Consider the following 109,850-nt stretch of genomic DNA (forward strand, 5'->3'; position numbering starts at 1 on the left):
CTGGAGGACTTTTCAGGCCGCTCCGCGGCCTGCACCCGATCTTCGGTCACGGCGGTCATCCTGCCTTCCTTCGCCTCGTCACTTCGTTGCGATCAGCTTGTTGATCGCCGCTTCGACGGTCATCGTCTCGCGCTCGCCGGTCTTGCGGTCCTTGACCTCGACTTCGCCATTGGCGATCGAACGCGGTCCGACGATGATCTGGACCGGAACGCCGATCAGATCAGCCGTCGCGAACTTCGCACCGGCGCGGTCGTCCCTGTCGTCGAGCAGCGCCTCGAATCCAGCCTTGCCGAGTTCAGAATAGAGCGTCTCGCAGGCGCCGTCGCAAGCGGCATCGCCCGCTTTCATGTTGATGATGACGCCATCGAACGGCGCGATCGACTTCGGCCAGATGATGCCGTTGTCGTCATGCGAGGCTTCGATGATCGCCGGCACCAGACGGGTCGGGCCGATGCCATAGGAGCCCATGTGCACTGCATGCTCCTTGCCGTCGGGGCCGAGAACCTTGGCGCCCATGGCTTCGGAGTACTTGGTGCCGAAATAGAAGATGTGGCCGACTTCGATGCCGCGGGCCGACAGTCGGTCGCCCTCGGCAACCGCGTTGAAGGCTGCCTCGTCGTGCATTTCCGACGTCGCCGCATAACGCGAGGTCCACTTGTCGAAAATCGTCTTCAGGCCGGCAACGTCATCGAAATTCGTGTCTTCGCCCGGAATATCGAAGCCGAGGAAATCCTTATGGCAGAACACTTCGGACTCGCCGGTGTCGGCGAGGATGATGAATTCGTGGCTGAGATTGCCACCGATCGGGCCGGTATCGGCGCGCATCGGAATGGCGCGAAGGCCCATGCGCGCGAATGTGCGCAAGTAAGCGGCAAACATCCGGTTATAGGCGTGTTCGGCCCCTTCCCGATCGAGATCGAAGGAATAGGCGTCCTTCATCAGGAATTCGCGCGAGCGCATGGTGCCGAAGCGCGGACGGATCTCGTCACGGAACTTCAGCTGGATGTGGTAGAGATTGAGCGGCAGGTCGCGGTAGGACTTCACGTAGGAACGGAAGACGTCCGTGATCATTTCCTCGTTCGTCGGGCCGTAGAGCATCGGCCGGTCCTGCCGGTCCTTGATACGCAGCATTTCCTTGCCGTAGGCGTCGTAGCGACCGCTTTCCTGCCACAGCTCGGCAGACTGGAGGGTCGGCATCAGAAGCTCGATCGCGCCGGAGCGGTTCTGCTCCTCGCGGATGACCGCGTTGACCTTGTCGAGAACCCGCTTGCCCAGTGGCAGCCAGGTATAGATGCCCGAAGACTGCTGCCGGACCATGCCCGTGCGCAGCATGAGGCGGTGGGAAACGATTTCCGCTTCCTTGGGATTTTCCTTCAGGATGGGCATAAAAAAGCGGGACAGGCGCATGACGGGTTCCAGAACTTGATGAACGTCGCACTATCGGCGGATTCGGGCGAAATGACGTTGAGCGAGATGCCGGCTTCACCTTTTGATTGGTAAAGGCGACCGCTGCTTCTCGGGTCGGGCTCTCCATTTTCCATCACCGGCAAAGCCGGCAGGAACCTTTAGGAGCCTTGCGTTCATAGCTGCTTCGCCGGCGGAAGAAAACCCTGCTCTCCGTTGTCACGGACAGAGAAAGCATCCACGGATTTTCAGGGGGAACTCGACGCCGCTCCTGCGTCAAAAGAGCACGCTAGTAACAAGATTACGACAGTAATTGTCAACGGGAATATTTTACCCGACTGTAGCAAAAATGCAAAAAAACAGGATGACAGAGCCCAATGTTTGGGCTAGTTTCGGCTCACAAAACAGGCATGAAGACTAAATTCTTGCCGACTTTCGCGGTCAAGTCTTGGGAGGATAAGATCTTAGGCGCGCTTCGTCGCTGCCGCCGGAAACGGATTAAAGATCACGCGAAACTTGAAAAACAAGGCTTTTAGCCTTGTTTTTTTTTGCTTTTCAGCAAGAGACAGACGCGTGAAGCACCTTACAAAATTGAACTATGTCAATTTCACGGCGGTCAATCCTGCAATTGCCCGGGTTTTGCCCACGGGCATGCGCGCAGGCTCCGTCAAGGCACAGATGTGCCCATCAAATTGCACAGAACATGTCGCATTGAGAGCGACCGGCTCACGCGGCGGCCACGATGAACTTATCAATCAAATTTTGGGTAGAAACGCGGAATGGAATCTATGCCGTAGCCGAGCCTGACGGACAGGATATACCAGGCAAGTTGAATGACGGCCGCAATCACCGTCGTCAAAAGCACGACACGCTTGGCGTTGAACTTCGCCGGGGCGCTCTCGACACTCCCCGGAACGACGCTGTTTTCTTCAGCCTGAGTGCGCACGCCGAGGGGCAGCACGGCAAAGAGCGTGATCCACCAGATGATGAAGTAGATGGCAAAGGTCGAAAAAAGCGGCATTTCAAGCTCCCGGTGAAGGCGATCGGCAAGACAGCGAGCAACCCGCGTTTCGCCGCGACTTCCGCGACATTCCGTTCGCCTTATAGCGCTGACCGCCCGATCGCACAAACCGGCATCGCGCGATCTACTGTCACACCTCTTCGAGTTCGATCAGCGTACCCTGAAAATCCTTGGGATGCAGGAAGAGCACCGGCTTGCCATGGGCGCCGATCTTCGGCTCGCCATCGCCCAACACTCGCGCTCCGGCGGCGCGCAACGCGTCGCGCGCCGACAGGATGTTCTCTACCTCGTAGCAGATGTGATGCATCCCACCCGAAGGGTTCTTCGCCAGGAAAGCGGCAATCGGTGAGCCCTCGCCGAGCGGCTCCAGCAGCTCGACCTTCGTGTTTGCAAGCGTGACAAACACGACGGTGACGCCGTGTTCGGGCAAAGCCTGTGGCTCGGTGACGGAGGCGCCGAGCGTCGAGCGATAGCTTTCGGCGGCGGAGTGAAGATCCGGCACTGCGATGGCGATGTGGTTCACTCTTCCAAGCATTGCGATCTCCCGCTTTGACGTCCGGTTCCGCTTACATGGTCACGGGCGACCGGCCAATCAGACTTTGGTGATAAACACCGTGACGATCGGCTTCTTGCCCCAGATCTGGTTGGCGGTGCTGCGCACGGCGCGGCGGACCGCCTCCTGCAGCATTGCCAGATCCTTGCGCTTTGCCCGCGGAATGCTCTCGACGGCGCCAAGAATGGCGTCATAGAGCGTGTCCTCCATGTCCTCGCCCTCGTCGTCGAACTCCGGCAAGCCGATCGCGACGATATCCGGGTCGCCCAGGAAATCGTAGCGGCTGTCGAGAACGACGTTGACGGCGACATGGCCGGCGAAGGAGAGCTTGCGGCGTTCGCCGATGCCCATCTCCTCGAAATCGCCGATGAGGCTGCCGTCCTTGTAGATGCGGCCATGGGGCGCTTCGTCGATCACTTCGGCGGGACCTGGCGCAAGACGCAGCATTTCGCCGTTCCTGAGACGCGGAACGCTGGCGATGCCGGACTGCCGGCCCAGTTCGCCATGCGCCGTCAGATGCGCCGCCTCGCCATGAACAGGTACGAGGATCTGCGGCCGTAGCCACTGGTACATCTGCTGCAGCTCGGTGCGACGCGGGTGGCCGGATACGTGCACCAGCGCCTCGCTGTCGGTGATGATGTGGATGCCCTGTTCCACCAGGCCGTTCTTGATGTCGTTGATCGCCTTTTCGTTGCCCGGGATCGTGCGTGAGGAAAACACGACCGTGTCGCCAGCCGAGAAGGCGACATTTCGCATCTCGTCACGGGCGATCTTGGCAAGGGCTGCCCGCGGCTCGCCCTGGCTGCCAGTCAGGATGACCACGACCTTGTCGCGCGGCACGTAGCCGAACTCGTCTTCGGCGAGGAAAGGTTTGATGCCTTCCATCAGCCCAAGATCCGTAGCGACGGCGACGACCCGCTTCATCGAACTGCCGAGCAGAAGCACATCCCTGCCGGCCTCTTCCGCCGCTTCGGCGATCGAGCGGATGCGCCCGACATTCGAGGAGAACGTCGTGATCGCCACCCGCCCCTCAGCGTTCGCGATGATCTTCGTCAGGCTTTCGGAAACCTCCTGCTCCGACGGCGAAACGCCGTCGCGCATCGCATTGGTGGAATCGCAGACGAGCGCAAGCACACCTTCATCGCCGATCTGGCGGAAGCGTGTCTCGTCGGTCAACGGTCCGAGCGACGGGTGAAGGTCGATCTTCCAGTCGCCGGTATGAACCACGGTGCCGACCGGCGTGCGAATGATCAGCGACATCGGCTCGGGGATCGAGTGGTTGACGCCGACGGCCTCAATCTCGAAGGGGCCGACATTGATGCGGTCGCCCTGCTTGAAGATCGTGATGGGGATCTCGCCCCGGCTCTTCTCGAAGTCCCGCTTGGCTTCGAGCATGCCTGCCGTGAACGGCGAGGCATAGACCGGCACATTGAGACCGGGCCACAGGTCGTTCAGACCGCCATAGTGGTCCTCGTGCGCATGGGTGATTATGATCGCCTTGAGATTGCGGCGCTCTTCGGCGAGAAAGCCGATATCGGGGAGCACGAGGTCGACCCCCGGGAGCTCTGGCCCCGGAAACGTCACACCGCAATCGACCATGATCCACTGGCGGCTGCCCGGCCGTCCGTAGCCGTACAGGCCAAGATTCATGCCGATTTCACCGACGCCGCCGAGCGGCAAGAACACCAATTCTTCTTCTTGCGCCATGTCGTGTTGCGCCCCTGTTCCAAATTTATCCGAAAAATACGTCGCCGGCGGCAATCGCCTGCGTCATGCCGTTGCCGGTGTCGAGCACCAGCCGTCCGGCCTCATCAATACCGGCAAAGCGTCCTGAAAGCGACCGGTCCGGCAGGTTCACGGTTATCGTTTCACCGATGCCGCGGGCTGCTGCCCGCCATTGTTCGATCGTCGTGGCGATACCGGCGCCCCGATCCCAAACCTGCAGGGTCTCCGCCATCGTCAGGAACAGGCGCGCAAACAGTTCGTCGGGCGAAACCGACGCACCTTCGTTGGCCAGCGACGTCACGGGATAGAGCCCTTCATCCGGCTGGACCGCGATGTTGATGCCGCAACCGATGACCAGCGCCCGGCGCCCGTCCGGGAGGCTTTCGCCTTCAAGCAGGATACCGCAGGTCTTCTTGCCGTCGATCAGGATGTCGTTCGGCCACTTGATCTCCACCGGCGCCGAACCCGGCGGCATCACCTGGCGGATCGCCCTGTGAACGGCGACGGCGACAGCAAGCGGCAAAGAGTGCAGGTGCTCGACCGGTGCCGGCTCGATGAGGAGAAGCGAAGCGTAGAGATTGCCCGGTTCGGAGAACCATGCCCGGCCGCGACGTCCGCGCCCGCCGGTCTGCCTGATGGCCGTGACCCAGAGATTGCCCGGGTCACCCTGGCGCGCACGCGCCAGGCATTCACTGTTGGTCGACCCGACCGCATCGAGAGCGACGTGCCGGAAATCGTCGAGCGAGATCCGGCCGCCACTTTCAAAGGCGATCAAAAGAAGGTCCGCGCCGCGACTTCAGCGGCGTTTCCGAGCGGGCCGCCGATGAGCACGTATCCGAGAACGAACAGGCCCGAGAGACCGAACACCAGCCGCAGTTCGCCGGCGGTGCGGGCGAACTCGCCCTTGGCATCGTCGAACCACATCACCTTGATGACGCGCAGGTAGTAGTAGGCGCCGACGACGGATGCGAGGACGCCGATGATGGCGAGCGCATAGAGCTGGGCTTCGATGGCCGCCATGAAGACGAAGTACTTCCCGAAGAAGCCTGCCATTGGCGGGATGCCGGCGAGCGAGAACATCAGGACGGTCAGCACCGTCGCCATGAAGGGGTTGGTCTGCGAGAGACCGGCGAGATCGTCGACGTTCTCGACGTTTTCGCCTTCCTTGCGGCGCATCGCCAGGATGCAGGCGAAGGTGCCAAGCGTCATGACCATGTAGATGAGCATGTAGAGCAGCACGCCACGAACACCAGCCATGGAGCCGGCGGCAAGGCCGACCAGCGCGTAGCCCATGTGGCCGATCGAGGAATAGGCCATCAGGCGCTTGATGTTCTTCTGGCCGATCGCCGCGAAGGCACCGAGCAGCATCGATGCGATCGAGATGAAGACGATGATCTGCTGCCAGTCAGCAACGACAGGCTCGAAGGCATTGATGACGATGCGAACGAGGATCGCCATGGCGGCGACCTTCGGTGCCGCCGCGAAGAAGGCGGTGACCGGCGTTGGCGCGCCTTCATAAACGTCAGGCGTCCACATGTGGAACGGCACGGCCGAGATCTTGAAAGCGAGGCCGGCGAGTACGAAGACCAGACCGAAGATCAGGCCGAGCGAGCGGCCTTCAGCCGTCAGCGCAGCCGCGATCTGGGTAAAGCCGGTGTGGCCGGTGAAGCCGTAGATCAGCGACATGCCGTAAAGCAGCATGCCCGAAGAAAGCGCACCGAGGACGAAGTACTTCAGGCCGGCTTCCGTCGAGCGGATGCTGTCGCGGTTGATGGCAGCGACGACATAAAGGGCCAGCGACTGCAGTTCCAGCGACAGGTAGAGCGAGATCAGGTCGTTGGCCGAGATCATCAAGAGCATGCCGAGCGTCGCCAGCACCAGAAGCACTGGGAACTCGAAACGGTCAATCTGGGCGGAGCGCGCATGGCCGACCGTCATCACCAGGGCGGTGATGGAGCCGATCAGGGCCAGAACCTTCATGAACTTGGCGAAGGGGTCCGACAGGAAGGCGCCGCCATAGGCTTCGCCTTCACCGGTCTTAAGCACGAGCCAGAGGCCAGCGATGATCAGGAGGGCAACCGCAAGACCGGTGACCGTCGACGCCGACTTCTCGCCGGAAAACACGCCAATCATCAGCAACGCCATCGCGCCGACCGCGAGGATCAGCTCGGGGATCGAGAGTTGCAGGCTTGCAAGGAGGGTTTCAGCAGTCATGTCCAATCACGTCCTGTGGTCATTGCACCGAAAGCGCAACGTTTTGCGCTGCCTGCAGGGCTGCGGAGTAGTTGTTGACGAGCAGATCCACGGAGGCCGCGGTCGCATCGAAGATCGGTGCCGGATAGACGCCGAAGAAGATCGTCAGGATCACCAGCGGATAAAGGATGGCCTTTTCGCGCGGCGACAGGTCGAGCAACGCCTTCAGGCTTTCCTTTTCCAGCGCGCCGAACACGACCCGGCGATAGAGCCAGAGCGCATAGGCGGCCGACAGGATCACGCCGGAGGTGGCAAAGAGCGCAACCCAGGTGTTGGCACGGAAGGCACCGACGAGGGTCAGGACTTCGCCGACGAAGCTGGACGTGCCCGGCAGGCCGACGTTCGCCATGGTGAACACCATGAAGGCGACGGCGTACTTCGGCATGTTGTTTACGAGGCCGCCATAGGCGGCGATTTCGCGGGTGTGCAGGCGGTCGTAGACAACGCCGACGCAAAGGAAGAGCGCGCCGGAGACGATGCCGTGCGACAGCATCTGGAAGATCGCACCCTGCACGCCCTGAACGTTGGCGGCAAAGATACCCATCGTCACGTAGCCCATGTGCGCAACGGACGAATAGGCGATCAGCTTCTTGATGTCGGTCTGCATCAGCGCCACCAGCGAGGTGTAGATGATGGCGACGACCGAAAGCGTGAAGACGAACGGCGCGAAGTAATCTGAGGCCAGCGGGAACATCGGCAGCGAGAAGCGCAGGAAGCCGTAACCGCCGAGCTTCAGCAAGACGCCGGCCAGAATGACCGAGCCCGCCGTCGGCGCCTGAACGTGTGCGTCGGGAAGCCAGGTGTGGACCGGCCACATCGGCATCTTCACCGCAAAGGAGGCGAAGAAGGCGAGCCACAGCCAAGTCTGCATCTGACGCGGGAAGTTATAGGCCAGTAGCTGCGTGATGTCGGTCGTACCGGCCTGCCAGTACATCGCCATGATCGCGAGCAGCATCAGCACTGAGCCGAGCAGCGTATAAAGGAAGAACTTGTAGCTGGCGTAAACGCGGTCCTTGCCGCCCCAGACACCGATGATGAGGAACATCGGGATGAGACCGGCTTCGAAGAACACGTAGAAGAGCACGATATCGAGCGACACGAAGACGCCGATCATGAACGTTTCCAGGACCAGGAACGCGATCATGTAGGCCTTCAGCCGCTTCTCGATCGACAGCCAGCTCGCCAGTACGCAGAACGGCATGAGGAAGGCCGAGAGCACCACGAACAGCATCGAGATACCATCGACACCGAGATGGTAGGAAATGCCGGTGCCGAGCCACTCGTGCTTCTCGATCATCTGGAAGCCCGGGTTCGAGGAATCGAACTGGTACCAGATGTAGACCGACACGGCGAAGGTGAAGATCGTCGTCAGCAGCGAAACGTTCAGGATATTCCGGCGGCCGTAGGCGCTGTCTTCCCTTGTGAGCAAGAGAAGCAGGACGCCGACGAGCGGCATGAAGGTGACCGCGGAAAGTACGGGCCAATCGGTCATCAGAAGGAACTCCTGAACATCATCCAAGTAACAAGCGCGGCAATGCCGATCAGCATCGCAAACGCGTAGTGATAGAGGTAACCAGTCTGCAGGCGGACAACGCGGTCAGTGACGTTGAGCACACGTGCGGCAATGCCGTTCGGGCCGTAGCCGTCGATCACGCGACCGTCGCCTTCCTTCCACAGGAAGGTGCCGAGCCACTTGGCCGAGCGTACGAACAGGAAGTCATAGAGCTCGTCGAAGTACCACTTATTGAGCAGGAACTGGTAGAGGCCACGGTGCTGCTCTGCCAGATACTTCGGCAGTTCCGGCCGGCGGATATACATGTACCAGGCCGTGAAGAGGCCAAGCGCCATGGCGACAAACGGGCTCCACTTAACCCACTTCGGCACGTGGTGGTACTCATGCAGGATTTCGTTTTCCGCCGAGGTGAACAGCGCACCCTTCCAGAATTCGGCATAGCCTTCGCCGAAGAAGTGATCGTGGAAGATGAAGCCGGCGACCAGCGCACCGACGCCAAGGATATAGAGCGGCACCAGCATGACCTGCGGCGATTCATGCACGTGATGCATGACATCCGAGGAAGCGCGCGGCTTGCCATGGAAGGTCATGAAGGTCAGGCGCCACGAATAGAAGCTGGTGAAGAGTGCCGCGACAACGAGCAGCGCATAGGCGAAACCGGAAACCGAGCTGTGGGCGGCATAGGCGGACTCGATGATCGCGTCCTTCGAGAAGAAGCCCGCGGTACCGATGATCGTGCCAGGGATGCCGACGCCGGTCAGTGCGATCGTGCCGATGAACATCATCCAGTAGGTAACCGGAATGTGCTTCCGGAGACCGCCCATGTAACGCATGTCCTGCTCGCCATCGACGGCGTGGATGACCGAACCGGCACCCAAGAACAGCAGAGCTTTGAAGAAGGCGTGCGTGAACAGGTGGAAGATCGCCGCGCCATAGGCACCGACGCCGAGGGCCACGAACATGTAGCCGAGCTGCGAGCAGGTCGAATAGGCGATGACGCGCTTGATGTCGTTCTGGACGAGGCCGACGGTCGCCGCGAAGAAGGCGGTGATCGCGCCGATGATGGTGACGACGGTCAGCGCATCCGGCGACAGCTCGAACACCGGCGACATGCGGGCGACGAGGAAGACGCCGGCGGTAACCATGGTTGCGGCATGGATAAGAGCCGAAACCGGGGTCGGGCCTTCCATGGCGTCCGGAAGCCAGGTGTGCAGCAGGAACTGCGCCGACTTGCCCATCGCGCCCATGAAGAGCAGCAGGGATGCGGCGGTGATGGCATCAGCCTTGTCGAGGTGCATGCCGAACAGGGTGACGACGGCCTCCCCTGCTCCCGCACCTTCGGCCGGCAGATAGGTCTTGGCGGCAGCGAAGATCGTTTCCAGGTTGACCGAGCCGAACAGCACGAAGACCAGGAAGATACCGAGCGCGAACCCGAAGTCACCGACGCGGTTGACGATGAAGGCCTTCATCGCAGCAGCGTTGGCCGACGGCTTCTTGTACCAGAAGCCGATGAGCAGGTAGGACGCAAGACCCACGCCTTCCCAGCCGAAGAACATCTGCACCAGGTTGTCCGAGGTGATGAGCATCAACATCGCGAAGGTGAAGAGCGACAGATAGGCAAAGAAGCGCGGACGATGCGGATCGTGGTGCATGTAGCCGATCGAATAGACATGCACGAGGGTCGACACCGTGTTGACGACCACGAACATGACCGAAGTCAGCGTATCGACGCGGAACGCCCATTCGACATCGAAGGTGCCGGACTGGATCCAGCGCAGCACCGAAACCTTGATCATTTCCTGGTGGCCCATGGCGACGTCGAAGAAGACGTACCAGGAGAGCGCAGCGGCAATGATCATCAGACCGCTGGTGACATATTCCGATGCCTTGGCGCCGATCGAACTACCGAAGAGGCCGGCGATCAGAAAGCCGATCAAAGGCAGGAAGACGATAGCCTTGATGATGGTATCCATAGCCCAATCAGCCCTTCATCATGTTGACGTCTTCAACAGCGATCGAGCCGCGGTTGCGGTAGAAGACGACGAGAATTGCAAGTCCGATGGCCGCTTCCGCAGCCGCGACGGTCAGGATGAACAGGGCAAAGACCTGGCCAGTGATGTCATTCAGGAACGCCGAGAAGGCGACCATGTTGATGTTGACCGCGAGAAGAATGAGTTCGACCGACATCAGGATGACGATGACGTTCTTCCGGTTCAGGAAGATGCCGAAGACGCCCAGCGTGAACAGGATGGCGCTGACGGTGAGATAGTGGGAAATTCCGATTTCCATTTTTTGTTCCTCGATCTCGCGTCCGACTTAAATGCCCTGGCCGGGCTTGACCGTGACCACTTCGACGGCGGTCTCGGGCGTGCGGGCAACCTGCTGCGGGATGTTCTGGCGCTTGATGTTTTCGCGGTGGCGCAGGGTCAGCACGATCGCGCCGATCATGGCGACGAGCAGGACCAGGCCGGCGATCTGGAAGAAGTAGACGTAGTGCGTGTAAAGCACGTCGCCGAGCGCTGCCGTGTTCGTGCGGTCGGCGACCGCCGGGATCGGCATCGAAATCGACTTGGCGATCTCGGGCGAGAACGTCGCACCGCCAACCACGATGATGAGCTCGGCTGCAAGGATCAGACCGATCAGCGCGCCCACCGGCGCATATTCAAGCACGCCGGCCCGCAGTTCCGCGAAGTCGATGTCGAGCATCATAACCACGAACAGGAACAGCACCGCGACCGCGCCGACATAAACGACCAGCAGGATCATCGCGAGGAATTCGGCGCCAGTCAGCAGGAACAGACCTGCCGCGTTAAAGAAGGTCAGGATCAGGAACAGAACCGAATAAACCGGGTTCCTGGCCGCAATGACCATGAATGCCGACGCCACCGCGATGAAGGCAAAGAGATAGAAAAAAAGAACCTGCAGACCCATGATCGGTGCCTTCTTCGTCTTGCACGGCGTGAGGCGCTTCTGGCCCCACTCCACAGGCAAAGCCGGACACGCGTCCGGCCGTTGCCCAAACCTATGTCACATGCACCGCCCTCCCCGGGGCGGCGCTACGCTCTGGCCTCAGCGATAGGGCGAGTCCATTGCGATGTTGCGTGCGATTTCCCGTTCCCAACGGTCGCCGTTGGCGAGGAGCTTGTCCTTGTCGTAGTAAAGCTCTTCGCGCGTCTCGGTGGCGAACTCGAAGTTCGGGCCCTCGACGATGGCATCGACCGGACAGGCTTCCTGGCAGAAACCGCAATAGATGCACTTCACCATGTCGATGTCGTAGCGAACCGTACGGCGTGTGCCGTCGTTGCGGCGCGGGCCGGCTTCGATGGTGATGGCCTGTGCAGGACAGATCGCCTCGCACAGCTTGCAGGCGATGCAACGCTCTTCACCGTTCGGATAACGGCGCAGCGCATGCTCGCCGCGGAAGCGCGGGCTGACCGGTCCCTTTTCGAAGGGGTAGTTCAACGTCGCCTTCGGCTTGAAGAAATAGCGCATCGACAGAAAGAACGCGCCGACGAATTCCTTCAGGAACAGCGAGCTGACGGCTTGCGAAAGACCGGCCATCATTTACCTCCAGAGTTGCCGGCCTGGGAGCGACCGGCGGTATGCTGCCAAACGTGAGCCATCGTCATGCGGCTCCCGTCAGCTTGAGAACGAACGCAGTGATCACGACCATTGCGAGAGAGATCGGCAGGAAAACCTTCCAGCCAAGACGCATCAGCTGGTCGTAGCGGTAACGCGGCACGAAGGCCTTCACCATCGCGAACATGAAGAACACGAAGGATGCCTTCAGCACGAACCAGATGATGCCGGGTACCCAGTTGAGGAACCAGACGTCCACCGGAGGCAGCCAGCCACCGAGGAACAGGATCGTCGTCAGCGCGCACATCAGGCAGATGGCGGCATATTCGCCGAGCATGAACATCATGTAAGGCGTGGAGCCGTACTCGACCATGAAGCCGGCGACGAGTTCGGATTCCGCTTCGGGAAGGTCGAAAGGCGGGCGGTTCGTTTCGGCCAGCGCCGAAATGAAGAACACGATGAACATCGGGAACAGCGCCAGCCAATGCCAGTCGAGGAACGACGCCGGCAGGCCGAGGTTGGTGCCGATGCCGCTCGACTGCGCGTTGACGATGTCCGTCAGGTTCAGCGAGCCGACGCAGAGCAGGACGGTGACGATAACGAAGCCGATCGAGACTTCGTAGGAGACCATCTGAGCTGCGGAGCGAAGCGCGCCGAGGAAGGGATATTTGGAGTTCGACGCCCAGCCGCCCATGATGATGCCATAAACTTCAAGAGAAGATATGGCGAACACGAAGAGGATGCCGACGTTGATGTTCGCGATCACCCAGCCGGCGTTGAGCGGGATCACGGCCCAAGCGGCGAGCGCCAGCGTCACGGAGACGAGCGGGGCGAGCAGGAAGATCGCCTTGTTGGCGCCGGCCGGGATAACCGGCTCCTTGAAGACGAACTTCAAAAGGTCGGCGAAGGACTGGAAAAGTCCCCAGGGGCCCACCACATTCGGACCGCGGCGGAGCTGAACTGCAGCCCAGATCTTACGGTCTGCGAGCAGGATGTAGGCGATGAAAAGCAGCAGCGCGACCAGGAGCAGCAGCGACTGGGCGACCATGATGATCGCGGGCCAGACATAGGTCGAAACGAAAGCGTCCATGATACTCTATTCCCTCGCGCTCATTCCGCCGCAGCTTTGAAATTGTTGCGTGCCAAAGCCGAGCATTCGGCCATGACGGCGGATGCGCGCGCTATCGGGTTCGTCAAATAGAAGTCTTTGACCGGAGACGCAAACACGGATTTGCCCATCTCACCGGCTTTTTGACCAAGTGCGGCAATTTCGTCGCCGTTGCCGCCCGCGATCGCGTCGATATCGGCGAAATGCGGGTGGGCCGCATAGAGCTTCGAGCGCAATTCGCCAAGCGAATCAAAGGGCAGCTTCTTGCCGAGCACGTCGGAGAGCGCGCGGATGATCGCCCAGTCCTCGCGTGCGTCGCCCGGTGCGAAGCCGGCGCGGTTGCCGATCTGAACGCGGCCTTCGGTGTTGACCCAGGTGCCGGACTTTTCGGTGTAGGTCGCGCCCGGCAGGATGACGTCGGCGGCATGTGCGCCGTTGTCGCCGTGCGAGCCGATATAAACCGTGAAGCCGGACTTGCGTTCCGCAAGGTCGATCTCGTCGGCGCCGAGCAGGAAGAGAACGTCGGAGGCGGTGACCATCTCGGCCGCCGTCTTGCCGTTCGCGCCCGGAACGAAGCCGAGGTCGAGACCACCGACGCGGGAAGCGGCCGTGTGAAGAACGGCAAAACCGTTCCACTCGGCGGTAACCGCACCGACGGCGCCTGCGAGCTTGGCGGCGGCAGAAAGAACGGCAGCGCCGCCCTCCCCTGCAACAGCACCCTGGCCGATGAGGATCATCGGGCGCTGCGCCTTCTTCAAGGTCGCTGCAAACTTGCCCTTGCCCGAGACGAGCTCGGCGAGCGTTTCGGTGCCGGCGCCGAGATACTCGTATTCGTAACGCAGTTCGCCCGGCTCGCCGATCACGGCGATCGGGAAGTTGCCCATGCGGTAGCGCTTGCGGATGCGGGCGTTGAGAACCGAAGCCTCAAAGCGCGGATTGGAGCCGATGATCAGCAGCGCGTCAGCGCTTTCGATGCCAGCGATCGTCGGGTTGAAAAGGTAGCTGGCGCGACCGAGCGACGGGTCGAGTGCGGCGCCATCCTGGCGGCAGTCGACACTCTCGGAGCCGAGCGCTGCGATCAGCTGCTTCAGCGCGTACATTTCTTCGACCGAAGCGAGGTCGCCGGCAATGGCGCCGATCTTGTCGCCGGAAGTCTGGGCGACGGCAGCCTTGACCGCCTGGAAGGCTTCGCCCCACGTTGCCGGCTGCAGACGGCCGTCCTTCTTGACGTATGGACGATCGAGGCGCTGCGTCTTCAGGCCATCCCAGATGAAGCGGCTCTTGTCGGAGATCCACTCTTCGTTGATGTCCTCATTGACGCGCGGCATGATGCGCATGACTTCGCGGCCGCGGGTATCGACGCGGATCGCCGAACCGAGCGCGTCCATCACGTCGATGGATTCGGTCTTGTTCAGCTCCCACGGACGGGCGGTGAAGGCAAACGGCTTCGAGGTCAGCGCACCGACCGGGCAGAGGTCAACGACGTTGCCCTGCAGTTCGGAGGTCATCGCCTGCTCGAGATAGGTGGTGATCTCGGCGTCTTCGCCGCGGCCGATCAGGCCAAGTTCGGCAATGCCGGCAACTTCGGTCGTGAAGCGAACGCAGCGCGTGCAGTGAATGCAGCGGTTCATCACGGTCTTGACGAGCGGGCCGATATACTTGTCTTCGACGGCGCGCTTGTTTTCCTGGTAGCGCGAGCTGTCGATACCGAAGGCCATGGCCTGGTCCTGCAGGTCGCATTCGCCGCCCTGGTCACAGATCGGGCAGTCGAGCGGATGGTTGATCAGCAGGAATTCCATCACGCCTTCGCGCGCCTTCTTGACCATCGGCGTGGTCGTGAAGACTTCCGGCGCTTCGCCGTTCGGGCCCGGACGGAGGTCGCGCACGCCCATGGCGCAGGAAGCGGCGGGCTTGGGCGGCCCTCCCTTCACCTCGATCAGACACATGCGGCAGTTGCCGGCGACCGAAAGCCGCTCGTGGAAACAGAAGCGCGGAACTTCAGCCCCGGCCTCTTCGCACGCCTGAAGCAGCGTGAAATGATCCGGTACCTCGATCTCTTTTCCGTCGACTTTCAGCTTTGCCATCTTCGTACTCAATCCTGTCTTCCGTCCGTCGGCCCATCGGCGACGCACAATTCCAACACAGCCTTGCTGCTTGCGGGCGATGGCCGTCCCCGGTCCCCGCCCTGTTGTCTCAAGCGCCTTTCAGCGCCTTGGCCTGTCCAACCCAATCGTCCCGCTTGATCCGCCCGCCGAAACCGAGTTCGTCGTCGAAGCGGGCGACATCCGCCTCGCTCCAACCGGCGATGTCGGCAAAGCCGCTGATGCCCTTCGCGTTCAGCACCTGCTCGAGCTTCGGGCCGATGCCGGAGATCCGCTTCAGGTCGTCGGTGGCTTTCGCCTTGGCGCGCGTCGCGCGAACCTTGACCACCTTTTGAGCGGCAACCTTCTCGACCACCGGCTTTGCGGCTGCGCGCTTGGCAGGCGCGGACGGCTTGGCGACCGGTTCCGGCTTTGCGTCGGCCTGCACCGTCTTTGCGACAACGGCAGTCGTCGTGTCAGACGATGCGGGCTCTGCCCGCTTCTGCGCCGCCTCGACGGCCCCTTGCATCGCGCCGATCATGGCGCCCGCAATCTGGGTCGTGAGACCGAAGCCGATCGCGGTCGCTGCTGCAACTGCGGCTACCGGGTGAACCATCAGCGGATGCAGCGGCACCTGTGAAAGGCCCTTCATCCATTCGCCCATGCCGAACGGGTCGGCCGGATCGCCGCCAAGCGGACGTGCGAACGGAATGCCTGCTTCGGCCTGTCCCTTCATCTGTCCCTCTTCGCGTGCGCCGGCCATCGTCGGGTTACTCCGCCGCTTCCAGAACCGCGCCATGCGACGACGCATTGCGCGTATATTCGTCGATGCGCTTTTCCATTTCCGGACGGAAATGCTTGATCAGGCCCTGGATCGGCCAGGCAGCTGCGTCGCCGAGGGCGCAGATCGTGTGGCCTTCCACCTGCTTGGTGACGTCGAACAGCATGTCGATTTCGCGCTTCTGGGCGCGGCCCTGAACCATGCGTTCCATGACGCGCATCATCCAGCCGGTGCCTTCGCGGCACGGCGTGCACTGACCGCAGCTCTCGTGCTTGTAGAAGGCCGAGAGACGCCAGATCGCCTTGATGATGTCCGTCGACCTGTCCATCACGATGACGGCGGCGGTTCCAAGACTGGAACCGACCTCGCGCAGGCCGTCGAAATCCATGATCGCGTCCTTCATCTGCGCGCCGGGCACGCAAGGAACGGACGAACCGCCGGGAATGACGGCGAGCAGGTTGTCCCAGCCGCCGCGAATGCCGCCACAGTGCTTTTCGATCAGCTCATGGAACGGGATCGACATAGCGTCTTCGACCGTGCACGGGCGGTTGACGTGACCGGATACCGAATAGAGCTTGGTGCCGTGGTTGTTCGGGCGACCGAAACTCGTGTACCAGCCGGCGCCGCGGCGCAAGATCGTCGGGGTTACCGCGATCGACTCGACGTTGTTGACGGTCGTCGGGCAGCCGTAGAGGCCCATGTTGGCCGGGAACGGCGGCTTCAGGCGCGGCTGGCCCTTCTTGCCTTCAAGGCTTTCGAGCAGAGCCGTCTCTTCGCCACAGATGTAGGCGCCGGCACCATGGTGCACGTAGATGTCGATGTCGTAGCCGAGCTTGTTATTCTTGCCGAGCAGGCCATAGGCGTAGCACTCGTCGATCGCCGCCTGCAGCGCCTCGCGCTCGCGGACGAATTCGCCGCGGACGTAGATGTAGGCGACATGGGCACCCATGGCGAAGCTGGCGACGACGCAGCCTTCGATCAGCGTATGCGGATCGTGACGCATGATGTCACGGTCCTTGCAGGTGCCGGGCTCGGACTCGTCGGCGTTGACGACGAGGTAATGCGGACGGCCGTCGCTTTCCTTCGGCATGAAGGACCACTTGAGGCCCGTCGGGAAGCCGGCGCCGCCACGACCGCGAAGGCCGGAAGCCTTCACTTCGTTGACGATCCAGTCACGGCCCTTTTCGAGCAGCTGCTTGGTGCCGTCCCAGTGGCCGCGCGCCATGGCGCCCTTCAGGGACTTGTCCTTGAGGCCGTAGATATTGGTAAAGATGCGGTCTTCATCTCTGAGCATAATTCACCTCTTTACCGCGGCTTCTTGCCGAAGACCTTGATGTATTCGGCTTCGCCGCCCTTGGCGAGCGCCTTGGCCTGCTTGACCCAGTCGTCGCGTTCGATGCGGCCCTTGAAATTCAGGTATCCGTCGACCCACTCGCGCTCCGCCTTCTTCCACGAAGCAACTTGCGCGTAGGTGTAGATGCCCAGTTCGTTGAGCGTACCCTCGATCTTCGGACCGACGCCCGAGATCAGCTTGAGATCGTCGGTCGCTGCCGGCTTCTCGATGCCGGCCGGACGGTTCTTGTCCTCCAGCGACGGCTTGCCGGAGACGGCAGCAGCCTTGGCCGGCTTCGACTTGTCGATAGTGTCGCCTTCCACCTTGGCGTTGGCAGCGGCTTCCGCCTTTGCCGTCGCCGGGGTCTTCAGCGATGCGTCGGTCACGGCCGACGCGGTCTTGGCTCGGCCGGCGTTCGACGGCGGCACGGAGACGGCCGGAGCATCGCTCACCTTCTTGGTGGCGCTGGCCGCAGCCTTGGCCGGAGCCGCATCCGCAAGCATGAGGGTCGTCGGGCCGCCTTCCGGAGCCGAATAGATGCGATCGATCTGCGGACCGGGGGTGACTTCAGCACCCTTGCCTGCTTCGAAACGGTCGATGATCTGCTCGAGCTGCTCGGGCGTCAGGTCTTCGAAGGTGTCCTTGAAGATCATGACCATCGGCGCGTTGACGCAGGCGCCCTGACATTCGACTTCTTCCCAGGAAAGCGTACCACTCTCGTTCAGGGTGAAGGGATCATGGGCAATCTTGCTCTTGCAAACCTTGATCAGGTCTTCGGCGCCACGCAGCATGCAGGGCGTCGTACCGCAAACCTGAATGTGGGCGCGCGTGCCGACCGGCTTCAACTGGAACTGGGTGTAGAAGGTCGCAACTTCGAGCGCGCGGATGTACGGCATGCCGAGCATGTCCGCGATGGACTCGATGGCGGCCTTCGTGACCCAGCCGTCCTGGTCCTGAGCGCGCATCAACAACGGGATGACGGCAGACTGCTCACGACCCTTGGGGTACTTATTGATCGTTTCCTTCGCCCAGGCGGCGTTCTCCTTGCTGAAGGCAAAGCTCGCTGGCTGGACGGTGTCTTCGGCTAGTCGACGAACGGACATTCTAGTGGACACCTTATCAGTTAATCGAACCGCACCGCGATTTCGTCACCGAGACGAATTCGCAGGCATAGGCTGACTGGTCTTTCTGCAAAAATACGATGTAGCGCGTGCCATTGGCGACCGCGGCCTTGATCTCGTAGCCCTTGGCAACGAGATCGGCCATCGAGCCCCCGCGCATGCCGCCCGACGTCGCGCCGCTTTCGACCTGCTCCTGTGCAGAAACGGTCGATGCAAGCGCGAGAAGAGCGAGCGTGGCCAGGGGCGCGAGACGCATCAGCGGTCCACCTCACCGAACACAATATCGAGGGAGCCCAGCACGGCCGAAACGTCGGCAAGCTGGTGTCCCCGACAGAGGAAATCCATCGCCTGCAGATGCGCATAACCTGGGGCACGGATCTTGCAGCGATAGGGCTTGTTGGTGCCGTCGGAGACGAGATAGACGCCGAATTCGCCCTTCGGCGCTTCGACGGCGGCGTAAACTTCGCCGGCCGGCACGTGGTAGCCTTCGGTATAGAGCTTGAAGTGGTGGATGAGCGCTTCCATCGAACGCTTCATCTCGCCGCGCTTCGGCGGAACGATCTTGCCGTCGAGCGACGAAACCGGGCCGACCTTGGCATCGCCGAGCAGGCGATCGACGCACTGGCGCATGATGCGGGCCGACTGGCGCATTTCGATCATACGGATCAGATAACGGTCGAAGCAGTCGCCGTTCTTGCCGATCGGGATATCGAACTCGAGATCCGAATAGCACTCATAAGGCTGCGAACGACGCAGGTCCCAGGCAGCGCCCGAGCCACGCACCATCACGCCCGAGAAGCCCCAGGCCCAGGCATCGTCGAGCTTGACGACGCCGATGTCGACGTTGCGCTGCTTGAAGATGCGGTTGCCGGTCAAGAGTTCGTCGATGTCGTCGACGGTCTTCAGGAACGGATCGATCCACTTGCCGATGTCTTCGACGAGTTCGTGCGGCAAGTCCTGATGGACGCCGCCCGGACGGAAGTAGGCCGAGTGCATGCGCGCGCCGCAGGCACGCTCGTAGAACACCATCAGCTTTTCGCGCTCTTCAAAGCCCCAGAGCGGCGGCGTGAGCGCGCCGACGTCCATGGCCTGCGTCGTGACGTTCAGAAGATGCGAGAGGATGCGGCCGATTTCCGAATAGAGGACGCGGATGAGCTGGCCGCGGATCGGAACTTCGGTCGCCGTCAGCTTCTCGATCGCCAGCGCGTAGGCATGCTCCTGGTTCATCGGTGCCACGTAGTCGAGGCGGTCGAAATAGGGCACGGCCTGCAGGTAGGTCTTGGTCTCGATCAGCTTTTCGGTACCGCGATGCAGCAGGCCGATATGCGGATCGACGCGCTCGACGATTTCGCCATCAAGCTCGAGCACCAGACGAAGAACGCCGTGCGCCGCCGGATGCTGCGGACCAAAGTTGATGTTGAAGTTGCGGACGTTATGTTCGGTCATACCGATTGCTCCAGGTCGGACGGCAGCCGTTCACCGGCTACCGCGGACCACTTAGTCTCACCGTGCTTTCGCCTTCTCGTCGCCGGGCAGCACGTAGTCCGTGCCTTCCCAGGGAGAGAGGAAGTCGAAGTTGCGGAATTCCTGCTTCAGTTCGACGGGTTCGTAGACGACGCGCTTTGCTTCGTCATCGTAACGCACCTCGACAAAACCGGTGACCGGGAAGTCCTTGCGCAGCGGATGTCCTTCGAAACCGTAGTCCGTCAGGATGCGACGCAGGTCAGGATGGCCGGTAAACAGGATGCCGTACATATCGTAGGCTTCGCGCTCGAACCAGTCGGCACCGGGATAGACCGGCGTTGCCGACGGAACCGGCTCGTTCTCGCCGGTTGCGACCTTGACGCGCACGCGCAGGTTCTGGCGCGGCGACAAGAGATGATAGACAACGTCGAAACGGTCCGGCCGCTGCGGCCAGTCGACGCCGCAGACATCGACGAAATTGACGAAGGCGCACTGCACATCGTCACGAAGGAACGTAAGCAGCGCGATCAGGTTCGCCGACGTCGTCGTCAGCGTCAGCTCGCCATAGACCAGCGATGCGTCGGAGATCAGCGCACCGCGCGTTTCGCGCAAGTAGGACGCAAGCTCATTCAGGGCTTCACTCATATCAAAGACCCCCTGCCCTTAGCGCTCGATCGTGCCGGTCCGGCGGATCTTCTTCTGCAGCAGGAGCACGCCGTAAAGCAGCGCTTCTGCCGTGGGAGGACAGCCTGGCACGTAGATGTCGACGGGAACGACGCGGTCGCAACCGCGAACAACCGAATAGGAATAGTGGTAGTAGCCGCCGCCATTGGCGCACGAACCCATCGAGATGACGTAACGCGGCTCCGGCATCTGGTCATAGACCTTGCGGAGCGCAGGCGCCATCTTGTTGGTCAGCGTGCCGGCGACGATCATGACGTCGGACTGGCGCGGCGAGGCGCGCGGCGCAAAACCGAAGCGTTCGGCGTCGTAGCGCGGCATCGACATCTGCATCATTTCGACCGCGCAGCAGGCGAGACCGAAGGTCATCCACATCAGCGAACCGGTACGCGCCCAATTGATGAGCTCATCGGTCGAGGTGACCAGAAAACCCTTGTCGGCGAGCTCATTGTTGATCTCGCCGAAGAATGCATCATTGCTGCCAATCGGCTTGCCGGTGGAGGGATCGATGATCCCTTTCGGCTTGGGCGCAACGAGCGTGGTGCCGGAGGTCAGTTCCATTCCAGCGCTCCCTTCTTCCATTCATAGATAAAGCCGATCGTCAGCACACCGAGGAACACCATCATTGACCAGAAGCCGAACCAGCCCAATTCATGGAACGAAACCGCCCAAGGAAAGAGGAAGGCAACTTCGAGGTCGAAGATGATGAAGAGGATCGACACGAGATAGAAGCGGATGTCGAACTTCATGCGGGCGTCGTCGAACGCATTGAAGCCGCACTCGTAGGCCGACAGCTTTTCCGAATCAGGAGCCTTGAAGGCGACGGCGAAGGGAGCAATCAGAAGCGCCACACCGATCACCAATGCGATTCCAATGAAAATCGCGATCGGAACGTAGGAACCGAGAAGTTCAGTCATTGTTATCCGTCCCTGCCTGCGGGAGGGCGCATGGGAGAGCGCCAGAACAACAAATCTCGCAGGCCGAAAAATATGTTGCAACGCCGGAGTGGTTAGCGCAGCCCGCGCCGTCGCGCAAGCCTTGAGGGGCCATTTAAACCGCTTCGCAACACAGGATCGGACGGGTGATACCGACAAAGCGCGGATTCGCAGGCCGACGCGAACTTTACGGTAAAACAAAGCGAGACGAGACAGATTGCCGCAGCGCACAATCCGGCCCTAGAGCCGACGCAATTCGCAGTAAGGACGGAGAGAAGAAATGGCGCGAGTGACGGGGCTCGAACCCGCGACCTCCGGCGTGACAGGCCGGCACTCTAACCGACTGAGCTACACCCGCGCATGATGACCGCGAACGGTCATTAGTACCACCATCGGCCCTCGTTGAGAACGCCTAGGCAAATCCAGATCAAGAGTGGCGCGAGTGACGGGGCTCGAACCCGCGACCTCCGGCGTGACAGGCCGGCACTCTAACCGACTGAGCTACACCCGCATCATCTTGACTTGGTTGAGGCGTTTCCGCCCCGCATCGAGCAGCAGCGCCGTTCGATGAGCGGCTAACTAAGCGGTTCGGATTGGGGTGTCAAGCGTGTTTGAAGACAAATCCGTGACGGAATGAAAATTGATCCACAGGGCGATAAAAGGATCGAAATCGGAATGGACCAATGGCGCCTGCCGCCACCGGCCCGCCGTCACCTATCCCAACACGCACTCGTCGATGCGCGTACACGGAGGCTGATTCCGAATTGCCTCCCCTCCCTCACCCGTTCGCCGTTACCGAGGCGCCGTCCGCGCATTTTGTCCACAAGCACGAAGCCCGCAGTTTCAGGGTGTCGCGCAACCGCCAACAAAAAAAATCATAAAAACGATACAAATGCTCTTGCGGTTTTTTTCGGTTACGCCTAGATCACGGCCACCGACGCGGCGGACTGATCCGGTCCAAACGCGGAAGGGCGATTAGCTCAGTTGGTAGAGCGCCTCGTTTACACCGAGGATGTCGGGAGTTCGAGTCTCTCATCGCCCACCATTTTCTCCCACAGAAAATCATCACCAAATCTGCTCAAATTGCTGTTCGCGTTATCGCGTGCCGTTTGCGATAGGCCTGCCGCTTCGAATTGCTTTGGCTTTAGAGCTCAGCCGTCAACGGTCGGGAATCAGGGATTCGGCGGCCTCGATCGCGATACCCGCCACCGTCAGCCTCGCCGGAGCAGCAAACCCGCCATATCCCAACGTATCGATAGGCCCACCAGCGCTACCCGCCGCGATACTGCTCGTCGCTGACATGCTCCAGCCAATCCACAGCCTTGCCGTCGAGCGCTTCCTGAATCGCAAGATGCACCATGGCCGTATCGGGTGCTGCACCGTGCCAGTGCTTTTCGCCCGGCGGGAACCAGACGACATCGCCCATACGAATCTCTTGCACGGGGCCACCCCAGCTTTGCACGAGACCACGGCCGGAGGTGACAACCAGGGTCTGGCCGAGCGGGTGCGTATGCCAGGCCGTCCGAGCGCCGGGTTCGAAGGTGACGCTGACAGCGCGGACGCGCGCCGGGTCTGCGGCCTCGATCACCGGGTCCTGGCGTACCGTGCCAGTGAAGTATTCCGCCGGGGCGCGCATCGAAGGTCTCGATCCACCGGGTATGATGTCCATATCTCGTTCCTCCGATTTTCGTGTGTGGCGCTCGTCGTCAGCGAAAGTGCGCTACGGCGGACAGGCCCAACCTCGCCCGCGAGCCTATCATAACCTGTGGATTGTCACAGTCGGACAGGCCTCACGGGCGATCTCGCAAAGATGCTCGTGGTGCGTCAGATAGATCACCTGGCCGACGCGGGCCATTTCTGCCATCTGCTCGAAGGCGCGGCCGGCGCGGCCGTCGTCGAAGGTCTCCATGATGTCGTCGGCGATGAAGGGCAGCGATTCGCGCGCGGCTGCGATTTCGTGATAGCCGGCGATTCTGAGCGCCAGATAGAGCTGAAAGCGCGTGCCCTTGGAGAGATCCTTGGCAAGCTTCGACCCGCCGGCCGACGCATTGGCGATCAGGAACTCCTGTCCCCGGTCGGACTGCGCCGACAGGCCGGAATATTCTCCGCCGCTGATCCGGCTGAAGGTCTCCGACGCGCGCCGCATCATTACGCTGCGATGCCGCTCGCGGAAAAGCCGGAGCGCGGTCTCGGCGGCGATGACGCCGGCGCGAAGCCGCAGATAGGCAAGCGCCTTGTTTTCGATGTCGAGCAGCAACGTCCGCCGCTTCTGTTCGAGTTCTGCGACCGTGTCGCCGCCTTCGACAGCCGCGAGCGCCTTTTCTCTTTCCCGCATCTCCGTATGCAGTTCACTGACGTCGCGGTCGCTTTGTTCGAGTGCGGCATCCAGCCGTGCCAGCTCCAGCCGCACCGCCGTGTCATCGAGTTCCGCGAGCAAAGCCTCCGCCTGCGTGCTCTCGGCGACATCAAGGCGGGAGGCAAGATCCGCCTCCGATTCGGCGATGCGTTCACGCAGGCGCTGCTGTTCCCGGCCGGCCTCGAATAGCTGCGCGGCCTCATCGAGCGTTTCGCAGTCGAAGAATTCAAGCACCTGCCGCCTGCGCGCCACATGGAGCTCCCGCTTCGCACAGGCGACACGCCGCTCTTCCTCCAGGCGGGCGATTTCGGCGAGGAAGGTTGCGCGGCGATCCGAAAGCCGCTGCGCCTCGGCGGCGCGCGTCTTCAACGTCATGTAGGTCGTCAGTGTGTCATCAGCGGCCGTCCCGCAGGCAAGCTCGGCAATGGCGCGGTCGAATTCAACCTGGTCCTTGCGCATGCCGGCGATGCGATATTCGAGGTCGGCCTTGCGCTGCGTCAGCTTATCGAGCTCCTGCAGGATCGCCAGCATCGGACCGGTCTGCTCTGGCGTCAGCGGTTCGCTCCGCGCGGCCAGCCAGCTTTTGGCAAGAAGTTCCGACCATTGTTCTTGCCACGCGTCCATCGCGTCTTCAGCCAGATCGAGCGCCGACTGCCGGCTTTCCAGAAGCGTTCGCGCCCGCTTTGCCGCCTCACGGGCTGCGTTGCGGGCGCCCTCCAGCGCACGCGCCTGCGACACCGCCTGCTCGGCGGCAAGGAGAAGGTTGTCGAGCCGCTCCGGCAGGCGTCCGCCGATATCTATAGCCGCAAGCTCCTCGCGCAAGCTGGCAATCGCTTCGGCCTCCTCGGAATGGGCGCGATCGAAATCCTGGCGCGCCGCGCGCAAATGCGCGCGCAGGTCCAGCGCCGCAAGCCGTGTGGTCAGCCAAGGCTCCAGTTGCGTCAGACGCATCACGCTAGGTAAGCCGCAGGCCAAGACGGCTGTTGCCAACACCTGCGCTTGCGTCGTCGCGTCGGCCAGAAATTGCTCCTCCTGCCGACGCAGCGTCGCGATGCGGGCACGCCGCTCGGCGATCGACAGCGACAAGCCGCGCATGTCGGCAAGCTGCGCCGTGTCCGCAAGGCGTCGCGCGGAAACCTCGTCGTCTTCGCTCATCACCTGCTCGAAGGCAGTGGCCGTTTCCAGAGCAAGCTCCGCCTTGTGCTGGCGCCACGCTTCATTGCGGCGCTGACGCAGTGCTGAGGCCGAGAAATCGTCCATCGTGCCGCCAACGGCGGACAGCCCGGCCAGCCGCGCCTCGTCCCCCGCCAGCAACTCCTGCTCGGCAGCGATGCGGTCGACGACTCGCAAATGCCGCTCCTCCTGGCTGGCAGCCGCCCTGTGCCAGGTCTCCAGCGTTGCCGGCGACGGAACGTCGAGCGCGAGAAGATCATCGGCTGTTCCGGCAAAGGGCCTCAGCAGCACGAGCTTGTCGGCGAGTTCCGCATCCAGCCGGTCGATGGCCTGTTGCGCCGCCTGCTTGCGCAGGACGAAGTCACTGCGCCGCAACAGCGACAGCTTTTCGGCAAGCCCGGAGACGTCCGCTGCCCCCTGCTCTTCGAGCCGCAGCAAATCGCCTTCAGCGTCCCGATCCGCTTCGACGGCGCTCTGCAGCTCCAGGCGCGCCGAAGCGACACGCTCGACGAGGGCCGAGTGCCGGCGCGCCAAATCCTGAAGCTGCGCGCCGGTCCCGGCCGCAAGTAAAAGCGACGCGGGATCGCGGTCGGCCGGTTCGCCGAGCCGCAACAGGCAGCCAAGAATTTCTGCCCCGGTCCGCGCCAGATCCTCCAATCGAGACGGCATGTCGCGCGCCGCGGTGACATAACGCGCATCAAGCGCGGTTTCCTGAAGCGCGGTCAGGCGCTCGATCAGGCAGAGGCCTTCCTTGTCGAGCGGCATTTCCTCGAGCGCATCGCGGCGATGCTGCATCTCGCTGTCGATCTGTCGTAGCCTGATCTCGGTCTCCGCCTCCTGGCGCCGAAGCGCCGGCAGTTCACTCGCCCACTCCGCTGGCGGTACCGGCAGCGGCGGAGCGCCCGCCAGTTCCGCACGGAGGGCGCGAAGCCTGCCGAAATGGGGCAACGCTTCGACCTCGGCTTTCAGGCGGGCCCGCGCCAGCCGCAACTCGGCTCGACGCGTGATCGCTTCGTCGTGGCGTTCACGCGCCTGCGTCAGCGTCTTGCGCAGCGCCGCATATTCGCGTGCATTGATATCGAGCGCATTGCGTTCGACCCTCAGGGCCTCAAGCTCGCCTTTCAGTTCCGCAAGCTGATGCTTGCGCGCCTGTGGCCGGTAGAAGCCGTCGGCCTGCCCGCGCAGGGCCGCAAGGATCGCCGTGCTGTCCGGCAGGCCCGAGCTCGCCGAAAACAGCAGTGACCCGAGTTCGCCCTCGCTTTTCAGGATCGCCTCGCCGCCCTTCTCGATGCTCTCGTCGTCCAGCGAGAACATCATCTGGTAGGTGTCGCGATCGATCGCGCCGAGCGCTCCGGAAAACGTGTTGTCGGGCAAGGGCTGGTCGTCGAGGCCGACCAGTGAATTCGTCTTTCTCTTGATGCGGAAGACCCGATCGCTGCGGCCGGCCGCTTCGATCGTGCCGCCCACGCGCATCGTCTGGTAAGGGTGCAGGAAGCCGTAGGGGCTCGAATGCTCGATGCCGAAGAGTAGGTCGAGAAAACCGGAAAACAGAGTCGATTTTCCAGCCTCGTTCGGGCCGTAGACGATGTGGAGGTCGGGAGTGCCGGGCACGCCATCGCCGAAGTCAAGGCGACGATCGGTAAACTTGCCGTAGCGGACGAGATCGAGCGCGCTGATCCGCATCAGTGGCCACCCTCGCCGGCGCCACCGCCATGAAGATGGGCGAGCACCTCGGCGGTTCCCGACACACCGGCTTCAAACGCCAGCCGCGCGACCGCCTCTTCGTCCGGCGCCAGCGATTGGCGAAGCTCGGGCGGAAGCTGTTGCAGGACGTCTTCCACGGCCGCCAGCACGTCCTGGCGAAACCCGTGCGCCGGCAAGACGTCCGCTTCGACGAGCGCCGCCAGCTCTTCGACGGGATCGAGCATGGCGCCCGGTTTTTCGGTCCGGGCGTTGCCGCAGGTGAGTTCGACCTTCTCGATCCAGCAGCCGGCGATGCCGGCGGCAATGTTGTCGATCTCCGCCCGCAACAGGTCCGCGTCACGGCGAAGGCGCCAGGCCAAGGGCGTCGCGCCGGCGAGCGTCAGACGCAGGATGACGTTCTCTGCCGCCGCTTCACCACAGGTGCGCGAAAGCGCCTGCCTGACGGCATCGAGCATGTCGCGCCATTCCGTGATGCCCGTCAGATCGACACGAAGGCGTTCGAAGCTGGCGATGCCGATCGCCCGCTCGGCAAGACTGACATGGCCGTCGTCGTCGACCGTGACGAACGACACGCTCTTCACGCCGACTTCATTGATGTCGCGACCCTGCGGCATACCCGGCATGACGATGAAGGGCTCCGCCGCGTGGACCTGCCGCTGGTGGATGTGGCCGAGTGCCCAGTAATCGAAGCCATGGGCAACGAGATCGGCGACGCTGCAGGGGGCATAGAGATCGTGACCCGCGGCACCTGCGAGGCTCGTGTGCAGCATGCCGATGTTCACCGCGCCGGGCACCGGCGGCTGGAAGGCCGGAAGCAGGCTTTCGGGCGCATGCGGGCTGGCGAAGCTTACGCCGTGCACATAGACGTCGCGACCGCTTGCCAGCGTCTTGGCGACCACCGCCTTTGCCCTGCCCTTGAAGACGTGGGCGGATGGCGGCAGGGTCAGTTCATTGGTGACCTGCGACTGGGCGTCGTGGTTGCCGCGGATGATGAAGACGCGGATGCCGTGTTCATCCAGCCGGCGCAGTTCCCGCCCGAGAAACAGGGCCGTGTTCATCGACGTCTGGCTGCCGTCATATAGATCGCCGGCAATCAGCAGGGCATCGGCCTCTTCGGCGATGCAGAGATCGACGATCTTGACCATAGCCTGCCGCGACGCCCCGCGCACGATCTCTGCGAGGTCGGCATTTCTAAGGGCGAGGCTGCGGAGAGGCGAATCGAGATGCAGGTCTGCGGTATGGACGAAACGGAAGGGCATGGCCGACCATGGCCGTCCCGCCACCGCCCGTCAATCAGCCGTCACACGTCATCCACTTGCGAAATGCGCAGGCTACCGGCAAGCATATTTCAGCCTGCTGAAGTAAAGGCGGCGCTAATACAAATGCGGTTGGCGGCGCTTGTTAACATCGTCTGTTCAAGACATCGCGGCGCTACCTGCAAATATCAGATTATACTCACTTTAATCGATTAGGGCTTTTGTAACATCTTGTTCGATAGGTTTGCCCCGGCTGCGTTTCAAGCGCGTCCAGGCACCGGAATGATTCCTGCTTCGGCTATCCGCTCCGTCATGACGATCAAGAGCCGGAATGACTTAATTCAAGTACAGTTTTACGGACGGCCGTCCTTCCGGGGGTACCATGTCACGGCTCAAGATTTCCCACACGCTTATTGCCCTTTTCCTCGTGGTCGCCGTTATCGTCTCGGCGCTTGCCGTTTCATCTCTCGGCGGCATCAAGATGATGAACGAGCGCAACAACGAGATCGCCACCACCTGGCTACCGCGCGTCTCGCTTTCACGCGCGCTCGAAACGCAGCTTTCCGATACCCGCATGGCGTTTGCCCGCCATCTGATTTCCCTGACGCCGTTTGAAAAGAAGGCAGCGGAAAAGGTCATCGGTGAGACCGTCGCAGGCTTCAACAAGCTCGCCGACGAATATTCGAGCCTGATGGTCACCGATGCCGACAAGGCGGCGCTCGACAATGTCCGGACTGCCTATCAGGCCTATCTCTCCGTCGCCGAAGGCATGGTCAAGCTCTCCAACAACCTCGAGAACATGAAGGCGCAGAGCGTCTTCAAGGTCGAGATGCGCGAGACCGAAGGCAAGGTCGACGAGGCGATCAAGGAAATGCGGGCGCTGAACCTCGCCGGCGCGGATGCCGCCGTTGCCGCAAGCTCGGCCACGCATGACCAGATCCGCATGATCGAGATCGGCGTCATCGCCCTTGCCGCCGTCATCGTGCTCGGCGCCATCCTCTATGCCGTGCGCGGCATCGCTCGCCCGATCCAGATCATCACCCGCTCGATGGCACGCCTTGCCGAAGGTGACACCGACAGCAGCATCCCCTATGGCGCCCGCAAGGACGAAATCGGCGAGATGGCCCGTGCAGTCGAGGTCTTCCGCCAGGCGGCGATCGCCAATCAGCATCTCGAAGCCGACGCCCAGACACAGCGCGCCAAGGCGGAAGCCGAGCGTCTGCGCGTGACGGAAGAAGCGGAAGCAGCAGCCCAGCGCCGCCTTCAGGAAGCCACCGCCGGTCTTGCGAGCGGCCTGCGCCGCCTTGCTTCGGGCGATCTCGCCTTCCAGCTCAACGAACCCTTCTCGCCCGATTTCGAGCAACTGCGTCACGACCTGAACCAGGCTGTCGCCCAGCTCGCCGACACGCTTGCCGCCGTCTCGTCAGCATCGGGCAACATCGACAGCGGTGCCCGTGAAGTCAGCCAGAGCGCCGACGACCTGTCGCGCCGGACCGAGCAGCAGGCAGCGTCGCTGGAAGAAACGGCGGCAGCACTCGACCAGATCACCGTCAATGTCGGCAATTCGTCAAAGCGCACCCACGAGGCCCGCAGCGTTGCCGGCCAGGCCAACGAAAGTGCCCGCAAGTCTGGCGCGATCGTGTCGGGCGCAGTCGATGCGATGGGCCGCATCGAGCATTCGTCGAGCCAGATCTCCAACATCATCGGCGTCATCGACGAGATCGCTTTCCAGACCAACCTGCTGGCGCTCAACGCCGGCGTCGAAGCAGCGCGTGCCGGTGATGCCGGTAAGGGTTTCGCCGTCGTCGCCCAGGAAGTGCGCGAGCTTGCCCAGCGCTCGGCCAACGCGGCCAAGGAGATCAAGGATCTGATCCGCAACTCCGCCGTTGAAGTCGAAAGCGGCGTCCGTCTCGTGCGCGAAACCGGCGAGGCTCTGCGCACGATCGAAGGCTTCATCGTCACGATCAACCAGCATATGGACGCGATCGCCGTCTCGGCACAGGAACAGTCCGCCGGGCTCTCCGAGGTCAATACGGCAGTCAACCAGATGGACCAGGTCACCCAGCAGAACGCGGCGATGGTCGAGGAAGCCAATGCGGCAAGCGCGACGCTTGCCCAGGAAGCCGGCCGTCTGCGCGAACTGATCGCGCGCTTCACGCTCGCCGAGGCTGGCGGTCACGGCTACGCCCAGTCGACCAACGGCGCGCGCTGGGCCGCCTGATCGCGATCGGAGGCGACGCGCAAGTCGTGTGACGCGCAAACGGTCGCCTGTCGCGAGAATTTCTTGCCGCATCAAGTGAAACGGCCGCCAGAAATGGCGGCCGTTTCTTTGTCGGCGATGGAGTTACCGTGAAACGCCGGAGGTTTGTGTCGACAAATGCGGCAATTATAACTATCACTAATGTTACTGCCATTTCACATGGCACCTCATGAAATTCCAGCGACGATCATGAAGAAGACATTTGAAGTTTCCGATAGACTGTTCGAGCTTTACCACCGGGTTCACCGGCTGGTGAACGAATCGATGACCGAGGAAGGCGTGTCGCTGGCGCGCAGCAAGTTCCTCTTCTTCCTCAGCAAGCTCGGCCCCTGTCGTTCGACCGACATCGCCTGTGCGCTGAACTTCGCGCCGCGCACCGTCACCGAAGCGATCGACGGCCTGGAGCGTGACCGCCTGGTCATGCGCAAGCCCGATCCTGAAGACCGGCGCGCCAAGATCGTCTCGATCACCGAAACGGGCCGCGTCGTACTGGAAGCCGCAGAGCATCCGCGCAAGCAGCTGCTCGAGGAGATCTTCTCGGCCCTCGACGACGAAGAACTCGACGCGCTCTTTGATATCGTCGGCAAGCTGGTCGACCGGACGGACGAGATCCGTAAGCGCAAGGATGAGGCCGAAGAGGCAGCGCAGATCGCGATCGCCCGCTAGGAGCGTTCTCGCTCGTCGCAAATCACAAGTGCCGAAACAGAAAGAGGCCGGGACGTCATGTCCCGGCCTCTCCCGTTTTCTCCGGGCGGTAACGCTTACATCGCGTTGATGGCGCCAATGGAGAAGAACAGGGTTTCGCCAGAGGAGTCGTCGACGCCGTCATTGTCGGTGACGACATAGCCGTTGCCGGCGGCATCGACGGTGAAGCCTTCGACCTTGTCGACGACGTAGCCATTCAGCGCCTTCAGTTCCGGAATGAGGTCACGAACCTCTTCCTTCTTGACGACGGGCAGTTCACCGCCAAGGGCAGCTGGCTTCAGTTCCGAGAGCGCAACGCGATAGATCGTCTTCAGCTTGGCAGCCTGACCGATCAGGTTGTCGCGCTCGATGACATAGGCATAGTCGCCGTGGACGGAAATTTCCGACAGACCAACCCAGCCGTCACCGGCCTTTTCGAGTGGGTAGCGCACGGCGCCCCATTCTTCGCTCTTCAGGTTGTAGGAGACGAGCTTGACGAAGCCCTTCTCGTCATCCTTCCATTCGCGCTGAACCGCCATCCACAGCGTCTGCTCGTCGCCTTCGCCTACAACGGTGATGCCTTCGAAGCCAAAGCGGGTTTCGCCGGCACGCAGCGCTTCCGGCAGGGCGATTTCCTTCTTGATCTCGCCCTTCTTGTTCACGTGGAAGATCGCGTGGCTGTAGAGCTTGTCGGAGTTGCCTTCCGACGCAAGCCAGAAGCCCCCTTCCCCGTCATTGGCGATGCCTTCGATGTCGAGCTTCTGCGCCGGTGCGCCATCGCGGGTGATGGCGAGCGCTTCGGTGATCAGCGCCGGCTTCTGGGTGGCGTCGATGGTGAAGATCGTGGGCTGCGACGAGTAGACCGAATCGTTGACGGCGCGCAGGAAGCCGGGCTTGTCGGCGACGGCAGCGAGACCGGAGAGTGCGCCGAAGCCGATCGGCAGGCCATCCTTCTCGGCGGAGCGGATCTGCGGATAGACCGCTTCGCCCTCGGCACGCTCATAGATCATCACGTGCGAGCGCGCGCCGCCGTCCTCGACGAGATCGACTTCGTTTGCGGTCGCAAAGAGATTGCGCGCGGGGATCGCGACGGCGCCTTCCGGCGAGATGCCCGACGGCAGGAGCTGCAGCAGCTCAGGCTCGGCGCCCGTATCCTTGTAGACGCCGACGATCGAGGCACGCTCGGACAGAACGAAGAACAGGTTGTCGTCACCGAACTTCGCCGCTTCCAGGCCCTCGGGCTCAACGCCCTTGGCCGAAGAGCGCTTCTCCGGATAGTGGCCGATGGCGGCAATCGCATGCTCCAAGCTCGCGCCCGATTCGAAGAGCACCTTGCCGGTGGTGTCGAAGATCGTGAAACCGCGCGAACCGCCTTCATAGTCGCCTTCGTTGGCAACAACGATGCGGTTGTCGTCGAGCCACTTCACCGCGTCGGGCTCGCGCTTGCGGCCCGGCTGCTCGTCCTTGAAGGCAATCGCGCCGTTGCGCTTGGTGTCGATGTTCTTGAGGTCGACCGTGCCGGCAGAGAAATGCGTCTTCACCGTTCCTGTCTTGCCGTCGATGATGACGATGTGGTTGTTCTCCTGCAGCGTCAGCGCGATCTCGTCCTTGCCGTTGAAGGAAACGAATTCCGGCTCCGGGTCTTCACCGGCGATTTCGGCAAGACCGGTCAGCGTCACGCGCTTCAGCGAACCGCAATCGGCAACACCATCCTTCAAAGACAAGATGACGAGGTCGCCGGCCGGCATCTGCGGGATCTTGCCGTCGTTCAGCTCTTCATCGCGCTCGTTCTCGATGGCGATGGCCGCCAGCGTGCGGTCCTTGTTGACGGCGATCGAATCCGGCTGGCCGCCGAGATCGCAGGTCGCATCGACTTTCTTCGAGGCCAGATCGACGATCGCAAGAAGCCCCGAAGGCTTGACGTAGCTTTCGCGCGTGTTGACCGCGACGAGTGCCTTTGCACCGGCGATGGTGACCGAGGTCGGCTCTCCTTCAAAAGAGACCGTGCCGGCTGCCTTCGGCGCCTTGGCATCGGTGATGTCGATCAGGCCGACGCGCTTGCCGGGGCTGTCGGAATAGACAAGCGTGTTGCCGTCTTCGCTGGCCGTGATGATTTCGGCAGATGTCGGCGCCTTGCGCGCATCGCCTTCCGGCAGGTTATCGGCAACAGCAAAGGATGCAATGCGGTTGAAGACGGGCTCGGCCGCCGCAGGAAATGCTGCGGATGCAAGAAGAACGGCCGCAAGCGCGGTCACGCGCGAAGTGATGGTCATGAAATCCCCCATGTGCGAACACTGAAAACATGGGGGTTCTGCGCGATGCCGATGACAGCCGAATGACAACGCTTGGGTTTTACACCGTTCCGGTTGCAGGCGCGGCGCGCTCGCGCCGCATCTCGTTGCGCATGATGAACAGCGAGGCGCCAAGGATCAGCACTGCGCCGACCCAAAGATATCCTGTCGGCGCGTAACCGAAGACCAGCCAGCCCGCAAAGACGTTAAGCGGCAGCTTCAGATCGTCGAAGGGCTGCACGTAGGCAGCGTCGGCAACAGTATAGGCGAGCGTCAGCAGATATTGTGCGACTACGGTCAGTATCCCGGCGAGAAGCAGGAAGCCGAGTGCTGTCCCATCCGGCATGGTGAAGCCGGCCGAAAGCGCGATGGCGCCGTTGATCGGCGTCAGAAGCACAAGCAGCCATACGGTGATCGTTTCGGGGCGCTCGATACTTGTGAGGCTCTTGGTGATGAGCGACGAAGCGCCCCACAACAGCGCCGATAGGATCGGCAAAAGGGCGGCCCAGCTGAAGCTGTCCGACCACGGTTCGAGAATGATCATCGCCCCGGCGAAACCGACTGCGGTCGCGGCCCAACGCGCCGCGCCGACGCGTTCGCCGAGAAACAGGCGGGCGCCGAGGATGATGAAGAACGGCGAGGTCATGACCAGCGCGATCGCCTGCCAGATCGGCACGTGCGCCAGACCGGAGACCCAGGCCCCCACACCGAAGGCGGCCAACACCACGCGCGCGACGTGACGCCAGGGATAGTCGGTGCGCATGGCCGACAGCCCGACGCGTCGCAGAAACGGCAGTGAGAAGAGGAAGGCGAAGGCATATTGCCAGAACGCCATGGCGGTGGCTGGAAAACCGAGCTTCATCGTCAGCCATTGGGTGACGACATTGAGGCCGGCGAAAGCGATCCCGGCCAACACCATGAAGCCGGCTCCGGCCATGGCGCGCGAGGAGGAAAAGCCGAGGGAAGTCTGATTCATGTCATGCACCCTGAAAGCGGACCAAACACAAATCAGGACGCATGAGCGCACGGCACGACGCCGGGCATCCCTGCCCTTCGTGCCAGCGACCATTCTCTTTCATCCGGACTATGACCGTCGGCTCCGGAGTTGCACCGGATCTGCTGACCCTCTCCCCAAAAATCGAGGAAAGGCGCTCGCGGGCTTGGGCCACCTTCGCGCGTCTCCAAGACGCCGCGCTGTCATGCCCTTACCGCCGGTGGGGACTTTCACCCCGCCCTGAGAATGGGCAAGCCCTAGAGCAAATGACGGACACCCGCAAGGGCTGCCCCCAAAATGCGAAAGGGTCCGGCTTGCGCCGAACCCTCGAATACCTGGACTGCCGGCCTCGTGTCCGGCCGCCAAGCAAATCTCATCAGCCGTTGACGGCATCCTTCAGGCCCTTGCCGGCCGTGAACTTCGGCACGTTGCGTGCCGGGATGTCAACTTCCGCACCCGTGGACGGGTTACGGCCCTTCGAGGCTTCGCGGCGCGAAACCGAGAAGTTGCCGAAGCCGACCAGGCGAATGTCGCCGCCGTTCTTCAGCTCAGCCTGGATGGTCTCGAAAACTGCATCAACTGCAGAAGATGCGTCGGTCTTGGAAAGTCCGGCCTTCTCAGCAACGGCAGACACGAGCTCATTTTTGTTCATGTTTCCACCCCTTTCAGATTGGTTCGAAACGACTGTGTTTTAAGGCGCGGCGGCTTGCGCTTCGCCCGCGTCTTGCCTTTCCCAATTGCGCCTAATCCCTTGGAATGCAAGGCTTGCAGGGCGCTTTTACAACAAAAAAGACCGGCCAATGGCCGGTCTTCCCAATTTTTCTGCAAAATGAGCGCCGCGCGAGCCGGCTGCACCCATTTTCAAGCCCCCGTCAGTGGGCGACGGAGGAGCCTGCTTCGTCCTGCGAATCAACCGGTGCTACGGTTGCCGGCTCGTTTGCCGGGTCCCAATCGATCGGTTCCGGCATGCGCACCAGAGCGTGTTCGAGCACTTCGCCCACCCGCGAAACCGGGATGATTTCGAGCGCGTTCTTCACGTTGTCCGGGATCTCGGCGAGATCCTTGGCGTTCTCTTCCGGGATCAGCACCTTCTTGATGCCGCCCCGCAGCGCTGCCAGGAGCTTCTCTTTCAGACCGCCGATCGGCAGCACGCGGCCGCGCAGCGTGATCTCGCCTGTCATTGCAACATCCTTGGAGATCGGGATGCCGGTCATGATCGACACGATCGTGGTTGCCATGGCGACGCCGGCCGAAGGGCCATCCTTCGGCGTCGCACCTTCCGGTACGTGCACGTGGATGTCACGCTTGTCGAACAGCGGCGGTTCGATGCCGAAGTCGATTGCGCGCGAGCGGACATAAGAAGCCGCCGCGGAAATCGATTCCTTCATCACGTCGCGCAGGTTGCCGGTGACGGTCATGCGGCCCTTGCCGGGCATCATGACGCCTTCGATCGTCAGAAGCTCGCCGCCGACCTCAGTCCATGCGAGACCGGTGACAACACCGATCTGATCGTCACGTTCGGCTTCGCCGTGGCGGAAGCGCGGAACGCCCAGATAGTCGTTGATGTTGGCAGCGTTCACTTCGACCTTCTTGGCCTTGCCCTTGATGATCTCGGTCACGGCCTTGCGGGCGAGCTTCATCAACTCGCGTTCGAAGTTACGCACACCGGCTTCGCGGGTGTAGGTCTGGATGACCGCCATCAGCGCGCCGTCTGTGACCGAGAATTCCTTCGGCTGCAGCGCGTGGTCGCGGATCGCCTTCGGCAGCAGATGCCGCTTGGCGATTTCCAGCTTTTCCTCTTCCGTGTAGCCGGCGATGCGGATCACTTCCATGCGGTCCATCAACGGCGCCGGGATATTCAGCGTGTTGGCGGTGGTGATGAACATCACGTTGGACAGGTCGTATTCGACCTCCAGGTAGTGGTCCATGAAGGTCGAGTTCTGTTCCGGATCCAGCACCTCGAGCAGCGCCGACGACGGATCGCCGCGGAAGTCCTGGCCCATCTTGTCGATTTCGTCGAGCAGGAACAGCGGATTGGACCGCTTCGCCTTCTTCATCGACTGAACGACCTTGCCCGGCATCGAGCCGATATAGGTGCGGCGGTGGCCACGGATCTCGGCTTCGTCACGAACGCCGCCCAGCGCCATGCGCACATATTCGCGGCCGGTCGCCTTGGCGATCGACTTGGCGAGCGAGGTCTTGCCGACGCCCGGAGGGCCGACGAGGCACAGGATGGGGCCCTTGATCTTGGTCGAACGCGCCTGCACGGCGAGATACTCGACGATGCGCTCCTTGACCTTGTCGAGGCCGAAATGATCGACGTTGAGCACTTCCTCGGCATGGTTCAGGTCGGTCTTGATCTTCGACTTCTTGCCCCAGGGCAGGCCGAGCAGCCAATCCAGGTAGTTGCGAACGACGGTGGCTTCCGCCGACATCGGGCTCATCTGGCGCAGCTTCTTCAGCTCTGCATCAGCCTTTTCGCGCGCTTCCTTGGAAAGCTTGGTCTTGGCGATACGCTCTTCGAGCTCGGCCATCTCGTCGCGGCCGTCTTCGCCGTCGCCGAGTTCCTTCTGGATCGCCTTCATCTGTTCGTTGAGGTAGTACTCGCGCTGGGTCTTCTCCATCTGGCGCTTGACGCGCGAGCGGATGCGCTTTTCCACCTGCAGGACGGAGATCTCGCCTTCCATGAAGCCGAGCGCCTTTTCCAGGCGCATCTTCACGCTGGTGGTCTCCAGCATTTCCTGCTTTTCGACGATCTTGATCGACAGGTGCGAAGCAACCGTGTCGGCCAGCTTCGAATAGTCCTCGATCTGGCTGGCAACGCCGACGACCTCGGGAGAGATTTTCTTGTTGAGCTTTACGTAGCTTTCGAATTCGGAGACGACCGAGCGGCTGAGCGCCTCGATCTCGACCGGATCTTCCTCCGGCTCGCTCAGGCTATGCGCCGCAGCCTCATAGAATTCCTCGCGCGGCGTGTAGCCGTCGATTTTGGCGCGCGCGCGGCCCTCGACCAGTACCTTGACGGTGCCGTCGGGCAGCTTCAGCAGTTGCAGAACGTTGGCGATTGTGCCGACTTCGTAGATCGCGGACGGTTCCGGATCGTCGTCGGTGGCGTTGATCTGGGTGGCAAGCATGATCTGCTTGTCGGTGCCCATGACTTCCTCAAGCGCACGGATCGATTTTTCGCGGCCGACGAAAAGCGGCACGATCATATGCGGGAAGACTACGATGTCGCGGAGCGGCAGGACCGGGTAGGTCGCGCTTTCAGTCGCCGGTGACGTTTTGTTCGTCATATCATTTCCTTTCCGTCCCGATTTCGGGCCCGTATCCGGGAGCCCCACAGGCACTCCCGGCTGTCATATTTTCCACATGAAAGTGGAGTGCGACCGCGTCCATTTCAAGGCTCGACGCAGACATCCACAAACAGTGGCCGGGTCCTTCTGACTACGCATCAATGCTGTTGCGGACCTTGCGACGGACTACAAGCTCATGGACCGCAACCATTAAGGTCCTTCATTGAATCGTCACATCATTGCGTTGTTTGCGGCACTTTAGCAACAATCGAATTGTGAAATCTGCGCCCCGGCGCAGGTGTCTCAACAGCTAAGTGTGAACACATGAAGCAGACATGAAAAAGCCCGCACGAGGCGGGCTTCTCAAAGGATAATTCAGGACGCTCAGGCCGAAACGTTGGTCTTTTCGTCCGACCGTTCCGAGTAGATGTAGAGCGGCCGGGCAGCGCCCTTGACCACCTCGTCCGAGATGACCACTTCGCGCACGCCTTCGAGCGTCGGCAGCTCGAACATGGTGTCGAGCAGGATCTTCTCCATGATGGAGCGAAGGCCACGGGCACCGGTCTTGCGCACGATCGCCCGACGCGCGATCTCGCGAAGCGCGTCCTCGTGGAAGGTCAGTTCGACGTCTTCCATCTCGAACAGGCGCTGGTACTGCTTGATCAGAGCGTTCTTCGGCTCGGACAGGATCTGGATCAGCGCATCTTCATCGAGATCTTCGAGCGTCGCCAGAACCGGCAGACGACCGATGAATTCCGGGATCAGGCCGAACTTGACGAGATCTTCCGGCTCCAGTTCGCGCAGAACTTCGCCGACACGGCGATCTTCCGGCGAGCGGACCGTTGCGCCGAAACCGATCGAGGTCTTCTCACCACGGGCGGAGATGATCTTGTCGAGGCCGGCAAAGGCACCGCCGCAGATGAACAGGATGTTGGTCGTATCCACCTGCAGGAATTCCTGCTGCGGATGCTTGCGGCCGCCCTGCGGCGGTACCGAGGCAACCGTGCCTTCCATGATCTTCAGAAGCGCCTGCTGCACGCCCTCGCCCGATACGTCGCGGGTTATCGACGGGTTGTCGGACTTGCGCGAAATCTTGTCGACTTCGTCGATGTAGACGATGCCGCGCTGGGCGCGCTCGACGTTGTAGTCGGCAGCCTGAAGCAGCTTCAGGATAATGTTCTCGACGTCTTCACCGACATAACCGGCTTCGGTCAGCGTCGTGGCGTCGGCCATGGTGAACGGCACGTCGATGATGCGGGCGAGCGTCTGGGCGAGATAGGTCTTGCCGCAGCCGGTCGGGCCGACCAGCATGATGTTCGACTTCGCAAGCTCGACGTCGCTTCCCTTGGCGGCGTGCGCCAGGCGCTTGTAATGGTTGTGAACGGCGACCGACAGGATGCGCTTCGCCTGCTGCTGGCCGATGACGTATTCGTCCAGAACCTTGATGATTTCCTGAGGGGTCGGAACACCGTCGCGGGACTTGACCATCGAGGTCTTGTTCTCTTCGCGAATGATATCCATGCACAGTTCGACGCATTCATCGCAGATGAACACGGTCGGTCCGGCAATCAGTTTTCGGACTTCGTGCTGGCTCTTGCCGCAGAACGAACAATAAAGTGTATTCTTCGAGTCACCGCCGTTGCTTCCGCTGACCTTGCTCATTTCCACTTCCTTCCAGCACGCCGGACACTTTCAAGATAAGTATCGCGGACCACTCAATTTGCCCTGAGCCTCAACCTCAAACAGGGCTTCCGGGAGTACTCACCGCCCCAGGCGTAAACGCCCGACGCAGTCGCAACGACTCTCCCAACTCCGAACGAACACTACGCTGACAGATTCCAACATAGCATTAATGGTTCATATTACCGGCTTTACCCTGTCGATAAAGCCCTTGAGCCATTACAATTGTGTCACAATTACATCTATCCCGACACAAATGCGCGTTATCAGGCCTGCTCGCCGCCCTCGATCTCTTCGCGCGAGGTCAGAACCTTGTCGACAAGGCCCCAGCTCAGAGCTTCGTCCGCATTCATGAAATGATCGCGATCGAGCGTCTGCTCAACCTCTTCATAGGTCCGTCCGCAGTGCTTGACGTAGACCTCGTTGAGGCGGCGCTTCATCTTCAGGATGTCCTTGGCGTGGCGCTCGATATCCGAGGCCTGGCCCTGGAAACCGCCCGAGGGCTGGTGAACCATGATGCGCGCGTTCGGCGTGGCGAAACGCATGTCCTTGTGGCCGGCGGCCAGGAGCAGCGAACCCATCGAGGCCGCCTGACCGACGCAAAGCGTCGAAACGGCCGGCTTGATGAACTGCATCGTGTCGTAGATCGCCATGCCCGACGTGACGACGCCGCCCGGCGAATTGATGTAGAGCGCGATTTCCTTCTTCGGGTTTTCCGCCTCAAGGAAAAGAAGCTGGGCGCAGACGAGCGTTGCCATCTGGTCTTCGACCGGGCCGGTCACGAAGATGATGCGCTCCTTCAGAAGGCGCGAAAAGATATCGTAGGAACGTTCACCGCGGTTGGTCTGTTCAACAACCATCGGCACCAGTGCCAGGGCGGTATCAACGGGATTTCTCATATCGAACCTTCATCAATCGGGTTCGCAAAACCTTTGCGAACCGGGAATCACGGGATTTACCTTCTGCTCCTACATAGAGTGTCAACACCCTTCACTTCAAGTCGCGAAGCTTCGATAAGCTTAATCGAAGGTCCGCTTTGCTTCGAAGTTCGGCCGTCCTCCACACATGGTTGGCGATAGAACATTTTTCCATCGATATCCTCGGTTGAGGCCATGGACGCAAACTCTGCACACAGGCTTCGGCGATATCGGTAAACGAAGGGGAAATCCGCGAACCTGGGCGCTGTTCACAGCTGCGACTCGATCGGCAGCACACGGATTACCCCGGCGATCATGCGCCTTGCCAGGCTCGCGTCCGGCTCGTGGCGCACCAGCCGCTCGGAGCCATTGGCGCGATCACGCCAGACAAGACGCGATCCTTCGATGTCGACCCGGTAGCTGATCGACGGCGAAGTTTCCTCCTCGAACATGGAAGCCAGTTCGCCGGCGAGTGCCACATCCTGAAAGACGACGCCCATTTCCGTGTTGAGTGAAGCTGAGCGCGGATCGAAGTTCATCGAGCCGACAAAACCGTTCAGGCCGTCGACCACGAACGCCTTGCTGTGCAGGCTCGCGTTGCGGCGTCCGAACAATGTCATGCGGTGTCCCTCGGCGACATCGCCCTGCTCCTTCAACTCGAAGAGCGCGACGCCGGCCCGGATGAGCTTCCGGCGATATTTGACATAACCGCCGTGAACGGCGGCAACGTCGGTCGCTGCAAGCGAATTGGTCAGGACCGCCACGCGAGCGCCGCGCGAAACAATGGCGGCGAGCTCCCGCGTGCCGGCAACGCCGGGAATGAAATAGGGCGAGATTATCCGCAAGTCCCGCGTGGCTGCCTCGATCAGCGGAAAGAGTTCGCGCAGCAGCCAGTTCTGGCGCCGCTGCATCAGCGCCTTTTCCGGCGGATCGGATGCCAGACGGATCTCGGAACTCCAGTGAAGCCGCCGTGTGCCTTGGTAGATCTCCGCCTCTTCAACCGCCTTGTCGACGCGCTCGAGATAGAACCGGCCTGCCGGCGTGCGCACCAATCCTTCGACGGCATCGCGCAGTGCCGGCAGATACTGCTTGCGCGGCGTGCGCAGCGCCGCGATCGGGAGCACGGATGTGCTGTTCCAGTAGCGGTCGAACATGGCAGACGCCTGCTCCAGCACGGGTCCGACCATCCAGACATCGAGGTCACGGAAATTGGAGAGCTCGGCGGCATCGAAATAGGCGTCTCCGATGTTGCGGCCGCCGGCTATCGCAACGCGGCCGTCGGCTACCCAGAGCTTGTTGTGCATGCGGCGCGTGGCGCTGAAGGCGCGGATCGCCATTTCGAAGCCGCGGCGAAAGCGGTCGGTGCGCGCCCGGCTCGGATTGAAGAGCCGTACGTCGATATGGGGATGGGCGTCGAGTGCGATGCACATTCGGTCATGGATGCCCGCATTGATGTCGTCGAGCAGCAGCCGGACGCGCACGCCACGGTCCGCGGCGGCCAGGATCTCGCGGGCGAGAAGAAGACCGGTCAGGTCACCCTTCCAGTAGTAGTACTGCAGGTCGAGGCTGCGTCCGGCGCGCCGTGCTGCGTGCGCTCTGACCACCAGGGCCTCGATATTATCGGAAACAAGCGCCACCCCATTGGCACCCGCCTGCCCCGCAACGAGCGGCGCCACATATCGGTCGAGCTCCGTGCCGGCATCGGCCAGCGGGAGTGCGCTTGACGGCGGCCCGTGCGGGCGGCGGCCGAATCGGCCGTAGACATAGAGAACCGTCGCCACAACCAGTCCGAGGATGGCGGCAACGGTGAACAGGATAGAGGATCCCATCGAAAACTCGCCCGTGCCTTTAGGCCGCCCCCGTACGCCCGGCTTCGACCCGTCGGCCGTCTCTTTGTTCCGGCTGCGCCGCCTTCAGGTCGATCGAGGCCTTTACCGGCAGATGATCCGAGGCGATCCGCGCCAACGGTGAATCGTGCACGGCGACCGACGTCACCAGGCTATGCGGGTTTCCGAGCACACGGTCGAGCGGCAACAGGGGAAAGCGTGAGGGAAAACTGGCGACCGTCGCGTGGGACGGATCGAATACCGGGCTGAGGAAGGACAGCGATGAACGCCGCCCCATCCGCCATTCATTAAGGTCGCCGATGAGCAGCGTCGGCCGCCCGTTCGCGTCGGACGCTGCCTCGAGGATCGCCTCGGCCTGCTGGGCACGCGAATGCCGCAGAAGTCCGAGATGGGCGGCGATGATGCGCAGCGGCCCCACTTTCAGATCGAGATCGACGACCAGCGCACCGCGCGGTTCCACGCCGGGCAGCTTGAGCTGCCGCACGTCGGAAACGGCGCCCTCACGCAGCAGCAGGACATTGCCGTGCCAGCCATGACCCTTGGTCGAAAAGCCGGAAATCGGCACCGAAACAAGGTGTGCCTCGCGGCGCAAATGCTCGAGATCGAGCAGACCGGCACGCTCACCGAACCGCTGGTCGGCCTCCTGAAGCGCGACGATATCTGCGCCCAACTCACCGATGACATTGGCGGTACGACCGGGGTCGAAGCGCCCGTCGGTGCCGACGCATTTGTGAATGTTGTAGGAGGCGATGACGATATCGCCACGGCTGACCGCGGCTTCGCGATGAACGACGGTGGGGCGTCTCTTGCGGATCGCAGCGACGATCCCCGCCGATAGACTGGACTGGTTTTTTCCCATGCCGCTCCCTGCTTGCTGGCCGCATCATGCGCAAATAGGTCGCCTGGTGCCACAGAAAAAGGGAGGAAAGCGGAAGTTTGTTCCCCGCGGATAGCACGCCTGGAGATACGGACGCCGGCAGCAAACGCGCGCTACCGGCGCCCCTTCCCGCGCTTTCGTTCAATCGGCCGGCCCTGCAAACAGGATCAGATTTCCGTCGAGATCGAGCACGATAAACGTCCGTGCACCCCAGGGTTCCGTGCGCAACGTTTGGTGAAAAAAGACCCCGGCCGACTGGTAGCTCAGGAACAATTGCTTGATGTCATTGGCGGTATCGAGGGCGATGGAGGCGGAAAGCAGGTGCTCGCGCTGCCGGATGTCGCCGACGAAGACGGGTTCGCAGACGAGACGCAGAGCGAGCCGAGCATTGTCCCGGATCACCTGCCCGTAGAAGGGCGGATCGCCGTAGACGAAATCGACCGCAAAGCCGAGCTTCTCGGTGAAGAAGTCGCACGCGGCGCTGATATCGGCAACGAACAACTGCGCGGCTGTCGATTGCAGCACCGGCTGCGGTGTGGCGGGTTTGGATTGCATGGTCATTGTCAGGGCTCCTGATTTGAGCGCCTGCCAACTGTCGAACCCCGATTGACGCGCGATCAGTTCCTGCGCGTCGGCGAGCTTGAACTCCGACTTGAGAATGGTCTCGTCGTCAAGATCGCGGAAGCGCGGCAAGGCAGCCCTGATCTCGGCTGCGACCGGATAGTATTGGTCGCGATGCCATCTGAGGTATTGCTTCGCCTGCTTCTTCAGGTTTTCAAGGTTTGGCATGGGCGCAACTACGGTCTGTGTTCCGTAGGCGGGCGTTGCCCTTTCAGCCCTCTGCCGATGCGCCCTACGCAGCCAGCAGAGATTGGCCGCCATGGCACGTGCTGTCAACGCCCTGATGGCCGCGGGTGCCGATATCCGCCCTTGCCGGCCGAACCGCGGTTCCCTTAGACATAGGGACCATTGAAGTCCGCGAAGAGCCGCTGCCATGCCTGCCATTTCCATCGACCGCACGCTGAGGCGCGTTTCCATCGACGCGCGGGATCCAGCCTTCTACCGTGATCCGCTCGCAGCCTATGCCGAGATCCATGCGCAGTGCCCGACCTTCTTCTGGGAGGAACGTCAGCAATGGTATTTCGCCGGCTACGACCTGGTGAACGCGCTTTTGCGCGACCGACGCTTCGGCCGGCAGATACTGCATGTGGCGACACGCGACGAACTCGGCCTGCCGCTGCCGAAGCCGCATCTGAAGGATTTCGACGCGCTCGAAGAACATTCGCTGCTGGAACTCGAACCACCGGCGCACACGCGGCTGCGCACGCTCGTCAACCGGGCCTTCGTCTCGCGGCAGATCGAACAGCTCCGGCCGGACATCGAGCAACTGTCGCATGCCCTCATCGACGGCTTTGCCGATGACGGCGAGGTCGAACTGCTGAAAAGCTTTGCCGAAACGCTTCCGGTGACGATCATCGCCCGCATGCTCGGCATTCCCGTCGAAGCGGCGCCCGATCTGCTCGACTGGTCGCATCGCATGGTTCGGATGTATGTCTTCAACCCGAGCTACGAGACCGAACTCGACGCTAACCAAGCCTCCGCAGATTTTGCCGACTATCTGCGCGGCATCATCGCCGAGAAGCGCCGCACCCCCGCAGACGACCTGCTGACGCACATGATTACTTCGGAAAAGGATGGCGAGCGGCTGTCGGAGGCGGAGCTGGTCTCGACCACCGCCCTCCTCCTCAATGCAGGTCACGAGGCGACCGTGCACCAGATCGGCAACGCGGTGAAGACAATCCTGCAATCCGGGCTTTCGGCGAAAGACCTGTTTGCTACGGAGACGGCAACCGCGCTGACGGTGGAGGAGTGTCTGCGCTTTGCGGCACCGCTGCATATTTTCCAGCGTTATGCGCTCTCGGATATCGAACTCGATGAAGGCGTCACTCTGCGAAAGGGCGACAAGATCGGCCTGCTGCTCGGAGCGGCGAATGTGGACCCGAAGAAGTTCACCGGACCGAACGCGTTCCGGCCGACACGCGACGAAGGCGCCAATGTCTCTTTCGGAGCGGGCCTGCATTTCTGTATCGGCGCGCCGCTTGCCCGGCTGGAGCTCAATCTGGCGCTGCCGATCCTGTTTCAGCGCCTGCCGAACATGCGACTGAAGAACGAGCCCGAGATCAAGGACGCGTTCCATTTTCACGGCCTGGAACGCCTCGACCTCGTCTGGTGACGAGCACCGAAGACTGATCTCCGGTGCCCCAGCGATCACAGACGGATGACATAGTCCTTGCGGGTCGTCTCCACGACCTCCCAGGTGCCCTCAAAGCCGGGACGCAGGATCATGCTGTCGCCGGCGCGCAGATGCGCCGCTTCGCCGCCATCCTGCGTGACGATCGAATAGCCTGAGAGGATGTGGAAGTATTCCCACTCCTCGTAGACGATCCGCCATTTGCCGGGCGTCGATTCCCAGACCCCGGCATAGAGACCGCCTTCGGCCTCCTCAAGGCTCCAGGTCTTGAACTGCGGCGCGCCTGAGATGAGCCGGTCGGCCGCCGGCGTACCGATTTCCGCCTCGACGGTGGACAGGTCAAACTTCTGCATATTCGTCATCTTGGCACCCTTGCGAAGGGCGCGCTGACGCGCCCTTCGCGGCTAGTGTTTCAAAGCTTTGCCAACGACTGTTCGAGATCGGCGATGATGTCCGAGACATCCTCAATGCCGACCGACAGGCGCACGACGTCAGGGCCGGCGCCGGCCGCCACCTGCTGCTCGGGCGTCAGCTGGCGGTGCGTGGTGGAGGCTGGGTGAATGACGAGCGAGCGCGTGTCGCCAATATTGGCGAGGTGCGAGAACATTTCCAGCCCCTCGACGAAACGCTTGCCCGCCTCGTAGCCACCCTTGAGCCCGAAGGTGAAGACGGCACCGGCGCCCTTCGGCGAATAGCGCTGCTGCAGGGCGTGGTTCGGGTCGTCCTCCAGCCCGGCATAGTTGACCCAGGAAATCTTGTCGTGCGTCTTCAGCCACTTGGCGACCGCAAGCGCGTTGTCGCAATGGCGCTGCATGCGCAGCGGCAGCGTTTCGGAGCCGGTCACCAGCATGAAGGCATTGAACGGCGAGATCGCCGGACCGAAGTCGCGCAGGCCGAGGACGCGCGCGGCGATGGCGAAGGCGATGTTACCGAAGGTCTGATGCAGCACGACGCCGGCATACTCCGGACGCGGTTCGGACAGCATCGGATACTTGCCGGACTTCGACCAGTCGAAGGTGCCGCCATCGACGATGACGCCGCCCATGGAGTTGCCGTGGCCGCCGATGAACTTCGTCAGCGAATGCACGACGATATCGGCGCCATGCTCCAGCGGCCGCAACAGGTAAGGTGTGGCCATGGTGTTGTCGACGATCAGCGGCAGGTCGTGCTTGCGGGCAACCTCGGCGATGGCGGCAATATCAACGAAGGTGCCGCCGGGATTGGCGAGGCTCTCGATGAAGATCGCCTTGGTGCGCCGATCGATCTTCGCCTCAAAGGAAGCCGGATCGGCAGGGTCGGCCCAGCGGACCTGCCAGTCGAAGGACTTGAAGGCGTGGCCGAACTGGTTGACCGAGCCGCCATAAAGCCGGTTGGCGGCAATGAAATTGTCGCCCGGGCTCATGATCGTGTGGAAGACGAGGAGCTGTGCGGCGTGGCCGGAGGCGACGGCGAGCGCCGCCGTGCCGCCTTCGAGCGCGGCAATACGCTCTTCGAGCACTGCCTGCGTCGGGTTCATGATGCGGGTATAGATGTTGCCGAACTGCTGGAGACCGAAGAGTGCCGCCGCATGGTCGGTGTCGTTGAAGACGAAGCTCGTCGTCTGGTAGATCGGCGTCGCCCGTGCACCCGTGGTCGGGTCAGGTTGCGCCCCCGCATGGATTGCGAGCGTGTTGAAACCAGGATTGTCTTTCGTCATTTCGTCCCTCCCGTGACCAGAGCGCGGCCGCCAACCGGCGCGCCGGAGACGCTCTATCACCTTGAATCTACGCGTGAACCGCTATCGGACCTGCGCAGTTGCACGCGCAAGCCGCGGCACTATTCCAGAGCCTTCGCATGCGGTCAAAGAGGATTTTTCAAGAACTGACGGTTGTATGGTCCGCCGGCGATGTGCCGCCCGAGATCAGCCGATCAGGCGTGGGTACTCGATCGCCGGACAGCGGTCCATGACCACCTTGATGCCGGCGGCTTCCGCTTTCGCCGCAGCGCCGTCATGGCGCACGGAGAGCTGGCCCCAGATCGCCTTCGGCAGCGTCTCCAACGCGAGAATCTCGTCGACGAGTGCCGGCAGGGCGTCGGCAGCGCGGAAGACGTCGACCATATCGATCGGCTCCTTGATATCGGCGAGCCGCCCGACCACGGCCTGGCCCTGGATGCTCTTGCCGACATGCCCGGGATTGATCGGGATTACCCGGTAGCCCTTGCGCAGCAGAAACGCCATGACCCGATGGCTCGGACGCTCAGGATTGGGCGAAGCGCCGACAAGGGCGATCGTCTTGGTCTCGCGCAGGATGTCTGCGAGATAATAGTCCGGGTAAGCGTCGTGGTTCATCTGCAGCTTCGGATCCGTTCGTGTTAAACGGTCGTATAATGATGGCGAGGCCGGCCAAGTCAACCGTGCGGCCCGCTCGTCCCCCGCCAAAGATTGCCGCTTCCGCAAGACTTTCCGGTTGCTTTTGCGCCCGTGCGGCGCGACAAGCGTCTCAACGCCCGCTACACCGTTTCCGAGGTTTCAATCTTGCCGCTTGATGTCATTGCGCTCGTCCTGTTCGGGGCGTTGTTGCACGCGACCTGGAATGCGTTGGTCAAGGCGGGAACGGAAAAGTCGCTCGACGCTGCGATGATCGCGCTCGGGGCCGCAGCCGTCGCCATCCCCTTCCTGTCGTTCATGCCGTTGCCCAAACCGGAAGCGTGGCCATACATCCTGGTTTCGGCACTGTTCCAGTTCGCCTATTTCCAGCTCGTCGCCGCATCCTATCGCGCCGGCGACATCGGCCTTGTCTATCCGCTGATGCGCGGAGCGGCGCCGTTGATCGTCGCGATGACCAGTGGGGCGTTGATCGGCGAAAAGCTCACCTTCGGAACGATGATCGGTATCCTAACGATCTCTGCCGGGGTGCTGACGCTCGCCTTCGAGTCGCGCAAGGGCGGCAAGAACGCGATCGTGCTTGCGCTGCTCAATGCCTGCGTCATCGCAAGTTACACCTTTGTCGACGGCATCGGCGCGCGCGTCTCGGGCAATGCGATCTCCTACACGCTGTGGATGGCGCTGCTGCCGCCGGTTCTGCTTTTCACCTGGGCGTTTGCCCGGCGCGGCATCAAGCCGGTCGCCCGCCACGTCTACAAGAACTGGTGGCGGGGCCTCATCGGCGGCGCCGGCTCGATCGGCGCCTATGGCCTGGCGCTCTGGGCGATGACCAAGGCGCCGGTTGCAACCGTCGCGGCACTCCGCGAGACCTCGATCCTCTTTGCCGTGGTGATCTCGGTCGTGTTCCTCAAGGAACCGGTTAGCGTCTGGCGCATCGCAGCGGCCTGCGTCATCGCGCTCGGCGCCCTGCTCTTGAAGCTCGCCTGAGCGTCAGTCTTCCTTCCATTCCGGCATGCGCTTGCCGAGGAATGCGCCGATACCGTCCTCGGCATCACGCGCGAGCATGTTCTCGACCATGACGCCGACGGCATAATCGTAGGCCTCTGGCAGGTCCATCTCCGCCTGGCGATAGAAGGCCTCCTTGCCGATCTTCAGCGCCTGTGGCGACTTCGAGGCAATGACTGCTGCGTATTTGTCGACCACCTGGCGCAGGTACTGTTGCGGTACGATGCGGTTGACGAGACCGAAATCCTTGGCGGTCGAAGCGTCGATGGTCTCGCCGGTGAGCAGCATTTCCATCGCCTGCTTGCGATGTGCCGCACGCGTGAGCGCGACCATCGGCGTCGAGCAGAAGAGGCCGATATTGACACCGGGCGTGCAGAAGGTGGAGCTGTCGGTGCAGATCGCGAGGTCACAGCTTGCGACGAGCTGGCAGCCAGCTGCCGTTGCCAAACCATCGATCTCGGCGATGACGGCCTGCGGCAGCCGGGTGATTTTCAGCATGAGATCGCCGCAGAGGCGGATCGTCCGTTCGAAGAAGGCCCTGCCCCGGTCGTCGTCTTCGCGGTGCGCAGTCATTTCTTTCAGATCGTGACCGGCGGAAAACAGCTTGCCCGTGGCGGCGAGCACGACGACCCTGATGTCCTTGGCGGTGGCGACCGCATCGAACTCGGCGTGCAGCGCCTCCATCATGGCGATCGACAGCACGTTGGCCGGCGGGTTGTTGAGCGTCAACCGCAAGACGGATCCAGACTGTTCACGCAGCAGCAGGCCGTTCGGCTCTTCCTTCTTGAACGACACGACGTCGGCCATCTTCTTCTCCTGAAACTTGAATTTGGTTGGTGGTACGCCGGCCACGCGTGCCGTGCAAGCCGACAGGCACACCCCGGTGACGCATTCCGCCTACGACCATTTTCCGCCTTGCGTCCGGCCACCAGCCGGTTTCAGGTGACGGACAGACATGTTGAAGGATAGAATGCATGACCATCGAGCCGATCATGACCGTCGACGACCTCAACCGATTTCTCGACACGGATTTCCCGCAGGTCCATACCGACGGCAAGGTCTTCCATGTCACGGCTGTTGGACCCGGCTTTGCCACCATGCGGCTCGACCCGAACGAACGGCATATCCGGCCAGGCGGCACGGTTTCCGGCCCTACCCTTTTCGCGCTCGCGGACGTCTCGGCCTATGTCGCATTGATCGCCCATATCGGACCGGTTGCGCTTGCCGTCACCACCAATCTCAACATCAACTTCCTGCGCAAGCCCGAGCCGGAACCGCTCGAATGCACCTGCCGCATCCTCAAACTCGGCAAGCGGCTCGCCGTTCTCGACGCGTCGATCGTCAAGGTTGGCGACGACGACCTCGTTGCGCATGCCACAGCGACCTATTCGATTCCGCCGCGATAATTTGTGGTATCGAAATACCATACATATAACATATTGTTTTTGCTTATCTTTATTTCCATGCCGCAGATTTCGCGTTCTTGACGCTTGTTTCGCACTTGCGTATAAGCTGCCGCAGATCGCGGTCCTCTGAGGGCCGCTTTCTCTTTTGCCCGGGAAACCGGACAAAACCAAGCAACAAGAAACGCCCAGCGGTTCGCCGCTCGGGTCCAAAGAAAGATTTTGATATGGCAACCTTCGTTCAGAAGCCTGCAGAGGTGGAGAAGAAGTGGATCATCATCGACGCCGAAGGCCTCGTTGTTGGTCGCCTCGCTTCCCTCATCGCAAACCGCCTGCGCGGCAAGCACAAAGCTACCTTCACCCCGCATGTTGACGACGGCGACAACGTCATCGTCATCAACGCCGAGAAGGCAGTTCTGACGGGCAAGAAGTACACCGACAAGAAGTACTACTGGCACACCGGCTACCCCGGCGGCATCAAGGAGCGCACCGCGCGCCAGATCATCGAAGGCCGCTTCCCGGAGCGCGTCATCGAGAAGGCCGTCGAGCGCATGGTTCCGCGCGGTCCGCTTGGCCGTCGCCAGATGAAGAACCTGCGCGTATACGCAGGCGCCAACCACCCGCATGAAGCACAGCAGCCGGCCGTCCTCGACGTCGCCAAGCTGAACAGCAAGAACACAAGGAGCGCCTGATAATGGCTGACCTTTCCGCTCTCAAGGAAATCGCCACGACCGCGGAACCGGCTGCTCCGGTTCACGTCAAGAAGGTCGACGCCCAGGGTCGCTCCTACGCGACCGGCAAGCGTAAGGACGCTGTCGCCCGCGTATGGGTCAAGCCGGGCACCGGCAAGATCACCATCAACGGCAAGCCCTACGCGGCTTACTTCGCCCGTCCGGTTCTGCAGATGATCCTGCAGCAGCCGATCGTCGCTGCTGCCCGTGACGGCCAGTTCGACATCGACGCGACCGTTGCTGGCGGTGGTCTTTCCGGCCAGGCCGGTGCCGTTCGTCACGGCATCTCCAAGGCACTCACCTACTTCGAACCGGGCCTGCGCTCGGTCCTGAAGCGCGGTGGCTTCCTCACCCGCGACAGCCGCGTGGTCGAGCGTAAGAAGTACGGCCGTGCGAAGGCACGTCGTTCGTTCCAGTTCTCGAAGCGTTAATCGCTTCAACTGCGACACTTGGAAAGGCGGGGCTTTGCTCCGCCTTTTTTTGTTATCATCCGCCGCACCGTTTCCCGCAACGTCGACCCCTCGAGGCACAGCATGACAAGCTCCCCCGTCGCCAAGACCCCAGAGCCGCCCTATTACATCGTCACGTTCGCCTCGCGGCGCACGGCAGGCGACCACGGCTACGACAACATGGGAGACGAAATGGAGCGACTTGCGCGCGAGCAGCCGGGTTTTCTCGGTCTCGAAAGCGTGCGCGGCGCCGACGGCTTCGGCCTAACCAATTCCTACTGGGCGGATGAGGAGAGCATCGCGGCCTGGAAAAACAATGTCCGCCACCTGACGGCCCAGCGCCTCGGCCGCGAGCGCTGGTACGAGGATTATCAGGTTCGTGTGGGCAAGATCGAGCGCCAATACGGTTTCGAACGCCCCTAGTTCTGCGGCTGCGCACGGTCGCCGCCGGCAAGCGGGCTAAATCGGCAACTCCGTCGTCGACTTGAGTTCGCGCAGGACGAAGCTCGACACCACGGTGCGCACATGAGGATTGCGCATCAGATAGCGCGTCATGAAGGTATCGTAGCTTTCGACGTCATTGGCGCGGATCTTCAGCATGTAGTCGAATGTGCCAGATAGAGCGTAGCACTCCATGATCTCCGGCCGGTCGCGCACGACGGCGGAAAAGGCGGCAATCGCCTCGTCGTGATGATCTTCGAGCGTCACATGGGCGATGATGCAGAGTTTCAGGTCGAGCTTTGCCGGATCGAGCAGCGCCACGCGCTTGCGAATGACGCCATCCGTCTCCAGTTCCTGCACCCGCCGCCAGGCCGAGCTTTGCGACATGCCGGCTTTCTCCGCGAGATCGGAGAGCGACTGGCCGCTATCGGCCTGAATGAGCCGCAGCAGCTTTCGCACGGGCTGAAGACTTTCTTTCACATCAGCAGGCATTTCGAATTTTCCTCCCGCGATCAGGCGTCCACCTGGCAACTGTGGAACAAATACTCGCTCCATCCGCGATACAATTGCAACAGGAGAGTTCATCTGACGAATGAGGAGACGTCATGACGAAGGAAAGCAGCTACACGGCCAAACTGCCGGAACCGGACGGCACCTATCACTATACCCCGGAAGAAGATGCGATCTGGGGCGAGCTGTACCAGCGGCAGATGAAGCTTCTGGCCGACAAGGCGTGCGACGAATACCTCGAGGGAGCCAAGACGCTCGATCTCGGCCCTGACCACGTGCCGCAGTTGAAGGACGTGAACCGCCGCCTTGCCGAAACCACCGGCTTCGGTGTCGAAGGTGTTCCCGCCCTCATTCCGCCGTCCCGCTTCTACGAACTGCTGTCCCAAGGCAAGTTTCCGCTGGCGACCTTCATTCGCCGCCGCGAGCATATCGATTACATCGAAGAACCCGACATCTTCCACGAGGTCTTCGGTCACTGCCCGCTACTGACCAACCAGAGCTACGCCAACTTCGTCCGTCGCTTCGGCGAAAAGGCGGTTTCGCTAGGCAAGGGCTATTCCTGGCACATGTTCCGGATCTTCTGGTTCACCGTCGAGTTCGGGCTGATCAACACGTCGAAGGGCCGCCGCTGCTATGGCGCCGGCATCGTGTCTTCGCCCAACGAGACACGCAACGCGATGGGGCCCCCAGGCGTCGAGTTCCGCCCGTTCGACTTGATGACCGTGCTGCGCACGCCCTATCGCATCGATATCGTCCAGCCGATCTATTACGTGATCGACAGTTTCGCCCAGCTGGAAACGATCATCGAAGAGGATATCGCCGCGCGCATCACCGAAGCCAAGGCGCTTGGCGATTTCGCCCCGACCTACGAAGCCAAGGCCTCGTAATCGCCCAAGAAACGGCCGGCAGGGCCTTGCCTTGCCGGCAACGATTGTCCAACCTTCCGCCACCACAGGTTTGAGCGGGATGCGCGCAGAGGATGCGCGCTTTCCGGCTCCGAGGCAGAGGCGGGATATGGCGAACAGGACGATCGATCATGCGCTGACGGCGCGCTCACTCACATCGGCGGCGTCCGATCCGACCCATGCCGGCATTCTCTCCTTCATGCGCCGCAAATATTCGAAGCAGTTGAAGGGTGTCGATGCCGTCGTCTGGGGCATTCCCTTCGACGCCGCCACTTCGAACCGCCCCGGCGCTCGCTTCGGGCCGCAGGCGATCCGCCGCGCCTCGGCAATCTTCGACAACGATCCGCAGTACCCGTTCGACCGCGATCTCTTCGCGGAGATGGCGACGGTCGACTATGGCGACTGCCTGCTCGACTACGGCAATCATTCGAAGACGCCGGCAACGATCGAACGCGAAGCCACCAAGATCATCAGGAGTGGCGCCTATCTGCAGACGCTCGGCGGCGACCACTTCGTCACCTACCCGATCCTGAAGGCGCAGGCGGCTCTGCACGGCCCCCTCGCCCTCGTACAGTTCGACGCCCACCAGGATACCTGGCCGGATGAACGCGGGCGCATCGACCACGGCTCCTTTGTCGGCCGTGCGGCGCGCGAGGGCCTGATCGATACAGATGCCTCGATCCAGATCGGCATCCGCACGCACGCGCCTGAGGATTGCGGCATCCGCATTCTCTATGGCTACGACGTCGAAGAGATGAGCGCTGGCAAGATCGCCGAGACGATCATAAGGCAGGTTGGCGAGCGCAAGGCCTATCTGACCTTTGATATCGACTGCCTCGACCCGGCTTACGCGCCCGGCACCGGCACCCCGGTCGCCGGCGGCCCGTCGAGCGCCAAGATCCTTTCGGTGCTGCGCAAGCTCGGGGCGCTGACGGTGGTCGGCAGCGACGTCGTCGAAGTGGCGCCAGCCTACGACCATGCCGACGTCACCGCAATCGCCGGTGCGACGGTCGCGATGTATATGCTGGGCCTGCATGCGGAGAAGCTTGCCGAGCGTGCGCCGCTTCGCTGAGCGCTGCCGTTGCGATGATTGGCCGCTGCTTATATAGGAACAGGTGGGTTTGGCGGCGTTCCGCCGGCCCGTTGAGAAATTGATTCAATTCTATGCCAGAATGATTCCGGAACGGCTTCTAACTGTCTGGCAGAACGGGAAAATCATGAAACCGAAGATCTTCATCGATGGCGAACACGGCACCACGGGCCTGCAGATCCGCACGCGCATGGCCGGCCGTAGCGATCTCGAACTGCTTTCCATTCCGGAAGCGGAACGACGCAACGCCGCGATGCGAGAAGATCTTCTGAACGAAGCAGACATCGCCATCCTCTGCCTGCCGGACGACGCCTCGCGCGAGGCGGTTTCGATGGTCTCGGGCAACAACAAGGTCCGCATCATCGACACGTCGACCGCGCATCGCATTGCGCCCGACTGGGCCTATGGCTTTGCCGAAATGGACAAGGCGCAGCCGGAAAAGATCCGCAGCGCCCGTTGCGTCGCCAATCCCGGTTGCTATCCGACCGGCGCGATCGGCGTGATCCGGCCGCTGCGCCAGGCCGGCATCCTGCCGGACGGCTATCCGGTGACGGTCAACGCGGTCTCCGGCTACACGGGCGGCGGCAAGCAGATGATCGCGCAGATGGAAGACGAGACCAATGCGGATCACATCAGCGCACCGCACTTCCTCTACGGCCTGACGCTCAAGCACAAGCATGTGCCCGAGATGAAGATGCACGGGCTGCTCGACCGCGCACCGGTCTTTGCGCCCTCGGTCGGCAAGTTCGCACAGGGCATGATCGTCCAGGTGCCGCTCTATCTCGAAGACCTCGCCGCCGGCACGACGCTGGAGACGATCCATGCTGCAATCGTCGCGCATTATGCTGGCCAGTCGATCGTCGAGGTCGTGCCGCTCCAGGAGAGTGAAAAGCTCGGCCGCATCGACGCCACCGAGCTTGCCGGCAAGGACACGATGAAGCTTTTCGTCTTCGGCACCCCTGGCGGCAACCATGTGAACCTCGTCGCCCTGCTCGACAATCTCGGCAAGGGCGCTTCGGGCGCGGCGGTCCAGAACATGGACCTGATGCTGTCGGCCTGATCAGCACGGAGCTCAAAACAAAAGACCCCGGCGAGCCGCTCGCCGGGGTCTTTCTTTTTCCGGAGCTCGTCCGGCGTCAGTCGCGCAATTCGATCGTCGTCGGCCGCGGGTACTCGCCGTAGAAACCGCGCCAGTGGGCGATGGCAAAGCCAAGCACCACAAGCGCGCCACCCTGGTGCGCCACGCCCCAGCCGACCGGCACCTGCAGCACCAGCGTGGTAATGCCGATCACCGCCTGCACCGAGACGAGCAGGAACAGGAGCACGGCGCGGCGCGCATGGGTGGTTTCGGGTGCGGCCCGCAGCGAGGCAATCATGTGCATCACTGCGAAGGCAAAGAGCACATAGGCGCCAATGCGGTGGACGAACTGGACCGTCTTCGGGTTCTCGAACAGGTTGATCCACCAGGGCTGCTGCAGGAACAGGTCCTGCGGGATGATCGCGCCATCCATCAGCGGCCAGGTGTTGTAGCTGAAGCCCGCATCGAGACCGGCGACGAGCGCGCCGAGATAGATCTGGAACAGACTGAAGATGGCGATGATCGCCGCCATCTTGCGCGAACGGTCGGTGGGCGCCGTGTCATTTGAATGCGCGCTCAGCCCGCGGAAGATCCACATACAGGCGGCAAAGATCAGACAGGCGATGACGAGATGCGTCGCAAGCCGGTACTGGCTGACCTCGGTGCGCTCCACGAGGCCCGATGAAACCATCCACCACCCGATGAACCCCTGGAAACCGCCAAGCGCAAGGATACCGAGCAGCGGCATGCGCAGCTTGCGCTCGACCTTTCCGGTGAACCAGAAATAGGCAAGCGGCAACGCGAAGATCAGGCCGATGGTGCGGGCAAGCAGACGGTGCGCCCATTCCCACCAGAAGATCGTCTTGAACTCGTCGACCGTCATGCTGCTGTTCATCTGCTGATACTGCGGAATGCGCTGGTAAAGCTGGAATTCCTCTTCCCACTCGGCGACCGTCAGCGGCGGGATCACGCCATGGATCGGCTTCCACTCGGTGATGGAGAGGCCCGATTCGGTAAGCCGCGTCGCGCCGCCGACGAGCACCAGGGCAAAGAGGGTGAACAGCACGACTGCCAGCCAGCCGCGGATCTGCCGGCGGTTGCGGTCGGTCCTGCCGATCTCGTTTCGAAGCATTTGTTCAGTCGCCATTTCGACGCCGGCCATCATGTTCCCTCTGGTGTCGCAGGGTTGTCGGCGGTGCAACCGGACGGATCAACGGTCGCACCTTCAGGAAAGCCGTTGATTTGCACCAGAGCGGCATGCAAAACAAGGCCGAAACCTTTGCGGCATGCGGTCGCGGCCGCTCTGCGCGCATTTGCCCATGTGAAAGATATGAAATGCCCGTACGCCTCAGAAAGCTGATCGGCACGATCCTGATCATCATCCTCGTCGTCGTCTATGCGCTGGCCGCCGTCACCTTCGCCTCGCTGCTGCTCGGCGCTGCCCCCTGGTACGTGCATCTGGCCTACTTCTTCTTCACCGGCCTGCTCTGGATATTGCCGGCCATGCTGATCATCAAATGGATGGAAAAGCCCGCGAAGGATCGTTGATCCTCAATCCGGTAGCCATTCGGGGGACGCCCATGCGACTTGCAGTTATCGCTGACATCCACGGCAACGATCTTGCGCTCGAAGCGGTGCTCGCCGACATCGATGCGCAAGGGATCACCGATATCGTCAATCTTGGCGACCATCTGAGCGGCCCCCTCAATGCCGCACGCACGGCCGACATCCTCATCAAACGGGCGATCCTTTCGATCCGAGGCAATCACGATCGCTATCTTTTGACCATGGATCCGCATGAAATGGGGCAATCTGATCGCGCAGCCTATGATCAATTGCAGCCGCAGCACCGCGAATGGCTGGCGACCCTGCCCGTCGCACACGTCCACGAGGAAGCGTTCTTCCTGTGCCATGCGACGCCGACCGATGACGAGACCTACTGGCTGGAGGCCCTGACGGCCGATGGCACCGTCCACATGGCGCAGCATTCGGCCATCGAAGCGAAAGCAGCCGGCGTCGACTATCCGGTTATCCTGTGCGGTCACACCCATATCCAGCGCGCCGTGCGGCTTTCCGACGGCCGCCTCGTCGTCAATCCCGGCAGCGTCGGCTGCCCCGGGTATGACGACGACCAACCGGTGCCGCACAAGGTCGAAGCGGGCTCCCCGGACGCCCGCTACGCGATCATCGAGAAATCGGCCTCGGGGTGGCACGTCACCTTCCGCAATGTCCCCTATGACTGGATGGCAATGTCCCAGCTTGCGGCCAGCCGCAACCGCATGGAATGGGCAAAGGCGTTGGCCACCGGCTTTCTCGATTGAAATTTGCGCGCGCTTCACATTCCTCGCTTCACGCTTTGCTAACCGCGTTCGCCGGTTATTCCCAATCGGCTTCATAAGTATTCCCGAATTAAAGCGATCGTAGCGGGCTTGAGGTTCAATCTCTCCGCAACAAGGACCGGACGGCACCTGCGATGACGAACTCGGAACTCACCATGGACGGCTCCGGCGACCGCCGCGCGCACGCGTCCTTGCGTGCAGATCCGACCGATGCCGCCGGCCGCTTCGAAATCTCGCTTCACCGCAATATGGAGGCGCTCGAAACCGAGTGGCGCGTGCTCGACGGTCTTCCTGAGAACTCGCTGCATCATGCCTATCAATGGTGCAGCGCCTGGGCTGCGACCCATGTCAGCGACCTGGCCCTTCTGCGCGTTACCTTCGATGGCGAACTCCTGCTCGTCCTGCCGCTGGAAGTGGCGCGCGGACGCTTGTTTCGAACGGCAAAGCTGATCGGAACCGAGCATAGCAACCTCAACACCGGGCTCTTTGCCCCCAACGCCGCGGCGATCATCAGCACGCCCGCGCTTGCCGACGCGCTTGCCCGCGCCATCTGTGGCGCGCTGCGCGGCCTTGCCGACATCGTCATGCTCGATCGTCTACCGAGCGACTGGCGCGGTGCCCCCAGCCCCTTCTCCCTGCTTTCGAACGTTGCCAATCCCAACCCGTCGTTTCAGCTTCCCCTTCTCGGCGGCATTCAGCCGACACTGGCCCAGCTCAACGCCAAGCGGCGGCGCAAGAAGATGCGCATTTCCGAGCGACGGCTGGCTGAAATGGGCGGCTACGACTATGTGGTCGCGCGTACGGGTGACGAGGCCCACGCGCTGCTTGATACCTTCTTTCGGCAGAAGGCGACGCGTTTTGCTGCGCTCGGCCTTCCCGATGTCTTCCAGGACAAGGAAACGCAGGCGTTTTTCCATGCGCTCGCCGCCCGTATGGGCGACGACGTTCAACTCATGGAACTCAATGCCATCCGCCTGCGGGGCGAAAACGACGGCCGCATCGTCGCCGTCGCCGGACTTTCCCGCAAGGCAGATCACGTGATCTGCCAGTTCGGGTCGATCGACGAAGCTTTGGCCGGCGATGCCAGCCCGGGTGAATTGCTGTTTTACCGCATGATCGAGCGCCTATCGGGGGAAGGCGTGCGCCTGTTCGATTTCGGCGTCGGCGACCAGCCCTACAAACGCTCCTGGTGCACGATCGAGACACCGCTGCGCGACATCGTGTTGCCGGTGACGTTCGCCGGCCGGCTCGCAGGCCTGCGGCATCACCTCGTCGTGAGGGCAAAAAGGGCGATCAAGGCGAACCGGGCCGTTTATGCCCGCATCCAGCGCACGCGACGGCACAGGCAAGACAAGACCTTCGACAGCAGCGCCGACTGATAACCTAGATAAGAGGACGGGGCCCAGGCGCGTTGTCGCCGGTGGCCGGCGAGACCATTATGCCGCGTCGCGGTCCGGGTATTCGGGGTCCGATTGTACCTGGCCAGTCATCAGCACAATGTCGCGATAGCCCGCTGCACCGAATCCGGTCAGCACCTCGACGATCCGCTCATCGCTCACCGACGGCGCCGACAGGATGATTTCCGCGCCATCGCGGCCAGCGATCTTCTCAACAGCCATTTCATCGGCAGGGCCGCATTCGAGCAGGACGAGATCATAGGCGTTGGTCAAGGCGTCGATGATCATCTTCAGCCGGTCGATGCCGCGCATCGCCTGACGCGGATCGGCATCGCCCTGAGGAATGATGTGCGCGTCGGAAAAACGGTCGGCGTGGATCGTGTCCGTGAAGGGCACCTCCCCCGCCAGCAGGTTGGTGATCCCAGGAAGCCGCTGCGAGCGCGCCATCAGGCGTGTCGGGCAGGCAGAACCCGTCAGGTCGATCAATACGACCTTCAGCTCCTCTTCGGCCAGCAACCGGGCGAGCATCACGGTGGCGGTAGAACCCTCGTCTCCGCCGGGCGAAACCGAAATCGCAACGCGCACGTTGGTGGCGCGCAGATGCTCGGCGACGGCCTCGATCGAGAAATCCGCCTCGGCGGCCTCTTCCTCCATGTCCGGTGCAAGCGACACGTCCATCGCAGGCAGCAAGTCGACGGCGTCATCTGCCGCGGGCGCAATTGCAGGCGAAGCCTGAGCCATCTCGACCGGCGGCAAATCGGCGACGCTTGCGGCCAGCGCCGGACGCGGGTGGACCGGTGCCCGTTCACCCGTAGCCGCGACCGGCCGCAAGGCTCGTCCGCTGAAAAGCTCGCCGAGCATGATGCCAATGCAGGTCAGGAGGAACGTGGCAAGCGCTGCGACGATCGTGATCGGCAGCACTTTCGGGAAACTCGCGCCGGTCGGAACCACGGCACTCGAAATGACCCGTGCATCGGCCGGCGTCGCATTCTCCACCGTGCGCGATGTCGCTTCGCGGTAGCGCGCGAGATAGGTCTCCAGCAATTGCCGCTGCGCCGTTGCCTCGCGCTCGAGCGCGCGCAGCCCCACCTCTTCTTCGCCCGCCCGAGCCGACTGCGCCTTCAGCGCATTCAGCTGCTGGGTCAACTGCTGTTCGCGCAGTTCACCGACCTTCGCCTCGTTTTCAAGGCTCGTCAGGATCTTGCGGGTCTCGGAGCTGATCTGGCCGCGGATGCCTTCGAGCTGCGACTTCAGCGCCTTCAGGCGCGGATGACCGTCGAGCAGGGTTGTCGAAAGATCGGCGACCTGCGCCTGGAGATTGGCCTCGGTTTCCTTCAGCCGCTGGATCATCTGTGAACCGACGACGTCGGCGATGGTGTCCGGCGCGCGGCCGCTCGCAAGCGCCGAACGCACGCCGGCGGCACGCGCCTCCGCATTGGCACGCTCGCCGCGCACCCGGGTCAGCTCCGTCGAGATGTCCGTGAGCTGCCGCGTCGCGAAGTTGGTGGTTTCGCCGGTTGGTAGCAGGTCCGACGAGGCGCGATAGGCCGCCACCTTCGCCTCGGCGTCGCGCACCTTCTCGCGCAGATTGGCGATCTCCGGTTCGAGCCAGCGTGTCGCCTCGGAATTGGTGTCGAGTTTCGCACCGCTCTGGAGCGCCAGGAAGACCTTCGCCATCTCGTTGGGCACTGCGGCCGCAAGCTGGCGGTCCTTCGAGGTGAAGCCAATCGCGATCACCCGCGATTTCTCCACCTGGTAGACCTGGAGCTTGTCGGAGAATTCCTTGAGCACCCTCTCCTCGGGCGGCATCTCCAGCGGGTTCTTCTTCAGCCCGAGCATGACGAGAAGATCCGAAAGCGCCGAGGGCGCCGACGACGGGTCGAATTCCTTGAGCTCATAGAGCTTCATGTTGCGGGCGACCTGCTTGATGAGATCGGCCGACTTGAGCACCTGTACCTGGCTGAGGATGCCGGATTCATCGAAGACGCGGTCGGCGCCCGCCTGGGAAGCCTGGTTGGGGCCGCTGAACTCCGGCTCGCGCGATTCGATGAGTACACGGGTTTCGCTCTGGTAATCCGGCGCGATCATCTTTGCTGCGCCGAGGGCAAGCGCCGCCACAGCGACGGTGGCGAGCAAAACCTTGACGCGCCGATCCCAGACGGCGCGAAACAGGCCGCCGAGGTCGATATCCACATCCTGTTGTGCGCTGCCGCTTCCCGACATGCTAGTCGCTCCGAACCTTCAAATCTCGCCGGACCGTAAAGGAACATGGTAACGCAAGGGTTAATGCGATCAACCTGCGGATGATAAAGACGGGGCGGTATCGCCAGGTCTCCGCGAAAATTCTACCGCGAGTTTACCTGCTATTAACCCTAACGGACCGATAACGTCACAAAAGCTGGTCGTTTCCGGAGCCTATGAACCGCATGTCCACCGCAGCTATCAAGACGGGTCTCGCGATCACGGCGGCAGCGCTGTCGATGTTGCTCGGCGGCTGCACGAGCTACCAGCCCGCACCCAAGGCCTTCAGTGAAGCCACGATCCAGCCCTATCGGCTCGACAGCGGCGACCGCCTGCGCATCAATGTCTTCGAACAGGCCGGTCTCAGCGGCACTTACACGGTCGATCAGGCCGGCTACGTCGCCTTCCCCCTGATCGGCACCGTCGCCTCGCGCGGCAGGACCCTACCTGAACTCGAGGGCATGATCGCCGCCAAGCTGAAGCAGGGTTATCTGCGCGATCCAGACGTCACGATCGAGGTCGATCGCTACCGTTCCGTCTTCATCATGGGCGAAGTCGGCCAGGCTGGCCAATATGCCTATGTGCCCGGCATGACCGTGCAGAACGCGATCGCTGTCGCCGGAGGCTTCTCTCCGCGCGCCAATCAGTCGAACGCCGACATCACGCGCAAGATCAATGGCCGCATCATCACCGGCCGGGTTCCGATCACCGACGCGGTTCTTGCCGGCGACACGATCTATGTTCGCGAACGCCTGTTCTGATCTCGATGCAACAAGAGCGGCCTTTGCGCATCATCCACTGCTTCAGGTCGCCTGTCGGCGGGATATTCCGCCACGTGCGCGACCTGGCCGAGGCGCATGCCAAGGCCGGCCATGAGGTCGGGATCCTCTGCGACAGCACGACAGGTGGCAGGCACGAGGATCGGTTGTTCGACGAAATCCGCCCCTATCTGGCGCTCGGCCTCATACGGATGCCGATCCATCGCTCGGTCGGGCCGTCGGATTTTGCCGCGTTGTGGCGCGGCTATAAGGAAATCAGAAGTTTGCGACCGGATGTGTTGCATGGGCACGGCGCCAAAGGCGGCGTCATTGCCCGGCTCATCGGTTCAGCCTTGCGGGTCAACAGGTATCGCGTAGCCCGCCTCTATTCGCCGCATGGCGGCAGCCTGCACTACCGTCCAGGCTCTATGACAGGCCGGCTGGTCTTCCCGGCGGAGCGGATCCAGCAGCGGATTACAGACGCCCTCGTCTTCGTCTGCGATTTCGAGCGGCAGACCTATTTCGCAAAGGTCGGCGCGCCGCGTGAGCGCAACGAACTGATCTACAACGGCATCGACGACCGGGAGTTCGAGACCGTCCCGCCCGGACCGGATGCGGTCGACTTTCTCTATATCGGCATGATGCGGGACCTGAAGGGTCCCGATCTGTTTGTGGAAGCTTTCGCCCAGACCGAAAGGCTTGTCGGCAGGCCGCTGTCGGCGCTTATGATCGGCGACGGCCCGCAGCAGCAGGAATACAGCGATCTGGTGCTGCAGCAGGGCCTCGCCCGCCGCATCCGCATGCAGCCCGCGATGAAGACGCGCGAGGCCTTCGCGCTGACGCGCAACATCGTCGTTCCCTCGCGCGCCGAGTCCATGCCCTATATCGTGCTCGAGGCGCTTGCCGCGCGGAAGCCGGTCATCGCCAGCCGTGTCGGCGGCATCCCGGAAATTCTCGGACGCGACAGCACCGCACTTGCCGAACCCGCCAATGCCCGGTCGCTCGCCGACATCATGGCCCGCGCAATCACCGAGAAGGACTGGGCGGCACGTGTGATGCCCGATCCGAGCACGTTCAAGTCGCAATTTGCAGCTTCGGTAATGTCGGCGGATATGCTAAGCCTCTATCGGGAATTGTGCCGTTACCAGCCGCCCGCCGATAGCGTGTTGCCCACAACGTAAGCGTTTCTTAGTGGCTTTCTGCTATCCCGGCTGAGGGACTTCAGCGCCGGAAGACAGCCATGAACAAGTTTGACCGCCCGGGTTCGTTCGATCCCGAAGCGCTTCGCAAGAAGATTTCGGAAATCCGCGCCCGCGCGCCCGGCGAAATGCCGGGCGAAACAACGACCACGGATCTCAATCCGCTGGCGCGGCAGATCGCCGAGCAGTTCAGCGCCGATACCTATTCGCCTGCGATGATCATGGGGCTGATGCGCCTGTTCGAATTCAGCGCGCTCTTTACGATCGGCTATGCCATCAACGCGCTCTATGTCCAGCCGGGCTTCGAACAACTGCCGCTGTACCTGGCAATTCTCGTCGGTGGTTCCACATTGGCGGTCGCCGCCATGCAGATCGCCGACACCTATCAGATCCCGGCGCTGCGCGCCTGGCTGCGGGTGATGCCGCGCATCCTCGCCTCCTGGGCCATCGCGTTTGGCGGCATCGCCATCGCGCTGTTCTTTCTGAAATCCGGTCACCAGTATTCGCGCGTCTGGTTCGGCGGCTGGTTCATCGGCGGCGCAATCTTTCTGATCGCGGAGCGCGCCTTCATCGCCTATTCCATCCGCCATTGGGCCCGGAACGGTACGATGGAACGCCGCGCGGTCGTCGTCGGCGGCGGCCAGCCGGCCAAGGACCTGATCCGCACGCTCGAGGACCAGCCCGACAACGACATCCGCATCTGCGGTATTTTCGACGACCGCGACGAGCGCCGCTCGCCCAATGTGATCGCTGGCTACCCGAAGCTTGGGACAGTCGACGAACTGGTGGAATTCGCCCGCCTGGCGCGCATCGACATGCTGATCATCTCGTTGCCGCTGACGGCGGAGAAGCGCATTCTCCAGCTTCTGAAGAAGCTCTGGATCCTGCCGGTCGACATCCGGCTCGCCGCCCACGCCAACAACCTGCGGTTCCGCCCGCGCAGCTACTCCCATGTCGGCGATGTCCCCATGCTCGACATCTTCGACAAGCCGATCGCCGATTGGGACTCGGTCGCCAAGCGCGGCTTCGACATCTTCTTCAGCCTGGTCGCCCTCGTGCTTCTGTGGCCGATCATGCTCGGCGCGGCGATCGCCGTCAAAGCGACGTCCCCGGGTCCGATCATCTTCAAGCAGAAGCGGCACGGCTTCAACAACGAGACCATCGAGGTCTACAAGTTCCGCTCGATGTATACGCATATGAGCGACCCGACGGCCCGCAACGCCGTGACCAAGCGCGACCCGCGCGTCACCCCCGTCGGCCGTTTCATCCGCAAGTCCTCGATCGACGAACTGCCGCAGATCTTCAACGTGCTGAAGGGCGAGCTGTCGCTCGTTGGGCCGCGGCCGCACGCCGTGCTCGCCCAGACCCAGAACCGAACCTATTCCGACGTCGTCGAAGGCTATTTCGCCCGCCACCGCGTCAAGCCCGGCGTCACCGGCTGGGCGCAAATCAACGGCTGGCGCGGCGAGATCGACAATGACGACAAGATCCGCCTGCGCACCGCCTTCGACCTGCACTACATCGAAAACTGGTCGTTGCTCTTCGATCTCAAGATCCTGTTCCTGACGCCGTTCCGGCTTCTCAATACCGAGAACGCCTATTGAGCACCGTCGATACAGGTCGGCTCCCGATCGCTCGCCCCCAGCTCGCGGCGCTCTCGCTGCTCGGCTCCGGGCTCGTCGCCTTTGCCGTGTTTCTCTCCGGTTTCGTCATTTTCGAGCCGGCACCCTATGAGCTGTTCCTGGTCGCGCTCATCGGCCTTTGGGCGCTCGTGGGCCTCAAGATCTCGCGCAGCGTCGCCCCGCTGCTGACGCTTCTGACCCTGTTCATGGTCGGCGGCATCCTGTCCCTGACGGTCATGACCGACCTGACGAAGGGGCCGATGTACATGGCGGTCTCGGGCTTCCTCGCGCTCTCCTCGGTCTTCTTCGCAGCCATCATCGAGGACCGCCACGAACGCTTGCGGCTGATCTTCAATGCCTGGACGGCGGCGGCCATCATCACCGCCCTGCTCGGCATCCTCGGCTACTTCGGCGCCGTGCCGGGCGCGGAAAGCTTCACGCTCTATGGCCGCGCCAAGGGCGCGTTCCAGGATCCGAACGTCTTCGGCCCGTTCCTCTCGGTGCCGGCCATGTACCTCATCCACGGCATCCTCACGCAGCCCATCCAGAAAGCCCCCCCGAAGATCGCCGCGCTGATGGTGCTGGCGCTGGGCGTCTTCCTTTCGTTCTCGCGCGCAGCCTGGGCTCTCAACCTCTTCTGCGTCGTCGCCTTCGTCTTCGTCATGCTGCTCAAGGAGCGAAACGGGCTCTTCCGCCTGAGGATCCTGGTGCTTGCGCTGGTCGGCGGAATCATGGTCGTCGGCGCGCTCCTCGTGGCATTGCAGTCCGAGCAGGTCGCAACACTCTTTTCCAGCCGCTCGCAGCTGGTGCAGGATTATGACGGCGGCCACCTCGGCCGCTTCGATCGCCATCGCCTCGGCTTCCTGATGTCGATGGAAAAGCCGCTCGGCATCGGTCCGATGGTCTTCAGCACGATCTTCCCGGAGGATGAGCACAACGTCTGGCTTAAGTCGCTGACGTCCTACGGCTGGCTCGGCTTTGTCAGTTACGTGACGCTGATCGTCTGGACGCTCTCGCTCGGCTTTCGCTTTCTGCTGCTCAACCGCCCATGGCAGACCTATCTGATGATCGCCTGGGTCGCCGTCCTCGGCCATGTCGGGGTCGGCAATGTCATCGACACGGACCATTGGCGCCACTTCTATCTGCTCATCGGAATCATCTGGGGATGCGCCGCCCTTGAATATCGCCATCGCCGGCAGGCGCGCGCCGGCCGGAGCTCCTGACCATGGAACATGTGGTTCCGCGCCGGTCGCCGGCCCCTCCCCTCAAGCTCCTGCAGGTGCTGGAGCCGAGTGGCGGCGGCTCGGGCCGGCACTTTCTCGATCTGTGCCGCGGCATGCACAAGCGCGGGCATCACGTCGAGGCCGTCTATTCGCCGGTGCGCGCCGAGGAAGGTTTCGTTCGTGAACTGAAGGCAATCGGCCTGCCTGCCGTACACGCCGTCAACATGAAGCGCGCACCCGGACCGTCTGACGTCGGCCGCTTTCTCGAACTCCGCCGCATCATGCGGGCCAACAGTTTCGACATCATCCATGGCCACAGTTCCAAGGCCGGTGCGCTGACACGCCTGCGGCTGCCTGGTTCTCATGTTCCGCGGATCTACACGCCCCACGCCTTTCGCACACTGGACCCGACGCTCGGCCGTGGTGGACGGCTCATCTACGGCACGATCGAATGGGCGCTGGCCCGTTTCTTTACCGATCACCTGATCTGCGTTTCCGACGACGAGTTCCACCATGCGCTCTCGCTGCATATGCCCGAGAAGCGCATGTCGGTGATCGTCAACGGCGTGGCACCGCCCTCATGCGAAATGGCGCAGACGCTGCGCGCGAGCTTCGGGATCGCGCCGGACGCTTTCGTCTTCGGCTTCGTTGGACGACTTTCCGCACAGAAGGCGCCGGAACGGCTGATCGCAGCGTTCAAGAGTGTCGCCGCTTCCGTCAGAAACAGCCACCTGGTCATGGTCGGCAGCGGCGAACTCGAAGGTGACCTTCGCAAGGCGATCGCCGAAAGCGGACTGCAGAACCGCATGCATCTCACCTCTGCCTTTACCGGCCCGCAAGCCGTTCCCGCCTTCGACCTCCTGGTGATGCCAAGCCGCTACGAGGCCATGTCCTATGTGATGCTCGAAGGGGCCGCCGCCGGCAAGGCGATCATCGCAACCGACATCGGTGGCGCGCGCACGGTGATCGAGGACGGGCGGAACGGTTATATCCTGCCCAATAGCGACGACACGTCCGCGCTCGCCAAGACCATGATCCAGGCGGCGGAGCCCGAAACCTTCAAGGCCCTGTCGGCAAGCGCCGAAAACCTGAAAGACCGCTTTACGCTCGCCGTCATGCTCGATCGCACAGAGGCCCTCTACCAGAAGGCGGCCTCAAAGTGGCAGACGGTCGACATGCTCCAGTCAACCAGGTAGCGCAGAAAGAACGGCGTGATTGCCGCGCTGTATTCTCGGGAAAAAAAGAGGCCCTGCTGAAGGACCTCTTTTGCTGCGGTCGCAGGATCGCTTAAGGCGTCGACCCTTCTGCGCCCGAACCGCCACCGGTATCGGGATTTGAACTCGGCGCCCCGGTATCACCGTTGGCGTTTGCGGTGCCGGTATCAGGGTTGGAGCTCGGAGCACCGGTGTCCGGGTTGGAACTCGCTGTACCCGTATCGCCCGGCGAGCCGGTGGGCTGGCCCGGAACGAGGATGACGGCGTCGTCTGCACGGGCAGTGCCGGACGCCGAGATGAGCGGCATTGCCGTCAGGGCCGAAAGCCCGAGCAACGACGCGGCAAAAATCTTCGAAAACGTCTTCATTACATTTCCTCCTTTGGCAGACAGACGCCCGCCATGAGGCCATTCCATCACTTTCGCGAGGACGGCGATCGACCCCAGCCGCGTGGACCATCGCACCGGAACGAGGCATTTTAGCGATTTCCGATGGGCGATAAATTTTGTCAGGCGCAAGCGACAAAACCGCATCCGATCTCGGAGCAGACACGGTGGGCCAAAGCAAAACAAATCAGCAGGCGTTTGAGATTTTTGCCGGGGCAATGGGTGCCCGAATGCGCGATTTTACGCGTGGAACTGCTGGCTACCGCCAGCCGCCACTCGCGGTAGCGCTGCTGTATGACTGAAATCAAAGAGGAAAATGGTCGGAGCGGCGGGATTCGAACCCACGACCCCTTGACCCCCAGGAGAGAGGCCTACTTTGCGCAAAGCCTTATAGCGCAGGGATTTGAACCGTGTATAGGCCGGTAGTTCGGGACTTATTTCGGGACTTCGTGACTCGCTTTCGTATTCAAGCGAAAGCTCATCCTTCCTTCTTATAATTATCGACGGCCTTGCGGATGAGCCCCATAGCAGACCAGCTCACGAATGAGGCAGTGCAGAAAGCGGCCACAACGTTGTCGTATTGAACCTGCCAGTCCATGAAGTCGAGGACCATTGGTCCGAAGATGTAGCCGAAGACGATTGAAGCAGCGAGGCGGCGTGCGAACCCTGAGCGGGTGCGTGGCGGATCGAAGACAAGGGCGAGGAATGCTCCTGAGAAGACACCCAGGAGCTTAGGGATCAGACCGTCTTCCATCATCAGCTTTTATGCCACGGATGCGAGCGGCGAGACGCGCGTAGAGCAATGTGAGAGCGATGAAGATTAGCCCACCTGCGATCATGAGGGTTGCCCGCATTGCCCTTGATCCTATCCCAGATGGCCGTCCCGCCAATCGTTAGCAGAGCAGCCCAATTGAGTAGTTCAAGAGATACGATATACAACCAATGGTCGGCAATGACATTTGACATGTAGAGAAGGCTAATAAGCACCGATAGTTGGAAAATGTTGTAAATTCTCTCTTCCCAGCGCTCCCGAGCCCAAGCGTATACCGCTAGACACACTGAAGCATCGCAAACGAGCGTGAATGCGGGGTAATAGGGCAGCCCGTATCGATAGTATGCCGTCGAGGCCGCGAACGACACGAAGCCGGCCGCAATCCATCTCCACGCCCTCGGGAGGTGGAAGGAGATGATCGCAGTGATGAGCGCCCCGATCAGGAGCGCTAGCTGGAAATCATTTATCATAGGGATCACCTATCGCCGCCACCGAACACCACTACGCCGCCTACTGATGCCGGAGCCGGGGTGTCAACTCCGTTATCTTGGCAGATTTTCGTTTGGACAGCATGAAGGCGAGCAGCTGCCGCGGCAACCAGTGCAATCTGTCCAGGGATCGATCGTGCGTCCGCAATGATCGTCTTGGCCGCGATGGCCTTGGGCACCATCCCGGCAGCCACACCCTCCTCGGTGATCTTTGCGCACCTCAAGGCCTCCTTGTAGGCTGCGGTGAGGTGCTTATCGATTGCCGCTTGGCATTTTACACCGGCTGCTACGATTTCTTCTATGGAACGCATGAGATGTCCTTTTAGATGGTGAGGATAACGAGACCGGCGAGGCACACGATGAGCAAGCCGATCAGGATGGAGAGGATTATGCGAGCGGGCTTGATCATCGCCGCAGGCCCTTGAGGATGGTTTCGCCAGCCTTCCCGATGAACAGAGATCCGATGATAGCGCCGATCCATGGGTCTAGAGACGGAGGAAGGGCAGCGATCGACCAGTCTTGCGGGAAAGCACATGAGCGGCACCATAGGACGCTGTAGACGCATACCGAGGCGAACCAGAAGCCGACAGGGATATAGAAGAGGAGCGGTGCCCATCCCCATTGCGATGTCTGGACGCGGGCCAGCTGCTCGACGTAGGCCGAAACCGTCTTGTTGCGGATCTCCTCGCGGGCCGTCTCGTTGTCCACCTTGTTATCGATCGTCGAGAGGATGCGGTCGAGCGGGCCAGAGAGGAACGACAGGAGGAGCTTGAACATCAGTCACGCGCCTTATTAGGAATAGCGAAGACCAGGATGGACGTGATCGCGCCGACGAGGGCCGTCATGGTCGATTCATCAAGGCCGAGGTCGATGTTGTAGGTGACGCGGATCCATTCAAGGACGGCCATGCAGACCGTCACGATGAACTTGTTGTAAAGGGCCATGCCTATTTCCTCTTGAAGAGAGCTGCGAGGGCTTGGAGGAGCTTTGCGAGCAGGCCAGACAGCGATCCCGCCCTTACTTGGGGCTTTTCGGCCTCTACTAGGGGCTTTACGGGCTGTTCTGGCTTGGGAGTGGGGAGAGGTGCGGCAACAGGAACGCCGCCAGCTTCCTTTATGGCCGCGAGGAAGGCTTTGTAATAGCCGCCGATCATTCCCCATTTGTCGGTGATGTTGACCGTTCGGCGGGCGTTCTTCAGGTCGTCCGGGCCGCTCGTGGGGAGATAAAAGGCAATCCCGTTCCCTTTCCCGTTCCACCGTCCATCCAGAAGGCCCTTGATAAGGACGCGAGCAGAGATGACAGGATCTAGCATCTTGTCTGGATAGGCGACGAGATCATACTTGGCGTCGGTCGATGACTTGTCGTAATTCGGCAGCCATGTGAGTTGCACCTGCCCGCGACCGTAGTAGACATGACCGTATTTGCCGGCAGGCTGGCCGTATGCACGCTTGGCGACGATGCGGCGTGCTGTAGCGTCATCCTTGGCGAAGCCCTCCCGGACGGGCACCATTCGTGCGCCGGTCTCGTGGTAGGCCGTCGCTAGAGCGTAGGCGAGCGTCTTGTCTCGGCCATCTCCGTGGGTGATAAAGGCATCAAGAATTCCCTCAATGCCTGTAACCTGCTGCTGGCTGATGCTTGTTCCGAAAACGCCTGATGTGCGTCGGCGCAGTGCTGCGTAAAACGCCGCTCTGTTCATAAGTTCACCTTTTGTTGGGTTTATTCAGGGTTGCGAGCACGCTGCAACCATGCCAAGGATTCTGATAATCTCTATTTCCTAGGACAGGCCGGATATGGAAAATTGGTTGGTTGTTTCGAACTGCCACACAGAAGGGTTGGCGAACTCGCTTCGCCTCCTGACTACAGGGATCACCATTCATGCTCCTGACGTCTGGGAGGTGATCCACAACCAACAGAAGTACATTGACGTTTATCGCGCTTATGATCGCGTCATCATTGCCCCAGAGGTAGAGCAATTCGACGAGTTGAACGGCTTTGACTTCGGCTCGGTGAAGCGCCTTCACAAGATCCCGACGTTTTGGTTTTCAGCCTATCACCCGGATTCTATGTATATCCAGAATGGCGACACGAAGATGAAAGGACCTCTGGACGTCTACCACTCAGCGATTGCTGTCTCTGCCTATCAAAAGGGTCTCGGAGTCGATGACACATTGAAACTCTTCAATGGCGACACTTACGAGCGTGTGGGATATCTTGACTACTGGGACGCCCAGCGAGGAGAACTCCTGAAGCGGTTCGCAGCACATGGCATCGATATTTCCCGAGCGCTCCTAAAGTGGTCTCGCGGAAACTGCTTCATGCACAGCGTTGACCACCCAACGATCGACCCGATTTACGACGTTGCTCGGATCTTCCTGCAATCCATAGACGTGCCGGCTGCCGAAACCAGGATTGTGCCGCCCGACTATCTAAAGTACCCCCCGAAATTCGCCATCTACCCCGAGATAGGAGAATCTCTTGGGGTCAGAGGTTCATACCTTTTCAAAACGGAAGGAGCAGGGACGATCGACCTCAGGCATTTCGTCAAGGCCTCCTTCGACCTCTACGACACCCTTCCGGCCGACCTAGTTAAGGTCTCGACCGACAAGAAAAACGTTTTCGATTACGTGATGGCGAGCTGATATGAACCCATACCGCGACCTTCAGGATTACCGTTTCTGGCGCCGCGCCGTCTCTAATGTCGAGACGCATTTGTTTGACCCAGTCGTGAAGCCCCGTTTCACAATCAAGCCTGGCGATAAGGTCGCCACCGCTGGGAGCTGTTTTGCCCAGCATATCTCCCGAAAGCTGAAGCAGATCAATTTCAACTATTTCGTCACCGAGGACGGCTCCGGCCTGTCGAAGGAAGATCGTATCACCCGCAATTACGGCACCTTCTCGGCGCGATACGGCAACATCTACACGACGACGCAGCTGTTCCAGCTATTCGAAGAGGCCTACGGTCGGCGGCAACCAATCGACGCCGCTTGGCAGAGACCCGATGGCCGCTTCATCGACCCGTTCCGCCAACAGGTCGAGCCGGAAGGCTTCAAGAACGCTGCGGCAGTTGTCGCCGACAGAAAGGTTCACCTCGCAAAAGTCAGGGAGCTTTTCGAGCAGAGCGATGTGTTTGTCTTCACGCTCGGCCTTACTGAGGCTTGGCGGTCAAAGCAGGACGGCTCCGTTTTCCCACTGGCGCCTGGCGTGAATGGCGGGGCGTTCGATCACCAGAAGCATGAATTTGTAAACCTCTCGATCTCCGATGTTGAACAGCCCCTATTCGCGTTTCTCGACGGGCTCAAGGCTGTCAACCCGAAGGTCAAGGTGCTGCTGACGGTCTCCCCGGTTCCACTTATGGCAACGTTCGAAGACCGCAATGTTCTGGTGTCAACCACCTATAGTAAGTCCGTCTTGCGTGTGGCAGCAGAAGACGCAATCCGGGCATATGACTGGGTAGACTATTTCCCGTCCTACGAGATCATCACTGGCAGCTTTTCGGGCGGGCTCTACTACGAAGACGATTATCGAGAGGTCAACTCGCTCGGGGTCGCCCATGTGATGCGCTGCTTCCTCGGCAACTATGCCGAGGGCAGGAAGACTGAAAATCTCATCAGGCAAAGAACAGTCGCCAGCGGGGCCACCACTACGTATAATGTGGTATGCGATGAGGAGGCCCTGGGTCGATAGCCCGAGGCCTCCTGATGTAGCTTAGAGCGCCCCTCTGGACACTTCCGCCCATTTGTTAAGGAACCGAGAATAGGCGAAGGTGATACTCGCCCCCGCCTGGGTAGACGTCCAAGACGATCCGGTAGCGAACAGGAAGTTAGACCCCGAAAAAACAAGGCCTGCTCCCGTAGCCTCACATGTGACTTTCCGGCCATCATACGGCGGAAGGATGTTTGTAACCGTCGGCGTTCCCGTCACCCTCACATATTCGTGAGCCCCAGGGATGGTTATCACGCCGGCAGATGCGGTTACATCTGGCCGCAGTTCGTTGCGAAGATCAAAGCTCCCATCGACACGCGTGACGTTCACGAGCTTCGGAATGCCCGTGCCGCCATTGATGTCAATCGGGTCTGCAATACCTGTCGGGGGAGTTGCGGCCGGGTTTCCAGGAGCATTTCGGTCGTACAGAACACCATTCGTCAGAAGCGCTGTATTGGCCGCTGCCTTGTTGTTGAAGTTGGCGAATGCGTCGTAGGCACGAGCAGTAAAGTTAGAGATGCTCAGGTTTTGACCATCTACCCTGAAGCAGACATTGTTGTGGTACAGGATGATGTTGGAGATCGTCCCCATTCCCTTCGAGCTTGCGCCCAGGTCGAAGGCGTTCCCTTTACATGACCCACGAATTCCTAGAATCATAGTTTCGAGATAATCGACGGCGGCTGTTCTGATGCCGATCGAGTTCGGGTCCAGGGGGCGCCCGGTTGACAGTACAGTCGGGCCATCAAACCAATGATCGACGATCGCGACCTGACCAGGGGTCGCAATGTCAATACTGATATTGTATCCGTAATCGAAGTTGCCGCCGAGATAAGCGCCGCCGAGTGGCGACCCATCGAACTTGAATGCCGTGCCGGATCGGAGCGATGTAGTGTCGTGTCCGGTGGCGTTGGCTTGGAGTATATTGTAGAGGTGGTTACCCTCATATCGCGGGAAGTCGCCGCTGTTTGTCAGCCAAATACCGTTGTTCGCGTCGATAAAGTTGTTCTCGATGCGAAGCCTGCCGGCATCCTGAGCGCGTATTGCCTGAGAAAAGCCAGCGATGGTGTTTCTCTCAACGAGAACGCCGTCCGTAGTGAGCGACGTTGTTACAATGTTGATTGGCGTGCCAGCGTAATTCGTAGCTAGGTCCGTACCGTTGAGGGCAAGCCCAGACCTGAAGATGTAATTGGAAACAAGGCTGCAAGCCGACGACAGGCGAATCTCTACCGCTGAAGTCAAGATCAGAGCGGGAACGGCGCGCATGAAGGCGTAGAACGCGGTAACTGTCGAGAAGGAGTTGCCCGGGTCCGCGTTTTCGCTAGGGCCTCGAAGGCTAACACCACGGCTGAGATTGAGAGACGTGGAAAGGTAGTGGCGCTTGTTGTAGACTATGGTCCCGCCGCCTAGCAGGGCGAGCAGGTTGTTCGCCAACTGGAAGGCGTTCGTATCATTGGTAGCGCCAGAACCACTTACGCCAGCGTCACCGACCGCCCCGAACCAGGAGACATTGAACTGCAAATCGGGGACTTGTCGAACCCACGCGCCAGCGGTTGCCGCGATTGCATCAGCCTTGACATAGACCGCGCTCTGCGTGTCCGCCGCCACAAGCGCTGAAAAGTCGCCAGCGGTCCACGTAAATACGCCCTCCCTGCCACTCTCCTGAAGAATGGCAGAAACGTCCTTGGTTGTGTCAAGCGCCTTCAGAGCAGTTCTGGTAGCTGCGTACGTTGGAACCTTGACGTTGAGGCGCGAAGATGCCTTGTCTGCCAGGTCATTGAGGTTCTGAGCCTTTTGTGCTGCGCCAGTGATGCGTGCGTCATCGCCAGCTGCTACGGTTCCGGCGGTGGCGCCGATGTCCGATGGTTGCAATGAGCTATCGGCGAGAATGCCCTGGGCCGCGGTGGCGAGAGACACGCCTACCTCTGAGGCAATAGACTGCTTCGTCGTCAGAGGCGTCATGACCTTGGTCGGGTTAGTCCCTGCTTCAGCTTCTACCTGGGAAGCGGTAGGGCGACCGATAAGAACAAGATCCTGAATCGTTGTCTTACGCGTGGTGGCCCCATCGATAGGGACGACATCTGTAGCAACAGGAGAGGCTTCAGCCGGGAGCTGATTAATGCGAATGTCAGCCATGTTGTGAAAACCTCAGAGCTTGATGCAGTGGAGAACGGCAGACGCACGCGGGCGGGTTTCAGAACCGCCGCCTGTGTTGTTCTGGATGGTAATTCCGGTGGTTGCGGTTGCAGTGTTCGTTGCCTGCTGAGCCGCAGCGGTCAGAGAGTTGCTGTAGTTGGCCGTCGTCGTCGCGCCAGGAGAGCCGGAACCTTGCTGCGCGTGTGCATGGCCTAGATCCGTGATCGGGTGAGTGTGATTTTTGATTAGGTCGTCTTGCGCCAAGCCAACGACAATTGCGACGTCGTAACCGAGCCCGTCGTCTGCGCCACGAAGAAAGCGGGAGCGGCTATCGAAAAGCGGCATACGTTTGGCAGCGGCAAAATCAGCAGCGGCCGACGCGCCACGTGTAGTTACAGCGCCTGAACTGTTTTGGATGGGAAGAGCTGTCTGATCAAAGTTCGTCCACAGAAGGGTAAACAGGGCTTGCGTGTCCGCGTTTGCTCTGTTTGTCGCACCAGACGCAGCGCTCCCGATCGTTCCGCCGTTTTCCTTGATCCATCCCGTAGGCGGGGTGGTCATGCGGAAACCTGCAACCGCTCCTGTTGGCACTACGCCAGCCGTGACGGACGCAATCACAGCCGTAAGCTGGCTCATCGTCACATAGTCTCCGTCAGCAACACCGTTTGCCGCGTTGGTGATCTTGAAACCAGCCATCGACTGATTGCCCGAGAACGGAGCGACACCAGAACGCAGGATGAGTTGCGAAAGGGCAGCCTGAATGTCTTGCAGGGGAGGGTTGTGCTGTGAAGCGAGGATGGTCTGTCCAGTTACGGCTAAATATCCGTTTGGCAACGAGTACACACCGTTGGAGTCAAATGGCACTGACGCCTCCATAAAAGAAAAGCCCCGCTGGAAAGCGAGGCCGTTGACGTGTATTGGTTAGAGATGCGGAAAAATCACGAGCCCGTTGCGAGCATCGTCGGCGCTGTCAGCGCTCTAATTGTCGTCACACTGCTAGGAATGTGGCTGAAGACCAAGCAAGCCGAATGGCATTGGGCCTTCTTCGTCTTCTTCTGTCTGGGCCTATTCGGACTTATTTATTTAGCCGCTCGCTGGCTGGATAAACGAGAGGCCGACCAGTCCCGGATATCAGCGCATCAATCAAAGCTGCTCGGGATTGATTTGCCGCGGTCTGACTACCGAAATTTGTCATCGCCTGAAAAGCAGGAATAGACCGCGCTGCTGGCCGGGTAAGGAATTCCGCAATCTCCGAATAGATGGCATTCTGTCGAGCGTTGATGGCCTCTGGCGTCTGTCCGGTCAAAGCCTGGGCTACGCGCTGAAGCGCATTGATGGGCTTGCCTTGCGCGGCGGTCCCGATTGCGCCCGGAGCGGTCATTTCGTCGATACGGCCGGAAACTGCCTGACGAGCATATGTCTTACTGTTCTCTGCGACAGAGGCCCTAAGCTCAAAGGACGAGGATATGCGGTCAAGCTCGTTGATGAGCCTATCTGCCTCAGACTGGCCGAGAAGCGCCGTCAGCTTTTCATGCGCTGCACGGCTCGACAGATCCTTCAGACCCTTGATAGCCTCTCGTGCGTCCATATTGCCGTCTTGAACGGCGCGCGTGACGTTAGCCACCTTCTCATCGATCTGAGACCTGATGCCCTGCGACACGCCTCTGCGTTCTGCCGCTGTCATGCCGTCGAGCGCATCAGCAAATACATCTCGTGACACAGACGGGGAAAGGGCCTTTGAGCCTAGTTCAACGGCCTTGGACTGTCCGATAGCATCGCTAGCAATATCCAGAGCTTGACCGTACTCAGGGACAAGATCACGAAGATTGGAGCGGATTTCGCGGGAAAGCCCTTCATATGCCCGACCGAGAGCGGTTTGACCCCCCATAGCCCCGGCCGCTTCACCCTTCTTAGCGACTTCATTGAGGCCGCGAGTGATGTAGTCGAGCTGCTGGACATCGGGCAGCGTTTCGAAGACTACAGAGCCGTCATCAGCCACCTTCGCGAGGATCTGCTTCGAACTAGCCCCCTCAACCCTCATCAGCGCGTTTGCTTCATTGATGGCAGACTGAGGGACGCGGGTTTTGATCAACTGCTCAACAGCCATGCCGCGAGGATCGGCGTAATTGATAGGCTGCTCATAGGCGGAGCGGTAGGCAGCGCCGCGAGCGCCAGAAGTCCCCGTTCGAATGCCTTCGCGAGCCGTAAAGACGCCCTGCGGAGCACCAAGGGTATCATCGAGGATCGTCGTCAAATCCTGAGCGCTGCGGCCAACGCGGCCTTCGATCGCTTCCCGAGCTACAAGCGCACCAGATCCGCCCCGTTGAATGGCCGTATCGAGAACTGCGCGGGCATTCGGGCCCGCATCGGCAAGCATAGCCTCACCGCCAGCCCGAGCCATGTTTGCCTGACCACGAGCGCCGAGAGTGGCGTCGGATTCCAGCGTATCAGTCAGCATCCGGGCGACTTCGGGACGAACACCAGCAGCGCGGGCAACGGTATTGCCGGCGAACCTGTCAGCGATATTTTGATAGGCAGCAGATGCCCCGCGAGCTACCAGCGGAAGGGCGCCGCCGAGAACCGTCCCTAGCGCTGCCTGCGTAGCGATTTCGCGCCCATCCTTACCCCGGATGGCTGCGTCTGCTCCTGAAATAGTGCCGGAAGACAGGCCCGAGGTGAGAACTCGGGCTCCAAGAGAACCTGTGTTGCCGAGAACGCGCGCGCCGAGCCCTGTGGAACCGAGAGCCCCAAAGGTCGCCACGTTGCCAGCCACACCGCCAGCCAGACGAGCATATGGGTTCTCTTCCTGCGCCGTCTGCACGGTCTGCTGTGCGCGCGTCAGGTTGTCGCCGTAGCTATCTCCGTTGACCAGTGAGGCAATCCCCGCGGCGCCCCGTTCTGTCGCACCGAGCAATGCAGGGCCGACGATGGGGAGATCGCCTATGTAGCCGGTGAGTGCAGCGCCGATCTCGCCGCTTGTCCCGCCCAGGCGTTCCTTTTCCATCTCAGCCACGCCTTCCTCATAAGAAAGGTGACGGCCTTGAGGTGCTGGAGATTGGCCCGATTGGCTCTGAAGCTGCCGAACAGCCAATTGTACTGCAGCATCGTTCGGCGCGTCGATCTCGAAGGTCTGGCCGTTGATCTCGACTTCGTAAGTCGCCATCAGTTCTTCCTTCTGATCTTCACACCGGGGATATCGGTCGGAACTTCAAGATCTGTAGACGCGGGAACGCTATCCAGTGCCTTTGCCATGTTCTCGATAGCAGTTGGCGGCATGCCTGCCTTGATCGCTTCGACAGCAAGGGCGCGGCGCTGCCTCTTGGCCTGGATCGTCGCTGGCTTATCTCCAGGCTGCGGGAGGAACATCTTGCCGTAGATATCTTCTTCCTGTGACGTGATAGCAGCGCCAGTATCCTTGCGGAGGATCGTGGCGAGGAAGTCACGGCCGGCATCTCGGGCAAGCTGATATTCCTGCGACTGAGCATAGTTTCCGAGATTGAACGGGATTGCGCCCGCCGCGGCCTCTGGCAGGCTCATCAGATTGTCTTCGTACTGGTTCAACAGAGGGAGAGCGTTTGTCGCCCTCGTCGCATAGAGTGTGTCTTTGCTCTGGGATTCAGTCAGAGGCTTCACGCCAGCGCCTTGATTGAAGGTAACTGCCCCGGTAGCAGGGTCTACGCTGAGAGACGTGCCTTGCGGCGGGTTAAGAGGATAGAAACGCCCATCTGGGCCAAACTGCCCTGCCGCCGCTCCGAACCTCTGTGCTTCTTCAGGCGTAGCGCCTCTGAATTGCTGACCAGCGCCTTCAGGCGCCTGTATCCATTGCCCGCTGTTAGGATCGTAAACGTTCCCATTTCCTGCGTTGATGAGCGGTTGGCGCTCTGGCTGCGGATTGCGCAGGGCATCAAGTTCAATCTGGCCCTTTTCAATCTGCAACCGTCGCAACGGATCAGCATTACGCATTTCCGCTTCCATTGCCGCATTCTGGCGTGCCTGATCCTGCTGGAGAAGGATGGAGGCAATGCGCTGTGTCTGCTCGTTCGCCTGCGGGTTCGTCAGGGCTTCGATGATAGCCGGATTAATGCCGGTGTTCGCTGCCTGAGTGGGGTAGCGGTCGCCGCCGCCAGCTACCTGAGTGAGCATGGCGTTGGCAACGGCTGCATTGGGGGCGGTTGCGGCTACTTCGGAGGCTGCGGCAGGGGCGACGGCTTCAATTGCCTGAGTGGCATCGGCTGGAGCGGTCCCGAGGAGAGCCAGAGCCTTCGCCCTATGGCCGGCCATCTGGTCATTCACCTTGTCGGCAACAGTTCCGGGAGCGCCGCCGTTGTTGGCATCCGAGGCACCGTATCGACCGACGCCACCCGCATTGATGGCGCTATAGATGTCCAACAACCCCATCCCTGGCTGAACGCCCGTCGCGCGGAGATAGTTGGCAACCGCGCCATTTTCGCCGAGCTGCGACCCGATGGGATCTTCCCAGTTGACGCCGTATTCCTTGGCTTGTGGCTCGCCGAACTGGATGAGGCCTCGGTGCTGACCCCACTGGGTAGTGGGCCCTGCCTTCGTTGGGTCAAACGTCCCGGCCGTCTCATATGATATGGCTGTTGCCAGGTCTACGGGGTCAATGCCAAGTGCACTTGCCGTCTCTACAATCCCGCTGCGGATGGATGGGTCAACATTGCCGACCGCTCCAGGAGCCGTAGCAGAGATCTCGCCACCATCGGACGACATAGGGATGGGTGCACCAGAAGAGGCAGACGAAGTGCCGCCACCAAGAAGGCTAGAAATCAGCCCTTTATTGACATCGGCAATCTCAGCATCAGCGGCATCGGCGCGGCGTTGGCGAACAACCCCGCCAAGGGCGTCTACGACACGCGCGGCGCCTTGCGTCCAATGACCTACGGGGCTCGCATCACCAGCCCGCGCCAGGATGGCGTCAGCAAATTCGCGCTCACGTGCGATCTGCTCGGGCGTCTTCTTAGACCCGCCCTGCCCCCATACGAAGAAGTCGTTGACCGCCATCAGGCCATCTCCACTGCAATGTCGTAACGAACGCGCTTGAGGCCGTCAGGGCCTTCTGTGACAGCGTGCGGGATCGCCTTCTCCACCTCGTCAGCCATAAGGCCGATTTGTGTCACGTCGTCGCCCTTGTACCGGTAACTGTAGACGGGTAGGCCGTTGTCCAGGATGCCGACGCGCTTGATATCGGCCTTTGCACGTCGATCCGAGAGAAGGCCGATACCGCCAGACAGAAGGCCGAACAAGCCGCCCATCTTCGCCTGAGAATTGGCTAGCTGGCTCTGATACTGCTGGTTGACGAGGCCTGTATAATCGACGCCGCCTACCGAGGTCTGAGGCGTGTTGACGAACTGTGGGCCTTGGACCTGAGAGCCTGAGAGAAGCGCGCTGATCTCGTTTAGCGGCTGCGCCCGCTCATAGCTTGCCTCTTGGAAGGCTTGCTGACGGCCGGTAAGGGCCAATTGGTTGTAAGCGTCGTTCCGGTTGGCTTCGAAGTCACGCATAGCCGCGGTATAGGCCGCAGAGCCAGGGCGAATGCCTGAATTGATGAGCTGCGTGCGCTGCTGCTCCATCTGCTGCTCAAAACGCGGGTTAAGGCGAGCTGAGCCGAGGTCGTAAAGCTTCTTCTCCGTCTCTGCGTTCACGTCGAACGGCTTGTTGAGATAGCCCCCGAGGAAATCAGTACGTTCTTTGGCGATCTTCCCTAGGTTCAGCTCTGCCGCCTGGGTCTGATCCAGGATAGCCTGCTGCTGAGGGCTGAGAGAGGTCGTAGCCGTGAACTTCGGGACGGTGACAGTCTTACCCGTCAGAGGGTCAACATAGCTGTTGGTTCCGGTCTGTGAATAGCTCAAAGACCCATAGGGCCCCTGCTGATCGGTCATGTTCAGCAACTGCTGGGAGATGGCCGTCCCTTGGTTTGCAGCAGCCTGAGACTGTGCAGTCTGCATCGGATCCGGCGCCTTGGGTGTTTTCATGTGATCCTCGCTATCTGAAGCGGTATTCGTCCTTAAGGACGCCGATTAGGAAGCCGTCGCGGCCTCGTCCGAACTGATTGCGCATGAGGCCTTCGACCTGCCCCCCGAGTCGTACCCCGAGGTTGACGACAGCAGGCTGCTCTGTCGTCAAAGTGAAGCGCTCACATTTCAGTGTTTCGAAGATGTATTCCCCAACAGCCCTGAGAAATCCGCGTGTCCAGCCGTGGCCGGCGATGGTCAAATGTACGTTGGCGCCTTCAAAGCAATGGAAGACGACGCCTGCGATGATCTCGCCTTCGCTTTCAATTCCCATGCATGTCCAAGGAGGCAGGAAGTCGATACCGCAGGTCTTGGCGACAAATGCCGCAACACGGTCATCAGTGACGATCATTCGCCCCATCGTGTCTGGGTGTAGGAATAGTCGATGGAGATGATTTCAGCGTCCAGAGGCACGATTGAGCCAGAAGTGATCTGCGCGCTAGGAGCCAAGGCCGAGCCGATACCGCCGACGCTGTACCAATCCCCTTGCCAGGTTTTCGTCTGAGCCGAGCCCCAGGCAGATACGCCCCATGTGCCAGTTCCCCATTCGCTGCCTGTCGGGACAGGAGTAGCCGAAGGCGGGGCGCGCAGTTCAACGACATAGTTCGTTTGCGTTGAGAGCTGAGGCTTGATCTTATGCGGCCCTCTCGTCTGCATACGGGCCATTTTGCCGATCTTCTGAGCCCCGCTATTGCCGAAATCGGTGAACAAAGGGACGTAAGTGGCTGTATACGGCAATCCCTGATCCAGACCAGTCACCCAAGCCTCAATCACCTTACCGTCCTGAGATCCGAAAAACAGCCGGCCGTTGAAGATCTCAAGGCACGTTCCGCTCCAGTTGGTGAAATTGCCCCATGCCCCGGTTCTGGCGTTCGTGACGTACATCGAGGGGCTTTGCTCATTCACTGTCGGGAGCGAAATGACCACCATCTGCTTGTCGTCCCAGACGATGCAGTCCCACGCTTCGGAAGAACGAAGCGCAACAGCATCGTTCCAAGCGGTTTCGATGGAATAGGAGATGGCAACCGACGAAAGGACGGCAGAATCAACGTTAAGAGCCTGAGAAAGAGGAACAAAACCAATCGAGGTAGCAAATACCAGATCACCGCCGGCACGAATGAAGGCCTTCGGGCCTCTCGGCTTACCCAGCTGATAGCGACCGACCTTGAGCCAATCCGCAGCCGTAGCAGGGTTCGTTCCGTTGTAGACGACAATTTCGCCCTCATCGGTTACGAAAATGCAGTTATCGTTCAGGCCGTTGCCGTAATCCCCCGCCCAGGTGGCGCCGATCATCAGCTTTCCGCCCAGGCTGAACTCAGCGCCCATTTGGAACAGTGTCGCAGCGCCCGTAATCTGGTCTACTGGAAGGTAATAGACATCAAGGCTGTCTTTCAGGATGAAGAACAGGCGGTTCTTGTAGGCCCAGACATAGCTGAAGCTGCTGGTTTGGAGCGGAGAGCCATCGGGCAGAGTGCCGGTGATTGCGCCGAAAAGCTGGACATTCACTCCATCAGCTGTCGCCGAGCCGCCAAGCCCGTCGGTGATCGTCTCGTTATCCTGAAACGGTCCTCCGGTGATCGTGCCGAGGATGAGAAAGCCAGTCGCGCCGTTATCGACAATATCAACGATGGTTGCCGTCGCGCCTGAAGTTCCGCCCGTAACAGTCTGGCCGACCGTGAAATTTACCGTCTGAGCGTCGAAGTTCAGGCGGTTAACAGGCTCATCTGTGATGGCGTACCACATGGTGCCGTCAAAGACGTGCATCGGGTCTGCGCCGTTGACAATGATAAGATAGTTGCCGCCCGTCGTCGCAAACTGCTCATCGATCCAATTTCCGCCAGTCATCCCCTCGATAGCTTCGAGGCCGACCGTGGAAAGCTGCCCGATGTAAAAGCCAAGATCGGTTACGAGGTTGTCGCCTTCCTCATCCGCGATCTGATAGTTGATCGGAGAAGAGACGGTCGTAATGTCGAAAACGGTCGTCTCGGTTGCCCCGAAGAATTTCTTGTTGTTGCCGAAGTTGTAGGTGAACAGCGCCGTTACCGGCAAATCACCAGCACCAAGCGTTGCGTAGATGTCAGAACCGCGGCGAATGACAGCGCCAGTTGCGGTCGGGAAGATGTTTTCGAGGATAATAGCGCCCTGCGTGCCAGGCGTTGGCGTAGAAAGGTTCTGGTTTGCCACCCAGCCAGCAACAGGCGCAGGGAAGCGCGTAGTCTGAGCTATCTGTGGCTTAATTTGCGCGGCAGGGCGTCTCAAGGTCAGACCCCAAGGCTACGAGGATAAGCCCACACGCTGTCGATGTCCCAACGGCGTGAAGCGGGCGTAAGGATCTTGGAACCCCTGTCCTTTCCTGATACTTGAGCAATCAGCGTCTCGTAGTTCGCGAGATCTTCCGAGTATTCCAGACCCTTGAGGGCCTTCCACTTCCAGATCAGACCGAGCGTCAGAACGCGCTCATTCAGCAGGAACGTATCTTCATCGTTCTGAAACTGGGCCTTGGTCGTGGTGCCATCCTTGTCCAGGACAGCATTCTTACTGATGTAATAGAACTCAGCCGTTTCCCCAGCAGCCACCGCAGGACGAAACTGCATCTGGTTGTCCAGCATGATCCAGTAGCCAGGATTGGGAGAAGCCAAGCCGTTGACGAGATCGCGCCAGAAATTCAGGTTCGGGGCATCGACATAGCCCCAGGTGTACCAGTTGGCGCGGTTCACGTCGGCATCGATCGGCATCCGGTCGTAATCGGATGGGAGATCAAAGCCGAAGGTCACGCCATCGCCTGGCATCGACTGGAGCAGGGTCAGACGCCGCCAATCAGCGTATTTCACCATGTCATCAACTACGTCGTTCGCCAGATCCGTTATTTCCAGCTCGAATTCATCGGAGCTGGAGAAGAACGTCGTGGGACGGCGGCTGATCAGACGAATGGCTGCTGATTGCGCGGCGCTGAGAAAGGTCATTGATCAGCCACTTCTTCCGCCATGCGGACAAGGGTTTCATGAGAAGGATTGCCGCGCGGCTTGCTGCCGGTCTTCTCGGCGATGTATTCCTTCAGAAGGTCGTCTTCCCAGCCGTCGAACTGAGACGCGGCTGGCTCCTCATCGACTGGCTGAGCAGGTTGGGCCGGCTGCACCTGGGCGCGTTGCAGTTCTTCGAGCTGCTGGCGAAGGAAGGCGTTCTCGTCTGCAAGCCTCGTTGCCACGGCCGAACCGGCAGCGTTATCAAGGTAGGCCTGTGCCTGGTTCTTCCAGCTACGGCCATCCTGCCCGAGAGACTTCAGGTTCGCGCCGTCGAGCGAGGCAAGGGACTCTGCCGTGTAGATGTGAAGGCCCTTAAGCTCCTTCATCTTGGCAGGCGTCAGGAAGGGCAGAGCATCGATCGGCGTTCCGGCCTTGGTCTGGATCTCGCCGGCCTTGAACTGCTTGTACTGCGCGGCGTACTTCTCTTTGTAGGTCGCCGGGATGGCGTACCCATCATCGCTCATCATGCCGCCAGGAGCTTCAGCCCAAGCGGGGAATACCGGGGCATTCTGACGGTCGCCGCCCATGCGGATGCGGCAAACCTCCATGTCCTCGAAAATGGGGCGTCCTTTCAGCTTGGACTGCGCCTCATTGAGAATGGAGTGGTTTTCGAACGTCACGACGAGCCGTGAATCTTCATGTTGCGTAGACATGCGGGTCTTCCTGTTTCTGAGGGGCTAAAACGAGGAAGAGGGGCCGAAGCCCCTCCCCTTAGTGCGATTAGATTGCGGTCTTTTGCAGCCAGGCGATCTGACCGGAAAGGACGCCGCCAGTGACGGTCGGGGCCGTCCATGAGCCTGCTCCTGTCGCGAAGGTCATTGCCGGTTCCGTGAGGATAACAACAGCGTTGGAAGCCACGTTCGCCGAGGCCTGAGCCAGGATATAAACGTGACCATCGCTGCCATTGACGACAGAACCGAGGGCCGGCGAAACCTTGCCGGAACCGGTGTCCCAATAGCCGAGAGCGCCACCGATGGCGCCGTCGTTGATGCTGAGGGGTGCGCCGAGGGAAGGAGTGATATTGATAGGCATTGTGAGGTCTCCTTACGCAGCCGGGTTGGAATCGTAGAAGCGCCAGTTGAACAGGGGGTTCGTCATGGTGAGTTCGCCCATGAAGCCCATGAACTGCGCCAGCGCGTCCTGGTTGATCGGCATCATTCCGTCGCCCGGGAAGAGTTTCTTGCCCATGCCGCGGATCGGATTGACGCGGAGTCGGAAGGTGTCAGAGTTCAGGCCGAACGTGGTGTTGGCCGGGATGGCAGCACCGATACCGCCAGCCATGACAACCGAGACTTCGCGGCCGGCGCCGACATATGCCAGGTTGTTGAAGCCGATTGCGTTCATGCCGCGAGTGCCGGAGCGCTCGGTGATGCGCTGGAGGGCGACCAGAGCGCCGTCATATGCAGAGTAATGCTCATTCGACATCAGCAGAATGTCGGCCGACTGCTTGCCGCGCGAGCGTTGCAGGAAGATCTGCGTCAGCATCGGGCGGATGGTCGTCGCGTTAACCTGGGTGCCGATGGTCGGGAATGCCGAGTTGGCATCGAACGACGAAGTACGCCAAAGAGCGTAGGTGCCTCGGTCGATACCACCATAGACGCCCGTATTGGTGACGATCGGAACAGCGGTAGCAAGGCCGGTGAGCTGCTTTCCGTTGTTGGCCGTGCCGTCCGAATAGAGGCCGGTTTCGATGGTTTCCATCAGGGTAGTTTCAGCGACATCCATGTAGGATTCGAGAACGTCCATGATCTGGGCTTCGCCGGCATTGTTCAGGATTTCCTCGTTGGTGAGGGAAATCGGGACAGCCATCATCTTCGGCGTCCAATACGCGTCGTTGAAGAGTTCAACGGGCGGATTGTCCAGGAAGTCGTAGCCGGAGTACCACTGGCCGGTCGGCTTTGCGATCTGGAGAGTTTCGCGGATGCGCGGGCCAGAGTAGTTCTTGATGAGGCCTTTGGACTTCATCAGGCCGATGAGGGGGATGGTGTTGGAAACGAGGTCTTCGTAGCCGTTGGAACGGTCTTCGAGAGCCATCGACAACACCTGCTGGTAGTGTGCAAGTGGGTTGATAGGCATAAGCGGTGTCCTTTAGGAGGTTACGCGCGCTGCTGCGCGCTCAAGAGCTTCACGATTGGATTTGGGGACAGGTCGCTTAGCGGCAGGGTTGAACCCACCTGTCGGCGCGCCTGACACTGATTTCTGTCCTGCTGGGTTCAGCGGGAGTTCAGCCGGTGCCTGGGTTTGAGCCGTTGCACTGTTCGCCGGTATGAGCGGCTGGCCGGTACTGCCAGCGTTTGAGGCTGGCTTGAAACGCTTCACGTATTCCAAAGCGTCTTCCAGATTGCCGACGATACCGGTCTTTAGAACGAACGCGATATCCTCGGCGTAGCTCTCCGCATCCTCATGGGCAGCGAAGAATTCCTGAACGATCTTGGGGGCTTCCGCAGCTTGCTTCATCTGCTGAATTTCGCCCTCAAGCTCCTTGATGCGAGCGTGGGCGTCTGCCACCTGCTGATTTGGGTTCTGGCCCATGATGTGAGCCGCGACGGCCTGGAGGTTCAGGCCGAAATGATCTGTGACTTTCTTCAAGCCCTCGATGGGGTTGCGCTCAAAGGCATTCTCGATGTCAACGAGAGTGCGCATCGTGTCCTTGAGACCTTCAGCGCGGCCGTTCTTGCGGGCGATCTCGTCCCATTCACGAACGCCTTCCCAACGGTCGGCATTCTCCTTGTACTTCTGAATGCCCTTCTCGTTCTCGGAGATGACGCGGTGAACGTCTTCCTTGACGGTATCAGGAACGCCATCCCAATCCTTCTTGGCGATGTCCTGGAACCGTGCAGGCGGTTCGTGGTGAGGCTTCCGCCCCTCAGACGTTTGGTTGCCTTCCGTCTTCGCCTGCACGGTCCCATCGCTAGGCTTTTCAGCCGGCGATTCCTTGGATGCGAACTTTCCGTCTTCCGAGCGCGTGCGAGACTCTGGCTCTTTCGGTTCTACCTTCTTTTCAACGGGCTTCGTTTCGGCTTCAGCCTTGGCCTTCAGCGCCTCATTAGCCCTGCGGACAGCATCGCCTGCGGACTTCGAGACTTCAGCCTTGGCGTCTGGCTTGTCGGCCTTGGGATCTGGAGCGGCGGGCTTTTCAGCCATTGGCGTCTGGGTGCCGAGTTCGGGTGTATTCGGCGATGGCGCATCAATCACGGCAGCAGAAGGCGCAGCCGGAGCAATATTTGCTTCGTCAGTCATTGCAGTTCCTTGTCTGAGAAGGAGGGGTTAGACGCGCTCGCCGTTGTTGTAGCGAGCTACCGCGCGCTGCACGGATTCCTTGATGGCCTTGCGATCGGCCTTGGGCTTGGGACGAGGACGGAGACGGGCCGGATCATTGCCAACCTCTTCATATCCGCGCTCTCTGGTGATCTGCGAGAATTGGCGCTTGCTGGTGTAGCGCTTGCCTGTCAGCGGATGCTCAAGCGGCTCCATCGTGTCGCAAATGAAGTTCGGAACCGGGAAAGTGTCAGATTGGCCCTTGGCAGGCATGGAATAGCACTCGATCGGCCATTTCTCTGTCTCGTGCCAATCTCCGCATACTCTACAAAAGCGTTGTCTCATTCACGGCTCCAGAGCGCATACATGCATCCACGTCACCCCAGGGGACGCGGGGACGGAAAGGATCGTAAGCCCGAGAAGGGCGACAGCCGTCCGGTTCGTTCGGTTCAGCAGAAATTTGCACTGCGTGTTGGTCGGCGTATCAACAACCTGCACGTTGACGACATCAGTCACGCCCGCCGCTACCTCAGCAATGCCGAAACAGCGCGGCACTACGCCAGCGCCGAATGGCGTCGAATAGGTCCACGTAAAAGACCCGTCAGCGGCGCACTGCACCCGCTCCTTGCGGACCTTGCTGGCGTGTGTGTGGTTCGCCAGGGCGTAAATCGATGTGTCAGTTCCGGTAGCGCTGCTATCCGCAACACTCGGAGGCGCTGTGTTCGATGGCGACGGCACTGCGGGAGGAGTTGACCACCAAAGCATGATCTACCCCTTAGACGAAGAAGAGGCTTTGGAAGGTCCCGCCTACTGCCGTACCGAGGGCAGCCGCGGTGACGGCAAACGGCAGGATGGTCGAGCCGAGCGGTACGGTAATCGTGACTGTGCCGCCGCCTGAGAGCGTGAGAGTAACTGTGCCGGCCGTGGTGACGTTCGATACCAGCACGCCCTGCCCCGGGGTAGCCGAAACGGCTGCTGCGCGGCTATAAACGCCAGCACTCGCCGCCTGAGACGCGGTTGACTGGGAGACAACCAGCGGGTTTGCCGTGGTGCCGGCAAGCTGGTCGGCGCCATTGACCGGATTGGGAATGACCCATGTTACAGGTGCACCCATCTATTCGGCTCCTTTGCTTTGAGCTTTGGCCTGGGCCGACTGAGCGCTGATCGCTACTCCGGCTTCTTTCGCCTCGATGTCGGATTGGGTTTTCTTGACCGTGCTATCGGTGGAAACGCGCGTTTGCTCGATCTTGGTCCGCAGCAGTTCGATGTTGAGAACGCCGAGTTCCATTTCCTGCTCATGCTTCTGAGCCTGCTGCTGCTCGGACAGAGCAATCGCCTGGATCTCGCGGGCCGTCTTGGCCTCAAGCATCTTCGCCTGATGGTCGGCAAGCTGGCCCTTGATCTGGATATCAGCCTGCGCCGCCTGCTGCTTGCGCTGCTCGTCGGCCCGCTTAGACTGGGCGTCAATCTCAGCCTTCTGCTGGTCGATCGCCAAGCGCTGCTGCTCAACCTGAACTGTTGCCTGCGCTGCATCGGCTTCAGGATTCGGCTGCGGCTGTGCGGCTGCCGCCTTCATGTTCTCGGCGAACTCGTCAATCGTCGTGTCAAGCTCACGGCCGGCGCGGAACTGGCTGGCAACGTACTTGAGCATGTCTGCAACCAGCGGGGCAGCCTGCGGCATAGCCTGAACGAGCGGGAAGGCTTGGCCCATGTAACCGCCGACAGACTGGATAAACTCAGATGCGCGTTGCTTCTGCGCGTTCTCATCCGGTGCGATGGTCGAATCTGTCTCGATATCCAGCACGAACGGGCGTAACTTCTGCTCTTTGAGGAGCTTCATCACCTGATCTATGGTGACGGTCTCGCCAAGTTCCTGCATCTGCTGCTGGATCTGGTTGATTTGCTCCTGAGCCTGTTGCTGAAGCTGCTGGAGAGCCTTTTGCGCCTCCTCAGGGTTTTCCTGCGCCTGCGCCATGATCTGCGGGTCTTTTTGAGCCTGAGCCACCTGCTTTTTAGCGGCTTCTGCGACCTGCTTTGCCTGACCTTCAAGCGCCTTCATCTGCTTGGTGATTTCAGCGTCTGTCGGCAATTCCATCTGGCTCATGTCTTCAAGCGTCTTCTGCGAGAAGTTCTCAGCCATGATCTCAGCGGCAATGCGCGTGATGTCCCGAGCGATGCGGACAAGCTCGTTCTGGCGATCACGAACACGTACAGAACCGTACTGGCTCTTAAGCTCCTGAGCACCTAGTGTCTCGTTGGCATTCGTCGATCCACGCATGATGTCCGACAGGCCGGTGATCTGGTAAACGTCGTCGATCAGCTGCCGGCGAAGCTCAACGCAAGTCGAGATCGTCGTTGCTACCATGTCGATCGGCAACCAGATGATCTGCTCGCCAGTACCGCCGAAAGCCGCCCAATTGGCGACCGGAACCATGATCGCCTCGTTATCGCTGCGCTTCATCGCAGTTTCGATAGCTGCCCCGGCTTCAGATGCGGAAGGATAGAAGCCCTTCATTCGCAGTGCGTCAGAGAGGCCAGAGATGCGGGCCGTCAGCTCGTTAATCTCGGAGATCTGGTCCTTGTAGTAGACATAATCAGGGACAGGGACGAGAGAGCCAGGCTGAAGCGTGGCGTATGCCGGCCGCGGGCATGGGAAGAAGCCTTCAAGCTTCAGATGCGGCTCATCGCTATCCAGAACAACGTCGACGCCCTCTGTCACCCAGACTACGCGGTCCTCTTCCTTGGACCATATTTCCCAGACACCGCACTTAAGGATAGGGTCACGGTTGCCACGGTCGCGTTGATCCCGGTCAGTCTCCTCGTAGTTGGCATCCTTGTAGGCATCGCCGCTGGTCTTCGAGAAGCGTGCCTTCATGTCGTCCTGGCTCATCCAGGAGCGTTTGGCGACCCACGGCACTTCCTGCCATTTTCTGGCAGCAGCACAGACGAAATCACGGCGGTCGGTATGCTCTATGCAAACCTTCTCCGTCTTGTTTCCCTTCTTCTCCTTGGCCTCATAGCGAAGCCACGCAACACCCCGGGCAAGACGCGTCAGGTCGTCGCGGATGAGGATCATCGTGGAATCGATATCCTCCATTTCGAACTGCACGACGGTCACGCGCTCCAGCATCTCGGACGCGGTGCGAGGAATGGGCTTTCGATTGCGGAAGCGAGGGACAACGACAGGAACAGGAGGCCTAGAATAGATCGAAGGCCCTAGAACCTGGATATTCGCCCAGAACAGCTGAAACTCACGGTCTCCGGTCGCAGCGCTCGCCATGCGATTGAGGTCGGCATAGCGCTTGTCGATAGCATCGCACTTGTTCTGATAGTCCTCGAATGCCTTCTCAGCATCCTGAATGAGGTTCAGCCAAGCCTTCGAGCTTTCTTTATCCAGAGAAGGGTCAAAATCCTCCTGCGGATTCCCGACCTGCGTGGCGTAATCGTCAGCATCCATCAAGGGAACCTTGCTTAAAGTGAGATACGCTTGCCCGAGGTAGACACCGGAAGCGGAGGGGCGATGACCTTGCCTGGAGGGGCGACTGGCTTTGGTGCCGGTGGCGCCACTGGTGGCTTCACACCGCAGTTGATGGCGAATTCCCCAAAGGCGTCCGCCCCGTGGTCGTTGCCGTCCTTAGCTGGCCCCATGTACAGCCCAAGATGTTCGTTCATCTTGCGGGAATAGCGCCTGAGCCTTGAGAGCCCGAGCATCACGCGCTTTGTCTGATGAAACTCGCACATGGGTAGAAGCTGGCGAGTGGCGTTAATCCGGTCTTCCGGGTTCACTGCTACGCCGCGATGTATCTGATTGAACGGAACGCCAAGTTCCACGACTGTCTGGACGCGCTGCTTGGCGCCGTTACCCCACTCCCTCACCCCGATGTCGTGCGGGAAGAAATGGCGCTGGTACTTGAACTTGTTGGCTCGATCGATCTCGACCATAGCCGCAACACGCTCTTGGAAGTCCTCTGTGTACTCAGGCATGATCGACGGCAGGATATCCTCTGCCCCTAGCCCGTCGCTCTCGTAATAATCGATAATCCGTACTCTCGGCATGTTTCCGATGTGACGGATCTGGAAAAACCAGATGGCCGTGTAATCATCAACGCCCAAGTCCCAACCGGTGTAGACTTCGCTCTCCGGTATATGCGGGTAGAAGCCAACCCTTCCATCTCGCTCGGCTGCTGCAATCTGCTTGGCGAAGTAAGCGCCGGCAGTGATACGCTCGTATCCACCGCCCCACACATGCTCCGCTATCTCTTCGTCGTTTGCGTAATCCGCGTCCTTCTCCTGAAGGAGGATCGGCGGGAACCACGGATTGTCGTACCAGTTCACCTCAACGACAACGGCGTTAGGCGGCGGGTTCTCCCCTCGGAAGAATTTGTCTACGGCATCCGTCTCATGTCGGGGGTTCCATGAGAACCAGATTTCCGAACCATCCTTACGTATCGTAGGTCGCAGCAACCGAAGCGAAATCTCCGATAGCGTCTGCGCCTCTTCCACCCAGGCGATGTCGAAGTCTTCAAGAGACTTGATGTTATGAGCGTTGTAGCTCTGCATCCCCTTGAAGACGATGAGGGAGCCAGCAGCGGGCGTCCCTGCCAATCCTCGTATTTCTGTCTCCAAGGCCTCAAAGGCCCAACCGAGGCCAAGCTTTTCGATCTTGTCGATAAGCAGCTGACGAACCGAATCCTTGATAGACGCCTGGACTTCACGAATGCAGGCAACGCGTGTCTTCCTGGAGAAGCAACGCAGGATAATCTGCTCTGCGAAGAAATGGGACTTTGCGCCCCCTCGGCCTCCATACGCTGCCTTGTATCGTGCCGGCTGCAGAAGCGGCAGAAGCGCGTCAGGCGCCTCGACTATTAGCTGCGACACCGCGGATAATGATCTCTTGCACGATGGGGTTATCATCCTCATCGCCACCGATCACGCCTTGCGGCACCTTACCGTCTAGGCGATCGGCAACTTCCTTGATGGCGGCAACATCGCCGCTGATAGCCTTTTCAATGAGAGCGTCAGCAACAGCGCGCAGTTTTGTCCCGCCGCTTTCAGTCGCCTCTTTGATGGCGATATTCAGCATGTTGGCGAAGGATTTCTCCTTAGGAGGCCTACCTGCCATTAAATTCACCTAACCATTTGAAATATTATTCCTGCCGTCTGGGTATTATACCGCTATTTGCGACACCTTGCAGGATGAATTTTCTACAGAACGAGGAAAGATTTGATTTCTCGGATCTGTTCTTCAAGTTCTTTGATGCGATTGGCGGCAGCTCTAAGCTGAGATGAGACAGCCATTTCGCTGCTGTACCAGACCTCAAGCTCACCAGTGAAAGGATTGATCCAACGAATGCCGGAGTCTTCTGCCTCTCGGATGCCCGAGATTAGCTTTCCAGCCTCGATTGCCATCTATCTCACTTCCCTGTTGTTGGGTTGGTCAGCGCCAAAAGTGACGACATGTGAACGAAGCCCAAGCCTTAAAGTTGCTCCAGAGCGAGGGGCGGTAATCGATGCCCCCACAATCGCACCAGCCAGGGCGCTTGAATGGCGAGCGGTGAAGACTGCAATCGGACCAGTGATTGTATCTCATCCCTTCCCTCCCGTTGGCTTTGGGTTTCCGAACCATGGGCCGATCCAGCCGCGCGGTGGGCGGGGCTTGGGCATCAGCACACGCTGACGACGGGGTTCTGCCACCAAGGCATCGGAACGCACTGATTGGGCGACCACGGGATTACCGGCTGCTTTGGCATGGTCAGCTTGCCCCAATGCTTCGGCGGCTTTGGAGACACCTTGCCGATCCGGCAGCGGCGCAACACGGCGTTGACGCGGTTCTCTTTGAGGCGGCGCTCTTCAGCGTAATCCAGGATGACGGTGTAACTCACGCTCATCTCCTCAAACGAAAGCCCGTTGCAACCCAGCGCCCCTTTGTGCCTATATACCAAACAGCACAACAAACACATGAGGCCACAAATGAAAGCCGACAGCCTGCGCGACAAGCGCGTCCCGATCATGTTCTCTTCTGAAGAGCTTGAGATGATTGATACCTGGCGCTTTGCCAACCGTATCGCCACCCGATCCGAAGCCGTTCGGCGGCTAGTCACTACCGGGATGGTTCAGAAGATCAAAGAGATGCAAGAATCTCGCGGCTCTCGCGCTGCTCACTAATAAGCCCCGCCCTCGGGTTATCCGGGGACGGGGCTGGGAATGTCGGGAAGAAGCCATGAGAACCGCTCCGCTAAGTCCCCTTCCCTCCGTTACGAGGGAGGTTCCAGCCTAGCGTCTTCCCGATCCTTCTGAGGGCAAAGCCCTAAACTGCAATATGATTACCCTGCTTCGCGTTGTTTCGCAAGACCCATCAGGTAATGGATCTCCTTCAGCCCACGTTTCAACCAAGAAAGCTGTGTATCACTCATCGTACGCATGATCTCGTAATCAAGCACACAGGTGTTGAACAAGGTGGTTTTTACTCTCGGCCCATCTTCAAGCCGAAGCAATTTACCCTCCAGCTCCATCATGCGGTTCGATGCTTCTCTGGCCATTCTTGCGCGCTCGGAGGTCGTTTCTGCACCGAAACCTTTAATGCTATGCAGATCCTGAGCCCTCGCCGACGGGTGCGGAATACCGACCAGGCTGTAATAACGAACCATCTGCGTTGCGTATTCATCGCCGGCTTCGCGCTCGCACTCGGTAATTCGCCCGTCAAGGAACATGCGCCCGAGGGTGTATCCTGCGAACTGGCTAGCCACCATGTCGTTGCTCACTTCCTTGCCTTTGAAATAGACACGCTGCCTTGCCTCGATAGCGACGGCTCGGACTTCCTTCTCGCGCTCTGTGTGCTTGATCTGCCCGCTGGGATAGCGCTCTACGCCTTCCTTTGCGGGTCGGCCTGCATACTGGCGCTGCTTGATGCGCTTGGAGCGGAGGCGCTCGGCTTGTGAGGTCATGCTGTTTCCCCTGTGGATTTCTTCGCTCCGAATGGCTCTCGATCAGTCCCTGTGAAGCCGAGGGCCCTTTCTGCCGCCTTGCGGGCGATGGCTGCTTCGTGAAGTGTCTTGAACTGGCCTAGATAAACGTGCTTCGGTCCGCTCCAAATGCGCGCGACCCATCGACCATCGCCCTCTGTCTTATTGTATTTCGGCTTCCAACTTACGCCGTGGATGCCTGACGTGTTGTTCGCCCGTTTGCCACCGTTGCGCTGGTTCTCGCTCTTGGAGACCTTGCGAAGATTCACCCAGCGATTGTCGCCTCGATCGCCGTTTAGGTGGTCGATCTCCCATGCAGGGTATTCAGGCCAGTCCCCCGTCATTATGAGCCATGCGATGCGATGGGCGGAGTAATAGGTCCCGTCCATATGAACCTTGACATATCCTTCATTGTTCGGACATCCTGCGACACGCCCGACATCATTGTTAACATGGCGTGTCCAAATCGCATGGTTAGAGAACTCATCGCGCGCCCTCTCCAGTAAAAGGAGATGACCGCTGTCCTTGTCGTAATCGAAGAACTGCATGACGCGGTTTCGGCTAGGGCCCATTCACAAGGTTCCTGCTTTTCGAGCTTTGTTCCGGCGATGGTTGTCATTCATCCTCCCCTGCCTCTTCGCGCACCATGCAGCCGCCCCAGCATCGCCTCTAGCTGCAGCGCCCTTCCTGACGGCGTACATGGCGCCGGTATGATCCTTCATGCCGAAGAAGTTCGCCAATCGGGGGAAAGAGATATCTTTTCGCTCGGTGTAGATCGCATGCATGCATGCCTGGCGGGCGGCGACGATATTGCGAGCGCGATGAACTCCGCGGACTTCCTCGAACGTGACCCCCGGGAAATCCTGCAATACCGCAAGGCAGATATCCTTCATCGGCCTGCGGGTCATAACCTCGTCGGCATTGTCCTTGCTTTCGACCAAGGCTGCGTGCTGCTCCCAATCGATCGTGGCTGGGAATGACGCGCTTGTGCTGGACAGGCTCAGGAGCCGCTTCATCTCAACCCACTTGCGCCAGGCATTCACATGGGCGTCGAAATCGCGAACCAGGAGCAACTGAGGAGCCGGCTTTGGGGCAACGACCTTCTTCGGCGGGTGGCTATTGAAGAGCCGATCTCTCACAGCCTTGTAATGCTGGGCTTGCGTGGCGAGTGCTGAGTTATGCTGCATTGCGGTCGTCCTTTTTAGCGGAGCCGATAGGTCCATACACGGCGTCTAGAGCGAACTTGTGCACGCTGCCCTCTGGATACGCTTTCGCCCTGCACTGGATGATGAATTTTTCCCTATCGACGCCCGAGGCTATGAGGGCTCTTTTCTCTCTGTGCATTTGGGAGAGTTGGGATTGGCGCAGGTCTTTCATGCTGGCGCACTCGGAAGGGGCCTCCAGTGGGTGAGGTCCTCAGGCTCGAACATACATGTCCAAATCCCGTCTTCTTCGTCCCACCAAGTATCCGGCACTCGGTATCCATCGACATGCCAAAGATCGATTATCGTGCCATCACGAGGAGCCGTATCGATCGGCGCCCAGCCGCCCAATTCAGCCTCAAGTTCTTCAATGCGATCAGCTGCTTCCGTGAGATCTGCAGCATAACGGGTATCGCGCTCCACGCTGCTCCTGTGGTCTACCGCCATTCTGACTGCATATACGTTGTGTCCTTCACGATTATCGAAAAGCCGCATCTGATCGGCCAAAGCCTCGACAATCACTTTGCTGTTGTCAGCGCATGCCTGATCATCTTTCGCTCTCTTTCGCAGACGGTCGATAAGCTCCCTCACTGCACCATCCTCCCCGACATTCCGGCTGCCGTGCGTCTTGCCATCTCTGCAAGCTGACGGCGGCGCTCTGGGTCTACATTCGAGGATGCGGGCTCTTGAGGCTTGATAGGCTCTGGACGGCCGTAGTTGGCTGATTGAGCGGGCATCGGGTTGTTCGTGTCGTGGAAGGTCCTGGCTTTGGAGCGTACCCACTCACACTCGAACGAAATCCAGTTCCGCGCTGTCTGGATCGTGAATGCCTTTTCGATGTCACCGAATGCCTTGTATTCCTTGAGCAGAGTGCGGGCGATTCTGGCCGTGATCTTGGCCTTGCGCTCGCGTCGATACTCGACAATCTCCATAGCCAGTTCATCTGACATCTCGGCACGGAGAATGTCGTATCCGGCTTGTTCTTTCTCGCTTAGCTTGATGCTCACTCAAACCTCCTCGATCTTGACCGCAGGGAAATTCGCTTCCACAAGGGCCTTCTTCAGCTTGTAAACCTGTGTTTTGGTGGCCTTCGACTTCACGTCCTCAACGACGCGCTTGTTCTTCGAAGGCTCGAAATATGCAAAGTCTGCGCGGTAAACCGCCTGCCTGCCGCTGTCGTAGCGCAATGGCGTTCCGTCCCTGCCACAGAGCTTGAATGATGGCTGAAGCTCCAGATGGCTGATCTCGCCACGGGCTTCGCGCTCTCTGAGGTAGATGTATCGGCTGGCCTCGGCTTTGCTGTCGAAGAGGATGCCATCGACAACGGTTCTCTTGGCGCCGTACTTGTTGCGTTTCGGCTTGCCGGCCTGCTCCAGATATTGCTTTGCCGTGAGACGGGTCATGCCGCGGCCTCGTCTCTCTTGGCGCCGCGCTCGAATATGTCGCGGCACTTCTCAGCCCATTCGAGGCGCTTGCGCTTATTTGCGATATTATGGTCCGGCCACTTCTTCGGGCCGCTGCTGAAGGTATCCAGCCAGCCGCGAAGCTCTACGCAGTACTTCTCTGCTTCCTCTGCCATCTGGGCGTATGAAGAGAAGGAGCCCGTCATTCCTCGTCTTTCAGCTCCGGACAAATCCATTCGCCCAGCGAAGACCCCCACTCGCGAAGCTTAGCCGCCAACTTCATGCGTCGAGACAAGCTCAGCCATCTGACGAATAAGGGCGGTTTTGGCGCGGTATTCCGCATGTTCTTTCCTCGCTTCCCGAAGCTGTTCAGCCGACATGTAAAGCTCGACCATCTGGAAGTGCTTCACCACTCGGCTTTCGTTGTTCCACCACCCGCGAAGGCGGCGCTCTGTCCATTGGTTCTCAGGATCGGACTTGTGAGGGAAGCGGGCGCGCAGCTCTTTGCAGGCCGTTCGCAGCATATCTCCCACGTGGCGCTTGCCGCCGATCTCCTCGATCAAGAAGTTTGCTGTTGCTACGTCACTCATCTTCTCACTCTTACTGTTTTTCAGCTTTCCCGAATTCTCGGGTGAAATTCCCGACATCTTCGTTTCCTTCCGTGCGAATTTGAAATCGCACCAACGAGAGGCGAACGAGATGTTTCAACTCATCACATTCCCGGGACCAGGCGGCGCTGACGCCAATCAAGAAGCCGATCTGGTTCCATTCGTCAGTCTTGGAGAAGTCACACACGCAGTGATCCTGCGGTTATCGAGCGACTTGCCCCGGATACGATGCGAGACGATCTCAACAGAGTGGAGGGGTCCGGAGATCGTCTCGCGCTGACTGCCGGCGGAAAGGGAGGGCACCGGCAGGCCAGTCTGGTTATTCAGGGGAAGCCGGAACTGGCATCCAATGGGAAGGCTTGGACAGAAGAACGCGCGTGAAAGAAGGGTATCCCTCCTCTCGGCAGAAACGTCCGAACCTGTCTTTTTTGAAGCCTGTCAGGCGGTCGCCATTGACGAAAAGATCAATGACTTCACCATCAGGAGCGGTTTCAATCGGTTGCCAGCTCATCACAGCGTCCTCAAGGTGCCGGCTTCTGTGCCAGTGCCGAAATCCTCGTCCAGCTCGCGCTGAAGGGCTCGATAGTCGAAGGCAGGCTCGGCCTCGGGAGAGAAGATCTCCTGCGCTACAGCGAGCATAGCCGCGCCGATGAAGGTTCCGCTCACAAGGCAAGCAAGCCCGATGAGCATCGCATTGTGGAAAGTGATCATCGTGTCAGCCATTTCATCGCTCCAAAACAATAGAAATGATCTTTTCGGACATTTCCCTCTTAACCCTCGCTATGGCGATCTGGTCGGACGGGTTGCCGATATGGGGATCAACGGTCAGGACGCCCTTGATCATACGAATGGCCGAGAGGATTTCTGATGCATCGTCTTCGCGAATGTCTGTTTCCAGCGTCACGAAGTAGCCAGAATGGCGATCCGTCATTTCATGATCCTCTCAAAGGTCGAGAGCTCATCGGGTTGATGCCGCTTGCGCTCTGCGAAGATTGCCTTTGACCTTGCCCCCAAGTTTTATCCAGTTTTGAGTTTGCTCCAGCGGTTTTGGGTTGCTGTATTGGGGGCGGTAGCGGCGGGTTGCGGTGCGGAGCCATTCCGGCTGCGCAGCACCGCATCACGTCGCGGGTTGATTGTCTGAGCGAACTCGGCAGGTGTCATCCAGCCGAGTCCAGAGTGTGGTCGATGATCGTTGTAATCGCTGCGCCAGTTTGAAAGCGCCGATCGAGCATGGGCCAGTGACGAGAAGAGCGTCTCATTCAAGAGCTCGTCGCGCAGCCGCCCATTGAAGCTTTCGATGAAGGCGTTCTGGATCGGCTTGCCCGGCGCGATGTAGTGCCAATCCGCCTTGCTCCGATCCGTCCATTGCAGGATCGCGTTACTGGTGAACTCACTGCCATTGTCGCTGACGATCATCTTCGGCTTGCCTCGTCCCTCGATGATCCGATCCAGCTCACGGGCGACCCGCAGGCCGGAGAGCGACGTGTCGGCGACGAGAGCCAGGCATTCCCTGGTGCAATCGTCGACGACCGTCAGAATCCGGAACCTGCGGCCATCGGTGAGTTGATCCGACACGAAGTCCAGTGACCAGCGATCATTGGCGGCAAGCGGGATCAGCATCGGTGCTCGTGTGCCTATCGCTCGTTTCCGACCGCCGCGCTTGCGCACCGTCAGCTTCTCTTCCCGATAGAGCCGGAAGAGCCGCTTGTGGTTCACAAGGTGACCCTCACGCCTGAGCAGCACATGAAGGCGTCGATATCCAAAGCGGCGGCGTTCATGCGCCAGCGCCTTCATCCGCTCGCGAAGGTCATGGTCATCGCTGCGCCTGGTTTCGTAACGGATCATCATCCGGCAAAAGCCGATGGCTTTACACGCCCGCCGTTCGCTCATCTGGTGGTGATCCATCAGATGAGCGACAGCTTTCCGCCTTGCTGCGGGCGTCACCACTTCTTTCCCAAAAGGTCTTTCAAGGCCGCATTGTCGAGCATCGCATCTGCCAGGAGCCGTTTCAGCTTCGTGTTCTCGTCTTCCAGCGTCTTCAGCCGCTTGGCTTCGGATACGTCCATGCCGCCGAATTTGGCCTTCCATTTATAGATGCTGGCATCGCTGACGCCGTGCTTGCGGCAAAGCTCCGAGACGGGCGTGCCAGCCTCGTGCTCCTTCAAAATGACGATGATCTGTTCGTCTGTGAAACGGTTGCGCTTCATTCCCTGGTCCTCTCAATGGGCCAGAGCTTACTTCAAAATGGATTATTTCAACGGGGCAAGGTCACCTTCTCGACGCAATTGATCGCGACTTTCCGCAGATTCGACTGATTGTCAGACGTCTTCGCGAGCAAGAAATCTTCACGAGCCTCATCAACAGCTCTGATCGCCGCCTCTCGAATGTCGTCGGGGATGGTCTCGCTCATCGTTCCGCCTCCTCTGCCGCAGTAATGGCTTTGGAGGGACGAACGACGCGATACCAACCGATAATCCCAGAAGGGACGCCTTCGTCCTCAGGAACATCAAGAGGGATAGACCAGATCCAGAAGTCAGCGCGGTCATACGTAAAGACTTCACCTGTCGTCCATTTCACATCAACCATGGCGTCAGCCGGAACAGGCCTCTTTGCGCCATCGTGCGGTATCCAGTCGGAAATGCATCTCTGCTTGGTGGTTGTTACTGTGTCGGTCATTGCCGCGTCCCCTCTGCCTTATCGCCGAGGAACTTGACAACGCTATCGGGCCACGGAGACCCGTCCGTTCCAGCTATGATCTGGTCACGAAATAGTATTGACGCCTCGATGAATCTTTCGAACTCACCTACGCCTGCAAAAGTAAGGCAATCTATGTGCCCAACTCCCGAAATAACGATCCCGCCATCCTCAAAAATGTCGAAGTCTATTTCGGTCGTCGTAATCATTGTACTGACCTCACTTCTACAGCCCTGGCATATGCCTTCGACCAGACCTCACCGGTATCTGGGTTCTTGAGATGAGTTTCTACGGCAACATGATCGGCTTCGAAATGGGCGATGAGATCGACAAAACCTCTATCGATCAACTCAACGTAGGAGTTATAAAGCTCCTCATCGGTCACGATGTTTTCAGGCACATTTGCGCTCGCCTTCATACACGCGAGCATCAGTTCGAGAGCCGACCTAGCGTCCTCATTGGAACTATTGAACATTTCATAATAACTGCCAGCCTTGGGGACCATCATCATGGCGTCACCATGAAATTTATACTTCCTCCGCTCGGAGGCTGCGGCTCGTCTTTGCTTCCTGCTCATCATGCAACCTCTCTTGGATGCGTGGCCTTCTCCATGAAGGCCATCACCTTGTCGTATGTCTTGACGGTGAACCCGGCCCCGGACCTCAGTCGCTTGAAGAACGTGTTGTCGTTCAGCGCCTTAAGACCGATAGTCGCCTCACTCATTTCCGTGAGACGGGTGCATCGTTCTGCTGTGGAGATGAGTTTGGCTCTTAGTTCGTGTTCCATAAAGCCAATTTACGGATTTCTACGCATTGTTCAAGCGTTTTTTAACGCATGGACGAATTTTTACGCAGAGCTAGATTCCGCGCATGAGTCTCATTGATAAAAAAAGGCTGGCGAAAGCCATGGAGGCGGCCGGCATCAAGCCCGCTCCGCTGGCGTCCCTCATTGGCCGGGACAAGGATTACATTCGCGACTATTTGAAGGGGCGTAAGGAATCGTTAAAGGCTGACGATGCACAAAAGATAGCTAGCGCGCTCAATGTGCCACTCACGGAGCTTACAGAAGGCGAGGATAGCGGTTTCGCACCTGTCGGTATGGAAGTGGTCGGGAAGGTTGCTGCTGGGCGCTACAGAGACATCTCTGTGGAGGATCAGGAAACGAAAAAGCCCCGTATCGCATTTGCGCGTGACATGAGGTTCCCTCACGCTCGCCAGTACGCCCTGGAAGTCGATGGTGACAGCATGAACGAACTGTTCCCAAACGGCTCATACGTCGTTTGCGTCAATCTCATCGAAAGTGGCTTAGAGCTGAAGAACGGAATGAGCGTTCACGTAGAGCGCTCCATTATGGGCGGTCAGCTTGTGGAGACCACCTTGAAAGAGGTTCACCGCGAAGGAAAGAACCGATTGGTTCTCAAGCCTCGCAGCACTAACCCTTCTCATGAGCCTATTTATATCGACGGCTCTGAAAGTGACGAGATTGCTGTTAGAGGTGTTGTTATTGGCAAATGGGAACCAGTTATCTTCGGAGTTTGAGGACGCGATTTTCCGCTTAGGAAAATGGTGTTCTCTCTTTCCTTCTCATGTCTCGGTCTGTTTTCTGTCTCGGTATCTGTCTAGTCTCTGTCTCTGTGTAGCGATAGGGCTATCAAAGGGCTATCGATAGTCTTCATCTTCAAATTTGCCATCGCCAATGCGCGATCGAGATTTCCCCTTAGAAGAGCGCTTTTCATTGCTCTCGTGCATTTCTTTATCAGCTACGTCTTGTATCATCTCGCTTTCGAGCATACCGACGAGCCGTTCACACCCCATGAAATGCTTATCATTGGTTATGGGGTTGTCTGCGAACCAACCACGGATATAGATTTCGCTCACTTCCTCGTCGAAGACGATGAAGCTGGCGTCCTCAAGCTCTTTCCTGGCGGTCTTGTATTCCTCAATAGTCCACCCCAGATCCGCAGACGCATACCCATCAGGAAGATGGTAGCAGCCAGCGCTGGTCTGATGACGGCAGGTCAAGAAATACAGCATCGCAAGTTTGCCGCCGTCTGAGAGGGTCTTGAACCCCTTCTTCCCCCACAGCTGGGGACTTACCTTCGAGAATTCGCGCATCAATTGGTTCCTTTCAACCGAATATGCCTTCAGGCATAGCGGATTTCTCCGCATGGCGCAAATTCTTTCCGTCGGATTTTTCCGTATTTTTTGCTTGATTTCCGTATTTTTCCGCATTAGATTTGAAACATCGAAAGGGCACGAAGACTCCACCAGGACGATCTGCCCGCTGAGACAGCCAACCGAACGGAGAACGATGATGAACGACAGAGTGTTGCTCGACGCAGTTCATGCAAACCGCAGGGCTATGGCGTCTGTGGCTGACCGTCTCGAAGACATTGCATCGCTCCTCGGCGAGGTCGGCATGGAACGGCTCGAAACCCGGATCATGGAAGCCGTCGATGACATCATCATCCACAGCAAGCGGGTGTCGGACGCCTTTGGCGAAGACCTGAACCAGAGCCTACGCCAGTCGCAGGAAATGACCGGCACGATCCTTCTTGGCCTGCTCAAGAAGTGCGCCTGACCTCCCCACAACCCAAGGACCACGAACATGAGCATGATGGACGTAAAGGCCACAATGCATCGCCGGATTGAAGAGCTGTTCGGCGCCATCGCTGGTAATTCCTCGGACGAAGAGTGCGAGGCTGCTGTCTGCCTTCACCTCAAGAGCTACTTTTCGGACCTTGCATCCCTGAGCTTCTATCTCGGTTGTGATCCGAAGGTTTTCCAAGATGAGGCTGTTCCGGCGTCTGAGTTGGCCGGCGAAGCCTACTTCGAGATCAACCGTGAACGTGAGTTCGAAGCCCCGGCATGGAAGCCAGCTTACTCGACGCTCAATCACCGCCAGCAGGGGATTTCCAATGCGCTCTGACACCTATGCAGTCGTCAATCTCGCGGCGCTTAACCTGATCGAGGCTTGCGCTGTCGCCTACAACTCTTTCGACAAGGCTCAGAGCAACCGCAACATGTTCCGAGCCGAGCAGGAAATCAAGAAGATCGCGAACGCTCTGGGTTTCGACCTGTCCAAGCGCCAGGACGCGAACGTCGTTTCGATTATCAGGGAGGCCGCAGAGTGAGCTACCCGACCCCCGAAGCGCTCAGAGCGCACGCAGAACACGCACGAAAGATGGCCGACGAATACATGGCTGAAGGTCGCCTTGAGCTGGCAGAGCGCCGCGAGGAAGACGCCCAGTGGTACGAGATCATGGCTGCACGTGAAGAGCGCCGGATCGATCGGATGATCTCAGAACGTCAGATGGAGGCCGCGTGATGGCAAATCTTGACCCTCGCATTGAGGCTGTTCGCGCTCGGTACGATCTGGCGCGTGAAGACTTCTGGCAGATTCCGCAGAACAAGCAGTGGGTTTGCAAGCATGCAGCGCTCGAAGTCGTCGCCACCAAGGCGAACGTCGAGTGGGCCGCGCCTCAGATCATTCAGGCAGATACCGGCGGCGGCATTGCCGTGATGATCGCCACTGGAAAGATGGGTGAGCGCATCGAGTGGGCGACTGGCGAGGCAAGCCCGAAGAACAACAAGAATTCCTATCCATGGGCCATGGCTGAAAAGCGCGCCAAGGATCGCGTCGTTCTCAAGCTCGTTGGCATTCACGGCTTGGTTTACTCTGAATAGCCCCGAGTTTCGTAGACACCCTCGGGTTAGATTTTCTGCTGCTTCTCGAACTCGACGGGTGACAGCATCCCGTTCCTGACGTGTTTGCGTTTCGGGTTGTAGAACATTTCGATGTAGTCGAACACGTCCTGGCGAGCTTCATCGCGTGAACGGTAGACCCTGCGACGTATCCTCTCTCGCTTCAGAAGATTGAAGAAGCTCTCGGCCACCGCATTGTCATGGCAGTTGCCGCGTCGGCTCATCGAGTGAACCAGATTGTGGTGCCTGAGGAACGAGGCCCAGTCCATGCTGGTGAATTGCGAGCCCTGATCGGAGTGGATCAGCACTTTGTCCTTCGGTTTGCGTCGCCACACCGCCATGAGCAGAGCCTGCAATACGACGTCCGTGGTTTGGCGGCTCTGCATCGCCCAGCCGATGACCCGGCGGGAATAGAGGTCGATGACGACGGCCAAATAAGCAAAACCTTCGCAGGTCCGGATATAGGTGATGTCCGTGACCCAGGCCTTGTCCGGAGCCGCTACGTCAAACTGCCGGTCGAGCGTGTTGTCGATAGCGACGGCAGGCCTGCCGCCATAGATGCCGGGACGGCGTTTGTAGCCAATCTGCGCCTTGATCCCGGCGAGACGGGTCAGACGCGCAACCCGGTTCGGGCAGCATATCTCGCCCTGATCGAGAAGGTCGTCGTGCAGCTTGCGATAACCGTAGACCTTCCCGCTCTCTTCCCATGCCTTCAGGAGCAGATCGGTCTGTCGTTTGTCCTCGTTGGCTCGCCTGCTCAGCGGGTTCTTCAGCCAGGTGTAAAATCCACTGGGATGAACCCGCAGAAGGCGGCACATCGTCCGCACCGAAAACTGCAAGCGATGCAGAGCAATGAACGCGTACTTCACTTTGCATCCCTGGCGAAATACGCGGCCGCTTTTTTTAGGATATCTCGCTCCTCGCTAACGCGAGCCAGTTCCTTCTTTAGCCGCCTGATCTCCTCGGTCTCGTCGTTGCCCTTGGCGTTCGACGCAGCAAACTTCTTCTTCCATTCGTAGAGCGAATGCTGGCTGACGCCGAGACGCTGCGAAACCTCGGCAACCGGATAGCCTCGCTCCGTGATCTGGCGCACCGCGTCACGCTTAAACTCTTCGCTGAAATTCGATTTGCTCATGATGCTCTTCTTGCCTCAAAATTAGGAAAGAAGGCGTCTACAAATCTCGGTGCTATTCACTCGGAAGACGAGGCGGACGACTTCAAGGCCGTTCCTGCTCAAGCGCCAGTCGAAGTTCCGGCGCCAGCCAACGACAAGCCGAAATCGAGCGCACAGCTCAAGCGTGACGGCGAGTTCGAGCGTGTCCGCGATCAATTGGCTCAGGACATGGTTGATGTTCACACCTTCGCGCAGTTCGAGAAGGTCAAGGAACACTACCGGGCCGACGCCAAGAAGAACGGCTGGAACAACTCGTTTCTCTTCGGCCTGTCTGAGCTTTTCGGCGGGTACGAGCAGGAATTGACCGCAAAAATCGAGGCCGAAAACGCCCTCGCAAATCATCCTCTTATGGCCGGAGAGTGAACGTGAAGAACATCGTAATTTCAGGAAATTTGACCAAAGACGCAGTTCTGAGGCGCACTCAGTCAGGAGACCCAGTCCTTGGGTTCTCTGTGGCCGTGAACGACGCCCGCTCCAAGTCCACGGTCTACTTCGATTGCAGCCTTTGGGGCAAGCGCGGGGACACTCTCACCTCCTACCTCAAGAAGGGCACGAAGGTTTCGGCATGCGGCGACCTTGGTACGCGCGAACACGAAGGCAAGACGTACCTGACGGTAAACGTATCCGAAGTCACGCTGATGGGCGGTGGCGAGGCAAAGGCAGCAACGCAGCGAGAGCAGACCGGCTACGACTACGAAGACGGGCCTAACCAGCAGTCGAGAAGCCGTGATCTAGACGATTCGATCCCGTTTTAGTGAGGCACCTCATGATCACCTGCAAAAAGTGCGGCATCTTTAAGCACAAAGTCGAGTTCTACGTATCGAACCTGGCAAGTTGCAAGGAATGCCACAGAGCAGCGGTTCGCAGTCGTTCTAGGGGGAACGAGAAGGTCAGAGAATATGACCGAATGCGCTCAAAATCGCCTGAGCGCGTCGCCCGAAACGTGGCAAACACGAAGCTTTGGAGGGAGAAAAACCCTCAAGCCTACAAAGCTCAGTCCGCTGTGTCGAACGCGGTCAGGGACGGTCGGCTTCAAAAGCTGAGCTGCGAATTTTGCGGGTCTGATCAAGTTCACGCACACCACAAGGACTATGCCAAGCCTCTAGATGTCGTCTGGCTTTGCGCAAAGTGCCACCATCGCTTGCACGCCATGTTCCCCGAGCTGGAAGGTAAGAACAAGCAGTTGGAGAACCATAATGGCTAAGAGCGAGCAACCGCAAATCTACGTCCAGCGCCGCGGCAATCACCTCGCTCCAGAGATGCAGACCGACGCAGACCTTATACAGCGCCTTCCAATCGGGCAGCGCATCAAGGTCACGGTGTCGGAAGGCCGATCGCCGGCAAAGCTTCGCCTGTACTGGTCTTATCTGGGGCGCGTCGTCAAAGCCTGCGAGTGCGCACCGTCGCCGGAAGCCCTGCATGATGTCGTGAAGCTCCATACGGGCTTTGTGACACCGGTTCTCGTCAAGGGCTTCACGGTCGCCGTTCCGAAGTCGATCAGCTTCTCCAGCATGAGCGAGAGCGAGTTCGACGACTTCCTGGCTACGGCAGAGAAATGGCTGATTTCAACCTACGGCATCAGCATCAAGGATGCCTTTTCGGAGCAAGCAGCATGAACGTGGAACAATATCTCCGCAAATACCCGCAGGCTCGACCTTCGACGCTCCGCCAGATCCAGGCCACCAACGAAAAGACCGAGCGGCTACGGCGTGAAGTCGGCATGGACGCCATTGTTGATCGCCGGTCTCGGTTTGTAGCCGAGAACGAGCCGAAAGAGACGGTGTTGCAGCGGCTTATTCGGAAGCTGAGGAAGATTTGATGAGATCGGTCGATGAATGGGTTGCCAAGCATGACGATCAGGCCATTCCGCCTCGGGTTCGCCTTCGCGTCTTCGAGAAATTCGGCGGCATATGCCAAATCTCCGGGCGCAAGATCATGGCCGGCGAAGCTTGGGACTTGGATCACGTCAAGGCCCTATGGCGCGGCGGAGAGCACCGGGAAGCCAATCTGCAACCGGTCCTGAAGCAGCCGCACCGCGAGAAATCGGCCGAGGAGCAATCAATCCAGGCCAAGTGCGACAGGATTAGGAAGAAGCATTTGGGGCTGTGGCCGTCTTCCAAAGCCAAGATCAAGAGCCGTGGTTTTGCGAATTCGAGAGACGCATGACCCCCTTCATTCCCATAGGAGCAGTACAGTGAGCGAGACGAAACATACGACTTCGATTGCCCTACCCGATGATATCCGCGAGCGCTTGCTAGATGTCGGCCGCGTCGAGTGGGGAACATCCTTCAAGCAGGAAGACGAAAAGCACATCGATGACCTGCGCGATACACTCAGGATCACCCGAGAGTACTTCGACATTCCAGCCAGCCAGGACACGGCAATGCACGGAATCTATCTGGAAGGGACGAACACGGTTCTCGCCCATACCGGCATGAGCCCGAACTCCCCGCAGCATGCTCGCATCCTTGCCGGCGCGTGGAACCAGTTGGTCGATATCGCGTCTGCCGACGAACCCGCATCTATCTCGCTAGACGCTTACGACGCTGGTCTGCTTGGCGATGGCGGCGGCGGGGATGTCTCGTGGTGGCACGATTACATTCGGTCGGAATTGGATCGCGCTCATGAGTTCTACTCCGCTCAGCTCGTCGCCCGCGCGAAGGATCGCTGACATGACCGACATTACGAAGGAAGCAATTGAAGCAGCATGCAAGGCGACCGTCTTGGGTGAGGATGAGAACTACAAACCAGTTCACCTTGAGCCCAGAGAGGCGCGGACTGCGATTGAGGCGGCGTTACCGTTTCTGTCCGTCCCGAAGTCATCTTGGCGCCCTATCGCTGAAGCCGACAAGGGAATCGCCTACGTTCACGAACTGGCAGGGCTTCGGATCGGCAACTCCTATCCGATCTGGGCACGCGACGAAGACGGACGCACCTATGAGGTCGTATGGTCCGACAACGGCAAGAAGGCATACTGGTGGGATTTGGAAGGGGAAAGCCCCGTCGATCCCGTCGAGTTCATGCCTCACCCGCTGGGCCCGCGTTTCTCCGCCGCTCTCTCCCGCCCTATCGATCCGAAGGCGGAGGTGGAGACAGGCTGCGGATGCGACGGGGCTTACGACGATGGCTGCTACAAATGCACGCCTGACCGTCACGCGCCGCCCGCCTCCCCCTCCATTGTCGCGCCGGTGGGTGTGAAGCCCTTGGAAACTGAGTTGCTCGGCCTAGCGGAAAAGCATCGGTGGGCAATCTCCCCACAAGTTGGCGGCGGATGGGTAATCGAAACTGTTGACTGGCACGGTGACGACGGTTCGGAGCGAGAGATAGCTCGCACGCGGAAGTCTCTCGTCGATGCCCTTCGTCAAGCGGTAGAGGAAGAATTGCCGCGTGAGCATTCTCGCCTTTCCGCCCTCACCCCGGCAGAGAAAGCGGGCGTGGGGGATGGGCCCGACCTTGTCGAGCAGATGCGGCCGCACATCGAAAAACTGCGTGGTTGCGTTGCGATCAATGAGGCAATGGGCCGTGTCGTCGAAGGCCAGGCAGACGCTATCCGATCTTTGGCGGCGATCTTTGACGCCCTCGCCGCGCAGGGGGATGACGCACAGGAGGAACGGGCCGAATGAGCGTTCAAATACTAAACGCCGACTTCGACGACGCGATCACCGACATGCCGAGCGAGAGTGTCGATTGCATTCTCACAGACCCGCCTTACGGCGAGACTTCGCTGGAATGGGACAAGTGGCCGCCCGGGTGGCCCTCCCGCGTCCTTCGCCTCCTGAAGCCGACAGGCAGCATGTGGGTGTTCGGCTCGACCCGGACATTCTTCGATCATGCCGCCGAGTTCACCGGCTGGCAGCTGGCGCAAGATGTCGTGTGGGAGAAGCACAACGGTTCCGGCTTCCAGGCCGATAGGTTCAAGCGAGTGCATGAGAACGCTCTGCAGTTCTACCGCGCGGACTCGCCGTGGGAAGGCGTCTACAAAGACCCACAATATACCCCGGATGCTGTTGCGCGCGCTGTGCGCAGAAAGAAGGGACGCCCCGCTCACATGGGGAATATTGAAGCCTCTCCCTACTTCAGCGAGGAAGGCGGACCGCGCCTGATGCGCAGCGTCATATTCTGCCGTTCAGAGCATGGGCGCGCCGTCCATCCTACACAAAAACCGCTCGGCGTTGTCGAGCCGCTGCTGCTCTACAGCTGCCCCAAAGGCGGAACCGTCCTCGACATCTTCGCCGGTAGCGGCACGACTGGCGTTGCTGCCCAGCGTCACGGTCGTGAAGCGATCCTGATCGAAGGCAAACCTGAATTCGTAGAGGCCGTACGCATTCGCCTCGAGAATGACGCCCCACTATTTGGAGGCCAGGCAGCATGACCACCACCGCCAAACACCTACTTTCGGAAATCGTGGCGGGGCTCGATGGGGTCCTGTACGGCGGGGAATGGGAAGTCGGAGACCTTGAGCAGCGGAGACCGTACAGCCCGCACTTCGAGTTGATGAACGAAACCGACATCTTCGCTTATGTCTACTGCGGTCACAACGATCCAGAAGAGGTGAAGGGAACTGTCGCCCACATCGCCCGCCTATCCCCCGACCGCATCCGAGCTATCGCCGCCTATGTCGAGCAGCTTGAGAAGGCGCTGGAGCGTCTTGCGTCCACTGAGGCTTTCACAGTGCCTTTCTTCCGGCGCGACAATCCAGAAGGCCGCGAGCTGCTGGCCCGCATCGAGTTTGCCCGCGCCGCCCTTGGAGGTTCGAATGAGTGATCTGGTGGCTAGCCTTCCGTACATCTACCGGTGGGACCGCCAAGGCCGGAAGGGACAGCCGTGCGACGTGCTGATCCGAACGAAGGTCATGAATAGCTGCCTCGTCCGGTTCGCCGACGGCTACACGATGGTCACCAGCCGCAACGCTCTGATGAAGAACAAGGCCCAGCCCCATTCTGAAACGCGACAGGAGCAGAGATGAGCGGCAAGTTGCGAGTGCTCGACCTTTTCTCTGGCATCGGAGGCTTCAGCCTTGGTCTCGAAACGACCGGTGGATTCGAAACCATCGGCTTCTGTGAAATCAATGAGAAGCGCCGCGTTGATCTGGCTGAGACATGGCCCGGTGTCCCGATCTACACAGATGTCAGATCCTTGACCGGCTCACAGGTAGGTCGCGTTGACGTGATAACTGGCGGATTCCCCTGCCAGGATATTTCCACA

Annotated in this window: 122 protein-coding genes, 3 tRNA genes and 1 riboswitch (1 of these 126 running past the window's edge); of the genes, 40 read left to right on the forward strand and 85 right to left on the reverse strand. The window is 60.2% G+C overall.

Features of this window, described 5'->3' with window-relative positions:
• Positions 1-78: 78 nt before the first annotated feature.
• The 23 genes from proS to OVA00_RS12120 form a co-directional block, all read right to left on the reverse strand.
• The gene (gene proS, locus OVA00_RS12010) at positions 79-1,407 is read right to left on the reverse strand and encodes a proline--tRNA ligase (protein ID WP_034803555.1); all 1,329 of its coding nucleotides are present in this window, start codon (positions 1,405-1,407) and stop codon (positions 79-81) included.
• Positions 1,408-2,155: 748 nt separating this feature from the next.
• A complete protein-coding gene (locus OVA00_RS12015; protein WP_034803557.1) occupies positions 2,156-2,425 on the reverse strand; it encodes a DUF1467 family protein in 270 nt (89 codons plus the stop codon).
• Between the two features lie 130 nt (positions 2,426-2,555).
• A complete protein-coding gene (gene mce, locus OVA00_RS12020; protein ID WP_034803559.1) occupies positions 2,556-2,960 on the reverse strand; it encodes a methylmalonyl-CoA epimerase in 405 nt (134 codons plus the stop codon).
• A 57-nt stretch (positions 2,961-3,017) separates the two neighbouring features.
• On the reverse strand, positions 3,018-4,685 hold the full coding sequence (locus tag OVA00_RS12025) for a ribonuclease J (protein ID WP_268089002.1): 1,668 nt from the start codon (positions 4,683-4,685) through the stop codon (positions 3,018-3,020).
• A 25-nt stretch (positions 4,686-4,710) separates the two neighbouring features.
• A complete protein-coding gene (locus OVA00_RS12030; protein ID WP_162727209.1) occupies positions 4,711-5,475 on the reverse strand; it encodes a biotin--[acetyl-CoA-carboxylase] ligase in 765 nt (254 codons plus the stop codon).
• Entirely contained in the window at positions 5,475-6,917 is a 1,443-nt protein-coding gene (gene nuoN, locus OVA00_RS12035) for an NADH-quinone oxidoreductase subunit NuoN (RefSeq protein WP_034803562.1), read from the reverse strand. The genes OVA00_RS12030 and nuoN overlap by 1 nt, the downstream gene beginning before the upstream one ends.
• Before the next feature lie 19 nt (positions 6,918-6,936).
• On the reverse strand, positions 6,937-8,448 hold the full coding sequence (locus OVA00_RS12040) for an NADH-quinone oxidoreductase subunit M (protein WP_060522197.1): 1,512 nt from the start codon (positions 8,446-8,448) through the stop codon (positions 6,937-6,939).
• Positions 8,448-10,442, reverse strand: a complete 1,995-nt coding sequence (nuoL, locus tag OVA00_RS12045; protein WP_034803566.1) for an NADH-quinone oxidoreductase subunit L — start codon at positions 10,440-10,442, stop codon at positions 8,448-8,450. Before nuoL ends, OVA00_RS12040 begins: the two co-directional genes overlap by 1 nt.
• Positions 10,443-10,449: 7 nt before the next feature.
• Positions 10,450-10,758, reverse strand: a complete 309-nt coding sequence (nuoK, locus tag OVA00_RS12050) for an NADH-quinone oxidoreductase subunit NuoK (RefSeq protein ID WP_034803568.1) — start codon at positions 10,756-10,758, stop codon at positions 10,450-10,452.
• A gap of 27 nt (positions 10,759-10,785) precedes the next feature.
• The gene (locus OVA00_RS12055; RefSeq protein ID WP_034804235.1) at positions 10,786-11,400 is read right to left on the reverse strand and encodes an NADH-quinone oxidoreductase subunit J; all 615 of its coding nucleotides are present in this window, start codon (positions 11,398-11,400) and stop codon (positions 10,786-10,788) included.
• A gap of 138 nt (positions 11,401-11,538) precedes the next feature.
• Entirely contained in the window at positions 11,539-12,030 is a 492-nt protein-coding gene (nuoI, locus tag OVA00_RS12060; protein ID WP_025426590.1) for an NADH-quinone oxidoreductase subunit NuoI, read from the reverse strand.
• A gap of 64 nt (positions 12,031-12,094) precedes the next feature.
• Entirely contained in the window at positions 12,095-13,138 is a 1,044-nt protein-coding gene (nuoH, locus tag OVA00_RS12065; RefSeq protein ID WP_034803570.1) for an NADH-quinone oxidoreductase subunit NuoH, read from the reverse strand.
• A gap of 20 nt (positions 13,139-13,158) precedes the next feature.
• On the reverse strand, positions 13,159-15,240 hold the full coding sequence (gene nuoG / locus OVA00_RS12070; RefSeq protein ID WP_268090324.1) for an NADH-quinone oxidoreductase subunit NuoG: 2,082 nt from the start codon (positions 15,238-15,240) through the stop codon (positions 13,159-13,161).
• Between the two features lie 109 nt (positions 15,241-15,349).
• Positions 15,350-16,000 carry an NADH:ubiquinone oxidoreductase gene (locus OVA00_RS12075; protein ID WP_268089003.1) on the reverse strand — a complete coding sequence of 217 codons (651 nt, stop codon included), beginning with the start codon at positions 15,998-16,000 and terminating at the stop codon, positions 15,350-15,352.
• Positions 16,001-16,007: 7 nt separating this feature from the next.
• Entirely contained in the window at positions 16,008-17,312 is a 1,305-nt protein-coding gene (gene nuoF / locus OVA00_RS12080; protein WP_034803581.1) for an NADH-quinone oxidoreductase subunit NuoF, read from the reverse strand.
• A gap of 11 nt (positions 17,313-17,323) precedes the next feature.
• Complete coding sequence (locus OVA00_RS12085; RefSeq protein WP_268089004.1) at positions 17,324-18,454, reverse strand: NADH-quinone oxidoreductase subunit E; 1,131 nt, start codon at positions 18,452-18,454, stop codon at positions 17,324-17,326.
• Positions 18,455-18,470: 16 nt separating this feature from the next.
• Positions 18,471-18,728, reverse strand: coding sequence for a hypothetical protein (locus OVA00_RS12090; RefSeq protein WP_034803583.1), 258 nt, complete (start codon positions 18,726-18,728; stop codon positions 18,471-18,473).
• Positions 18,728-19,918, reverse strand: coding sequence for an NADH-quinone oxidoreductase subunit D (locus tag OVA00_RS12095; RefSeq protein WP_060522193.1), 1,191 nt, complete (start codon positions 19,916-19,918; stop codon positions 18,728-18,730). The genes OVA00_RS12090 and OVA00_RS12095 overlap by 1 nt, the downstream gene beginning before the upstream one ends.
• A gap of 57 nt (positions 19,919-19,975) precedes the next feature.
• A complete protein-coding gene (locus OVA00_RS12100) occupies positions 19,976-20,581 on the reverse strand; it encodes an NADH-quinone oxidoreductase subunit C (RefSeq protein WP_268089005.1) in 606 nt (201 codons plus the stop codon).
• Positions 20,582-20,599: 18 nt separating this feature from the next.
• Positions 20,600-21,178: a NuoB/complex I 20 kDa subunit family protein gene (locus OVA00_RS12105; RefSeq protein ID WP_034803591.1), complete on the reverse strand. Its 579-nt coding sequence runs from the start codon at positions 21,176-21,178 to the stop codon at positions 20,600-20,602.
• A complete protein-coding gene (locus OVA00_RS12110; protein WP_034803593.1) occupies positions 21,169-21,534 on the reverse strand; it encodes an NADH-quinone oxidoreductase subunit A in 366 nt (121 codons plus the stop codon). The genes OVA00_RS12105 and OVA00_RS12110 overlap by 10 nt, the downstream gene beginning before the upstream one ends.
• A 299-nt stretch (positions 21,535-21,833) precedes the next feature.
• Positions 21,834-21,910, reverse strand: a tRNA-Asp gene (locus OVA00_RS12115).
• A 76-nt stretch (positions 21,911-21,986) separates the two neighbouring features.
• Positions 21,987-22,063: transfer RNA gene (locus tag OVA00_RS12120), tRNA-Asp, on the reverse strand.
• A 458-nt stretch (positions 22,064-22,521) separates the two neighbouring features.
• Here OVA00_RS12120 and OVA00_RS12125 point away from each other — a divergent pair.
• Positions 22,522-22,597: transfer RNA gene (locus tag OVA00_RS12125), tRNA-Val, on the forward strand.
• 225 nt (positions 22,598-22,822) lie between these two features.
• On the opposite strand, the gene OVA00_RS12130 is transcribed toward OVA00_RS12125, so the two are convergent.
• The 3 genes from OVA00_RS12130 to OVA00_RS12140 form a co-directional block, all read right to left on the reverse strand.
• Complete coding sequence (locus OVA00_RS12130) at positions 22,823-23,221, reverse strand: (R)-mandelonitrile lyase (RefSeq protein ID WP_089044036.1); 399 nt, start codon at positions 23,219-23,221, stop codon at positions 22,823-22,825.
• An 87-nt stretch (positions 23,222-23,308) separates the two neighbouring features.
• A complete protein-coding gene (locus tag OVA00_RS12135; protein WP_268089006.1) occupies positions 23,309-26,764 on the reverse strand; it encodes an ATP-binding protein in 3,456 nt (1,151 codons plus the stop codon).
• Positions 26,764-28,044, reverse strand: a complete 1,281-nt coding sequence (locus OVA00_RS12140) for a metallophosphoesterase family protein (RefSeq protein ID WP_090294527.1) — start codon at positions 28,042-28,044, stop codon at positions 26,764-26,766. Before OVA00_RS12140 ends, OVA00_RS12135 begins: the two co-directional genes overlap by 1 nt.
• Positions 28,045-28,423: 379 nt before the next feature.
• Here OVA00_RS12140 and OVA00_RS12145 point away from each other — a divergent pair, with 379 nt between their 5' ends.
• Both OVA00_RS12145 and OVA00_RS12150 read left to right on the forward strand, forming a co-directional pair.
• Positions 28,424-30,262, forward strand: a complete 1,839-nt coding sequence (locus OVA00_RS12145) for a HAMP domain-containing methyl-accepting chemotaxis protein (RefSeq protein WP_090294529.1) — start codon at positions 28,424-28,426, stop codon at positions 30,260-30,262.
• Between the two features lie 228 nt (positions 30,263-30,490).
• Positions 30,491-30,967 (forward strand): MarR family winged helix-turn-helix transcriptional regulator, encoded by a 477-nt coding sequence (locus OVA00_RS12150; protein ID WP_034803611.1) that lies wholly within the window; start codon positions 30,491-30,493, stop codon positions 30,965-30,967.
• A 95-nt stretch (positions 30,968-31,062) separates the two neighbouring features.
• Here the strand turns inward: OVA00_RS12150 and OVA00_RS12155 are convergent, their stop codons facing one another.
• The 9 genes from OVA00_RS12155 to OVA00_RS12195 form a co-directional block, all read right to left on the reverse strand.
• Complete coding sequence (locus OVA00_RS12155) at positions 31,063-33,270, reverse strand: esterase-like activity of phytase family protein (RefSeq protein WP_268089008.1); 2,208 nt, start codon at positions 33,268-33,270, stop codon at positions 31,063-31,065.
• A 67-nt stretch (positions 33,271-33,337) separates the two neighbouring features.
• A complete protein-coding gene (locus OVA00_RS12160; protein ID WP_060606660.1) occupies positions 33,338-34,252 on the reverse strand; it encodes a DMT family transporter in 915 nt (304 codons plus the stop codon).
• 87 nt (positions 34,253-34,339) lie between these two features.
• Positions 34,340-34,522, reverse strand: a riboswitch (FMN riboswitch).
• Between the two features lie 124 nt (positions 34,523-34,646).
• Complete coding sequence (gene hupB / locus OVA00_RS12165) at positions 34,647-34,922, reverse strand: DNA-binding protein HupB (RefSeq protein ID WP_034803616.1); 276 nt, start codon at positions 34,920-34,922, stop codon at positions 34,647-34,649.
• 220 nt (positions 34,923-35,142) lie between these two features.
• Positions 35,143-37,563 carry an endopeptidase La gene (gene lon, locus OVA00_RS12170; protein WP_060522188.1) on the reverse strand — a complete coding sequence of 807 codons (2,421 nt, stop codon included), beginning with the start codon at positions 37,561-37,563 and terminating at the stop codon, positions 35,143-35,145.
• 384 nt (positions 37,564-37,947) lie between these two features.
• Positions 37,948-39,225, reverse strand: a complete 1,278-nt coding sequence (gene clpX, locus OVA00_RS12175; protein WP_034803621.1) for an ATP-dependent Clp protease ATP-binding subunit ClpX — start codon at positions 39,223-39,225, stop codon at positions 37,948-37,950.
• A 284-nt stretch (positions 39,226-39,509) separates the two neighbouring features.
• Positions 39,510-40,142 (reverse strand): ATP-dependent Clp protease proteolytic subunit, encoded by a 633-nt coding sequence (locus OVA00_RS12180; protein ID WP_034803630.1) that lies wholly within the window; start codon positions 40,140-40,142, stop codon positions 39,510-39,512.
• 287 nt (positions 40,143-40,429) lie between these two features.
• Complete coding sequence (locus OVA00_RS12185) at positions 40,430-41,989, reverse strand: phospholipase D family protein (protein WP_060522187.1); 1,560 nt, start codon at positions 41,987-41,989, stop codon at positions 40,430-40,432.
• A gap of 19 nt (positions 41,990-42,008) precedes the next feature.
• Positions 42,009-42,866, reverse strand: a complete 858-nt coding sequence (locus OVA00_RS12190; protein ID WP_034803635.1) for an endonuclease/exonuclease/phosphatase family protein — start codon at positions 42,864-42,866, stop codon at positions 42,009-42,011.
• 159 nt (positions 42,867-43,025) lie between these two features.
• A complete protein-coding gene (locus tag OVA00_RS12195; RefSeq protein ID WP_268089009.1) occupies positions 43,026-43,673 on the reverse strand; it encodes a VOC family protein in 648 nt (215 codons plus the stop codon).
• Positions 43,674-43,878: 205 nt separating this feature from the next.
• Between OVA00_RS12195 and OVA00_RS12200 the strand changes: the two genes are divergently transcribed.
• Positions 43,879-45,117, forward strand: a complete 1,239-nt coding sequence (locus OVA00_RS12200) for a cytochrome P450 (RefSeq protein WP_268089010.1) — start codon at positions 43,879-43,881, stop codon at positions 45,115-45,117.
• Between the two features lie 35 nt (positions 45,118-45,152).
• Here the strand turns inward: OVA00_RS12200 and OVA00_RS12205 are convergent, their stop codons facing one another.
• From OVA00_RS12205 to OVA00_RS12215, 3 genes are all read right to left on the reverse strand, one after another.
• Positions 45,153-45,497, reverse strand: coding sequence for a cupin domain-containing protein (locus OVA00_RS12205; RefSeq protein WP_268089011.1), 345 nt, complete (start codon positions 45,495-45,497; stop codon positions 45,153-45,155).
• A gap of 50 nt (positions 45,498-45,547) precedes the next feature.
• Complete coding sequence (locus tag OVA00_RS12210) at positions 45,548-46,831, reverse strand: O-acetylhomoserine aminocarboxypropyltransferase (protein WP_060580876.1); 1,284 nt, start codon at positions 46,829-46,831, stop codon at positions 45,548-45,550.
• Between the two features lie 204 nt (positions 46,832-47,035).
• On the reverse strand, positions 47,036-47,464 hold the full coding sequence (locus tag OVA00_RS12215; protein ID WP_034803659.1) for a CoA-binding protein: 429 nt from the start codon (positions 47,462-47,464) through the stop codon (positions 47,036-47,038).
• A gap of 186 nt (positions 47,465-47,650) precedes the next feature.
• Between OVA00_RS12215 and OVA00_RS12220 the strand changes: the two genes are divergently transcribed.
• A complete protein-coding gene (locus tag OVA00_RS12220) occupies positions 47,651-48,487 on the forward strand; it encodes a DMT family transporter (protein ID WP_268090325.1) in 837 nt (278 codons plus the stop codon).
• Positions 48,488-48,490: 3 nt separating this feature from the next.
• Here OVA00_RS12220 and OVA00_RS12225 read toward each other — a convergent pair whose 3' ends face one another.
• Entirely contained in the window at positions 48,491-49,312 is an 822-nt protein-coding gene (locus OVA00_RS12225; RefSeq protein WP_268089012.1) for an enoyl-CoA hydratase, read from the reverse strand.
• 167 nt (positions 49,313-49,479) lie between these two features.
• Between OVA00_RS12225 and OVA00_RS12230 the strand changes: the two genes are divergently transcribed.
• The 4 genes from OVA00_RS12230 (at position 49,480) to OVA00_RS12245 (ending at position 51,511) form a co-directional block, all read left to right on the forward strand.
• Positions 49,480-49,911, forward strand: coding sequence for a PaaI family thioesterase (locus OVA00_RS12230; protein ID WP_034803663.1), 432 nt, complete (start codon positions 49,480-49,482; stop codon positions 49,909-49,911).
• Between the two features lie 224 nt (positions 49,912-50,135).
• Positions 50,136-50,600: a 50S ribosomal protein L13 gene (rplM, locus tag OVA00_RS12235; RefSeq protein WP_057252379.1), complete on the forward strand. Its 465-nt coding sequence runs from the start codon at positions 50,136-50,138 to the stop codon at positions 50,598-50,600.
• Positions 50,601-50,602: 2 nt separating this feature from the next.
• Entirely contained in the window at positions 50,603-51,070 is a 468-nt protein-coding gene (gene rpsI, locus OVA00_RS12240) for a 30S ribosomal protein S9 (RefSeq protein WP_034803667.1), read from the forward strand.
• Between the two features lie 102 nt (positions 51,071-51,172).
• Positions 51,173-51,511: an antibiotic biosynthesis monooxygenase family protein gene (locus OVA00_RS12245; protein WP_060580878.1), complete on the forward strand. Its 339-nt coding sequence runs from the start codon at positions 51,173-51,175 to the stop codon at positions 51,509-51,511.
• A gap of 36 nt (positions 51,512-51,547) precedes the next feature.
• Here OVA00_RS12245 and OVA00_RS12250 read toward each other — a convergent pair whose 3' ends face one another.
• Positions 51,548-52,009, reverse strand: coding sequence for an Lrp/AsnC family transcriptional regulator (locus OVA00_RS12250; protein WP_442780498.1), 462 nt, complete (start codon positions 52,007-52,009; stop codon positions 51,548-51,550).
• 125 nt (positions 52,010-52,134) lie between these two features.
• Here OVA00_RS12250 and OVA00_RS12255 point away from each other — a divergent pair, with 125 nt between their 5' ends.
• From OVA00_RS12255 to argC, 3 genes are all read left to right on the forward strand, one after another.
• Positions 52,135-52,926: a phenylalanine 4-monooxygenase gene (locus tag OVA00_RS12255; RefSeq protein WP_268089014.1), complete on the forward strand. Its 792-nt coding sequence runs from the start codon at positions 52,135-52,137 to the stop codon at positions 52,924-52,926.
• Between the two features lie 127 nt (positions 52,927-53,053).
• Positions 53,054-54,016 (forward strand): agmatinase, encoded by a 963-nt coding sequence (gene speB / locus OVA00_RS12260; protein WP_112975693.1) that lies wholly within the window; start codon positions 53,054-53,056, stop codon positions 54,014-54,016.
• A gap of 145 nt (positions 54,017-54,161) precedes the next feature.
• Positions 54,162-55,094 carry an N-acetyl-gamma-glutamyl-phosphate reductase gene (argC, locus tag OVA00_RS12265; protein ID WP_060522178.1) on the forward strand — a complete coding sequence of 311 codons (933 nt, stop codon included), beginning with the start codon at positions 54,162-54,164 and terminating at the stop codon, positions 55,092-55,094.
• 76 nt (positions 55,095-55,170) lie between these two features.
• Here argC and OVA00_RS12270 read toward each other — a convergent pair whose 3' ends face one another.
• Positions 55,171-56,274 (reverse strand): COX15/CtaA family protein, encoded by a 1,104-nt coding sequence (locus tag OVA00_RS12270; RefSeq protein ID WP_089044030.1) that lies wholly within the window; start codon positions 56,272-56,274, stop codon positions 55,171-55,173.
• A gap of 173 nt (positions 56,275-56,447) precedes the next feature.
• Here OVA00_RS12270 and OVA00_RS12275 point away from each other — a divergent pair, with 173 nt between their 5' ends.
• The 3 genes from OVA00_RS12275 (at position 56,448) to OVA00_RS12285 (ending at position 58,830) form a co-directional block, all read left to right on the forward strand.
• Positions 56,448-56,660 carry a DUF2842 domain-containing protein gene (locus OVA00_RS12275; protein WP_034804246.1) on the forward strand — a complete coding sequence of 71 codons (213 nt, stop codon included), beginning with the start codon at positions 56,448-56,450 and terminating at the stop codon, positions 56,658-56,660.
• A 32-nt stretch (positions 56,661-56,692) separates the two neighbouring features.
• Positions 56,693-57,433: a metallophosphoesterase family protein gene (locus OVA00_RS12280; protein WP_060580882.1), complete on the forward strand. Its 741-nt coding sequence runs from the start codon at positions 56,693-56,695 to the stop codon at positions 57,431-57,433.
• 152 nt (positions 57,434-57,585) lie between these two features.
• On the forward strand, positions 57,586-58,830 hold the full coding sequence (locus OVA00_RS12285; RefSeq protein ID WP_034803686.1) for a GNAT family N-acetyltransferase: 1,245 nt from the start codon (positions 57,586-57,588) through the stop codon (positions 58,828-58,830).
• A gap of 57 nt (positions 58,831-58,887) precedes the next feature.
• Here OVA00_RS12285 and OVA00_RS12290 read toward each other — a convergent pair whose 3' ends face one another.
• Positions 58,888-61,071: a GumC family protein gene (locus OVA00_RS12290; RefSeq protein WP_268089015.1), complete on the reverse strand. Its 2,184-nt coding sequence runs from the start codon at positions 61,069-61,071 to the stop codon at positions 58,888-58,890.
• A gap of 203 nt (positions 61,072-61,274) precedes the next feature.
• On the opposite strand from OVA00_RS12290, the gene OVA00_RS12295 reads away from it, so the two are divergent.
• Genes OVA00_RS12295 through OVA00_RS12315 form a run of 5 tightly spaced genes read left to right on the forward strand, consistent with a single transcriptional unit; the run spans position 61,275 to position 67,087 of the window.
• Positions 61,275-61,850, forward strand: coding sequence for a polysaccharide biosynthesis/export family protein (locus OVA00_RS12295; protein ID WP_034804249.1), 576 nt, complete (start codon positions 61,275-61,277; stop codon positions 61,848-61,850).
• Positions 61,851-61,855: 5 nt separating this feature from the next.
• Complete coding sequence (locus OVA00_RS12300; RefSeq protein WP_034803691.1) at positions 61,856-63,028, forward strand: glycosyltransferase family 4 protein; 1,173 nt, start codon at positions 61,856-61,858, stop codon at positions 63,026-63,028.
• A 59-nt stretch (positions 63,029-63,087) separates the two neighbouring features.
• Positions 63,088-64,650, forward strand: a complete 1,563-nt coding sequence (locus tag OVA00_RS12305; RefSeq protein WP_089044027.1) for an undecaprenyl-phosphate glucose phosphotransferase — start codon at positions 63,088-63,090, stop codon at positions 64,648-64,650.
• Positions 64,647-65,891: an O-antigen ligase family protein gene (locus OVA00_RS12310; RefSeq protein ID WP_268089016.1), complete on the forward strand. Its 1,245-nt coding sequence runs from the start codon at positions 64,647-64,649 to the stop codon at positions 65,889-65,891. Before OVA00_RS12305 ends, OVA00_RS12310 begins: the two co-directional genes overlap by 4 nt.
• Positions 65,892-65,893: 2 nt before the next feature.
• Positions 65,894-67,087, forward strand: a complete 1,194-nt coding sequence (locus OVA00_RS12315) for a glycosyltransferase (protein ID WP_268089017.1) — start codon at positions 65,894-65,896, stop codon at positions 67,085-67,087.
• Between the two features lie 91 nt (positions 67,088-67,178).
• On the opposite strand, the gene OVA00_RS12320 is transcribed toward OVA00_RS12315, so the two are convergent.
• The 6 genes from OVA00_RS12320 to OVA00_RS12345 form a co-directional block, all read right to left on the reverse strand.
• Entirely contained in the window at positions 67,179-67,472 is a 294-nt protein-coding gene (locus tag OVA00_RS12320; protein WP_034803714.1) for a hypothetical protein, read from the reverse strand.
• A 496-nt stretch (positions 67,473-67,968) separates the two neighbouring features.
• Positions 67,969-68,244 carry a hypothetical protein gene (locus tag OVA00_RS12325; RefSeq protein ID WP_268089018.1) on the reverse strand — a complete coding sequence of 92 codons (276 nt, stop codon included), beginning with the start codon at positions 68,242-68,244 and terminating at the stop codon, positions 67,969-67,971.
• A 493-nt stretch (positions 68,245-68,737) separates the two neighbouring features.
• Complete coding sequence (locus tag OVA00_RS12330) at positions 68,738-69,061, reverse strand: hypothetical protein (protein WP_268089019.1); 324 nt, start codon at positions 69,059-69,061, stop codon at positions 68,738-68,740.
• Positions 69,062-69,155: 94 nt separating this feature from the next.
• The gene (locus OVA00_RS12335) at positions 69,156-69,527 is read right to left on the reverse strand and encodes a hypothetical protein (protein WP_034806412.1); all 372 of its coding nucleotides are present in this window, start codon (positions 69,525-69,527) and stop codon (positions 69,156-69,158) included.
• The gene (locus tag OVA00_RS12340; protein ID WP_268089020.1) at positions 69,527-69,694 is read right to left on the reverse strand and encodes a hypothetical protein; all 168 of its coding nucleotides are present in this window, start codon (positions 69,692-69,694) and stop codon (positions 69,527-69,529) included. Before OVA00_RS12340 ends, OVA00_RS12335 begins: the two co-directional genes overlap by 1 nt.
• Positions 69,695-69,696: 2 nt before the next feature.
• Positions 69,697-70,446 carry a glycoside hydrolase family 19 protein gene (locus OVA00_RS12345; RefSeq protein ID WP_268089021.1) on the reverse strand — a complete coding sequence of 250 codons (750 nt, stop codon included), beginning with the start codon at positions 70,444-70,446 and terminating at the stop codon, positions 69,697-69,699.
• Positions 70,447-70,552: 106 nt separating this feature from the next.
• Here OVA00_RS12345 and OVA00_RS12350 point away from each other — a divergent pair, with 106 nt between their 5' ends.
• Both OVA00_RS12350 and OVA00_RS12355 read left to right on the forward strand, forming a co-directional pair.
• On the forward strand, positions 70,553-71,389 hold the full coding sequence (locus OVA00_RS12350; protein WP_268089022.1) for a WcbI family polysaccharide biosynthesis putative acetyltransferase: 837 nt from the start codon (positions 70,553-70,555) through the stop codon (positions 71,387-71,389).
• 1 nt (position 71,390) lies between these two features.
• Positions 71,391-72,434 (forward strand): GSCFA domain-containing protein, encoded by a 1,044-nt coding sequence (locus tag OVA00_RS12355; RefSeq protein ID WP_268089023.1) that lies wholly within the window; start codon positions 71,391-71,393, stop codon positions 72,432-72,434.
• A gap of 21 nt (positions 72,435-72,455) precedes the next feature.
• On the opposite strand, the gene OVA00_RS12360 is transcribed toward OVA00_RS12355, so the two are convergent.
• The 19 genes from OVA00_RS12360 to OVA00_RS12450 all read right to left on the reverse strand — a co-directional run bounded on the left by OVA00_RS12360 (position 72,456) and on the right by OVA00_RS12450 (position 92,780).
• Entirely contained in the window at positions 72,456-74,585 is a 2,130-nt protein-coding gene (locus tag OVA00_RS12360) for a hypothetical protein (RefSeq protein ID WP_268089024.1), read from the reverse strand.
• A gap of 12 nt (positions 74,586-74,597) precedes the next feature.
• Complete coding sequence (locus tag OVA00_RS12365) at positions 74,598-75,449, reverse strand: hypothetical protein (RefSeq protein ID WP_268089025.1); 852 nt, start codon at positions 75,447-75,449, stop codon at positions 74,598-74,600.
• A 211-nt stretch (positions 75,450-75,660) separates the two neighbouring features.
• Complete coding sequence (locus tag OVA00_RS12370) at positions 75,661-77,748, reverse strand: hypothetical protein (RefSeq protein ID WP_268089026.1); 2,088 nt, start codon at positions 77,746-77,748, stop codon at positions 75,661-75,663.
• Positions 77,748-79,607 carry a hypothetical protein gene (locus OVA00_RS12375; RefSeq protein ID WP_268089027.1) on the reverse strand — a complete coding sequence of 620 codons (1,860 nt, stop codon included), beginning with the start codon at positions 79,605-79,607 and terminating at the stop codon, positions 77,748-77,750. Before OVA00_RS12375 ends, OVA00_RS12370 begins: the two co-directional genes overlap by 1 nt.
• Complete coding sequence (locus OVA00_RS12380; protein WP_268089028.1) at positions 79,607-80,578, reverse strand: tail fiber domain-containing protein; 972 nt, start codon at positions 80,576-80,578, stop codon at positions 79,607-79,609. The genes OVA00_RS12375 and OVA00_RS12380 overlap by 1 nt, the downstream gene beginning before the upstream one ends.
• 10 nt (positions 80,579-80,588) lie before the next feature.
• On the reverse strand, positions 80,589-80,969 hold the full coding sequence (locus tag OVA00_RS12385) for a GNAT family N-acetyltransferase (protein ID WP_268089029.1): 381 nt from the start codon (positions 80,967-80,969) through the stop codon (positions 80,589-80,591).
• On the reverse strand, positions 80,966-82,801 hold the full coding sequence (locus tag OVA00_RS12390; protein ID WP_268089030.1) for a hypothetical protein: 1,836 nt from the start codon (positions 82,799-82,801) through the stop codon (positions 80,966-80,968). Before OVA00_RS12390 ends, OVA00_RS12385 begins: the two co-directional genes overlap by 4 nt.
• Positions 82,802-82,878: 77 nt before the next feature.
• Positions 82,879-83,580 (reverse strand): hypothetical protein, encoded by a 702-nt coding sequence (locus OVA00_RS12395; RefSeq protein WP_268089031.1) that lies wholly within the window; start codon positions 83,578-83,580, stop codon positions 82,879-82,881.
• The gene (locus OVA00_RS12400; protein ID WP_268089032.1) at positions 83,577-84,293 is read right to left on the reverse strand and encodes a hypothetical protein; all 717 of its coding nucleotides are present in this window, start codon (positions 84,291-84,293) and stop codon (positions 83,577-83,579) included. Before OVA00_RS12400 ends, OVA00_RS12395 begins: the two co-directional genes overlap by 4 nt.
• A gap of 67 nt (positions 84,294-84,360) precedes the next feature.
• Positions 84,361-84,672, reverse strand: a complete 312-nt coding sequence (locus tag OVA00_RS12405; RefSeq protein WP_268089033.1) for a hypothetical protein — start codon at positions 84,670-84,672, stop codon at positions 84,361-84,363.
• Between the two features lie 12 nt (positions 84,673-84,684).
• Positions 84,685-85,716: a phage major capsid protein gene (locus tag OVA00_RS12410; RefSeq protein WP_268089034.1), complete on the reverse strand. Its 1,032-nt coding sequence runs from the start codon at positions 85,714-85,716 to the stop codon at positions 84,685-84,687.
• Between the two features lie 12 nt (positions 85,717-85,728).
• Positions 85,729-86,880, reverse strand: coding sequence for a hypothetical protein (locus OVA00_RS12415; RefSeq protein WP_268089035.1), 1,152 nt, complete (start codon positions 86,878-86,880; stop codon positions 85,729-85,731).
• A gap of 27 nt (positions 86,881-86,907) precedes the next feature.
• Positions 86,908-87,171 carry a hypothetical protein gene (locus OVA00_RS12420; RefSeq protein WP_268089036.1) on the reverse strand — a complete coding sequence of 88 codons (264 nt, stop codon included), beginning with the start codon at positions 87,169-87,171 and terminating at the stop codon, positions 86,908-86,910.
• A gap of 502 nt (positions 87,172-87,673) precedes the next feature.
• On the reverse strand, positions 87,674-88,012 hold the full coding sequence (locus tag OVA00_RS12425; protein ID WP_268089037.1) for a hypothetical protein: 339 nt from the start codon (positions 88,010-88,012) through the stop codon (positions 87,674-87,676).
• Positions 88,013-90,355 (reverse strand): hypothetical protein, encoded by a 2,343-nt coding sequence (locus OVA00_RS12430; protein WP_268089038.1) that lies wholly within the window; start codon positions 90,353-90,355, stop codon positions 88,013-88,015.
• Positions 90,356-90,369: 14 nt separating this feature from the next.
• Positions 90,370-91,776 carry a PBSX family phage terminase large subunit gene (locus tag OVA00_RS12435; RefSeq protein ID WP_268089039.1) on the reverse strand — a complete coding sequence of 469 codons (1,407 nt, stop codon included), beginning with the start codon at positions 91,774-91,776 and terminating at the stop codon, positions 90,370-90,372.
• Positions 91,748-91,981 (reverse strand): hypothetical protein, encoded by a 234-nt coding sequence (locus tag OVA00_RS12440; protein WP_268089040.1) that lies wholly within the window; start codon positions 91,979-91,981, stop codon positions 91,748-91,750. The genes OVA00_RS12435 and OVA00_RS12440 overlap by 29 nt, the downstream gene beginning before the upstream one ends.
• A 122-nt stretch (positions 91,982-92,103) precedes the next feature.
• Positions 92,104-92,307 carry a hypothetical protein gene (locus tag OVA00_RS12445; RefSeq protein ID WP_268089041.1) on the reverse strand — a complete coding sequence of 68 codons (204 nt, stop codon included), beginning with the start codon at positions 92,305-92,307 and terminating at the stop codon, positions 92,104-92,106.
• A 254-nt stretch (positions 92,308-92,561) separates the two neighbouring features.
• Positions 92,562-92,780: a hypothetical protein gene (locus OVA00_RS12450; protein ID WP_268089042.1), complete on the reverse strand. Its 219-nt coding sequence runs from the start codon at positions 92,778-92,780 to the stop codon at positions 92,562-92,564.
• 88 nt (positions 92,781-92,868) lie between these two features.
• Between OVA00_RS12450 and OVA00_RS12455 the strand changes: the two genes are divergently transcribed.
• Positions 92,869-93,063 (forward strand): hypothetical protein, encoded by a 195-nt coding sequence (locus OVA00_RS12455; RefSeq protein ID WP_268089043.1) that lies wholly within the window; start codon positions 92,869-92,871, stop codon positions 93,061-93,063.
• A 158-nt stretch (positions 93,064-93,221) separates the two neighbouring features.
• Here the strand turns inward: OVA00_RS12455 and OVA00_RS12460 are convergent, their stop codons facing one another.
• From OVA00_RS12460 to OVA00_RS12535, 16 genes are all read right to left on the reverse strand, one after another.
• Entirely contained in the window at positions 93,222-93,842 is a 621-nt protein-coding gene (locus tag OVA00_RS12460) for a hypothetical protein (RefSeq protein ID WP_268089044.1), read from the reverse strand.
• Complete coding sequence (locus tag OVA00_RS12465; RefSeq protein ID WP_268089045.1) at positions 93,839-94,408, reverse strand: HNH endonuclease; 570 nt, start codon at positions 94,406-94,408, stop codon at positions 93,839-93,841. Before OVA00_RS12465 ends, OVA00_RS12460 begins: the two co-directional genes overlap by 4 nt.
• A 24-nt stretch (positions 94,409-94,432) precedes the next feature.
• Positions 94,433-95,047, reverse strand: a complete 615-nt coding sequence (locus OVA00_RS12470) for a helix-turn-helix domain-containing protein (RefSeq protein ID WP_268089046.1) — start codon at positions 95,045-95,047, stop codon at positions 94,433-94,435.
• A 186-nt stretch (positions 95,048-95,233) separates the two neighbouring features.
• On the reverse strand, positions 95,234-95,653 hold the full coding sequence (locus OVA00_RS12475) for a hypothetical protein (protein WP_268089047.1): 420 nt from the start codon (positions 95,651-95,653) through the stop codon (positions 95,234-95,236).
• Positions 95,650-96,069, reverse strand: a complete 420-nt coding sequence (locus OVA00_RS12480; protein ID WP_268089048.1) for a hypothetical protein — start codon at positions 96,067-96,069, stop codon at positions 95,650-95,652. The genes OVA00_RS12475 and OVA00_RS12480 overlap by 4 nt, the downstream gene beginning before the upstream one ends.
• Positions 96,070-96,465, reverse strand: coding sequence for a DUF1064 domain-containing protein (locus tag OVA00_RS12485; protein WP_268089049.1), 396 nt, complete (start codon positions 96,463-96,465; stop codon positions 96,070-96,072). It lies immediately after the preceding gene.
• Positions 96,462-96,671, reverse strand: a complete 210-nt coding sequence (locus tag OVA00_RS12490) for a hypothetical protein (RefSeq protein WP_268089050.1) — start codon at positions 96,669-96,671, stop codon at positions 96,462-96,464. The genes OVA00_RS12485 and OVA00_RS12490 overlap by 4 nt, the downstream gene beginning before the upstream one ends.
• A gap of 60 nt (positions 96,672-96,731) precedes the next feature.
• Positions 96,732-97,112: a hypothetical protein gene (locus OVA00_RS12495; RefSeq protein WP_268089051.1), complete on the reverse strand. Its 381-nt coding sequence runs from the start codon at positions 97,110-97,112 to the stop codon at positions 96,732-96,734.
• A 280-nt stretch (positions 97,113-97,392) separates the two neighbouring features.
• Complete coding sequence (locus OVA00_RS12500; protein ID WP_268089052.1) at positions 97,393-97,584, reverse strand: hypothetical protein; 192 nt, start codon at positions 97,582-97,584, stop codon at positions 97,393-97,395.
• Positions 97,584-97,796 (reverse strand): hypothetical protein, encoded by a 213-nt coding sequence (locus OVA00_RS12505; RefSeq protein WP_268089053.1) that lies wholly within the window; start codon positions 97,794-97,796, stop codon positions 97,584-97,586. Before OVA00_RS12505 ends, OVA00_RS12500 begins: the two co-directional genes overlap by 1 nt.
• A gap of 1 nt (position 97,797) precedes the next feature.
• A complete protein-coding gene (locus tag OVA00_RS12510; RefSeq protein ID WP_268089054.1) occupies positions 97,798-98,004 on the reverse strand; it encodes a hypothetical protein in 207 nt (68 codons plus the stop codon).
• Between the two features lie 86 nt (positions 98,005-98,090).
• Positions 98,091-99,280 (reverse strand): IS3 family transposase gene (locus OVA00_RS12515; protein WP_112977085.1). Its coding sequence is split into 2 segments (ribosomal slippage): positions 98,091-99,031 and positions 99,031-99,280, totalling 1,191 coding nucleotides; the frame shifts between segments, so codons are not numbered across the junction.
• A gap of 47 nt (positions 99,281-99,327) precedes the next feature.
• Positions 99,328-99,483, reverse strand: coding sequence for a hypothetical protein (locus tag OVA00_RS12520; protein ID WP_268089055.1), 156 nt, complete (start codon positions 99,481-99,483; stop codon positions 99,328-99,330).
• Positions 99,480-99,749, reverse strand: a complete 270-nt coding sequence (locus tag OVA00_RS12525) for a hypothetical protein (protein WP_268089056.1) — start codon at positions 99,747-99,749, stop codon at positions 99,480-99,482. Before OVA00_RS12525 ends, OVA00_RS12520 begins: the two co-directional genes overlap by 4 nt.
• A gap of 223 nt (positions 99,750-99,972) precedes the next feature.
• Positions 99,973-100,347 carry a hypothetical protein gene (locus tag OVA00_RS12530; RefSeq protein WP_268089057.1) on the reverse strand — a complete coding sequence of 125 codons (375 nt, stop codon included), beginning with the start codon at positions 100,345-100,347 and terminating at the stop codon, positions 99,973-99,975.
• Positions 100,344-100,490, reverse strand: a complete 147-nt coding sequence (locus tag OVA00_RS12535) for a hypothetical protein (protein WP_268089058.1) — start codon at positions 100,488-100,490, stop codon at positions 100,344-100,346. The genes OVA00_RS12530 and OVA00_RS12535 overlap by 4 nt, the downstream gene beginning before the upstream one ends.
• Before the next feature lie 146 nt (positions 100,491-100,636).
• Here OVA00_RS12535 and OVA00_RS12540 point away from each other — a divergent pair, with 146 nt between their 5' ends.
• A complete protein-coding gene (locus OVA00_RS12540; RefSeq protein ID WP_268089059.1) occupies positions 100,637-101,305 on the forward strand; it encodes a LexA family transcriptional regulator in 669 nt (222 codons plus the stop codon).
• A 120-nt stretch (positions 101,306-101,425) separates the two neighbouring features.
• Here OVA00_RS12540 and OVA00_RS12545 read toward each other — a convergent pair whose 3' ends face one another.
• A complete protein-coding gene (locus tag OVA00_RS12545) occupies positions 101,426-101,881 on the reverse strand; it encodes a hypothetical protein (RefSeq protein WP_268089060.1) in 456 nt (151 codons plus the stop codon).
• Positions 101,882-102,080: 199 nt separating this feature from the next.
• Between OVA00_RS12545 and OVA00_RS12550 the strand changes: the two genes are divergently transcribed.
• The 5 genes from OVA00_RS12550 to OVA00_RS12570 are packed head-to-tail and all read left to right on the forward strand — an operon-like array spanning position 102,081 to position 103,453.
• Positions 102,081-102,347: a hypothetical protein gene (locus OVA00_RS12550; protein WP_268089061.1), complete on the forward strand. Its 267-nt coding sequence runs from the start codon at positions 102,081-102,083 to the stop codon at positions 102,345-102,347.
• 27 nt (positions 102,348-102,374) lie between these two features.
• Entirely contained in the window at positions 102,375-102,695 is a 321-nt protein-coding gene (locus tag OVA00_RS12555) for a hypothetical protein (RefSeq protein ID WP_268089062.1), read from the forward strand.
• Positions 102,685-102,900 carry a hypothetical protein gene (locus tag OVA00_RS12560; RefSeq protein WP_268089063.1) on the forward strand — a complete coding sequence of 72 codons (216 nt, stop codon included), beginning with the start codon at positions 102,685-102,687 and terminating at the stop codon, positions 102,898-102,900. The genes OVA00_RS12555 and OVA00_RS12560 overlap by 11 nt, the downstream gene beginning before the upstream one ends.
• The gene (locus OVA00_RS12565; RefSeq protein ID WP_268089064.1) at positions 102,897-103,094 is read left to right on the forward strand and encodes a hypothetical protein; all 198 of its coding nucleotides are present in this window, start codon (positions 102,897-102,899) and stop codon (positions 103,092-103,094) included. Before OVA00_RS12560 ends, OVA00_RS12565 begins: the two co-directional genes overlap by 4 nt.
• Positions 103,094-103,453 (forward strand): hypothetical protein, encoded by a 360-nt coding sequence (locus OVA00_RS12570; RefSeq protein ID WP_268089065.1) that lies wholly within the window; start codon positions 103,094-103,096, stop codon positions 103,451-103,453. Before OVA00_RS12565 ends, OVA00_RS12570 begins: the two co-directional genes overlap by 1 nt.
• A gap of 26 nt (positions 103,454-103,479) precedes the next feature.
• Here the strand turns inward: OVA00_RS12570 and OVA00_RS12575 are convergent.
• A protein-coding gene (locus OVA00_RS12575) for an IS3 family transposase (RefSeq protein ID WP_268088988.1) occupies positions 103,480-104,606 on the reverse strand; the annotation gives its coding sequence in 2 pieces (ribosomal slippage) (positions 103,480-104,378 and positions 104,378-104,606; 1,128 coding nt in all).
• Between OVA00_RS12575 and OVA00_RS12580 the strand changes: the two genes are divergently transcribed.
• From OVA00_RS12580 to OVA00_RS12630, 11 genes are all read left to right on the forward strand, one after another.
• On the forward strand, positions 104,496-105,008 hold the full coding sequence (locus OVA00_RS12580) for a hypothetical protein (protein ID WP_268090391.1): 513 nt from the start codon (positions 104,496-104,498) through the stop codon (positions 105,006-105,008). The genes OVA00_RS12575 and OVA00_RS12580 overlap by 111 nt on opposite strands.
• Before the next feature lie 2 nt (positions 105,009-105,010).
• The gene (locus OVA00_RS12585; protein WP_268089066.1) at positions 105,011-105,400 is read left to right on the forward strand and encodes a single-stranded DNA-binding protein; all 390 of its coding nucleotides are present in this window, start codon (positions 105,011-105,013) and stop codon (positions 105,398-105,400) included.
• Positions 105,401-105,841: 441 nt separating this feature from the next.
• Positions 105,842-106,261 (forward strand): hypothetical protein, encoded by a 420-nt coding sequence (locus OVA00_RS12590; protein ID WP_268089067.1) that lies wholly within the window; start codon positions 105,842-105,844, stop codon positions 106,259-106,261.
• Positions 106,258-106,464: a hypothetical protein gene (locus OVA00_RS12595; RefSeq protein ID WP_268089068.1), complete on the forward strand. Its 207-nt coding sequence runs from the start codon at positions 106,258-106,260 to the stop codon at positions 106,462-106,464. The genes OVA00_RS12590 and OVA00_RS12595 overlap by 4 nt, the downstream gene beginning before the upstream one ends.
• A gap of 116 nt (positions 106,465-106,580) precedes the next feature.
• Entirely contained in the window at positions 106,581-106,811 is a 231-nt protein-coding gene (locus OVA00_RS12600) for a hypothetical protein (RefSeq protein ID WP_442780500.1), read from the forward strand.
• A gap of 28 nt (positions 106,812-106,839) precedes the next feature.
• Positions 106,840-107,316: a hypothetical protein gene (locus tag OVA00_RS12605; RefSeq protein ID WP_268089070.1), complete on the forward strand. Its 477-nt coding sequence runs from the start codon at positions 106,840-106,842 to the stop codon at positions 107,314-107,316.
• Position 107,317: 1 nt separating this feature from the next.
• Complete coding sequence (locus OVA00_RS12610; protein WP_268089071.1) at positions 107,318-108,268, forward strand: hypothetical protein; 951 nt, start codon at positions 107,318-107,320, stop codon at positions 108,266-108,268.
• Positions 108,265-109,017, forward strand: a complete 753-nt coding sequence (locus OVA00_RS12615) for a DNA-methyltransferase (protein WP_268089072.1) — start codon at positions 108,265-108,267, stop codon at positions 109,015-109,017. Before OVA00_RS12610 ends, OVA00_RS12615 begins: the two co-directional genes overlap by 4 nt.
• A complete protein-coding gene (locus OVA00_RS12620) occupies positions 109,014-109,409 on the forward strand; it encodes a hypothetical protein (RefSeq protein ID WP_268089073.1) in 396 nt (131 codons plus the stop codon). The genes OVA00_RS12615 and OVA00_RS12620 overlap by 4 nt, the downstream gene beginning before the upstream one ends.
• A complete protein-coding gene (locus tag OVA00_RS12625) occupies positions 109,402-109,611 on the forward strand; it encodes a hypothetical protein (protein WP_268089074.1) in 210 nt (69 codons plus the stop codon). Before OVA00_RS12620 ends, OVA00_RS12625 begins: the two co-directional genes overlap by 8 nt.
• On the forward strand, positions 109,608-109,850 hold the start of the coding sequence (locus OVA00_RS12630) for a DNA cytosine methyltransferase (RefSeq protein WP_268089075.1). It continues 597 nt past the right edge of the window; the window shows 243 of its 840 coding nt (coding positions 1-243); its start codon is at positions 109,608-109,610; its stop codon lies off the right edge, out of view. The genes OVA00_RS12625 and OVA00_RS12630 overlap by 4 nt, the downstream gene beginning before the upstream one ends.

The organism is Ensifer sp. SL37, from assembly GCF_026672675.1.
Classification (GTDB): domain Bacteria; phylum Pseudomonadota; class Alphaproteobacteria; order Rhizobiales; family Rhizobiaceae; genus Ensifer; species Ensifer adhaerens.

Excerpts from the sequence above, each read along its gene's own strand:
- proS (WP_034803555.1), bottom strand. The coding sequence starts at position 1,407 with ATGCGCCTGTCCCGCTTTTTTATGCCCATCCTGAAGGAAAATCCCAAG.
- OVA00_RS12015 (WP_034803557.1), bottom strand. The coding sequence starts at position 2,425 with ATGCCGCTTTTTTCGACCTTTGCCATCTACTTCATCATCTGGTGGATC.
- mce (WP_034803559.1), bottom strand. The coding sequence starts at position 2,960 with ATGCTTGGAAGAGTGAACCACATCGCCATCGCAGTGCCGGATCTTCAC.
- OVA00_RS12025 (WP_268089002.1), bottom strand. The coding sequence starts at position 4,685 with ATGGCGCAAGAAGAAGAATTGGTGTTCTTGCCGCTCGGCGGCGTCGGT.
- nuoN (WP_034803562.1), bottom strand. The coding sequence starts at position 6,917 with ATGACTGCTGAAACCCTCCTTGCAAGCCTGCAACTCTCGATCCCCGAG.
- OVA00_RS12040 (WP_060522197.1), bottom strand. The coding sequence starts at position 8,448 with ATGACCGATTGGCCCGTACTTTCCGCGGTCACCTTCATGCCGCTCGTC.
- nuoL (WP_034803566.1), bottom strand. The coding sequence starts at position 10,442 with ATGGATACCATCATCAAGGCTATCGTCTTCCTGCCTTTGATCGGCTTT.
- nuoK (WP_034803568.1), bottom strand. The coding sequence starts at position 10,758 with ATGGAAATCGGAATTTCCCACTATCTCACCGTCAGCGCCATCCTGTTC.
- OVA00_RS12055 (WP_034804235.1), bottom strand. The coding sequence starts at position 11,400 with ATGGGTCTGCAGGTTCTTTTTTTCTATCTCTTTGCCTTCATCGCGGTG.
- nuoI (WP_025426590.1), bottom strand. The coding sequence starts at position 12,030 with ATGGCCGGTCTTTCGCAAGCCGTCAGCTCGCTGTTCCTGAAGGAATTC.
- nuoH (WP_034803570.1), bottom strand. The coding sequence starts at position 13,138 with ATGGACGCTTTCGTTTCGACCTATGTCTGGCCCGCGATCATCATGGTC.
- nuoG (WP_268090324.1), bottom strand. The coding sequence starts at position 15,240 with ATGGCAAAGCTGAAAGTCGACGGAAAAGAGATCGAGGTACCGGATCAT.
- OVA00_RS12075 (WP_268089003.1), bottom strand. The coding sequence starts at position 16,000 with ATGGCCGGCGCACGCGAAGAGGGACAGATGAAGGGACAGGCCGAAGCA.
- nuoF (WP_034803581.1), bottom strand. The coding sequence starts at position 17,312 with ATGCTCAGAGATGAAGACCGCATCTTTACCAATATCTACGGCCTCAAG.
- OVA00_RS12085 (WP_268089004.1), bottom strand. The coding sequence starts at position 18,454 with ATGTCCGTTCGTCGACTAGCCGAAGACACCGTCCAGCCAGCGAGCTTT.
- OVA00_RS12090 (WP_034803583.1), bottom strand. The coding sequence starts at position 18,728 with ATGCGTCTCGCGCCCCTGGCCACGCTCGCTCTTCTCGCGCTTGCATCG.
- OVA00_RS12095 (WP_060522193.1), bottom strand. The coding sequence starts at position 19,918 with ATGACCGAACATAACGTCCGCAACTTCAACATCAACTTTGGTCCGCAG.
- OVA00_RS12100 (WP_268089005.1), bottom strand. The coding sequence starts at position 20,581 with ATGAGTGAAGCCCTGAATGAGCTTGCGTCCTACTTGCGCGAAACGCGC.
- OVA00_RS12105 (WP_034803591.1), bottom strand. The coding sequence starts at position 21,178 with ATGGAACTGACCTCCGGCACCACGCTCGTTGCGCCCAAGCCGAAAGGG.
- OVA00_RS12110 (WP_034803593.1), bottom strand. The coding sequence starts at position 21,534 with ATGACTGAACTTCTCGGTTCCTACGTTCCGATCGCGATTTTCATTGGA.
- OVA00_RS12130 (WP_089044036.1), bottom strand. The coding sequence starts at position 23,221 with ATGGACATCATACCCGGTGGATCGAGACCTTCGATGCGCGCCCCGGCG.
- OVA00_RS12135 (WP_268089006.1), bottom strand. The coding sequence starts at position 26,764 with ATGCGGATCAGCGCGCTCGATCTCGTCCGCTACGGCAAGTTTACCGAT.
- OVA00_RS12140 (WP_090294527.1), bottom strand. The coding sequence starts at position 28,044 with ATGCCCTTCCGTTTCGTCCATACCGCAGACCTGCATCTCGATTCGCCT.
- OVA00_RS12145 (WP_090294529.1), top strand. The coding sequence starts at position 28,424 with ATGTCACGGCTCAAGATTTCCCACACGCTTATTGCCCTTTTCCTCGTG.
- OVA00_RS12150 (WP_034803611.1), top strand. The coding sequence starts at position 30,491 with ATGAAGAAGACATTTGAAGTTTCCGATAGACTGTTCGAGCTTTACCAC.
- OVA00_RS12155 (WP_268089008.1), bottom strand. The coding sequence starts at position 33,270 with ATGGGGGATTTCATGACCATCACTTCGCGCGTGACCGCGCTTGCGGCC.
- OVA00_RS12160 (WP_060606660.1), bottom strand. The coding sequence starts at position 34,252 with ATGAATCAGACTTCCCTCGGCTTTTCCTCCTCGCGCGCCATGGCCGGA.
- hupB (WP_034803616.1), bottom strand. The coding sequence starts at position 34,922 with ATGAACAAAAATGAGCTCGTGTCTGCCGTTGCTGAGAAGGCCGGACTT.
- lon (WP_060522188.1), bottom strand. The coding sequence starts at position 37,563 with ATGACGAACAAAACGTCACCGGCGACTGAAAGCGCGACCTACCCGGTC.
- clpX (WP_034803621.1), bottom strand. The coding sequence starts at position 39,225 with ATGAGCAAGGTCAGCGGAAGCAACGGCGGTGACTCGAAGAATACACTT.
- OVA00_RS12180 (WP_034803630.1), bottom strand. The coding sequence starts at position 40,142 with ATGAGAAATCCCGTTGATACCGCCCTGGCACTGGTGCCGATGGTTGTT.
- OVA00_RS12185 (WP_060522187.1), bottom strand. The coding sequence starts at position 41,989 with ATGGGATCCTCTATCCTGTTCACCGTTGCCGCCATCCTCGGACTGGTT.
- OVA00_RS12190 (WP_034803635.1), bottom strand. The coding sequence starts at position 42,866 with ATGGGAAAAAACCAGTCCAGTCTATCGGCGGGGATCGTCGCTGCGATC.
- OVA00_RS12195 (WP_268089009.1), bottom strand. The coding sequence starts at position 43,673 with ATGCCAAACCTTGAAAACCTGAAGAAGCAGGCGAAGCAATACCTCAGA.
- OVA00_RS12200 (WP_268089010.1), top strand. The coding sequence starts at position 43,879 with ATGCCTGCCATTTCCATCGACCGCACGCTGAGGCGCGTTTCCATCGAC.
- OVA00_RS12205 (WP_268089011.1), bottom strand. The coding sequence starts at position 45,497 with ATGACGAATATGCAGAAGTTTGACCTGTCCACCGTCGAGGCGGAAATC.
- OVA00_RS12210 (WP_060580876.1), bottom strand. The coding sequence starts at position 46,831 with ATGACGAAAGACAATCCTGGTTTCAACACGCTCGCAATCCATGCGGGG.
- OVA00_RS12215 (WP_034803659.1), bottom strand. The coding sequence starts at position 47,464 with ATGAACCACGACGCTTACCCGGACTATTATCTCGCAGACATCCTGCGC.
- OVA00_RS12225 (WP_268089012.1), bottom strand. The coding sequence starts at position 49,312 with ATGGCCGACGTCGTGTCGTTCAAGAAGGAAGAGCCGAACGGCCTGCTG.
- OVA00_RS12230 (WP_034803663.1), top strand. The coding sequence starts at position 49,480 with ATGACCATCGAGCCGATCATGACCGTCGACGACCTCAACCGATTTCTC.
- rplM (WP_057252379.1), top strand. The coding sequence starts at position 50,136 with ATGGCAACCTTCGTTCAGAAGCCTGCAGAGGTGGAGAAGAAGTGGATC.
- rpsI (WP_034803667.1), top strand. The coding sequence starts at position 50,603 with ATGGCTGACCTTTCCGCTCTCAAGGAAATCGCCACGACCGCGGAACCG.
- OVA00_RS12245 (WP_060580878.1), top strand. The coding sequence starts at position 51,173 with ATGACAAGCTCCCCCGTCGCCAAGACCCCAGAGCCGCCCTATTACATC.
- OVA00_RS12255 (WP_268089014.1), top strand. The coding sequence starts at position 52,135 with ATGACGAAGGAAAGCAGCTACACGGCCAAACTGCCGGAACCGGACGGC.
- speB (WP_112975693.1), top strand. The coding sequence starts at position 53,054 with ATGGCGAACAGGACGATCGATCATGCGCTGACGGCGCGCTCACTCACA.
- argC (WP_060522178.1), top strand. The coding sequence starts at position 54,162 with ATGAAACCGAAGATCTTCATCGATGGCGAACACGGCACCACGGGCCTG.
- OVA00_RS12270 (WP_089044030.1), bottom strand. The coding sequence starts at position 56,274 with ATGGCCGGCGTCGAAATGGCGACTGAACAAATGCTTCGAAACGAGATC.
- OVA00_RS12275 (WP_034804246.1), top strand. The coding sequence starts at position 56,448 with ATGCCCGTACGCCTCAGAAAGCTGATCGGCACGATCCTGATCATCATC.
- OVA00_RS12280 (WP_060580882.1), top strand. The coding sequence starts at position 56,693 with ATGCGACTTGCAGTTATCGCTGACATCCACGGCAACGATCTTGCGCTC.
- OVA00_RS12285 (WP_034803686.1), top strand. The coding sequence starts at position 57,586 with ATGACGAACTCGGAACTCACCATGGACGGCTCCGGCGACCGCCGCGCG.
- OVA00_RS12290 (WP_268089015.1), bottom strand. The coding sequence starts at position 61,071 with ATGTCGGGAAGCGGCAGCGCACAACAGGATGTGGATATCGACCTCGGC.
- OVA00_RS12295 (WP_034804249.1), top strand. The coding sequence starts at position 61,275 with ATGTCCACCGCAGCTATCAAGACGGGTCTCGCGATCACGGCGGCAGCG.
- OVA00_RS12300 (WP_034803691.1), top strand. The coding sequence starts at position 61,856 with ATGCAACAAGAGCGGCCTTTGCGCATCATCCACTGCTTCAGGTCGCCT.
- OVA00_RS12305 (WP_089044027.1), top strand. The coding sequence starts at position 63,088 with ATGAACAAGTTTGACCGCCCGGGTTCGTTCGATCCCGAAGCGCTTCGC.
- OVA00_RS12315 (WP_268089017.1), top strand. The coding sequence starts at position 65,894 with ATGGAACATGTGGTTCCGCGCCGGTCGCCGGCCCCTCCCCTCAAGCTC.
- OVA00_RS12320 (WP_034803714.1), bottom strand. The coding sequence starts at position 67,472 with ATGAAGACGTTTTCGAAGATTTTTGCCGCGTCGTTGCTCGGGCTTTCG.
- OVA00_RS12325 (WP_268089018.1), bottom strand. The coding sequence starts at position 68,244 with ATGGAAGACGGTCTGATCCCTAAGCTCCTGGGTGTCTTCTCAGGAGCA.
- OVA00_RS12330 (WP_268089019.1), bottom strand. The coding sequence starts at position 69,061 with ATGCGTTCCATAGAAGAAATCGTAGCAGCCGGTGTAAAATGCCAAGCG.
- OVA00_RS12335 (WP_034806412.1), bottom strand. The coding sequence starts at position 69,527 with ATGTTCAAGCTCCTCCTGTCGTTCCTCTCTGGCCCGCTCGACCGCATC.
- OVA00_RS12340 (WP_268089020.1), bottom strand. The coding sequence starts at position 69,694 with ATGGCCCTTTACAACAAGTTCATCGTGACGGTCTGCATGGCCGTCCTT.
- OVA00_RS12345 (WP_268089021.1), bottom strand. The coding sequence starts at position 70,446 with ATGAACAGAGCGGCGTTTTACGCAGCACTGCGCCGACGCACATCAGGC.
- OVA00_RS12355 (WP_268089023.1), top strand. The coding sequence starts at position 71,391 with ATGAACCCATACCGCGACCTTCAGGATTACCGTTTCTGGCGCCGCGCC.
- OVA00_RS12360 (WP_268089024.1), bottom strand. The coding sequence starts at position 74,585 with ATGGCTGACATTCGCATTAATCAGCTCCCGGCTGAAGCCTCTCCTGTT.
- OVA00_RS12370 (WP_268089026.1), bottom strand. The coding sequence starts at position 77,748 with ATGGCGACTTACGAAGTCGAGATCAACGGCCAGACCTTCGAGATCGAC.
- OVA00_RS12375 (WP_268089027.1), bottom strand. The coding sequence starts at position 79,607 with ATGGCGGTCAACGACTTCTTCGTATGGGGGCAGGGCGGGTCTAAGAAG.
- OVA00_RS12380 (WP_268089028.1), bottom strand. The coding sequence starts at position 80,578 with ATGAAAACACCCAAGGCGCCGGATCCGATGCAGACTGCACAGTCTCAG.
- OVA00_RS12385 (WP_268089029.1), bottom strand. The coding sequence starts at position 80,969 with ATGATCGTCACTGATGACCGTGTTGCGGCATTTGTCGCCAAGACCTGC.
- OVA00_RS12395 (WP_268089031.1), bottom strand. The coding sequence starts at position 83,580 with ATGACCTTTCTCAGCGCCGCGCAATCAGCAGCCATTCGTCTGATCAGC.
- OVA00_RS12400 (WP_268089032.1), bottom strand. The coding sequence starts at position 84,293 with ATGTCTACGCAACATGAAGATTCACGGCTCGTCGTGACGTTCGAAAAC.
- OVA00_RS12405 (WP_268089033.1), bottom strand. The coding sequence starts at position 84,672 with ATGCCTATCAATATCACTCCTTCCCTCGGCGCACCCCTCAGCATCAAC.
- OVA00_RS12410 (WP_268089034.1), bottom strand. The coding sequence starts at position 85,716 with ATGCCTATCAACCCACTTGCACACTACCAGCAGGTGTTGTCGATGGCT.
- OVA00_RS12415 (WP_268089035.1), bottom strand. The coding sequence starts at position 86,880 with ATGACTGACGAAGCAAATATTGCTCCGGCTGCGCCTTCTGCTGCCGTG.
- OVA00_RS12420 (WP_268089036.1), bottom strand. The coding sequence starts at position 87,171 with ATGCCTGCCAAGGGCCAATCTGACACTTTCCCGGTTCCGAACTTCATT.
- OVA00_RS12425 (WP_268089037.1), bottom strand. The coding sequence starts at position 88,012 with ATGGGTGCACCTGTAACATGGGTCATTCCCAATCCGGTCAATGGCGCC.
- OVA00_RS12430 (WP_268089038.1), bottom strand. The coding sequence starts at position 90,355 with ATGGATGCTGACGATTACGCCACGCAGGTCGGGAATCCGCAGGAGGAT.
- OVA00_RS12440 (WP_268089040.1), bottom strand. The coding sequence starts at position 91,981 with ATGCTGAATATCGCCATCAAAGAGGCGACTGAAAGCGGCGGGACAAAA.
- OVA00_RS12445 (WP_268089041.1), bottom strand. The coding sequence starts at position 92,307 with ATGGCAATCGAGGCTGGAAAGCTAATCTCGGGCATCCGAGAGGCAGAA.
- OVA00_RS12455 (WP_268089043.1), top strand. The coding sequence starts at position 92,869 with ATGAAAGCCGACAGCCTGCGCGACAAGCGCGTCCCGATCATGTTCTCT.
- OVA00_RS12460 (WP_268089044.1), bottom strand. The coding sequence starts at position 93,842 with ATGACCTCACAAGCCGAGCGCCTCCGCTCCAAGCGCATCAAGCAGCGC.
- OVA00_RS12465 (WP_268089045.1), bottom strand. The coding sequence starts at position 94,408 with ATGCAGTTCTTCGATTACGACAAGGACAGCGGTCATCTCCTTTTACTG.
- OVA00_RS12470 (WP_268089046.1), bottom strand. The coding sequence starts at position 95,047 with ATGCAGCATAACTCAGCACTCGCCACGCAAGCCCAGCATTACAAGGCT.
- OVA00_RS12485 (WP_268089049.1), bottom strand. The coding sequence starts at position 96,465 with ATGACCCGTCTCACGGCAAAGCAATATCTGGAGCAGGCCGGCAAGCCG.
- OVA00_RS12490 (WP_268089050.1), bottom strand. The coding sequence starts at position 96,671 with ATGACGGGCTCCTTCTCTTCATACGCCCAGATGGCAGAGGAAGCAGAG.
- OVA00_RS12495 (WP_268089051.1), bottom strand. The coding sequence starts at position 97,112 with ATGTCGGGAATTTCACCCGAGAATTCGGGAAAGCTGAAAAACAGTAAG.
- OVA00_RS12500 (WP_268089052.1), bottom strand. The coding sequence starts at position 97,584 with ATGAGCTGGCAACCGATTGAAACCGCTCCTGATGGTGAAGTCATTGAT.
- OVA00_RS12505 (WP_268089053.1), bottom strand. The coding sequence starts at position 97,796 with ATGGCTGACACGATGATCACTTTCCACAATGCGATGCTCATCGGGCTT.
- OVA00_RS12510 (WP_268089054.1), bottom strand. The coding sequence starts at position 98,004 with ATGACGGATCGCCATTCTGGCTACTTCGTGACGCTGGAAACAGACATT.
- OVA00_RS12520 (WP_268089055.1), bottom strand. The coding sequence starts at position 99,483 with ATGAGCGAGACCATCCCCGACGACATTCGAGAGGCGGCGATCAGAGCT.
- OVA00_RS12525 (WP_268089056.1), bottom strand. The coding sequence starts at position 99,749 with ATGACCGACACAGTAACAACCACCAAGCAGAGATGCATTTCCGACTGG.
- OVA00_RS12530 (WP_268089057.1), bottom strand. The coding sequence starts at position 100,347 with ATGATGAGCAGGAAGCAAAGACGAGCCGCAGCCTCCGAGCGGAGGAAG.
- OVA00_RS12535 (WP_268089058.1), bottom strand. The coding sequence starts at position 100,490 with ATGAGTGAGGCGACTATCGGTCTTAAGGCGCTGAACGACAACACGTTC.
- OVA00_RS12540 (WP_268089059.1), top strand. The coding sequence starts at position 100,637 with ATGAGTCTCATTGATAAAAAAAGGCTGGCGAAAGCCATGGAGGCGGCC.
- OVA00_RS12545 (WP_268089060.1), bottom strand. The coding sequence starts at position 101,881 with ATGCGCGAATTCTCGAAGGTAAGTCCCCAGCTGTGGGGGAAGAAGGGG.
- OVA00_RS12550 (WP_268089061.1), top strand. The coding sequence starts at position 102,081 with ATGAACGACAGAGTGTTGCTCGACGCAGTTCATGCAAACCGCAGGGCT.
- OVA00_RS12555 (WP_268089062.1), top strand. The coding sequence starts at position 102,375 with ATGAGCATGATGGACGTAAAGGCCACAATGCATCGCCGGATTGAAGAG.
- OVA00_RS12560 (WP_268089063.1), top strand. The coding sequence starts at position 102,685 with ATGCGCTCTGACACCTATGCAGTCGTCAATCTCGCGGCGCTTAACCTG.
- OVA00_RS12570 (WP_268089065.1), top strand. The coding sequence starts at position 103,094 with ATGGCAAATCTTGACCCTCGCATTGAGGCTGTTCGCGCTCGGTACGAT.
- OVA00_RS12580 (WP_268090391.1), top strand. The coding sequence starts at position 104,496 with ATGCTGGCTGACGCCGAGACGCTGCGAAACCTCGGCAACCGGATAGCC.
- OVA00_RS12590 (WP_268089067.1), top strand. The coding sequence starts at position 105,842 with ATGGCTAAGAGCGAGCAACCGCAAATCTACGTCCAGCGCCGCGGCAAT.
- OVA00_RS12595 (WP_268089068.1), top strand. The coding sequence starts at position 106,258 with ATGAACGTGGAACAATATCTCCGCAAATACCCGCAGGCTCGACCTTCG.
- OVA00_RS12600 (WP_442780500.1), top strand. The coding sequence starts at position 106,581 with ATGGCCGGCGAAGCTTGGGACTTGGATCACGTCAAGGCCCTATGGCGC.
- OVA00_RS12610 (WP_268089071.1), top strand. The coding sequence starts at position 107,318 with ATGACCGACATTACGAAGGAAGCAATTGAAGCAGCATGCAAGGCGACC.
- OVA00_RS12615 (WP_268089072.1), top strand. The coding sequence starts at position 108,265 with ATGAGCGTTCAAATACTAAACGCCGACTTCGACGACGCGATCACCGAC.
- OVA00_RS12620 (WP_268089073.1), top strand. The coding sequence starts at position 109,014 with ATGACCACCACCGCCAAACACCTACTTTCGGAAATCGTGGCGGGGCTC.
- OVA00_RS12625 (WP_268089074.1), top strand. The coding sequence starts at position 109,402 with ATGAGTGATCTGGTGGCTAGCCTTCCGTACATCTACCGGTGGGACCGC.